The following is a 115,343-nucleotide window of genomic DNA, read 5'->3' on the forward strand; positions in this document are numbered from 1 at the left end:
GTTGATATGAGATACAACAAGATTATTCTCTGCTTGAAAAATCGGCTATAGTCAGATGAAAGCATTACCGCTCGTTTTCTTTCGCCATGAAAAATGAATATTGAATTAGACCCGATTGATCTAAAAATTATTGCATTGCTTAAACAAGATTCCCGCCTCACAAATAAAGAAATTGGGCAACGCGTGCACCGGACAGGGCAGGCGGTGGGTGCTCGAATTGCTCAGTTGATGGATGCTGGGGTCATTAAAAATTACACGATTGCCGTGCAGTATTCACATAAACAATTTATTCATTTGCATTTAAATGAACAACGCGCATTTGAAGAAATTGAAAATCTGGTCAAGCAATATGAACAAATCGATGAATGTTTTAAAGTCATGGGCAATGCTTGCTATATGATCGTAAGCCATTTTGAACACACAGCATTAAATGAGTTTATAGAGAAACTTTCCAAATGGTGCCGTTACTCAGTTGAAACTGTGATTCGAGAAGTTGAGAAATCTTAAAAAAATAAAGGCTCCAAGCCGAGTCTTGGAGCCAATAAATTCTTTATTTTTAATTTATTGTTTTTATTATCTTGCACTGTTTTAACTGGGGTTTTTAGGCTGATTTAGCTTGAATTTCTACCTCCTTTTCCTGTTGAAGCTCTAACTGGCGAACGAGTGGTAGAACCTTTTCTCCAAAATATTCCACCTCTTCAATAAAATGTAAGAATCCTGAAAGAATCAAATCAACGCCTACATTTTTAAGGGCCACAATACGCTCTGCAATTTGCTGTGGTGTACCAATTAAATTGGTTTTAAATCCATCGTTATATTGCACTAAATCTTCAAAACTTGATTTTGCCCAGTTACCTTGTTGTTCTGGGGAAGCCGCACCTGCTTCCCGAGTTGCATCGCCAAACGCATTGACTGCTTCAGTGTTGGCTTTATCAATAATTTCGTGAAGTACTGCTTTTGCTTCTTCTTCGGTATCTCTGGCAATAATGAAAGCGTTTACCCCAATTTTGACATGATGATTATTGGCTTTTGCTTTGGTACGAATGTCTTCAACTTGTTTTTGAATTTCTTCGACAGTATTACCATTAGTAAAATACCAATCAGATACACGAGACGCCATGTCACGTGCAGCACGTGAGCTACCGCCTTGAAAAACATCAATATAAGGCTTTTGCAGAGGTTTTGGTTTAAGTGTGTAGTTTTGGAACTGATAGTATTTACCATCGAAACTGTAGTTATCTGTGGTCCAGATTCCTTTTAGTGTACGAATAAATTCTTCAGAGCGAACATAACGTTCGTCATGCTCAGGCCACTCTTCTCCAATGGCATCAAACTCACCTCTGAACCAGCCACTCACCACATTAATGGCAATACGGCCTTCGGTTAGATAATCAATCGTTGCAAGTTGTTTGGCTGCAAGTGCCGGTTTCCAGGGGCCGGGCAGAATCGCCGCAATGACTTTAAGTTTTTCAGTTTTTGCCAGTAATGCATGACTGAAACTTACAGATTCATGTTGGTTTTCTGCCCCGTACCCCGCCGTAAAACGAATTTGGGTGAGCGCATATTCAAAACCATTGTTTTCGGCAGCCTGTGCAAGTCGAACATTGTAGTCATAACTCCAGTCTGTACGCTGTTCGATGTTACTCACCACAAGGCCACCGCTTACGTTTGGTACCCAATAAGCAAATTTAATTGGTTGTTGTAATTGCGTCATGGTTCACTCTCCCCATTCGTTCTTTTTATTTAGCTCTATCGCGCTTAGGCAACATGCGTTAATGATTTGCCAGACTTGTGATGCAAACGAGACTCTGCCGCATCAAGATCTGGTACAGCCGCTGAAGGCAATACTTCTTCTTGTTCAATTTGCTTGTTAATACCAAGCTCTTGATTTGCCTGCTGTGATTTAGGTTTAACCACCTCAGCACGTTTACCTTTTGCCGGTGCCCATTCTAAAATTGGCAATGCACGTGCTACCGCTAAGGTAATACGATCTGATAATTGCTCGCTTTTCACCGTATATTCAGGAGTAAAGTCACGATCGGTCGCATATACACCAATTGGTAAAGTTTGTGCTTGGAAGAAACTAAATAACGGTCGAAGTTGATGCTCGAGTACCAGCGCATGACGATCGCTACCGCCTGATGCCGCTAAAAGCACAGGTACATCAACCAATGCAGTTTGTTCAACAAAATCGAAAAAATGTTTGAAAAGACCTGTAAAAGAGGCACGATAAACAGGTGTACCTACAATTAAAGCATCTGCTGCTTCAACTGCTGCAAGATCATCTTGTACGCGCTGTGGAAGTTGGTTGCGATAAAATGCACCCCCTAATAAAGGTCCAATTTCGCTTAATTTAATGAAGTGAACTTTAATATCGATTGCTTCGGATAACTCATCAAGAATGGCTTGAACCAGACTTTCCGTTTTAGATGGGGTATTTAAGCCACCAGAAACGGCAACAATATTTAAAGGTTTTGGTGATGTGATACCAGTCATAATTTGGTTCCTAAGCCTAAAACAAGAGATTAGACTTATTAATCAACAACGACGGTAAACTGTAAAATAACGAAATTGGTCAACCTTATCAGTTTTAAATATAAAAGATAAATAGTGGATTTTTATACTTTATTTTTATATTAAGTTATTGTTTTTATTTTATATAATTATAGGTGATATATTTTTTATAATAAAAAGGAAGCTTATATAAAAAACAGATTAATTTTGATTAAAAGTTAAAAAACATCTGAAAATCTTGGCTAAGTTCTACATTTATCAACATTTTGCATAAAAATGGATAAGATGAACGTATCTTTCATCTAAATAGTAGGGTTACAATAGGCCATACTTATGCTCAAGATTACTTTAATCGCTTATGAATATTTTAATCGTTGATGATCATCCTTTGTTTCGTCATGCTTTAATTCAAGCAGTACGTTATAGCCTGCCACAGGCACAAATCCATGAAACAGCCTCGGTTGATGAGTTTTATGAGCGTTTGGAAAATGGGGCAGAACCTGATCTAGTATTACTCGATTTAAATTTACCGGGTGCTTCAGGCTTTTCGGCTCTGGTTTATGTAAGAGCACAGTATCCATCTATTCCGATTATTGTTGTTTCTGCACATGAAGAAACTTCAATCATTCAGCGTGCAATTGCACATGGTGCGATGGGTTATATTCCTAAGTCGGCTCATCCAAGTCATATTGGCGAAGCGATTCGTCAAGTCTTAGAAGGTGATATCTGGTTACCACCTAACTTGCCATCTAATCTTAACCTTGACCCAAGAGCAGCAGATGAAACTGCTTTAGCTGAACGTATTCAATCTCTAACACCTCAGCAATTCCGTGTTTTGATGATGGTTGCGGAAGGTTTGTTAAATAAGCAGATTGCATACGAGCTTGATGTTTCAGAAGCAACGATTAAAGCCCACGTAACGGCTATCTTTAGAAAATTAGGTGTGCAAAACCGTACACAAGCCGTATTGGCTATTAGTGCACTCAATATTGAAGATAAGAAAATCTAAAAAGAAAAAAGACCTCGATTGAGGTCTTTTTTATGGGTGTCATTTAAGCAAGGCAATCTTGCTTAGGGGTTAGGCTGTCGCAGTACAACGGGTTAAGTGCACATTGCAAATCATCAATTTGTTCTTGAGTCACATAGCCTTTCATTTTTAAATATTCAGCCACACGGTCATCACGTAAGCTTAGGAAGGCTGCATCATAAACCCCTAAATCAACAAACAGAGCAGCTGTTTCTAGGCTGTTGAAACGATCCAAGAAAATATCATTGCCATACATCAAGAAGATATGGTCAAGTTTTGCTTTTTCATCAACATGCAGTCGTTCAGCAAGTTGATCGGGGTGTGTTTTAATAAAGAGTAAATCAGATAATTCATCAAATTGAGTCATATCTAACTGATTCTTGCCGAGTTTGACATGACCAAGCCAAGCTTTGAAAACCAAAACCGCACCGCCACGGAGTAGCATGCTCCAGATTTGATGACGTGTGTCATGGTCAAGATTTTCACTTTCAGCGCTAAGAACGTTTAAGAAATTTTCTTCTTGTTGTGCCAATTTATCAAACAAGCCTAGTCCTTGAGGATGATAAGCCGCAGGTGCAAATACATCAAAATTTAGGTCGTGGAATACATTGAGTGCGAGGGGGACCGCAGACTGATAAATTGTATTTAACGCTTTGATATGTGCTTCAGTGAGTTTGCTGTGAGGGAAAATACTTTGCCAATCTAGTTCAGGAAGTAAAGCATTGGCACTGTATTGACGATAAAACTGTTGAGACGAAAGTTGGCCTTGTGGGCTGTTATCAGAAATATTCATGGCAATTGTCCTTTGCATTAATTCGTGAGCAGGGGCGCTTTATATAGAAATGGGTTATAAAAAATAGCGGTACATAGAATAAATTGGTTTTGAATATTTATGTGTCATCAAGAATGCAAGTAGAATACGACTAAAGTCGTATAAGGTTGTTTTTGTCTAATTATAATTTTAAAAAACAGTTACTTATGAAATTGTAACTAAGTATACAAGTGTTCACTTACAAAAAAGGTGGGCTTTGCCATAGAAAAAGAGCTATTGGAAAGTTTAGCCAATTATTTAATAAGCAAAAGTAGACTTTTTGAGCAGTTCTGCCTATTGGCTTAAATTAGACCTATAATTTTTGCCAAAAATCTCTCCCAAATTTATTAAGGCTTTGGGAGAGAAAAAAATTAATCTGTCTCACTGGCAATTTTAAGACCCGATAACCATGCTCTTAAAGAAGCTGGTTTAAGCGGTTTTTTGAGTAAAACGATATTCAGTTCTTTCAATTGTTGAGGTAACTCTGGATGGGAGTCTGCTGTAATCAGAGCAACCGGAACATCATGTTGACGATTTTGCAAAATAAAATCGACACCGAGTTGGTTGTTATTTAAATGCTGATCGATAAGCCAGACTTGAATATTCTCTTTTTGAATAATCTCAAATGCTTGTTCGGGTTCAGTGGCTTTAAAAACCTCGTAGCCCCATCGACCTAATAAGCTACTCATGCCCTCAAGAATTGTTTCATCATTGTCTAAACATAAAATTCGATAGGCTTTAGTTTTTAAAGGCACTGCTTGTACGCTTGGAGTGGCCACTTTTGGAGCTTCTACCACTGGAACCTCAATCATAAAGCAAGAGCCTTTATCGAGTTGTGAGTAGACATGAACCGGATAATTCAACAAACCAGTCATACGCTGCACAATAGCAAGTCCCAAACCTAAACCTTGCTCACCCCAAGGTGATAAATGTCCACAGCGTTCGAATTCTTGAAATAATTTAATACGTTGCTCTTCGGCAATTCCAGGGCCTGTATCCCAGACACCAATTCGAATATGACCAGGTTTTTGAGCTGAACGTAATACACCAACAATCACTCGACCTTTGGCTGTATAGCGCAAAGCATTACTTACAAAGTTTTGAATAATGCGTCGAATCCATTGTGGATCTGTATCAATCCAGAACGATACATCATGAACTTTTAATGAAATATTTCGCTGTGCAGCAATTGATTTGAACTGGAGTTCAAGATCACTTAATAAATCGTGTAAAGGATAGGGCTGTCTTTTGGGTTGTATGGTGCCGCCTTCCAAACGTGCAATATCGAGTAGGGCAGAGAGCATACTTTCTGCGCCATACAGAGCACGGTCAAGTTGCTGCAAAGTTTGACGATCTTCTTCAGTTGCGATGCTTTGTTCAAGAACCGTACTAAAGAGACGGGCAGCATGCATAGGTTGTAATAAGTCATGACTGGCCGCTGCAATAAAGCGGCTTTTCGACATATTGGCCATATCGGCTTGTTCGCGTGCAAGCTGTTGCTCGCTTAAGGCGTCGGCAAGTTGTTGGGTTCGATCTTTTACACGTGCTTCAAGTATTGCCTCATTCGCACGGAAAGCAGTAATGTCGGCAAATGTTGTAACGAAGCCTCCACCTGAAATAGGATTACCACGCATTTGAATAACGCGTCCATCTTTACGGATACGTTCAAATTCATGCGCACTTCCGACTTTCATCCAGTGTAAGCGTTTACGAACATGTTCTTCGACTGAACCGGGGCCACATTCGCCGCGTTCAGCATTATAACGAATCAGATCGGCAATTGGACAACCCACATAGACTAAATCTTTAGGGTAGCCAAACAGTTTTAAATATTGGTTGTTCCAAGCCACCAAACACATATTTTTATCGACCACACTTACCCCTTGGGTCATGTGGTCAATCATGGTCATCAGCAGGTTTTGATTAAACCGTTGCCATTGTGAGGCTTGGTCTAAAATATTGGCGACTTGGCCTAATGCCAAACCATTGTTAATCATTGCTGTCGTCAGCAACGTACGTGCAGAAGCAGCCCCGATAATGCCAGCTAGATATTGTTCGGTGAATCGCCACCACATGCCATTGGCAATACTATTCGGATTGAGTGTGAGATGATTTTGCTCACAAAAGTTCTCAAACGCTTGTGTTGTGGGTTGCTCACCCGTAATTCTTTTAGCAAGGGCGAACAGATCGCCTACTTTTAAACGTGCAGCATCGTGTGGTAAATAGGTCAAATCGGTAGACGTATGCGGTGATGGCAAAGGCTTAGTTTCATAATAGAAAAAGCTTTCTGCCTGTATTTGTTCTGCCACACTTGGGCGGTAAAGTTTAGAAATCCAGATATATAAAACAATATTTAAACCAAGTGACCAGATTACGCCGTGTGTAAGTGGAGCAAATGATTCAAAACCAAAAAGTGACTCTGGACGTAAGGCATTAATTCCAAAAGGCCCAAAAAGTAAAATACTTTGAGCTGTGTCCTGATAGATCTCTGGCAAGCTACGTAAAATCGTTGGAAACAGTAATGTGTAACTCCACATTAAGAATCCAACAATAAGACCAGCATAGACACCTTGGCGACTTCCGCCTCGCCAATACAAACCGCCAATGAGAGCAGGTGCAAACTGGGCAACCGCACTAAATGCTAATAAACCGAATACTGAAAGTTGATTAATATCATTAAAGAAATGGAAGAATAAAAAGCCAAGAAGCATTACTGCGACAATACTAATACGACGGCTAAATTTAAGAACTTTCGGTAAGTGTTTATCGTGTCGTGAAAGTAATTTGAACCGCCACAGGGCAGGCATAATCAAGTCGTTACTGAGCATGATAGACAAGGCAACAGATGAAACCAGTAACATGCCGGTGGATGCAGAGAACCCGCCTAAAAAGGCCAATAGGGCTAACCATTCTTGGTTATAACTCAATGGTAATGAGAGTACTGCAACATCGGGTACAGTTAGGAATTTTGGCGCTGCATGTAAAGCCCAGCTTGCAATCGGGATAATAGCTAGAATCGTTAAAATGAGATAAGCCGCAAACCATTTACGTGCACCGCGAATATGCTTCTCATCGCGTAATTCAACAACCGCTACATGAAACTGACGGGGTAAACAGATAATCGCTAGTCCTGCCAATAATGTCTGAATCCAAAAAGTTTCAGGGACCCCAAATAATTGAACTTCCTGAAAGGTTTGGTTTACGTCGGCTGTAACTTGAACTAAGTTCGCGGGTGCCTCAAAAATAAAAAATAAAGCGACACAAATCAGCGCGAATAATTTTACAAAAGATTCAAAAGCGACAGCTAACATGAGGCCGCCATGCTGTTCGGTGTTTGCAATTTGCCTTGTACCAAAAATCATAGCTAAGATCGCAAGGACACTGGTTAAAAGCAAAACGCTATTGGTGGTCGTATGAATATGAGCATTTTGCTCCAAGATGACGGATGTACTTAAGGCAATTGCGCGTAACTGGAGAGCAAGGTAGGGAATAATCGCAATGACCGCCAAGATCGTAACCAATGAAGCCAAGACACCGCTTTTGCCATAACGTGCAGCAACAAAGTCAGCAATTGATGAAATCGCGTGATGCTGACGCACTCGGCCTAAGCGTCGCCAAATGTCATAACCAAACCAGACAAATAATAGCGGACCTAAATAAATCGGTAAGAAAATAACACCTTCTCGGACGGCAGCCCCAGTTGCGCCATAAAAAGTCCAAGATGAACAGTAAACACCTAAGGTTAAGCTGAACAAGAACATGCGGCCACGTGTACTTAGGCGACTGGCATGCTTTTCGCCAAAAAAAGCACAAATGAATAAGAGTGCTATATAAAGAGTGAGTACCCCAATAATCAGCCAGCTGTTCATATGACCTACATGATTAAAACCTTGTGCCTATCATACCCCAAGCAGAAACAAAGCTATAAATTGATTAAATTTTAACGACCAAAGTCTAAGTTACGAATTACACGTAATTTTGCTAATTTGAATAATGAGAAACTACTATTAAAAAAGTGGCCAAGGTTGGGCACAGGGCAAGGAGTTTGGTTATGGATCAAAGCCAAGTAGAAAAGATTCTACACAATCCAAAGTTTCAGAAAATGGTCAAGAAAAAAAGTGCATTAAGCTGGACGCTCACAATCATTATGTTAGTGCTTTATGTGGGCTTTATGCTACTTGTTGGCTACAACAAAGAATTTTTGATGAGTTCATTTAGTGGTGGTGTAACGACATGGGGTATTCCACTAGGCTTAGGAATTATCGTTTTATCTTTCCTACTGTGTGGCGTGTATTCCTATATCGCAAACAATACCCTTGACCAGTTGAGTGAAGAAGCGTTGAAGGAAGTTGAAGCCATCACGCATGAGAAAGGATTACACTAATATGAAATGGAATTCATTAAAAGCGAAAGCCTTATTGGCAGCAGCATCGCTATATTCAACTGTTGCTATGGCAAGCCCGGACTTAGGTGAAGCTGAGCAACAAGCCACCAACTGGCATGCCATCATTATGTTTGTCATCTTTGTTGGTTTCACTTTGTTTATTACCAAGTGGGCGGCAAAACAAACCCAATCGGCACAAGATTTCTATACCGCAGGGGGCGGAATCAGTGGTTTCCAGAATGGATTGGCAATTGCCGGTGACTATATGTCAGCTGCATCTTTCCTCGGTATTTCCGCGATGGTGTTTAGTTCGGGTTTTGATGGCTTACTTTATTCTCTTGGGTTTATGGTAGGTTGGCCAATCGTTTTATTCTTGGTTGCAGAGCGTTTACGTAACCTCGGTAAATACAATCTTTCAGATGTAGTGTCATTCCGTCTCGAAGAAAAACCGGTCCGTACCTTAGCTGCTTTGAGTTCACTTGTTGTTGTGGCATTTTACTTGATTGCTCAAATGGTAGGCGCGGGCCAGCTCATCAAATTACTATTTGGTTTGAACTACAACATTGCTGTTGTCATCGTTGGTCTATTAATGATGGCATATGTGATCTTTGGTGGCATGTTGGCAACGACATGGGTACAGATCATTAAAGCGGTTATGTTGCTTAGTGGTGCGACTTTCATGGCATTCATGGTGATGAAAGCGGTTGGTTTCAGCTTCAGCAACATGTTCACTCAATCAATTGAAGTATTCAGTAAAGTTCACAGCGTAAGCTTTGAAGAAGCTGCAAAAATTATGGGTCCGGGTAAACTTGCCGCAAACCCGATTGATGCATTGTCTCTTGGCTTAGCACTCATGTTTGGTACAGCGGGTCTTCCACATATTCTTATGCGTTTCTTCACTGTAAAAGACGCAAAAGAAGCGCGTAAATCAGTTGTTGTTGCGACAGGTTTTATTGGTTACTTCTATCTTTTAACTTTCATTATTGGTTTCGGTGCGATCCTTTTCGTATCAAACAACCCACAGTTCCTTGATGTTGCGAAAATGGCAGTATCAGGCAAGCTTGAGCTTGTTGGTGGTAATAACATGGCAGCCGTGCATTTAAGTGACGCTTTAGGCGGTGACTTATTCATGGGCTTCATTTCAGCAGTAGCGTTCGCAACGATTCTTGCTGTTGTTGCTGGTTTAACACTTTCAGGTGCATCTGCAATCTCACATGACTTATACGCTAACGTATTCAAAAAAGGTCAAACGACTCCAGCTTCAGAACTTCGTATGTCAAAAATTGCGACACTTGGTTTAGCAATCTTTGCCATGATTTTGGGTATCTTGTTTGAAAAACAAAACGTCGCTTTCATGGTGGGCTTAGCGTTCTCTGTGGCATGTTGTGCGAACTTCCCAATCCTTGTTCTTTCAATGTTCTGGAAAGGTTTAACCACTCGTGGTGCGGTAATTGGTGGTGTAGTTGGTCTTGTAACAGCAGTGGTACTTATTATTCTGTCTAAAGCAGTTTGGGTAGATACCTTAAAAATCTCTGATACACCAATCAACCCGTTCAACGGCCCTGCATTATTTGCGATGCCATTATCATTCCTGTGCTGTTGGTTCTTCTCGGTGACTGATAACTCTGCACGTGCTAAAAAAGAGCGTGCTGCATTCGATGCCCAATATGTTCGTTCAATGACAGGTATCGGTGCTTCTGGTGCGTCAGACCACTAAACTCAATACTAATAAATATCTCATTAAAAGCCCTCAGGGGCTTTTTTTGTTTATCTTATATACTGAGATGAAAGAGCTTTTTAATAAAGAACAACTTGTTTATCCTATTTTTTGTACAGTATGATTTTCTATAATTCAAAATATAACGAAAAAGGAAAATAATTAAATGCGCTCTATTATCGAGTTCTGGGCGAGCTTTCGATTGCTACCTTCTGCGTGGCTGTTGCTGGTTCAGTTTGTTTTATTGATCTTAGCTATGCTGACTTTTAACGATGCCTCTTATAGAACTCTCACTTGGGCGTTAGGAGTACTTGCCTTACTCATTATTGCCAAAGTGATTCGCCAAACCCCAATGTTTACTTTTCTGGGTCTAAGCTTTGTCAGTGGAGCGATTATATCTTCGGTCTTTATTTTATTGGGCTATAGCAATTTAGCGATCCAGATATTTGCTCATAGTTGTGAAGCGTTAGCTTATTTTTCGGCAGCGTATGGTTTATTTCGTTATATGTTTGCTGATCGATATTTAACAAGGGATGAATTATTTGCAGCCGCTGCAGTTTTTACTCTGCTTGCTTGGGGCTTTGCATTCCTCTACAACATTTGTCAGTTATTAATTCCTACTAGCTTCCAAAATCCAAATAATGCTCATCATTTACAGACGTGGTTAGATCTACTCTTCCTGAGTTTTAGCTTACAGTCAGCAACAGGCTTATCTGATTTAATGCCGCTTAGTCCGCCAGCACGTGTTTTAGCGATGCTACAAATGTTTTGCGGCGTGATGTATCTCGCTTTGATTGTTACACGTTTGATTGCTCTACAGTATATTGCTCATCCGCCAAGGAGAAATACCGACAAATAAAGAAGAGGGTGTTTCAATTTGTTTACACCTTTGTAACTGCAATATTATTTAAGTTTATTTAGAGTATTATCGGCTTTCTCTATTGAAAGATTTAACTTTGTTCATTCCGTGAATATCTCTATTGGCTTAATGCCTGTCACTTTTCATTAAAATAACATGGAGGAGTTATGCCTTCCAAACAACCAGGTTGGTTCGCAAACGTTAATCCTAACGTATTTTTTGGTACGGTCATTATCATTGCCTTATTTTTAGCAGTTGTGGTGATCGCCCCGAGTTCCTTTGAACTTTTAACGCAGCAATTAAAACAATGGATCACCGATTCATTTAGCTGGTTTTATGTTTTATCTGTTGCCTTCTTTCTCATTTTATTGATTTATATCGCCTGCTCATCAATAGGCCGGATTAAGTTAGGGCCTGACCACAGCCAGCCTGAATATAATAATGGGTCTTGGTTCGCCATGCTGTTTACAGCAGGGATGGGAATCGGTCTAATGTTCTTCGGGGTTGCCGAACCCGTCATGCATTATGTTAATCCACCGAGTGGGGACGCCCAGACTATTGATGCAGCTCAGCAAGCACTCAGAGTAACCTTCTTCCATTGGGGCTTACATGCATGGGCAATTTATGCAGTAGTCGGATTGGCATTGGCTTATTTTGCTTATCGACATAATTTACCCTTAAAGACCCGTTCAGCACTCTATCCGCTCATTGGTAAAAAGATTTATGGGCCATGGGGCGACAGCATCGATATATTCGCGACCATTGGTACGGTATTTGGTGTAGCGACTTCTCTCGGGTTCGGTGTAACTCAGATTAACTCTGGTTTACATTATTTGTTCGGTGTTGAGCAAAGCACCCATATTCAAGTTTTACTCATTATTTTTGTGAGTATCTTAGCTTCCTTGTCTGTATTCCTAGGTCTTGATAAAGGGGTCAAACGCTTATCAGAGCTAAACTTAGTCTTAGCCTTAATTTTATTAGCATTCGTTTTTATCGCTGGTCCAAGTATCTATTTACTCCAAACCACTATTCAAAACACTGGGCAATATATCTCTAATCTTTTTACCATGACATTCAATTTATATGCTTATCAGCCAAATGGATGGATTGGTGGTTGGACAATTTTGTACTGGGCTTGGTGGATTTCATGGTCACCATTCGTGGGAATGTTTATCGCACGTGTTTCACGTGGTCGTACTATTCGAGAGTTTATCGTAGGAGTTCTGCTCATCCCGACAGGTTTTACGATTATCTGGATGGGCTTTTTAGGAAATGCTGCGTTATTTAGTATTATTCATGAGCATCAAACTACTCTCATTCAGGCTGTTCAGCAAGATTCCTCAGTTGCACTATTTGAGTTTTTAGGTCACTTGCCATGGTCAGGTGTCATGAATATTTTGGCTACGATTTTAGTCGTTTTATTCTTTGTAACTTCTGCTGACTCGGGAGCATTGGTCACCGATTATCTAACAGCAAAAACTGAAAACTCACCTACTTGGCAGCGTTTGTTCTGGACGGTGCTGATGGCTCTACTCGCCATTATCTTATTGCTAGTCGGTGGTTTAGCCGCGTTACAGTCTTCAATTATTATGAGTGCATTGCCGTTTACTGTGGTCATGCTTTTAATGAGTTGGGGATTGATAAAAGCATTGCATCTTGATGTCACCAAAATGACAGCCATTCAGGAAGCACGCATTACTCCACGTGCCATTCATAATCCACGAAGCTGGCAACAGCGTCTCGGATTAATCATGCACTATCCTCATAGTGAAGAAGAAGTAAGAGAATATATTGAAAAGCAAGTAAGCCGTGCGTTTGAAAATATTAAACATGAATTTAGACGCCGTCACTTAGAAGTTTCAATTACTCAACTTGAAGATGGAATGCAACTTCGAGTCGATCACCATCATGAAATTAATTTTATTTATAAAGTTGTTTCACGTGAAACAGTGCCGCCAAGTTTTTTAATTGGACGTACTGAAGCTGAAGATGGGCAATATTTCCAAGCTGAAGTCTTTTTAAGAGAAGGTGGGCAGAACTATGACGTAATGGATTGGACTCAAGAAGATTTAATTCAAGACATTATTGATCAATATGAACGTCATTTATATTTCTTAAATATTGTACGAAGTTAATATTTAGCTGTAAAAAAAGGACTCAAATGAGTCCTTTTTTTTAATTCGATTTCTAATTTAAATTAGAAGCGAACTTTAGCATTTAAGCCGATAGTTTGTGTATCGTAGCTAGACTTTTTAACGTCAGCTTTCATGTACGATGCACCAACTGCTACAGCTGGAGTAATGAAGTAGTTTACGTTACCACCCCAAGCTTGACGGAATTCACCAAGGTCATTGCCTTTGATGTCAGCTGAACCATCGTTACCAATGAAAGACGCGCCAACGCTTAACTTAGGAGTTAAGTAAAGGTCAGTTTTTAAACCATATTGGTTTTCTTGACCGAAAGCACCAGCAGCTTCAAAACCGATTGCCATGTTAGTTCCATCGATTGGACCTACATATTTAGCACGAGCTGTAACAGCATCTTGGTCATCTTGGATCGCAGCAGTTTGGTTCACAGCAGAGTAGATACCGTTGCTGATGATGCCAAAGTTGTCTAAAGCGAATTGGTTAGCAACGCTTGTATAACCAACAGTCATCAAGAAGTTAGGTAACAACATAGCACCAACTTCTAATGCATAACGGTCACCGTTGTCATCACGAGAGATAGCGTTTTTACCATCAACATCAGTGTGGTTATAAGTTGCGCTAGCGTATACAGGAAGGTAAGGAGTAGGAACGTAAGCCTCACCTTTAACGCCGTATGTACCAACGTGGTAGTTTAAACCGTTGCTTTGGTCATACTGTTGGTAGCTATAACCTAAAGATACGCTAGAAGCTTGGTTCAAGAAAGCTGCTTCAGCTAAAGGACCTTTAGCGGTATCAACATTTTTTAAATAGAATGTACCAGCAACGTCACCAGTGAAGTTTTTATCATTTGCAGTTGTGTCAACGTATTCAGATTGACCTTGAACTTCAAATTGATAAGCATGAGCACCGGTCATGGCTAATAATACAGCAGTGGCTAAACCAAGTTTTTTCATAATCATTTCCAGCATTAACAAGAGATAAAGCTGGGGTCATTGTATTGTAACAATTTATGAAGTCAATAATGTAGGAAAGGTAATGTTAAAGATATTTGACACTTATGTTAAAATTGGTGAAAAACTAATCAAATGAAAAGTGAATTGTCAACCTGATAAAAAAATGAACATTTACAATAAGCTAATAATTATATTTCATTATGAATTAAGAAGTAAATATTAAAAAGACATTACAATTGCAATTGGAAAAACTGATTATATTGATCGGTTTTAACATTGACAAAAGTATCGCTTTGTTTACAAAGTGAGTAAAAAATAGCCATTTTATTATCTAATTTGTTTTATTTTGAGGAATAGTTAACAATATTTAGATTAGTTTAGCTAAAAAATTTAACTATTCTTAATTATTATATAAGTGAATAAAGTAAAAGAAATCTCTATTTTAAGTCAAAAAAACGATTAAAGTTTTAATTCTGATTAATTTAATCAACTTTACAAAAGTAGAGATAAATCACATAATTCAATGGCAAAGTTCACTGCCTAACGTTTTTAGGATTTAAAGTGCTTGCCCAGATACGATGTGTATACCACATCAGATTTTACGAGCTCAGCTTTCCCCAAGGTTGAGCTTTTTTTTATCTATAAGAAAATCTAAAAATTCTAATAAAAATTATGTGAAATTTATTTTAAAACATTTGGTCAAAAAGAACCCAGCTTAAAGAAGCTGGGCAATGGATGCTGGGAGAAGCATCCAAGAGGACAAGTGAATATGTTTGATTATCATCACCAAAACAGTTTAATCTGTAAAATGGAGTTTTTTTATAAAAATTATTCAATTTTCCGATTTTGTTTATTAATTAAGCTTACGGTATGTAGAGCTCTTATAATTATTAAGAAGAGAAAAGATCAGTTTATTGATGAAATTTTAGTTATTAAAATGCTAGGATAAATTTAAGCCTAATTTATATCGCATTAAAAATGGCAGGACATTTACGGAGTATCAGCTAGAAATGGCAGGATTACGTTCAGAACATATTAGTAATCGACTGTTCCTTTTCATGCTGGTCATTATTTTGTCCTTATTATTCATGGCAATACCTCTTATTGTGGGAAGCTATCAGGATTATATAAAAACTAGACAAGCCTTAGCTGAAATAAAAAGTTTAAGAGCAGTGGCAGATATTGCTTATAAAATTTCTAAGGAACGTGCTCCTGCTAACAAAATGATGTCGAGTACTCCTGAGGATTTATTAAAGAATCAACAAGAATTAAAAAAATTTCGTTTAATTGTCGATGAGCAAATTGATTCAAGCATTCTTATTTTAAAACAAGCGGGTTATGTTTCATTAGCTAATGAGTTGCAAACCAGTTTAAAGGAAAATATTAGACAAGCGAGAGCTGTCGTTGATTATTATGGTGAAACTCCCTATGCAGCAAGGACTTCCGTTCAAATGGATAATGCTATTTTAGGGATGTTTGGCGCATGGGATCATTGTAGGGAAATCCTACAAAAATTAATGTTGCAGTTAAAAAGTAAAGACAGCCGTATTTCTAATTATTTTACGCTTATTATTGTGCTGACTGATATGCGTGATCAGGCTGGGCGCATGGCCTCTAACATTATTGCTCCCGTTAGTTTTAATGAAGAGATTCCAAGTAATAATCGGGCACGCTCTCTACAAACTCAGCATCAAGCCAGATATTTATGGATTTTGGTTGATACTTTGCAGCCTGAACAGGCAAAAACTTCAGAATATCGTCGATTATATTCACAAGTAAAAACGGAGTTTATAGACAAAGGTATTCCAATTGTAGAAAAGCTATTGGATGAGAGCCAAAAGGGCGAGCCATATTTTCTAAATGGTACACAGTTAACCGAAAAAATCGTAGGTAAATTTACTACTGTCGTTGATTTACAAACATATATTCTTAATGAAAGTGTGGTAATTGCAAATCAAGAAAATGCGATTGCCCGAAATGATTTCTTTTTAACTTTATTTATTTCTTTAATTTCCTTGGCTACAGCATTACTTACTCTGATATATGCCCAAAGACGTGTATTTTCTCCTTTAATTAAAGCGAGAACTTTAATTTTAGATTTATCTCATAGTTCTGATCATTGTACAGATGACATGAATGTCACCACAAAAGGTGAATTTTTTTCTTTGTTTGAAGCGATAGATCGATTGCAGCGTATGTTACAACAACGAGATGCTTTTGAGTTTCAATTAAAGAATATCGCGAATACGGACCCCCTCACTGGTGTGTCTAACCGTTTGGCTCTATCTGAATATTTAAAAATTGTTGAAAGTTATCCTCAAAAATTTACCCAGACCTGTTTAATGATTATCGATATAGACCGTTTTAAACAGGTGAATGACCAATATGGACATATTGTAGGTGACCGTGTCATTGTCAGTATTGCAGAGCAATTAAAACAAAATATTCGAAGTTCAGATTTAATTGTCCGTTATGGGGGAGATGAGTTTTTGATACTGTTAGAGCAGGTGCAATTTGTGGATGCTCGTCTTTTAGCAGAAAAAATTCGAATGGCGATTTCTTTAGAAGAGATTGATTTATCTGGATCAGAAGAAAAATTGCATGTGTCTGTCAGTATTGGTTTTGCGATAGGAGCGATGAGTTGGATTGAGCTTTTAGAAAAGGCTGATAATTCACTCTTAAAAGCCAAAGCTAGAGGGCGAAATGCAGTTGAGGGATAAAAAAGCCGGAAATGATTTCCGGCTTTTTATTTTATTGCTTCAACATCGGCTTTAAGAAACGCCCCGTATGGGAAATCTCAACCTCAGCCACTTGTTCAGGTGTGCCTTCAGCAATGATCATACCGCCACCAGAACCGCCTTCAGGACCTAAATCTACAACCCAGTCGGCTGTTTTAATCACATCAAGGTTATGTTCAATCACAACAATGGTATTACCCTTGTTACGTAGCTCATGCAAAATGTCGAGTAACTTGGCAATATCATGGAAATGCAGACCTGTTGTTGGTTCATCCAAGATATATAAAGTTTTACCCGTATCTCGTTTTGCTAATTCACGTGCAAGTTTCACACGTTGCGCTTCACCACCAGAAAGCGTGGTAGCAGCTTGACCTAAACGGATGTAGCCTAAACCTACCTGAGTTAAGGTTTCTAAGCGGCGATGAATCACTGGAATTGCACTAAAGAACTCCGCAGCATCTTCAACAGTCATTTCTAAAACATCAGAAATATTTTTGCCTTTATAGCCAACTTCAAGTGTTTCACGGTTATAACGTTTGCCATGACACGCGTCGCAAGGTACATACATGTCTGGTAAGAAGTGCATTGCGACTTTAATCATACCGTCGCCTTCACACGCTTCACAGCGTCCGCCTTTTACGTTAAACGAGAAACGGCCTGCACTATAACCACGAGCTTTTGCTTCTGGTGTTTGTGCAAATAATTCACGAATTGGCGTAAATAACCCTGTATAGGTCGCTGGGTTAGAACGTGGTGTACGACCGATCGGGCTTTGGTCAATATCGACAACTTTATCTAGATGTTGGAGACCATCAATCGAGTCAAACTTCTCGGCCGTTAATGTGGTTGCACCGTTAAGCTGTGTCGCAGCCAATGGAAGTAATGTGCGGTTAATTAGTGTCGATTTACCTGAACCTGAAACCCCGGTTACGCAGGTCATAATGCCAAGCGGAATCGTTAAATCGACATTTTTTAAGTTGTGACCACTTGCCCCAGAGAGTTTGATGACCTCATCTGGACGTGGTGATTGAGTACGTTGCTTTGGAACTTCAATTTTGAGTTTGCCTGAAAGATATTGACCTGTAAGAGAGTCGGCATGTTTAGCCAATTCATCATAAGTCCCTTCAGCAATAATCACACCGCCATGTACACCAGCACCCGGACCGATATCAATAATATGGTCAGCCGCACGGATTGCATCTTCATCATGTTCCACGACCAATACCGTATTACCTAAATCACGTAAGCGAATTAGCGTTTGTAATAAACGATCGTTATCGCGTTGATGTAGACCAATTGATGGTTCATCAAGCACATACATTACGCCCATTAAACCTGCACCAATTTGTGAGGCTAAACGGATACGCTGTGCTTCTCCGCCCGATAAGGTTTCGGCAGAGCGAGCTAGACTTAAATAGTTAAGTCCCACACTCACTAAGAAGTGTAGACGTTCACGAATCTCTTTAAAGATTTTATCTGCGATTTCGCCTTTAGCACCTTCAAGATTTAAACCTTGGTAGTAGCTTTCAGCATCACCAATCGACATGCGAGTAATGTCAGCAATCGTTTTATCTTTCACACGAACGTTGCGTGAAATTTCATTGAGACGTGAACCATCACATGCATCACACGCCGCATTAGAGAGATATTGAGCTAAATCATCACGTACATAGTTACTTTCAGTTTCACGATAACGGCGTTCAAGGTGAGGCAAGATTCCCTCAAACGGTTGTACGCGAGTATGTTTACGGCCACGTTCGTCGATATAGCTTAAATCGACTTTTTCTTTGCCCGTACCTTGTAAGAATTTCTTTTGAGTATCTTTATCTAGCTGGTTCCAAGGCGTATCAAGTTTTAAACCAAAATGATCGGCAACTTTTTGCAGCATCGAATAATAATATGGGCGCTGACGATCCCAACCACGGATAGCACCTTCACTGATCGCAAGGTCAGGATTTGGAATAAGCTTTTCAGAACTAAAATGACTGCGTGTACCTAAACCATCACAAACAGGGCAGGCACCGAACGGGTTGTTAAATGAAAACAAACGTGGCTCAAGCTCTGCGACAGCGCGATCACATTCTGGACATGAGTGCTTTGCAGAAAAAACGCGATCAGGATGTTCACCATTCATCCATGATAAAACAGCAATATCTCCACCTAAACGCAGTGCAGTTTCAAATGATTCTGCAATACGGTTTCCTAAGTCTTCACGTACTTTAAAGCGGTCAACTACAACTTCGATAGTGTGTTTTTTCTTTTTGTCGAGCTCTGGTGGCGTATCAATATCAATGATTTCACCATCTACACGAGCACGAACAAAACCTTGACCTTGTAACTGCTCGAACAGGTTACTGTATTCACCTTTACGCTCACGAACGACAGGAGCAAGCAACATGAGTGCTGTGCCTTCCTCAAGGTTTTTTACTGCATCGACCATTTCAGAAACAGTTTGCGCAACCATTGGCAAGTCGTGTTCAGGGCAGTAAGGCGTGCCGACACGTGCGTAAAGCAAACGCAAATAGTCATAAATTTCGGTAATCGTACCAACTGTTGAACGCGGGTTATGACTGGTAGATTTTTGCTCAATGGCAATCGCTGGTGATAAACCTTCAATCGAATCGACTTCAGGCTTTTCCATTTGCGATAAAAACTGACGGGCATATGCTGAAAGCGATTCGACGTAACGGCGTTGGCCTTCGGCATACAGGGTATCGAAGGCTAGAGAAGATTTTCCTGAACCTGATAACCCCGTAATTACCACAAATTTGTCGCGTGGAATATCGAGAGACACATTTTTTAAATTATGGGTACGTGCGCCTCGAATACGGATATGACTTTGGCTCATAAAACATCTCAATTATGTATTGATGAAAATTTAGGTGTTGTTTGATCAGCCGCAGGGAAGTGTGACTAGTAGGAAACAACAGACCTTATATATGATAACGATTTAAAATTGTTCAAGTGGTACAAAATGATTTAATGCGACAAATTGTGACGGTTAAACGACAATCGACAAAATTTGTTTAAATAAGCAGGTTGTATTTTTAACATTCCTTAGTTCAGATTTCTACTCTAGACAAATTTTAACCAGCAACATAACTTTACTAGACGACTGGTCTAATAGTTGTTTATGATGTGTGCATGAAACGATTAAATAAAAGTGAAACTACCCGACAACACATTTTAGATACCAGCTTTGAGCTGGTATTACATAAAGGTTTTGTTGGTGTTGGTTTGCAAGAAATCTTAAAGGCTTGTGACGTACCTAAGGGTTCGTTTTATCACTACTTTGCTTCGAAAGAGGCATTTGGCTGTGCATTGTTAGAACAATATATGGCTGATTATAAAGTCCGTGTGGAACAACTCTGGCAGCACAGCGAGCGAAGCGCCCATGCCCGTTTAATGGCATTGTGGCGGGCGTGGATTGATGATCCGGTAAATGGCAGTTGGGCTGAAAATTGTTTGATTGTGAAATTGGCAGCCGAGGTTTCGGACTTATCAGAAGATATGCGTCAAATTCTCAATGACGGTGTGTACAAACTAACGCAGCGTCTGGCTTTGCTACTCAAAGAAGGACAGCAAGAAGGGTCAATTCCAAAACATATTGAGCCTTTAAAAACTGCGCAAGTCATGTACCAGTTATGGTTAGGTGCTGCTTTACTTACAAAATTGTCGCAAGACAAAGCACATCTCCATCTAGCCCTTGAAACCACCCAACAACTCATAAAACCGATAGAGGAATAAAGCATGCGAAGTATTATCCATCGTAATTTTGGCGAACCTGTAGACGTTTTAGAGCAGGCGGATATGCCAAAGCCAGAACCAAAAGCAGGCGAAGTGCGTATTAAAACCATCATGTCTCCAATTCATAATCATGATGTATGGACAGTCCGCGGAAGCTATGGCTATAAGCCGACTTTACCTGCGATTGGCGGTAGTGAAGCAGTTGGTATTGTAGATGCGTTGGGCGAAGGCGTTGAACATATACAGGTAGGTCAACGTATTGCAGTGGCAGCTGTGCATGGCAGTTGGGCTGAGTACTTTATTGCACCTGCTCAAGGACTTATTCCACTTAATAATGAAATTGATGACGAAACAGCAGCACAGCTCATTGGTATGCCAATTAGTGCCCTGATGCTTTTAGATTTTGTTAACGTTCAACCAGGTCAATGGTTAATCCAAAACACGGCGAACGGTGCAGTCGGTAAAACAGTTGCGATGATTGCACAGGCACGTGGTTTACCTGTGATTAATCTGGTTCGTCGTACGGATGCAATTGCAGAAATGCAAGCTTTAGGTATTCAACATGTTGTGGCGACCGATCAACCTAACTGGAAAGAACAAGTTAAACAGATTCACGGTGACCAACCTCTGATTGCTGGTGTAGATTCGATTGGTGGAACCGCAAGTGGTGAAATGTTGCACTTACTCAGTGAAAATAGCTTGCTCGTTTCGTTTGGTAGTATGACAGGTGAAACCATGCAGATTTCATCGGGTGATTTAATTTTCAAACAAGCGACAGTAAAAGGATTCTGGGCGAGTGTGGTTAATAAAGAAATGCCAGCTGCTCGTAAAAAAGAACTGATTGTTGAGCTATTAACATTAGCGACCCAGAAAAAATTAATCTTGCCCGTAGAAGGTGTATTTAGTTTTGATGAGATTAAAACTGCCGCTCAAAGCGCAACGCAAGGTGCTCGTCAAGGCAAAGTGTTGTTAAAGCCGTAAAATACTAAAAGATCAGTCGAGAGACTGATCTTTTTTCATATCTTTAAAATAAAAAGGAAAATTGTATGATCGGACAAATTTTAATTGTGCTTATCGCAATATTACATGTCTATATTTTAGTATTAGAGATGTTTTTGTGGGACAAACCTTATGGCATGAAAGCCTTTGGAAATAATGCCGAAAAAGCAAAACTCACTAAAGTAATGGCACAAAACCAAGGTCTTTATAATGGCTTTTTAGCAGTAGGGTTATTCTGGTCTTTATTGGCAGATGCACCATTTGCGACATCTATTGCCAATTTCTTTTTAGGTTGTGTACTGATTGCTGGTATTTATGGCGGGCTGACTGCCAGTAAAAAGATTATTTATATTCAGGCAGTTCCAGCATTGATTGCTTTAGTCGCTGTTAATTTTTTATGATGAGCTGAAATCTAGGTAATACTTTTAATTTCACGACGGAGCTTTAATCCGTGAGATTAGATACTATCAGCTAATTCTGTTACTTTTGTTTTGGCAAAAGTAACCAAAACCATTGTCATCTGCAAAACCTGTTGTTTTGCATCATCTATCCACTCTCTTGCAAAAACATTCATTTATAATCATAGGCAGGTTGCAGATGACGTTTAGCACAAGCAGATTGTGGTTTAAGTATCTTTAGTCAAACTGCACGATATTGAAGTTTATAGTTAAGCGTTGGATCTAGATTAAATATGTGGGCGTTATTTTTAAAGTGTATGTTGGGGGCCGGGGTTGTCCTCATCATTTCAATTTTATCGAAAAGTAAGGCCTTTTATATTGCAGGGTTGGTCCCACTTTTTCCTACATTCGCTTTGATTGCCCACGTGATTGTTTACCAGCAAAAAGGGGTGGAGGCGTTACAAAAAACGGCTCTGTTTGGCCTATGGTCACTTATTCCCTATGCCATTTATTTAGTTGCTGTTTATGTGCTGGCAACGCGTATGTCGATGTGGTCATGTCTAGGACTGGCAACTCTATGTTGGGTGGTCGCTGCGGCAGGTTTGATTTACGGCTGGCAGTGGTTTCAAAGTTAAATTTAAGGCTGACCATTTAACGAAGTAAATAGTCAGAGCCTCATCTTGATTTAGATCTGGTCCAAACCTAACCATTGTCTTTGGTGGTAGGCACTATCCCAAAACAACCATTCAAGTTTTGCACCCATGGTGTAAGCGGCATGCATTTTTTCTAAAGTGTCTGCATCACAACGTGCTGCAACTTTATCTACTGTCGCAATCACATTACGAACCGCTGTATGGAACTCTTCACCAGCGTAAGTATCAATCCATACTTGGTAAGGGTTGTTAGGAATTGATTTATTCACAATATCTTTACCCACTTCGGCATAAATCCAGAAGCAAGGTAACAATGCTGCAAGTACGACAGGGTAGCTCTCAGACCAAGCAGTTGCGGTCAAAAATGAAGTGTAATGATGGCCTGCCAAGGTCAACGGCGTATTTTTAAATTCTTCTTTTGTGACACCAAAGTTTTTCATGAAGTCATCATGCAAGCTGCGCTCAACCACAATTGCAATTTTAGCGGCATCTGAAAATTGCATGATATCGTCAGCCTCGAAAGCTTTCGCAGCTGCAACAGCAAGCACACGGCCATAAGCTACTAAATATTGGGCATCTTGAATGACATAATGACAAAAAGCTTCTTTATCTAAAGTACCGTTAGCAAGTTCTTGATTAAAAGGCAGGTCGAGAATTTTTTGGTATAAATTTAAATTACGTTGCCAAAGTTCTTGAGAAAAAAGCATAAAACATTCCATTTAAAATAAGATAGCTAAACCGGATTTTAAATCAATTTTAAAATACAAAAATAATAATGATAGATATATCGCAAGAAAATATTTAATACGATTAATGAGTTAATTAAATGTTATAAATTTCTTTATTAAACATACAGATAAAGGAAATTGAATAACGGCACAAAACATCATCGTTTTGTGGTTAATTATCGATATAATAGCCGCGGTTTTTAAGAAAGATTAAATTTATTCTTGGTATAGGTCTGATCCATGAAGCATTTCCGATTTTCGATATTTTTTACGGTGGTGTGTTTAGCACTATCCGCGTATTGGGGTTTTACCCACGGACCTGAAGCCGGCGTGTCTACCATGCTTAAAGCTTTAACAATTACAGCAATTTTAGCTGTAATGGAGGTCTCTTTATCTTTTGACAACGCTGTCGTAAATGCATCGGTTCTACGTAATTGGGACCCGTTCTGGAAAATGATCTTTTTAACGGTAGGTATTTTAATCGCCGTTTTTGGTATGCGTTTAGTTTTCCCTGTTGTAATTGTTGCAGTGACTGCAGATATGGGTGTTATTGAAGTGGCTAAATTGGCACTCAATGATCCGAAAACTTACTCTGATCGTTTAATGGCACACCATGCTGAAATTTCAGCTTTTGGTGGAACATTCCTATTACTGGTGTTCTTAAACTTCTTTTTTGATGACGAAAAAGAAACCCATTGGTTTAGATGGCTTGAATCTAAACTTGCAAGCTTGGCAAGCGTACCGGCAATGTCTGTATTTCTGGCTTTGATTGCCTTAATCGTGATGGCTGCTTATGTGGATGAAGTTCACCGCTTAGCTGTGGTCATGGCAGGTATTTGGGGCATTGTGGTTTATATTGGCGTTGAAGTACTCAGTCATTTATTAGGTGGTGAGCCTGAAATTGATGAAAATGGTAATGCTGTATTACAAGATGGATCAGGTGCTGCTTCTGGTGTGGTGAAAGCAGGTTTAGGTGGTTTCTTATATCTTGAAGTATTAGATGCATCATTCAGTTTTGATGGCGTAATCGGTGCATTTGCGATTACCAGCGACGTGGTCGTGATTATGCTCGGTCTTGCAATCGGTGCTATTTTTGTCCGTTCAATGACAGTTTACCTTGTAGAAAAAGGCACACTAGATGCCTATGTGTTCTTGGAACATGGCGCGCATTATGCAATTGGTGCTTTAGCATTCATTATGATTGCAAGTGGTACTGGCGTACATGTACCTGAAGTTGTCACAGGTTTAATTGGTGTAGCGTTCATTGTTTGGGCTGTTATTGCTTCAATTCAATATTCAAAGCGCGAGCAACAGTCGCCTTAAGCTAATTTTCAGCAAACTTCGATAGAATAAAGAGGCTAAATGCCTCTTTATTTTTTTAAGCCCAAATCGTTATTTTAAATAAGGTGTCCCGTATTTTTAGAAACGAATCGGCTTATAATTTACCTAGTTTGATAACGTGTATTGATATGATGAATGCTTTGGAACGTCGCTCAACTTTTGCCTTAAGTAGTATTTTCGCGCTACGCATGTTGGGCTTGTTCATGATTATTCCTGTCTTTTCTGTAGTTGGACAGTCATATCAATATGCGACTCCAGCACTCATTGGTTTGGCTGTGGGCGTTTACGGCTTAAGTCAGGCGATTTTACAAATTCCATTTAGCTTACTAGCAGACCGTTTTAGCCGTAAACCACTGGTGGTATTTGGACTATTACTCTTTGCCATTGGTGGTGCAATTGCGGGGTTATCTGACACGATTTATGGCGTGATTATTGGCCGTGCTATCGCTGGCGCGGGTGCAGTTTCGGCAGTTGTCATGGCGCTTTTAGCCGATGTGACGCGTGAAGAACAGCGTACTAAAGCCATGGCTGCAATGGGCATGAGTATTGGCCTGTCTTTTGTCGTGGCGTTTAGTCTTGGGCCTTGGCTCACAAGCCTTGTCGGTATTTCTGGTTTGTTCTTTGTGACGACCATTATGGGCTTAATCGCGATTTTGATGTTATTGCTCGTACCTAAAGTAACTCGTCATCATCGTAATTATCAGCAAGGCTACATGGCGCAGCTTAGGCAAGTTATTCAAATGGGTGATTTAAACCGTTTACACGTTTCGGTTTTTGCATTGCATTTATTGCTGACCGCCATGTTTATTTATGTGCCTTCACAACTCATTGAGTTTGCCCATATTCCTCTGGCGAGCCATGGTCTGGTGTATTTACCACTGTTAGTCATTAGTCTGTTCTTTGCATTTCCAAGCATTATTATTGCTGAAAAATATCGCAAAATGCGCGGGATTTTCTTAACAGCTATTACAGGCATTATTGCAGGTTTACTATTACTGATATTTGGTTATCAATCAAAATATGTATTACTTGCCGGTCTAGGTATTTTCTTTATTGCATTTAATGTGATGGAAGCTTTATTACCTTCTTGGTTGTCGAAGTCTGCTCCAATCCAGTCAAAAGCCACTGCTATGGGGGTAAATGCCAGTAGTCAATTTTTAGGCGCTTTTTTTGGTGGCACGTTAGGTGGTCAATTATTGATGTTACATAATACTGCGATTGGATGGAGTGTCTTGGCAGGGATTGCTATAATATGGTTGCTAATTAGTTTTGGTTTAGCTCAGCCGCGGTATTTGTCATCGATTGTGTTGCCATTGCCGCAAGTGCAACAGGTGAATGAGTGGACCACACAGCTATTGGCAATTCGTGGTATTGAAGAAGTTGTGGTGATGCCTGACCAGCAAGTTGCTTATATTAAAGTCGATAAACAGTCTCTAGATGATGCTGCGCGACGTGATTTAACGCAGTTGTTCGGTAAAGAGGTAGCCATTTAAGCATAACTCTTATAAAGTAAAACATAGAAATGTATAGGATGAAGACAGCTAATGCGTGGTGTAAATAAGGTTATTTTGGTTGGTACTTTGGGTCGTGATCCTGAAACAAAAACTTTTCCAAATGGGGGCTCGTTGACCCAATTTTCAATCGCGACAAGTGAAGCTTGGACTGATAAAAATACCGGTGAACGTAAAGAACAAACAGAATGGCACCGTATTGTTTTGCATAACCGTTTAGGGGAAATTGCTCAGCAGTTCTTACGTAAAGGTTCTAAGGTTTATATTGAAGGTTCATTACGTACGCGTCAGTGGACAGACCAAAATGGCCAAGAGCGTTATACAACAGAAATCCGTGGCGACCAGATGCAAATGTTAGATGCTCGTCAACAAGGTGAACAAGGTTTCGCTGGTGGTAATGATTTTAATCAACCACGTTTTAACGCACCTCAACAAGGTGGTAATGGTTATCAAAACAATAACAACCAAGGTGGCGGCTACGGCCAAAACAGCGGTGGTTATGGTAGCCAAGGTGGTTTTGGTAATAATGGTGGCAACAGCCCACAAGGTGGTGGTTTCGCTCCTAAAGCGCCACAACAACCAGCGTCTGCACCAGCTGATTTAGACGACGATTTACCGTTCTAATTAAAGTTTCGAAAAAGGCGAGTTTATCTCGCCTTTTTTATTACTCAATCCCAAGCAAACGTATAATTGCCGTACTCGCAGCTGCTAAGCAAATCACCAATAAAAGTGGTACTTTTTTCCAAACTAAGAACAGTGCTAGGGCCACCCCAAATATTCGTGCGAAACCCGCGAAATTTTGACCTTCAAAAAATGTCGTCGTCACAGCAATTGCACAGAGCAAGACCGTTGCGCCGTTTGAGAGTAAAACTTGGTATTTTTCAGAAAAATTAAACTTGGCACCTAAGTGAAAACCAGCAAAGCGAATACCATAGGTTCCAAGTGCTAACAAACCTATACCTAAAATAATGAGTAATTGTTGACTCATTTCTTTCTACCAAATATTAAGCCAAAAAGTGAAATCAGAATTGGAAGTCCTGAAGCTAAAAAGGGCGTGGTGATCAGCGCTAAAGTTGATCCAGCAAATGCAGCTTTTCGAGTGGTTTTATTCTTTAAAGCATTAAAAGTAAATGCAATTAAAATGGCTGGGAAAATGGCATCTAAACCAAAAGTTTTCGGGTCTGGAATAGCGCTTCCAATAAAATAACCTGCTGTTACACCGAGCGGCCAACTGAACATGATGCCTATTCCACATAACCAGTACGCAGCCTTTTTCGTTTCGAAATCGGGCTGTGCCATGCCAAACAAAACGCTTTCGTCGTTCATGATGTGAGACCCAAAATATTGAGAATATTTGCCTCGAATCAGTTCATTGACCGCAATACCAAAAGGTAAATGCCTTAAATTGACGAGTAGTCCTGCAATAGCAGCCGCAATTGGGCTACCTCCTACAGCCAAGAATCCAATAAAAATAAATTCAGCAGTTCCTGCGAGCACAAATACGGATAGACAAAGCGGAATCCAGAGTGCTAAGCCATAACTTGCGGCGAGTGAACCTAAAGACATACCAACGACACTCGTCGCTAGACACACAAAGAAAATCGAGCGAGTTGTGTCTTTACTGAGTTTTTTAATGAGAGCGTATGTAGTCATAGCATGATATAACGAACGTTTTTCCATTATAATGAATAAGTCTGATTGTTTTGTCAAAACGAACGATCGTTTTTTTTATAGAACGGATAGAATGAATGTCTCAGCCAATTGAAATTATTGCCAAAGGTTTAACGCGTGAACGCCAAAGAGCAGGGCTTTCATTGGCAGAGGTTGCCCGTCGTGCAGGCGTTGCAAAGTCTACACTTTCACAATTAGAGGCAGGCCAAGGTAACCCAAGCATTGAAACCTTATGGGCACTTTGTGTGGCGTTAAATATTCCATTTGCACGTTTGATGGAAGAACCGAGCAATCAGGTACAAGTCATTCGCTGTGGCGATGGTCCAACAGTGAGCTCAGAGATTGCTAATTACAAAGCAATTTTGCTTGCGACTTGTCCGCCTCATGCGCGCCGTGATGTTTATTTATTGATTGTGGAGCCGGGTGAAGACCGGCTTTCAGAGCCACATCCAGTTGGTTCTGTAGAGCATATTATTGTGATTGAAGGGAAAGCTTTGGTGGGTTTAATTGATGAAGCGGTAGAGCTTGGTGTTGGAGACTATATTTGCTATCCAGCTGACCAGAAACATATATTTAGAGCGTTGCAAACAGGCACAAAAGCGTTGTTAATCTCTGAACAGAACTAAAGATTTTCAATCTGATTAAAATAAAAACAAAAAGCCATTTAGCAGTATCCGCTACAAAAAGGGCCAATTTTGCGTATAAATTTTGCAATTGGCTCTCTCTTTTATTACAAAAATGGCTCTCGTTTCTTGAGTGCCGAAACGACAAATTAAAGCTATTGGAAGTATGCATACGGAAGCGCCGGATAAGCTCAGTGAATTTTCTGTTTTAGGAATTGGGCAGAACGGCTAAATTTTTAGGGGATATTTTTTGGCTTCGGAGGATTTCCGAGACTAGCCGATATCCTCCATATATTAAGGAAAATGATATGGCAGCTCATCAAAATGGTTCTGAAGCCAATCACTCCCAAAGTTTAAAACATGGACTTAAATCACGCCACCTCACCATGATCTCGATTGCTGGGGTTATTGGCGGTTCTCTGTTTGTTGGCTCAGGCAGTATTATCTACAACACCGGCCCTGTGGTATTTCTAACCTACGCATTAGGTGGTTTACTCGTTTGGTTCATCATGCGTATGTTAGGCGAGATGGCCGTTTTAAATCCTGATAGTGGCTCTTTTTCAACCTATGCGGATCGTGCAATTGGTCGTTGGGCAGGGTTTTCAATTGGCTGGTTGTACTGGTGTACTTTGGCAATGCTCATGGGGTGGGAAGCTTATGTTGCAGGTAAAATTCTAAACAACTGGTTCCCGTTTATACCGATCTGGGCCTATATGGTCGTGGTGATTGGTGCACTTGTTGTCGTTAATTTGCAAAACGTGAAAAACTATGGCGAGTTTGAGTTCTGGTTTGCGCTCATTAAAGTCATCGCGATTGTTATTTTCCTTGTGATTGGTAGTTTAGCCATCATGCATTTGTGGCCTTGGGGCAATCCGGCTGCTTCTGGTATTAGTAACCTAACTTCTCAAGGCTTTATGCCTAATGGTGGTTCATCCGTTATTACCGCCTTGCTTGGGGTCATGTTCGCCTATATTGGCGCTGAAATTGTGACTGTAGCAGCAGCAGAATCGGCAAACCCATCTAAAGAAATTCGTAAGGCATCGAACTCGGTGGTTTGGCGAATTATTTTATTCTATGTCGGCTCAATGTTCGTTGCGGTATGTTTGATTCCCCACAACAATGAACTTTTGAAAGATTCAACTTGGGGTACTTATAGTGTGACTCTGTCTGCCCTTGGCATTCCGGGTGCGCGCCATATCGTTAACTTTGTGGTTTTAACATCGGTATGTAGTTGCTTTAACTCAGCACTTTACACATGTTCACGTATGTTGTTCTCTTTAGCTAAACGTGGTGATGCACCGAAAAGTTTTGGTTCTGTAAACAGTAAAAGCAGCCCTTGGGTTGGGGTGATTGTGTCATGCTTCTTCTCAGTGATTGCAGTAATTTTAACTGCAACCGAGAGTATGAATGTTTATGACTTTTTCATGCTAACGACTGGTGCAGCAACACTGTATGTATACCTGACCATTGCATATTCTCAGCTTCGTATGCGTAAGAAACTTGAAGCGGAAGGCGTAAAAATTGACTTTAAAATGTGGATGTTCCCTTATCTAACATACGTGGTGATCTTTGCAATTATTGGTGCAATTCTTACCATGTTGATTGAAGGCACCTACTTTAAAGAAGTGATTTACACTACAGCATTGTTCGGCATTATTGTGTTCTTCGGATTGTTGTCCGAAAAATTGGGTTGGGGTAAAGATCGTAGAGCGACTCATTTAACTCACAGCCATGAAGAAAAGTTAGTTTAGAATCTTTAAACAAAAAGAGCCTCACAATCAGGCTCTTTTTTTATTTGTCTTAATAATAGACAACCGTTAATTCAGCGTAGGTACACCTGCTTCACGTAAGCATTGGAGCAAGACGCCAAAAGCCATCACCATGTCTTTTTCATTTACGCATGCAAAGCCCATGAGCAATCCACGTTCGGCATGTGCATGCGACTGCATGTAGTACTGAGACAGTGGACGAACTTTAACACCACGTTCAAGCGCAGTCGCCGCAATCGCGACATCATCGCAAGCGTTTGGCAGTTTTAAAACCAGATGTAACCCCGCGGCTTCATCATATTCATGAATAAATTCGGGGCCAAGGTAACGTTGAATTAAACTCACCAAGTAGTCACGGCGTTTGCCATAAAGTAGGCGCATACGGCGAATATGGGCTTCATAATGGCCTTCACGAATAAATTCAGCGAGGGCTTTTTGCTCAAGCAAATGGCCCCCACGATAAAGCTCGGCTGCCACGATACGTAGTGGTGAAAAAAGTGGTTTAGGTACGACCAAATAACCAATTCTTAAGGATGGATAAATGGTTTTACTAAACGTGCCCATATATAGCACAGGTGCATCATTCTCTAAGCCTTGTAAAGCTGGATAGGGCTGGCCCGAGAAACGGAACTCACTGTCATAGTCATCTTCGACAATCCAGCTATTGTGCTGACGTGCGATTTGAATCAATTGTCTGCGACGATCAAGACTTAAATGTGAGCCAAGCGGATATTGATGTGAAGGTGTGACAAAAATGAGTTTAGGCGGAACCGCTGGATTTTCTTCAGGAATAATGCCTTCAGCATCGACAGGCATCGGCTGAATATCAAGACCATTAATACGTAACGTATTACGCATTCCCCAATAAGCGGGATCTTCAATCCAGATTTTATCTCCCATATCGCTAAGGGCACGAGAGACTAAGTCGATCGCTTGGTGAATGCCTTCGGTAATAATAATCTGGTCCGCATCGCACTGAACCGAACGTGCAACGCGTAAGTAATCTGCCAACGCACTTCTAAGTTCAATACATCCACCCGCATTGCTGTAAATAAGACGGTTAATATCTGGTTCACGGCTTAAACGTGCTTGAATGCGACTAAAAATATGATGCGGAAACTCAGTCACATCGGGTGCTCCCGGCACAAAAGCTCCCCATTGGTGTGGTGAAGCTGCAGCATAACCCAATAAGTTGGAACCACGCTGTGATAAAGCATAAGAGCTTTGAGCTTTCGGACTTGAAACCACTTTTTTCTTATTTTGTGTATTTAAAAAACTCTCTGGTAATTTTTCGGCAACCCAAGTGCCATGTCCCGTACGAGCTTCTAAGTAGCCTTCAGCTTGTAGTTGTTCATAGGCAGTAAGCACTGTATTTCTTGAAACATGAATTTCACTGGCTAAGTCGCGTGATGCAGGTAGACGGGTCTTGGGTTGGATGACTCCATCAATAATGGCACCACGCAGGCAACGGAAAAGGCGTTGATGTAGTTTCCCTTCAGTGTCCTGTTGGAGTCGTTGCAGCAAATGATCTCCAAGTAAACTACGCAATTGGCTCTCTCCTACAGTTAAAAAGTGGCTCTCGTCAGTTGGCACCAGACGAGCGAAATTACATGCATAGGCAGTCGTTGTAAAGCACCCTGAAAATTAAGCACAGGATGCAAAAAACCAAAGCTGCAACTGATGATGAAAATATGAGGGAATCAAATGGATAATCAACATTCTGCACTTAACGCACGTAAACAGCAAGCAACTCCACGTGGTGTAGGCGTGATGTGTCAGTGGTATGCGGAAAAAGCTGAAAATGCTACGCTTTGGGACAAGGAAGGCAACCAATTTATCGACTTTGCTGGTGGTATCGCGGTTTTAAATACAGGCCATCGCCACCCTAAAGTGATTGCAGCGGTGACTGAACAACTTACTAAATTTACGCATACTGCCTATCAAGTTACACCATATGAAAGCTATGTAGCTTTAGCTGAGCGTATTAATGAGCGCGCGCCAATTGCTGGTTCTGCCAAGTCAGCTTTTTTCACAACTGGTGCAGAAGCAGTTGAAAATGCGGTGAAGATTGCTCGTTGTTATACAGGTCGTCACGGCATTATCACTTTTGGTAATGGTTTCCACGGTCGTTCATTCATGACTATGGCAATGACGGGTAAAACAGCACCTTACAAACGTGATTTCGGTGTAATGCCAGCGGGTGTATTCCACGCACGTTACCCTGTGCCTGCTAAAGGTATTTCAGTAGACGCGGCAATTGAAAGCGTTGAAGATATTTTCAGTGAAGATATTGCACCACATGATGTTGCAGCAATCGTGCTTGAGCCAGTACAAGGTGAGGGCGGTTTTAATGTTGTGCCAGCTGAATTCTTAAAACGTTTACGCTCAATTTGCGACAAGCACGGTATTTTACTTGTCGCTGACGAAGTGCAATCAGGTTTTGCTCGTACTGGTAAATTGTTCGCAATGAACTATTACGAGACTAAAGCAGACCTCATTACGATGGCGAAAAGCTTGGGCGGCGGTTTCCCAATTTCAGGTGTTGTTGGCCGTGCAGAAGTAATGGATGCACCAAACCCAGGTGGACTAGGTGGTACTTACGCAGGTAGCCCGATTGCGGTTGCAGCTGCACACGCGGTAATTGATGCAATTGAAGAAGAAAACCTATGCGACCGTGCAAATGAATTAGGTGCTGAGTTGGTTGTTGCACTTAAAGATATTCAGCAAGCAACAGGTGACGTAGTAACTGATATTCGTGCATTGGGTTCAATGGTTGCGGTAGAACTTGAAACAGCTGAACAAGCAAAAGTTGTACAAAACTATGCAATGGAAAACGGGTTGTTACTTCTTACTTGTGGTAAATACGGTAATGTAATTCGTTTCTTATATCCATTAACCATTCCTGCTGAGCAATTCCGTCAAGGTCTTGATATCTTGAAACAAGGTTTTGCGACACTAAAAGCAGGTAGTGCAAAAGCAATGGAGCAATCTGCATGATTCAAAATAATTTGCAGTATTTATTAAAACATCCTGATATCTCATTAGAAGCACCTGCATCAAATGACTATGTCGAGGTAAATGATGCTGCTACGGGTGAAACTTTGGCATGGGTAAAAACCTATGACCGTGCAGGGGTTGAAGCCGCAATTAATCGTTCAGCAAAAGCGCAAGCTGCTTGGAAAAAGCAAACTGCTTTGGCTCGTGCTGATGTGCTATTGGCATGGTACAACCTCATGCTTGAGCACAAAGAAAATCTGGCTCAAATTTTAACAGCTGAGCAAGGTAAACCATTGGCAGAAGCACGTGGTGAAATTGGTTATGCAGCATCATTCATACGCTGGTTTGCCGAGCAAGCACGCCGTATTGATGGTGAAGTCTTAACACCTACCTTGCCAAATCAACGTTTGCTCGTGATTAAACAAGCGATTGGGGTAACTGCGGCAATTACGCCGTGGAACTTCCCAGCTGCCATGATTACGCGTAAAGCCGGTCCAGCGATTGCTGCGGGTTGTTCAATGTTGGTTAAACCAGCAGAGCAAACTCCGTTAACCGCTTATGCGCTTGAAGTATTGGCTTTACAAGCGGGTTTACCAGCGGATGTTTTAATTAACATTAGTGGTGATGCGGTTGAAGTCGGCAAAACCCTATGCGAAAGCGATATTGTTCGTAAGTTAAGCTTCACAGGTTCAACCCAAGTGGGCCGTATCTTGATGCAACAATGTGCGCCAACCATTAAAAAGCTTTCACTTGAACTTGGTGGTAACGCACCAGTTGTGGTATTTGACGATGCCAATCTTGAACAAGCTGTTCAGGGCATTATGGCAAGTAAATATCGCAACAGCGGTCAAACCTGTGTTTGCGCTAACCGTATTTATGTTCAAGACGGTATTTACGATGCATTGGCAGAGCGTCTGGTTGAAGCTGTATCTAAGCTTAAAGTTGGTGATGGCCGTCAAGAAGGTTCAACTCAAGGGCCTTTAATTGATGAAGATGCGATTGCAAAAGTTCAGTCTCATATTGCAGATGCAACCGAGAAAGGCGCAACAGTTCGTATTGGTGGTCAACGCTCGGCACTTGGTGGCACATTCTTTGAGCCAACAGTTTTAACTGGCGTAACTCAAGACATGAAAGTGTCTAAAGAAGAAACTTTTGGTCCGCTTGCACCGCTATTCCGCTTTAAAACTGAAGATGAAGCAGTGGCAATGGCGAACGATACCGAGTTTGGTTTAGCTGCTTATTTATTTACTCAAAGCACAGCGCGTCAATGGCGAGTGGGTGAGGCACTTGAGTACGGAATGGTCGGCATTAACACAGGCGCAATTTCAAATGAAGTTGCTCCGTTTGGTGGCGTAAAACAGTCAGGTCTAGGCCGTGAAGGTTCAAAATTCGGCATCGAAGAATATGTTGAAATGAAATACCTCTGCGTAGACTTATCTGAGTAAGGAACCAAACGAGTTCGTTTTGTTCTGAACGAAAACATACAGTTATGCTGTATGTGATGTGTCACAAAAAACCGGTCATGCCCATTCATGACCGGTTTTTTATTTAAGTCGGTAGGTATCCTTCATGGCTTTCTGGTAAACGTCTGAGTTCTTCTATCAGTGTTTCAATGAGTTTTTCGACCACAAGGCGTTGTCCTTTTCGGGACACATAAACCAGTTGTAGCATACCAATATTAGACTTCCAGTCAGGAAGAATATGAACCAGTGTGCCTTTACGAATTTCAGATTCGACAGTTAAAAAGGGAAGGTCGGCAATACCTAAACCATCCATCACGGCATAGTAGACACCTGCCAAATCATTACTTTTGATTCGTGGTTGATAAGGGATATCAACCGATTCACCGTTGCGGATATTGCATAAATGCCAAATGTAATTTTGCTTTTGAGTCCCTAAGCTAATACTTGGAAATTCCTGTAATTCGGAATAATTCTCGATGGTGCGACCTTGCAGTAATTCAGGCGAAGCCACTAGGCAATGGTCAGTTTTAATCACATCACGAACAATTAAATTTGAATCTTCATTCGGTTCGAAATTGGTACGAATGGCGAGGTCGATATCATCATGCAGAATGTCTACTCGACGGCTCGTCAGCTCAAGCGATATTTCAACTTTAGGGTAGGTTTTTAAAAACTGATTTAAAATTTTTCTAATTTGAAAATGCATCATTAAAGGTGGGCAGCTTACTTTTATTACCCCTTGCGGTTCACTTTTTTGTTTTAACAAAACGTTTTCTGCACATTCAACTTGAGCAATAACTTTGCAGCATTCCTCATAAAATTCTTGACCTAAATCGGTCACTTTAAAATGGCGGGTTGTTCTTTGAATGAGGCTCACATTAAATTTATTTTCAAGATCAATAATGCGTCGGCTGAGCTTGGATTTACTAATATTTTCGGCTTCACTGGCCGCACTAAAGCCGCCGTGTTTTACGACCAAATAAAAATAATAAAAATCATCAAAAGAGCTTATCAATGTCAGATCAATCCATTTAAATTTAAGATTAGAGCGCTTAGGCACTCTAATCTTAACAATTCAGCTTATTTTTGCGATGTATTAAAACTATAGCTGGTCATCAGGTTGCGATAATCAGGAATATGATTTGAGAAGAGTGCACCTAGACCTTCCACATCATTACGCCAGTCACGGTGTAACTCACATGCCATACCAAACCAAGTCATCAGCTGAGCGCCTGCTTTTGACATACGGTCCCAAGCAGCATCACGGGTTAATTCATTGAAAGTACCAGAAGCATCAGTAATCACAAACACTTCAAAACCTTCTGCGAGAGCAGATAAAGCGGGGAATGCCACACAAACCTCAGTGACTACACCAGCAATAATCAGTTGTTTTTTACCTGTCGCTTTGACCGCTTTTACGAAGTCTTCATTGTCCCATGCATTGATTTGACCAGGACGTGGAATAAAAGGCGCATCTGGAAAAAGCTCTTTTAATTCTGGAACTAAAGGACCGTTTGGACCGTTTTCAAAACTCGTGGTAAGAATAGTCGGTAAATTAAAATATTTCGCAGCATCTGCAAGTGCTAATACATTATTTTTAAATTTGTCTGGATCGATATCTCGAACTAAAGAAAGTAAACCTGCTTGGTGGTCAACTAAAAGAACCGCAGCATTATCCTTGTCTAAACGTACGTAATCTTGAGCCATTTTTTATTTCCTCGTGTTATCAAAATAAATAATCAAAAATTATTATGTAGGTCATCAGTGCCTAAAATTATGCTAGATGAGTTTGTTGTCGTGATTAAGTCTAAAAAATAGGATTAAGAATTTTAAAAATAGGACGATCTTAAAAAGAATAACTCAAACTTTATGATTGTCTCATAGATGAAATAATGTGTTGCTAATCCTGATCTATAAACTGCAATTATTGAGGCGTAAAATCAATCTCAGTTCAAGAAAATCCTACATATATAGGAGAGATCAGATGAAGAAATTTCTTGGTGCATATCAAAATAACCACATGCATTGGGTGGGTGATGGTTTCCCTGTATATAACCTGTTCTCTTATGACCGTTTAGGCCAAACCCTAAGCCCATTTTTGTTACTCGATTATGCAGCGCCTTATAACTTCTCACCAACGACCGAACAGCAAGGTGTAGGCTCGCATCCACACCGTGGCTTTGAAACAGTGACAATCGCCTATCAAGGTGAAGTGACTCATAAAGACTCAAGCGGTGGCGGCGGAACCATTAAAACTGGTGATGTGCAATGGATGACTGCGGGTGCAGGCGTGTTGCATGAAGAGTTCCATTCTCCTGAATTTGCAGAGCATGGTGGTCTTTTTGAAATGGTGCAATTGTGGGTCAATTTACCTGCTCATTCAAAAATGACGCCTGGAAAATACCAAGCAATAGAAGCGAAAGATATTCCAGACATTGCACTAGACGAGCACGGTAGTCATTTGCGTGTGATTGCTGGTGAATATGCAGATGCAAAAGGTGCAGCAACGACATTTAGTCCATTAAATGTATGGGATGCTAAATTGGCTAAAGGCCAAAAACATACCCTTTATGTACCTGAAGGTCACACTACGCTTGTTGTGATATTAGATGGCGCAGTTGTGGTCAATGATGCAAATCGTCTTGAAGGTAAAACCGTTGCGATTTTGTCTCGTGAGGGTGTTGAGTTTAGTTTGAATGCAGAAGAAGATACCAAATTCTTAGTGTTAACTGGCCAACCACTCAATGAACCAATCGAAGGTTATGGTCCATTCGTAATGAATACCAAAGCTGAGATTATGGAAGCGATTAATGATTTTAATCGTGGAAAATTCGGTTCAATTATGCAAGAAGCTTAAATTGCTAAATGGCATTTAATTAAGCTCTAAAAGCAAAGTAATAAAAAGCCCGCTATCAAGTATGAATAGCGGGCTTTTTCGCTGTAAAGTTTCTATTTTTATGATGGTTTGCATTGTTGTTTCGGCATTGTTTTGTGTGATTTGCTTCTCATTATTATGAGTTAATAATATATTAAAAAAAGATGCTTGTAAAACAAATGATATAAATATAGTTAAATTATCTTATTTTATTTAAAAGATTTTTTTTAAATTTTTAAAAAATATAAGGTCTTATAGAGTTCTCTGGTTTTGTAAAAAAATATAAAAAATGAGACGAGTGAGCTGTTAAATATTTTCTATATAAATTGATGCAAAAAATAAAAATCTGGTAGTTTTTAATACGGTGTTTTTTTAGGGTATGAGTGATAATCAAAAAAATTCTCGAAAAATGGGACATCATTTTGAATATCGCAATTATTGGCAGTGGAATGGCAGGGCTTGCGGCAGCAAGAATTCTGAAAGATGCAGGGCATACGATCACGATATTTGAAGCACTTCCTGGCCGGGGAATGGATAGCCATAGCATTGAGTTCGATGGTGGAATTATTGATGCACCGCTACGTGTGATGAATCCTCACTTATGGAAAAATACACTTAGCCTTGCTGCTCATTTAGGCATTAAAACCTTCCCTGTTCGTACTTATATGTCTTGTAGCTGGTTATTCGAAGATCGTACGGAAACATGGTTAACGACTTCTCGTAGCCGTATTGGTAATTTCCCGATTATTAATAACCGTAAAGGCATCCAGCAATATGGCTGGCGTCTTGTGAAAGGGATGTTGCAATTAAAAACTGCGATTCACCAGTTTTTCAAATCTAAAAATCAAGATATTACCCTCGCTGAATTTATTAATCAGAACGATATTGAAGAAGTATTCTGGCATGGTGTGGTTATGCCAGTGCTTTATACAATTTGTACGTGTAATCCAAAAACAATTGGCGATTGGCCTGCAAAAAACTTACTTGAGTTTTTACGTCACTTAACTGATGGCGACATGTTGTTGCGCATGAAAGGTGGCACACCAGCATTTGTAGATAGCTTGATTAAAGGCATCGATATCCATAGTGGATCGGCAATTAAGAAAGTTGAACTACAAGGCGAAAAAGTACTGGTTGAAAACAGCCAAGGTGAACAGAACTTATTTGATCGAGTGATTGTTGCAACCCCAACATCTAAAATCGATGAGTTTTTAAATCCTGAACAGTTTGCAGAAGATATGAACTTGCTTAAGCAATTCCGCTTTGAACAAGGCGATCTTGTGATTCATACCGATGCGACAGTCATGCCGCCACGCCGTAAAGACTGGTCAGTGTTGAGCTACATGATGGACCGTAAGTTTACACGTCAGCAATTCACGGTATGGATGAATGCGGTTGAGCCAACACTCGTGGGTAAAAATCCTGTATTCCAAACTTGGCGTCCAGTGGTTGATATTGACCCTAAAAAAGTGATTTCAAAAGTGACTTTAACGCGTGCAGTTGTAGACTCGCAAACGGTTGCTTTAAACAAAGAATTGCAACAACGTCATTTAGACCCAAGCCGTAAAGTATTTTACTGTGGTTCATGGTCGTGCGATGGCTTGCCAATTTTAGAGTCAGCAGTCACTTCTGCAATGCATATTGCTGAAATTTTAGGTGCACCTTTACCGTTTGTAGGTTTAAAACCTAAGGTAGAAGTTGCCCCAGAACTCGGCTACTAAAATTGTGAAAATAAAAGTTCGAGCAGCTCTCTCTCGACTCATTCCCCATAAATATGCAATTGATGCATCAAACTTGGGAGATGATGGGGAGCTTGCTTGGACAAATTTGGGTTTTTGGAAAAATACCCAAAACTATCGTGAAGCTTGTCGCCAATTGGCTGACCATTTGGCACAAGCTGTCAATTTAAATTCAAAAGATCATCTCTTAGATTTAGGCTGCGGACAGGGTGCAAGTTTGTTGCACTGGTTACAGCACTATCAGCCTAAAAGCCTCAGCGCAGTTGACTTACAAGCCCAATGCGTTCATAAAATTCAAAATCTTATTCCCGAAATAAGTCAGATTTTCTGCGGTTCATTTTTAAATTTAAAACAATTTGAATTTAAACAAGGCTTCGATGTAGTCCTCTGTATTGATGCGGCTTATCACAGCAATTTAAATTCATTTCTAGATTCGGTTACACCAGTTTTAAATTCAAAAGGTCGATTAGGTTTTCATTACTTAATGCGTGCCGACTCATGTCAAAACATGACTGCCCTACAAGAACAAAAGCATCGGTATTTACTCAAAGCAGCAGACGTTGTTTGGGAGGCTGTGCCAAATGAGAAAATGCTAAGAACTACCTTGGAACAACAAGGTTTTGTCGATATTCAAATTGAAGATTTATCCGAGCAAGTATTACTCGGTTTTTCACAGTATATTCAAAATCAGCAACGACAAAATCAAAGCCGAGGGTTGGCAAATTTTAAAATTCAAATGACTGCAAAGTTATGCCAACAACTCTACCAAAATGGATATGTACGTTATATTCAAATTACAGCAATAAAAAAATAGGATGAGCCATGTCAGCCAAATATCAAGGATCGTGTTTGTGTGGAGCGGTGAGCTACCAAAGCGAAGCAGAGCCACGTTATAGCTTTAATTGCCACTGTAGGGATTGTCAGAAGGCCACAGGTTCAGCCTATGCACCCATCGCTTTTTTTCACCAATCTGAATTGAAAGTAAGTGGCGAGCTTAAATATTTTGAGTCTTTAGGATCTTCTGGCCGACCTATTAAACGAGCTTTTTGCCCGACTTGTGGTTCCCAGCTTTTTGGCTTACCTGAAATTGCTCCTGAAATGATTTCAATACGTGCAGGTACTTTGGATGACCCTAGTCTTTATCAGCCTAGAGCAGAGGTGTTTGTGAGCCAAGCCTATGCTTGGGATACGCTGAGCCCCAACCTTAAACACTTTGAAAAAATGATAGAGAAGAGAAAAGAAGGATAGAGATAGTCTGACAAGCTCGTAAGCCTTTTCTTACAGACATTCGGGAAAATGACTTCTTTCTATGACCCTACAAATTACCTATGATGAACTCATCAGGAACAGGAAGTTCCGAAACGTAAAACAACAATAATAAGTTTAAGCATCAGGACGTGAGGTATTACAGGAAGTGTACCTAGTAACGAAATACGAAAAAAGCCCAACAGGATGTTGGGCTTTTTTCATTTTGTATTAATAAACTTGTTTTCCACCCAATGCTGCACAATCAACAGGTGTATTCCATTTCACCGCAGTACCTGTAAGTACGGGACGAACAATACGCCATGGCCAGAAGCCAAATCTTTGGCTTTGGTGATAATTAATCACTACATCTGCACCGTATTTACGAGCAATATTGGCTAATTTAGGTTTTACTTCTTCAAAACCCCCATAAGTTCCTTTTGCGGCTTTAATACGTTTAATAGATTTATAGTGCTCTGCTGAAGGAGTACCCTCAATTAAGCAAATAGGTGGGTTTGCAATAGTTTGTATTTGAGAAGCTGTATCTTGAGCAAATGCAGTTAAAGGTAAAGCTAGAAATAAAGTAGGTAAAATAAAACGGAGTCTCATATTTTTCCTTGTTAGTATCTTAATGAATTAAAGTTTATAAATAGGTCCTATTAACAGGTCCCTATTTGGTGGCGCATTATAATCTTATATTTTTAATATTTATTATTTTAATATTATATTTTTTAATAAATTAGAGGGACTATATTTAGTTTTTAAAATAATAATTTTTTTAGAAATTTATTTTTAACTTCATATTTATAATAAATTTTTAGGTAAGTATATTTCTTCAAAACATGATGAATAGACTATGCCTAAAGTTATAGACAACAAAAAACCCCATAAATCAAATATTCATGAGGTTTAATGATGGTGCCGGCACACGGATTCGAACTGTGGACCTACTGATTACAAGTCAGTTGCTCTACCAACTGAGCTATGCCGGCGATGTGGTGAGAATTTTACAGTTTCTTAAAAAAATTACAAGCCAAAAAATGAGCAGTTAGATGTTTTCTCATATCTGATCATGGCAAACAGTTTAAAGAATGGGATAGGAAGGAATAAGTCGCTGTTCACGTGCTAAGTCAATGAAAGCACGTAGTGCAGCGCTCGGATGTTTTCCTTGCGGGTAATATAAACATAGACCCGCATAGTGAGGTGTCCAATCTTCCAAAACACGTATGAGTCGACCTTGTTCGATGAGAGGAGCTACAAACCAATGGCCTGTATAAGCTAAGCCAATACCAGATAAAGCACTATCAATGGCTAACATATAGGTATCAATTGTAAGATGCCCTGAAACATCGACTGTTAAAGATTCATTGTTTTGAGTAAATTCCCATTTATAAATTTTACCGCTAGGTAATCGTAGGCGAATGCATTCATGCTTTAACAAATCAGAAGGTATGTGGGGCATACCATGTGTATTTAGATAAGCTGGTGTTGCAACTACTGCCATGCTTTGCTTAGGGCCTATTTCAATGGCAACCATATCTTGTGGGACGGTACTGGCGAAACGTATACCAGCATCAAAACCTTCTTTCACAATATCAATAAATTCTCCGTCAGAAACGAGATCAACTCGCACATCCGGATAGCGACGGATATATTCAATGATTACAGAATGCAGAATTTGCCGAGACATACCTTCTTCTGCATTGATTCTTAATGTTCCTGAAGGAGTGGCGCGACGGTCTAATGTCTCTTGAACAGCAAGATCAATTTGTTCCAAGGCTGGGGTAATACGATTTAAAAACTGTAGTCCTGCTTCGGTCAGTGAAACACTACGAGTTGTACGATTAAATAAGCGTATCCCTAAATGATGTTCTAGCTGAGCAATATTTCGGCTGAGTGCTGAAGATGACATATCGAGTTCAACTGCTGCTGACCGAAAATTACGGTGGTTGGCAAGCGCAATTACCGCTTTTAGATCCGTTAGGCTAGTGTTATTCATTGTCCCGATTTCTGCATTAATTCATCCCATATTATCCCTCTTATAACAAGAATCTTGTAGGGCTACAATCGAAAGCATCAATTTACATAAGGCTTAGATATATGGCTCACCAAATTTTATTGCCATCAATCATTCAACACTATTTTGAATCAGATCGGCAGACGGCAGAAGCAGTAGTTGCTTGTTTTACAGAGCATGGTGTCGTGCGCGATGAAGGACACGAATATATGGGCCATAAGGCTATCTTAGGCTGGAAACAGCAAGCTTCGACTCAATACGAATATTATGCTGAACCACTGAGTATAGAGATGCAGAACGGAAAGCATGTGGTTTTGGCACGTGTAGAAGGTAACTTCCCCGGTAGTCCGATCAACTTACATTATGCCTTCCAGTTAACCGATGAAAAAATTGAAGTATTGGAGATTACCGTATGAATTTTCCTTTACAACTCTTAGGAAAAAAGGCGTTAGTAACAGGTGGTAGTAAAGGAACAGGAGCCGCTGTTGTAAGAGCATTACATGAGGTAGGTGCGGAAGTCATGACTGCTGCTCGTCATCCTGTAGGGGATTTACCACAAAATGTACATTTTATTGAAGCTGATTTAACTACAGCTAAAGGATGCAGCGAGGTAGTGCAGGCTGTGCAGAAACACTGGGGGGAAATTGATATTGTTGTACACGTTTTAGGTGGTTCATCTGCTCCGGCAGGCGGATTTGCTGTATTGGGCGATGAAGAGTGGGAGCGAGAAATTAATTTAAATTTAATGCCTGCCATTCGTCTGGATCGGGCATTGATACCTCTGATGTTAGAGCAAGGTTCTGGTGTCATTATTCATGTAACTTCCATTCAGAGAGAACTGCCTTTACCAGAATCAACGACTGCATACGCAGCAGCAAAAGCGGCGTTATCTACATATAGTAAAAGTTTATCTAAAGAGATTTCTCCAAAGGGAATACGTGTTGTTCGCGTTGCGCCGGGATGGATTGAAACCGAAGCTGCTGTGGCTTTGGCAGAGCGTCTTGCACTTGAAGCGGAAACAAATTATGAAGGTGGGAAGCAAATCATTATGAATGCTTTGGGTGGAATTCCGTTAGGGCGCCCAAATAAACCTGAAGAGGTGGCAGATTTGATTACTTATTTGGTCTCTGAACGGGCTTCGGCGATTACGGGTACTGAGTTTGTGATTGATGGTGGTACAGTGCCGACTGTGTGAAATATAAAGATGCGTGCTATCTGCTTTTATGAAGACAGCACGCTGTTTGATTTATTGAGTTTTCAACACATAGATAAACGAATCAATACGTTCGCCACTATTTAAAGTAACTTGCACAGGTACTCTTTCATAGCCTTCACCTTCAAAGTCATCGAGTAATTTCCAGTTCGCGTCTAGCTGTTCTGAGCTAAAAACAAAACCTTGCACTTGATTGCTACTATCATCGAGTACAATTCCCGGATAGCCTAAATCTGCTCCCCAGCCTTCATTGCGCAAGCTTCCGTTTACCCAACCTTCTGACCATTGTCCGCCAATATTTTCAAGTATATGTGCATTAGGACGACCCGGGCCTAAAGTGCCATAAACAAATAAACTCGACATGTGATTTTCCTTTACTTTAAAAATTAATGCGCTTTCGCGTGTGTGGTATAAACCGCTAAAAATATTCCAAATAATGAAAGTACAACGGTTAAAGCTACAATTGCATTCCACCCGCCGTGTAGCCAAAACCAACCGCCCGCCGAGCCGACAATACTTGAGCCCATATAGTAAAAAAGTAAGTAGAGTGAACTGGCGTGGGCTTTAGCTTGTTTACTTTCAGCACCTACAGAACTACTTGTAAGTGAGTGGGTAATAAAGAAACCCGTAGTAATAAATGCAATGCCAATAATAATGCCGAAAAGTGAGGTGAGTAGGGTCATGAGGCTACCCACAATCATGAGTGCAAAGCCACTCATCATCATGGTTTTTTTACCGAAACGCTCGGCTAGCGTTCCTGCCAACGATGAAGACACCATGCCAAAGCTATACGACAAGAAAATAAGGCTAATTTGCGTCTGACTGAGTGAATAAGGCGCTCCACTTAAACGGAAAGTGGCATAGTTAAACAAGGTCACAAACACGCTAGTGAGCAAGAACCCAATGGCAAACAGACGTAATAGTTTTGTATTGGTTAAATGGGTACGCCACATTTGCATATGAAATCCTAAATTCAGCCCTTTTTTCTGTACAAAATTACGTGAGGCTGGCAGTAGATTGACGAAGGCGATTGAGCAAATAAAACAGATTGCGCCAAGTAAACCTAAAGCTGTGCGCCATGAAAAATACTCAATTAAAATACCCATGCCGACACGGCCCATCATGCCACCAAAAGCCGTACCTGCAATATATAGACCCATGGTTTTACCCAAGTGCTCAGGTGCAATTTCTTCGGCAATCCACGCCATAGTGACTGCGGGTACACCACCGAGCAGCAAACCTTCTAGAGCACGCGCCATCAGTAAGCTGTGCCAGTTCGGGGTAAACATTGAGATAATATTTAAAATTGCGGCACATAACATTGATGTAAAGATCACGCCACGACGGCCAATCGCTTGTGAAAAGGCACTTGATAGCACAATTGAAATGGCTAAAAAGGCCGTTGTTAATGACAGTGCTAAAGAGCTACTCGCAGGGCTAATTTGGAAACTTTGACTAAATGCAGGTAAGAGTGGCTGTACACAATAAATTAGAGAGAAGCTAGCAAAACCTACCAAGAATAAAGCAAATCCTGCATGCTTATAGGCTTTAGTGCCTTTGTGAATCCACTCGCGGGACAGAACAGAAGTTGTCTCAGTACTTAAGGTACTGGGTGTAGATGAAGAGTTCATATCATGACCATGACAGAAAGAAAGTGCAGTGCTTGTGGGCATACTGCATCGAGAAAATTCGATAAATTAAAATTAGCAATTTGAAAGGTATTTTTCTAATATATTTAACAATGGATCATGATATGTTTTATATATAGCGATGGAACTAAGACATATACGCTACTTTTTAGCGGTAGCAGAAGAAAAAAACTTTACCAAAGCTGCGCAGCGCTTAAACATGAGCCAGCCGCCTTTAAGCATGCAAATACGAGACTTAGAAGAAGAGCTGGGTGCAGACTTATTTATTCGATCACCTCATGGGGTGGAGCTAACTGAAGCTGGGCTTGCCTTTTTAAATGCCATTCAGCCTGTACAGCAGCGTGTGGAAGATGCAGCGAACCTTGTTAAACAAGTGGCAAATGGCGAAGTCGGTCAATTGCGATTAGGCTTTACAGGGACTTCAATGTTGAACCCTTTAATTCCTAAATGTGTTCGCTATTTCCAGCAGCAATATCCGAAAGTGAATTTAAAACTTGAAGAAGCCAACACTTTACTGCTCATTGACCTGTTGCTCGATGACCGTTTAGATGTCGCGATTATTCGCTCGCCACGCAACATTCCAGACAGTTTAATTATTCAAGAATTATTGGCAGAGCCACTCATTGCTGCTTTGCCTTCCGAGTCTTTTCAACTCGACGATGCATCACCAGAAATTGATTTAACGGCACTACGAGAGCTTGATTTTATTGTCTCGCCGCCTTCCATTAGCGCAGGGCTTTTTGATGCGATTAAACAAGCCTGCCATGAGCGCGGCTTTGAACCAAAAATTGGACAAAACGCTCCACAAATTGTGTCTATTTTATCGTTAGTATCTGCAAATTTAGGGGTGTCTTTGGTTCCCGAGTCGACCAAACAATTGCAAATACAAGGTGTGGCTTATCGCTCTTTGAAAGCGCCTGTACCTACGGTGGGTTTAGGACTTGCTTATAAAAAACACGCCCCTTCACAAATGGCGATTAACTTTGCCAGTGTGGTGCAAGTGGCTTGCCACCACGCAGAGGAATATCAATGAATTGGCTAGCTTGTTTTCGGCGCTTTATTCATTAAAAAAATGCCGGCAATAATAAAAATTGCGCCATATAAAAACGATAAAGTTGGCTGTTCATGAATGAAAACCCATGCCATAAGCGCTGCGAAAATAGGTTCTGAAAGCTCGGTCACCTGTACCTTGGCCGCACTCATATAAGACAACGCTTTGGTGGTACAGAAAAAGCCGAGGATGGTTGGCAGCACAGCTAAACCAACTAAACCTAAAACAATGTCACTATTAAAGTTTATGGTGTGTAAATTTATTAAAAACGGAACAGCAAGATAAACACTGCCAAACAGCAATAAATACTTGGTTAGAAACAGGCCGCCGTTTAATTTGAACTTTTTAACTAAAACCGAAAATAGGCCATAACCTGTGCCAGCAATAGAAGCATTGACCAGCATTAAAAGGCTATTTTCACCTTTCCACGAAATAATACTAATACCCGCGACAGCCAATAATGTTCCAATAAGAGAATGAATATAGATACTTTCTTTTAAAATAAACCGACCAAAAAATAGGGCAGAGATGGCAGCCGAAGCCATGAGTACCACCACAACATTAGCTGCTGCACCGTGGTTGTAGGCAATGGTTTCGAAAAAGAATAGCGAGAAAATCCCTAAAAAAGCACATATGGCAATTTGAGTAAAAACGCTGAGTTTACTTGGCGTGCTGCTAATGTATGCAATCTTTTGGCTAACAGGAACTTTAAATAAAAACACACTTAAAAAGAAAAAGGCGATGATGGTTTTTAAAAAGGCAATATCTTGTGGGCTTAAACCGCTGTGCATGAGTAATTTACTAATTACGCCAATAGAGGCATTAAGTGCAGCCGCACAAAGTGCAAATAGGGTTCCAATAATTAAATTATTCACTCTTATAATTCTTCCTAAGTTTTATGCATGCAGTCTACAATATTTTTTGGATGAATATTCAATTAAAATAATCAGTTAACACTTCATATTTATAAAGATTTATTCTGAATTAATTTAATAAACTCTATAAAAACTTAAATGCTTGTAATAGACTTTTGTTTCAGAGAATTGTGATTTATAGAGCTTACTCATATTATATAATTAGTTAATTATTAAAGAATTTTAAAAATGATTAAATCGATTATTTCAGGTTGCGCGGTTCTCACACTTTCGGCATTGGCGGTGACTCATGCAGAGTTTTCTTTTGAACAAGAACTACAACAAAGCTGTAATAAAGTGAAGCAATACGCGAGCTTAGGTAAGAAAAACTACGACCAAAAACAATATAAAAAAGCGCTCGAAAATTTCCAAAACCAAGCCTCTTGGACTGCATTTTGTAAAGCTAATGCAGATGAAACTACAGTTAAATTTACTGACCGAGATATTGAAGTTGCCAACAATAACGTGGGCTTAGCCTATGCCAGATTGGGTCAGCCACTTTGGGCAAGAGCATGGTTTATGCTTGATGAAAAATCAAAGTCGAGTCAGTTCAATCTTAAGCAATTACCAACACCTAAAGCCTCAAATGATTTGTCAGGTGAATATGTGCGTTACTCAGGTTTTGGTGAGTGGGATCACATTACGGTAAGCCGTAAGCAGGGCCAATATGCAATTAGCTATGCTGGTTTATATATGGGACTTAGAAGCTTGATCTATGGCCCAAATATGGGTGAGTTTGACACCAAAATGCCGACTAATAAAAAGCAAACGATTTATAAAAATGAAGACTGCCGTATTCAGCTCGATTTTAAATCTAATGCGAAATTAGGAAATTATATTCAGGTCAAACAAAACGAGGGCAACTCGGGTTGTGGCTTTGGACATAACGTTTATGCCGATGGAACGTATTTAAAAGTTGAGTCTGGGAAATAATAAATTTTTTAGTTTTATTTTTAAGAATTAAAAGGAAACTTAAATGTTAAGTTCGGCAAATATTGGCCATGGAATTATGATGGGCATTGTAATGCTCGTCAGTATCTTAGTAATTATAATTGCAGTAATTGTTGGGCTATACGGTAAAAAGCGTAAAAATAAGTCTGAGACAGAGAATATGGCCTTTATTATTCTTTTATGTATTGGTATAGCTGGTTTGCTCTATTCATATATGGGATAGCTGTATGTCCATACTGGAATAAATTAAAAAATATGATTAGTGAAAAATCATAAGATTAATTTTTTAGGAACTAAATAATGAAAAACATATTTGCATCTTTGCTGTTTGTTTCGACGGCTATTTTCTCTGCGCAGATTTACGCAGATGTAGCCAATACATCATGTAAAGAAGTGAAATTTCAGCAAGCTGACCAAGCTTGGAGTGGACACTATTATTTAAATGGCGTGATGGAAGTGGGTTCGGAGCTTTTACTTCAACCAGATGGTAAGTTTCAATGGATGCTGGCTGTGGGTGCTTTAGATCAATATGCCGAAGGCACATGGTGGAAAAATGAAGACTGTATTGGTTTAAAACCAGAGTCTAAATTTAAAAAGAATTTAAGTATTTTCCCTGAAAGGCTGAATATTTCTGACAAATCCTTAGACGCGATCTGGGAAGGTGGACGCCAGCAAGGCACATATAGCAAAAATTAAATTAAAAAGTCCGACACAGAGTCGGACTTTTTTTATGGGTTATATTTTAATGATTGACCGCTGCAAGTTGCTGAGCGTTATAGCGTGCGCCCAAGTTTGGATATCTCGCAATAATCGCGTCGATTTCTGCCAAATCTGCCGCTGTTAAATGAAGGTCTACAGCACCTGCATTTTCTACAAGTCGCTCGATTTTACGTGTACCCGGAATTGGAATAATGTCATCACCTTGCGCCAAAATCCAAGCCAAAGCCAGTTGAGCCGCTGTCGCATTTTTGCTTTGAGCAAAGTCGCTAAATGCTTGCGCCAAGCTTTGGTTATTTTTCCAGTTATCACCTTGATAGCGTGGTAACTGGCGACGGAAATCGTTTTCGTCTAGGCTACCCACATCAAGCGTATTGGTAATTAAACCACGCGATAACGGAGAATACGGCACAAGGCTAATGCCTAACTCGCGAATGGTTTGTAAATGAGTTTGCTCAAAATCACGAGTTAACAGTGAATATTCATGTTGAACCGCTGCAATCGGGTGAATTGCATGTGCTTTACGAATGGTTTCAGCCGAAGCTTCACTGAGTCCTAGGTAACGAACTTTACCTTGTTTCACTAAGTCAGCCATTGCGCCAATGGTGTCTTCAACTGGAATATTCGGGTCAATGCGGTGCGCATAATACAAATCAATCACGTCTGTATTTAAACGTTTTAAACTGTTTTCGACCGCAACTTTAATCCATTCTGGAGAACCGTCGATATAAGACTCTAAAGAGTTTTGTGGGTTAAGGTTGTCTTCTTTATAGCGAAAGCCAAATTTGGTCGCCAAGAACACTTTGTCGCGATGTTTTTCTAAAACTTTTGAGAGCAAAACTTCGTTTGCGCCGTTGCCGTACATGTCGGCAGTGTCCCAGAAGTTAATGCCGAGGTCTAATGCCTTTTCTAGAGTGGCAATGCTTTGTGTGTCGTCTGAGGCACCATAGGCAAAGCTCATTCCCATGCAACCTAAACCAAGTGCTGATACTTTTTCGCCTGTTTGTCCTAAAGTTCTATATTTCATTTTTCACACTCTTTTTGCAAAATCACTTGAGTAGAAAAACTATAAAATGCTTTGGCTCAAACTGACGTATAACATTCAAACCAATAATTATAAAATTCAAACAATCTGTTTTTAGGCGACACAGTCTTCGCGGAATTTTTTAGGCGAAAAACCCGTATTTTTCTTAAAGAAGTTAGTGAAATATGCTGAATATTCAAAGCCTAAGCTATAGGCAATTTCGGAAATATTCCAACTGGTGTGTTGTAGTAGCGCTTTGGCTTCTTGAGTAATGCGCGAGCTAATATGCTCAGATGTGGTTTTACCTGTCGCTTCTTTTACAGCTCGGTTTAAATGGTTTACATGCACCGACAAGCCATAGGCATAGTCATTTGCAGTTTTGAGTTTAAGCTGAAAATGGGGCGAGTCGATCGGGAACTGGCGCTCTAATAATTCAAAGAATAAATGGCAAATCCGAACCGCAGCATTGCTATGTTTTTCAAACTGTTGGGTCGGTTGCATTTTCATGGCTTCATGCACAATCAGGTGCAAATAATTTCTTAAAACGTTGTATTTATGAATGTAGTCTGAATTTATTTCATTCATCATCTTTTTGAAAATAAATGAAATTTCCTCAACCTGTTGATCATTTAAAAAATACAGTGGGTCGCCGTCGACTTTAAACAGTGGTGAGTCTTTTAAAAAGCTTTGTCGCGATTCTTGGTTGACAAACTCTTCGGTAAATAGGCAAAACCAGCCTGCCTGTTCGGGCGAATTAATTTCCCAAGCGTAGGGAACCATGGGGTTTGAAAACAGTAAAGCAGGGCGGTCAACCCGAATCCAGCGGTTGGCGTAGTGAAGGTCGCCTGTACCCAAAACCAGTGAAATTTTATAATAATCGCGGCGGCTATAAGGCGTGAGAAACGAGCAGGCATCACGTTGGAACACGTTAAAATGTCCAAACGAAGTTGATGGAACCGAGTAATCGCTATCTCTGGTTAAAGAAAAGCGGCGATAAAAATCATGTATGGTTTCCATGTCTTTGCCTGCGTGTGTTATCAATTTATTTAAAGTTATAAAATTCAAACTTTATTTACTGTAGCTTTTATTTATATCGCGATCAATCGGTTCATTTAAGCGGTTTGAAAATGAATGATAAATTAATAATGAAATAACCAGACAATCTAAACTTTAAGAAAATATATTGTTAAATCACTATGCCAATGAAAAATAAAAATAATCTTTATAAATGAATAGCCAATATCACATTGACACTCCAAAATACGCGGATTATCCTTTGCCTGCTGGCCTACATTGCCAGCCGGTTTTAGCAGACCGCGGTACAGTGCATCAGATTTAATCCTTCTGAGGATGGAGTCTGCTTGTATTCCACTCGTCTCCCTGACGTTACGTTATGGTAGGGCGGAGGGGGGACACCTTCGGGTGTGCTGGTTCTGTACCCAGTCTGCTAACCCCCTTTCGTTCTGCCACCATCTTTTAGCAGAGATCGGCAGAATCCTTATTTGTACAGGAATTCGTCATATGTGTACTATTTCATCTCTCTCATTGGCACCCTTTGCCAAAGTCTTTACGTTTATACCCAACTGGTCTTTAAAACGGTTTAACCGACTCTAGGTTTTAAGCCATAGGTCATTACGACTAAAAACATAGCAACAATAAAACTTGAGATAGGCGAGCACACTATTTTTGTGTGGATTTCGCATGCCTGTTTTTAGCGCTCAATTTAAGAGTGACGGCATTTCTATCTCATTTACATACAACAAAAAATTATTTTAAACGGTATAAAAATGCCAAATTTAGAAGCATCATTTAGAGCATTACGCGTGCTCCACGCGGCAAAAGATTTATTTAATCAACATGGGTTTTACATCGGGGTCGATCGAATCGTTGAGGAAGCCAAAATTCCCAAAGCCACTTTTTATAACTATTTTCACTCCAAAGAAAGGCTTATTCAGATGAGCTTAACTTTTCAAACAGATGCATTAAAACATGAGGTGTTTTCAATTATTCACTCTTACAGTGAACTCATGGCCTTCGATAAACTCAAGAAAATTTACTTTTTACATGCAAACTTAGAGGGATTTTATCGGTTGCCATTTAAAGCAATTTTTGAAATTGAAAAGCTTTATCCAACGGCCTATAAAATCGTGACTGACTACCGAAACTGGTTTATTAAAGAAATTCATAAACTGCTTTTAACTGTAAAAGCGACTGCTACAGTTGAAGATGCACACATGTTTTTGTTTGTGATTGATGGCGCGATGGTGCAGCTTTTAGGAGCAAATAGTACTGATGAAAGAGAGGTATTGCTCGACTATTTTTTAAGTCGGGTTTGATGGGGAAAGGCCCGACGGGAGTTGGGCTTTTATATTAAAACTTATATTCTTACTAAGAATTTCATATTTCTTTATCTTTAATAAAAATTATAGACTTATGTGAAATCAATAATTTTTTAATATAAATAAAATCCTTTTAAAAAGAGAAAAGCATCTATGAAATTAAGTGGATTGAATCATCTAACTATTTCTGTAGAGAATGTTGATCGTAGTTTTAGTTTTTATAAGGATGTTCTAGGTTTTACTCCCAGAGCCAAGTGGAATAAAGGTGCTTATTTGAGCCTTGGAGAGTTATGGCTTTGTCTATCACTTGATGAGGTTAGTATAAGTTCAGACTATACACATTACTGTTTCAGTATTAGTGAAGATGATATAGATGAATTTCGCCAGAAAATTAAACTAATGAATATCCATGAGTGGAAAAATAATCAAAGCGAAGGAGAGTCTATATACTTTTTAGACCCTGATGGTCATAAGTTGGAGGTCCATGTAGGTACTTTATCTAGTCGTCTCCAGAGCTGTAAAAAGAATCCCTATGAGGGGATGGTTTTTTTTGATGAATAATGATTAGAGTAGTTTTAGCTTTTGAAATTTATACTTTTTCAAAAAAAGTATTTTGCTTTCTCCTTAAAAGGAAATTTCTAATGAATTATAAATTAATATTTATTTTCTCCATTATTTTTATACTTACAGGTTGTGGGAAGAAATATAAAATTACTCCTGAGGATTTGCCTGTTGCTCATGTTAATCAAGAATACCAACAAATTATTAAGATTTCTGGCGGAAAAGTTATAGATAAATATGCTGAATTAGAAACGAATATTCCAGAAGGTTTAGGCGTTACTGTTAAACCTGTTGATGACTTGGATGGCTACAACATTATACAAATCAAAGGTACTCCCAAGCACAAAGGAGAATATAGCATCCATATAAGAGCTGATTTCTATGCAGGTGGTGATGCTGAAATTGACAAGACATATAGCTTTATTGTCCAAGATTAAAAATTATCGCCGAGTCGGGAAATAGCAAAGTAGAGAAGTTAGTAATGACGGTAAAATTTAGACAATATTTCTTAATTTTAATTTTTGGATTACTACTTTCCGCTTGTCAGCCAACATCAGAACATAATCAGAATTTGACTATTAATCAGCAAGCCTACACTTTGCATATGGGTGAACAAGGTATTCAAGATTTTTCAAAGTATAGTGATGACAACGTCGATAATCATCCAGCTGGCGTTAGCTTTAGAGAACTTCAATTTCCCCCTCCTAACTTAGGAAAATTAACCATCGAGAATGGTCCTAACAGTTTGTTAATTGAACATGTTTTTTCTGTTTTAGGTACTCAATATGACAAAAATGAAGGGATTCAAGTTTTAGATATCGATGCTGGTCTCACAAAAGAGGAATTCGCTACTCCAGAGCAAGCTTATCAAAGCTATGTAGTCTTAATGAAACGTATTAATCAGGCTGGCTGGAAAAACTATTTCTTTACAGATGCTCCTCGTATCGCTAAAGAGGATAATATTAAGCATCTATCGAAAAGTCGTGATGTCATTGACCCAAGTTATATTTTTAGCTTTGATGAGTGGAAAAGTATAATAAACAACAGCTCTACAAAATCATTGAGTTATCGGTTATATGCTAATGGGGTTATTCTAGATATCAGTTTAAAAAGAACAGCTAAAAGTGAGCGCAATGAAGAGCAATATATGCTTAGATTTAGCTTTCAGAGTGTTCGTTACAATGAAAGAGACTCAATTCCTGACTCTGATAAAATGACGCCTAGCGAATTCGAGCAAGCGTTTAAAAAGAGATTAATTGAAAATAAAAAATATCGGGAAAAGGAAGAGAGAAAAGCTAAGGCTGAGGGTTATCATATCGATGAAGAATATACAGATCCTGATGTTTGGTCATATGTTAAATAAATATTTTTAAAATAACAAAAAGGCTTAAGTTGTTTAAATTTAAGCATTTTTTAAATCACTTATTTTTTAACTTTCACTCAAAACCAACTTTTTAATCTTAACCGCCTTCTCGAAGTGGTCCAGCTTATGCACCATAATCCACCAATGCGCTGCTTCCATCAGTAGCTCAGGGTTATCATTCTTATTTTTAAAAAAAGCATAAAAAGACAGACCGACATTGTCACCTTTCTTTTCAATTTTTTCGTCGCATCCCTTAATAAAAATTTCTCTTAATTCATTTCTCATATTTAGTATCGCTTCAAGTCTATAAAACTAAGACGGCTTATTACGCTCGCCCCATTCACACATCATATCTAATAAAGGAATTAAAGACTGTCCTCTTTCAGAAAGGCGGTACTCAACTTTTGGCGGAATTTGAGGATATTCCTTACGAATAATCAGTCCGTCTCTTTCCAATTCTTTAAGTGTATTGCTGAGCGTTCTAAACGAAATATTGCCAATGCAGCGTTGCATCTCGTTAAAACGCATGACGGTTTTTCCATACAGCCAATACATAATAATCATTTTATATTTGCCATTAATCAAAGAAAGGGTGTACCCAAAACCCGTATCTTCTAATGGTGTATATGACGGAAGGCAGTCGTCCATTTTTAAAATCCATACTATCTTTTAGTATAGTATATAACATAAATTACCGTACTTATATTTAGGAAAGCACACTTCTATAATCGATTTATCTACTTTTCGATAGAGTGTTTTCATAATGAAAAAGACATTAGTCATCGTTACGCACCCTCACATAGACCAGTCTGTTGTAAATAAAAGATGGATTGAGGAACTAGAAAAACACCCAGACCAATTTACGGTGCATCAAATTTATCAAGCCTACCCAGACGGGGTGATTGATGTTGCCAAAGAACAAGCGCTTGTAGAGGAATATGAAAATTTAGTGTTTCAATTTCCAGTGTATTGGTTTAACTGCCCGCCGCTTTTGAAACAATGGCTAGATGAAGTTTTAACGTATGGTTGGGCTTATGGTTCAACTGGCGATAAGCTTAAAAATAAAAAGTTTATGTTGGCGGTGTCTGCGGGTGCTCAAGAAAAGGTTTATTCAGAAAGTGGCGAATATCAAATTTCTTTAGAGAAGGTTTTTATTCCATTTGAACTAACAGCTTTATATGTCGGGGCAGTCTATCAACCACTTCATGCATTTTATGGTTTAGATACTAATCCTTCAGAAGATGACGATATTCCGACTCAACAAGACATAGAAAATAATGCGGTTCAGTATGTTCAGAAGTTATTAGAGTTGTCTAAATAAGTTTAAAGGTAGGAAAGGCCTAAGCGTGAGGTTTGGGTCTTTAATAATTTCACTTCTAACAGAGACGATGGATATTCTAGGTAAGAATAGTAGAGTAGATTTTTAATATATTATTTTAGTTATTTATTTAACATGGCATTTTAAAAATTAGAAAGGAAGCCAAATGCTAAAGTCTAGAATTTTTATAACTATCGGACTATTTATTGTTGGACTGTGTTTATTTGCAGCTTTTAAATCATACGAGAAAAAGGCTAACGTTGAAAAAGAACAGGCAAGTCGAGTTGCTATTTCCTTTTTTGATTCACTTTCTAATGGAAACACAGCTACAGCATATAAATATGTTTGGTCAGGCGAGAACTTAAATATTCGAAATACTGAAATACCCCAAATTTATAAAGATTCAAAAGTTCTAGAAGTGCTAAAAGTTCGTTACGACTCAGCAAAAAATAGACCTGCTTACTATCAGCAATTTTATAAAATTATTTCACTTACCATAAAGATAAAAACAGTACATGCAGATCTTGCTGGCAACCCAGAGGGAACCTATCTTGTGTTTGTAACTGTTGTACAAAAGGATCCAAAATCTAATTGGCTCGTTACTGAGCTGGGCAGTGGAGCTTAATTGGGATAATAAAATATTTAGCCAATAAAAAAGCCTAAACCCTTTAAGTTTAAGCTTCTTTAAATTTCAATTCTGGCGGTGAGAGAGGGATTCGAACCCTCGATACGCGCAAACGTATACACACTTTCCAGGCGTGCTCCTTCAGCCACTCGGACACCTCACCAAGGCGTGCGATAGTAACTAAAAAAACGAGTTCTGCCAAGATTTAAGACGAGCATTACAGAAAAAAAATAATAGAGGTGATAAGATTGCGCTAAAAATCATATTGGTTTAATTACACAATGCAAAATACGGCCAAAAAAGCGACCTTGCCTGCCACGGCTTTGGCAGCTCTTGGAGTGGTCTTTGGAGACATCGGAACAAGTCCGCTCTATGCCTTGAAAGAGTCCTTCCATGCAGCGCATGGGTTGGGAATTCAGCCTGAAAACGTATTAGGAATTTTATCCATTATTTTTTGGTGCTTAATGCTGATCATCAGCATCAAGTATGTCGCCATTGTCATGCGTGCAGACAATAATGGCGAAGGCGGGATCATGGCCTTACTCGCATTGAATTTACGTAAAGCCAAAATTGCCGACAACAAAAAAATCTACATGATTGCGATTGGTTTTATCGGTGCATCGCTGTTTTTTGGTGACGGTATTATTACTCCAGCCATTTCGGTACTTTCGGCAGTCGAAGGCTTGTCTATTGCAACCGATGTGTTTGACCCGTTCATCATGCCAATTGCGATTACCATTATCATCTCTTTGTTTTTAGTACAAAAACACGGTACGGCCTTTGTCGGTAAGTTTTTTGGCCCGATCACGATGGTGTGGTTTTTATCTTTAGGATTATTAGGTCTTCACAGCGTCATTCAGACCCCTGTTGTGTTGGGCATGTTTAGTCCACATTGGGCAATTCAGTTTATCTATCACCATCCAATCATGACATTCTTTGTGATGGGTGCTGTGGTGTTAACAGTAACTGGTGGTGAAGCACTTTATGCCGATATGGGACATTTCGGACCAGTTCCGATTCGTCTGGCTTGGTTCTTTGTGGTGTTGCCGTGTTTGGTTTTAAACTACGCGGGACAGGGTGCTTTATTGCTTAGAGACCCAGCAGCAATTGAAAACCCGTTCTATTTATTAGTTCCGCAATGGGCACTTTACCCAATGATTATTATGGCAACCATGGCAACTGTAATTGCCTCTCAAGCCGTAATTTCTGGGGTGTTTTCACTTGCACGTCAAGCGATTCAATTGGGTTATTTGCCACGTTTAAGTATTAAACATACTTCTGAGTCTGAAGAAGGTCAGATCTATGTTCCTTTCTTAAACTGGTTGCTTTTAATCGCTATTATTATCTTAATTTTAATCTTCAAAACCAGCTCAAACTTGGCAAGTGCATACGGTCTCGCGGTAACCTTGACCATGCTGTGTGACACGATTTTGGTTGCTGTATTTATCTACTCGGCTTGGAAATGGAGCTTACCAAAAGTACTACTTTTGATTATTCCATTCTTTGTTTTAGAGTCGGTATTGGTCGGTGCAACTTCACTTAAAATCTTGTCAGGCGGTTGGGTGCCATTACTGATTGGTGCCATTGCAGTCACCATTTTAATGACATGGAAACGTGGCCGTGAGCTTACTTTTGCTAAGCTCGAACACGATACTTTGTCGCTCGATTTATTTGTAAAAAGTATTGGTAATAGTGTGCACTGGGTGCCGGGCGATGCAGTGTTTATGACGGGTACGCCAAACGTTGTACCGCATGCCATGCTGCATAACATCAAGCACAACAAAGTATTGCATCAACGCAATATCTTGGTGACGGTTGTTATTGAAGATGTACCGTTCGTTGCGCCAGAAGAACGTATTACGACTGAAACGTTAGCGGAACATTTCTTCCGTATTAAAATTTTCTACGGCTTTAAAGATGAAATGAATGTACCAAAAGCGCTTATGCAAGCCTATGAACAGTTAGGTCTTGAATATGACTTGATGCATATCAGCTTCTTTATTTCCCGCGATCGTATTGTTCATTCGGTGGGTGATGGCATGTCTCCATGGAGAGAAAAGCTGTTTATTTCAATGCAGCGTAATACCAGTCCGGTGAGTGACTTCTACCAAATTCCAACTAACCGTGTGGTTGAGTTAGGTAGTCAAATCGAAATATAAAAATTGATGTAATAAAAAAACCAAGACATAAGTCTTGGTTTTTTTATGGCTCTGATTATTGAGCTTGTTGCATAGGTGCATCTGCTGGTAAAGCACCATCTTTTGCCATCGGGTCTGCCGACTGACTTGGATCTGCCGGAGGCGGTGGCGTGTTCGGATCTTGTGGCGCTGAAGGCGCTTGGCTCGGTGCAGGTGGCACTGCATCAGTTGGTGCTGCTGGAGGAGCCATTTCACCGCCTGCTGGAGGTGCTGGTGGAACGTCTGCCGGAATAGGAGCACCTGTAGGCGCTGCATTTGTTGGTGCAGCAGAAACTTGCTGTACTTGTCCGCTATTGACTAAATCGCTAATAGAGCCTGGTTGGCCATTTACGGTTGTGGTTACTTTTACTTTAGACAAACTTTCTAAAGTATCTCCTGGCTGGACTGCTGGCTCAGCCAAAGCGGCCATACTACATAATCCCGTGATTACGCCAATACCAATAATCTTTGAATGGATCATTAAGTGGACTCCGATTATATTTTTATCCAAATTTGTGGAGCTAACCATGTCATAAGCCATAAGTGCATTTCAACGAAAGATACGCAATTGGCGCAATTTAATAGCCAAAGGCTCTCAGAATATCAACAGACTGTTACGTAAAACGGAATAGAGTTACAAAAAAGATGACCATGTTTTAACCATATGAAAGATAAGAGATATACTTAAAAAAGCAGGATTGTTAAGCTGCGTATGGACAGTGGTATTGATAGAAACATGGCAAGTAAAAAACGTAGTAAAGGTACAAATTCATTCTCTATAAGTCAGCATTTTGGCAAGATTATTCTTGCTTGTATTGCGGCTGGAAGTTTTGCAATTGCTTTTGGTAGTGAAAAGATTTCGCAGTGGTTTTCGCCTTTAACGACTAACTCGACTTGTCTTAATCAGTTTTATCGTGAAGTTCCACCCGCTTTAAATAAAGAAAGCCTAAAAAAAGACAGCTATCCGCTGTGTTTTAATGGTTTTAATGTTTTGTATTCAGGGATTTCTAAAACGCCTTTATGGTCGGCTGAGCATTTAAATGCAGAACGTTTGAGTGTCAAAATTAAGCGTGAAGATAACTTCCATGAAGAAACCCGTGTTGCTCAAAGGCATCGGGCACTGTTAAGTGATTATCGTGGTTCAGGCTATGACCGTGGGCATATGGCGCCTAATGGTGATATGCCAAATAAAGAATCACAATCTGATAGTTTCTCGCTCAGCAACATGGTGCCGCAAGCCCCTAAAAATAACCAAGAAGTCTGGCGTAAGCTCGAAGAAGCGACTCGTGCTATTGCGACCAAGCAAAAACAAGATGTGTATGTGGTGACAGGTCCTGTTTTTGAGGGCAAACGACTTAAGACCATTGGGCAGGGTGTCATTGTTCCTACCGCTGTTTATAAAGCGGTGTATATGCCAAAAACTGGCGCGATCGGGGCTTATTACGCGCCTAACAATAATTCTCTGCAAGTGAAAGTGGTGAGTGTTTGCTACCTTGAGGAACGCTTAGGCGTTAACCTGTTCCCGCAGTTAACTGAGCAACAAAAACGTAATGTCTATCGCTTACCTTTAACAGCAAGCCAAGTTAAGCCAAATCAAAAGCTCGACTATTTACACTGGGACGGTGAAAGCCAGTGTGAGCAGGACTTAAACCCTGATCAAATTAAAGCGCTACAAGACCAATTTAAAAAGCAAAAAACTGGCTCTTCAGAACCAATGGAAGCAAAAGTTCCAACAATTGATGAAGAAACGAGAAAAGCTATTGTGAAACAACTGGTAGAAGCGTTGGTGAACTACTTCTTGCAAATAATGAAATAAGTAGCTTGGTTTATTGTTATTGCAACATCGTAATTAATTAAAATAGAATCCATAGACAGATCTGTCTATGGGTCTTATTTTAATAAGGACAATAACAATGTTTGCCTCGATGTTTCTCTTTTCATTTGCAATGTCTATTACACCCGGTCCAGTAAATACCGTCATTTTATCAACCAGTTTAAATCATGGTTTAAAAAGATCACTTCCTTATATCTCAGGTGCCACAATTGGCTTTACCTTACTTTTAATTTTTATGGCATTTGGTCTTCAGAGTTTATTAACTCAGTTTCCTATTGTCTTAAAAATCCTTGCAGTTTGTGGAACACTATTTGTTTGTTATATCGGCATAAAAATTATTCTTTCTGCCGCCAATATTTCAATTTCAAATGCTCCTGTAGAACAGATGATCATTCCTAATTTTAAAGATGGTTTCTTATTACAGTGGCTCAATCCCAAAGCTTGGTTGGCTTGTGTATCGGGCATTACCATGTTTACAAGCATTGAAAACCCGCAGTCATTGCCGATCTTTATCGTTATTTATTTTTTCACTTGCTATGCATGTTTGTTCTTTTGGGGATTATGTGGTGATAAATTTTCAGTGGTACTCAATCAGGGTAACCGTTTGAAATATTTTAATATCCTGATGGGAGCATTCTTAATTTTATCGGCTCTTTTAATTTTGATTGATTTTTTTTAAATTGGTCGTATTACACTGTGAAGATATAACAACGAGACAACACCTATGTTTAAGCCATTTGAAAAGGGTACAGAGTCTTCTTCAATTGAAGATTTAACATTAGAAAATGATGTCGATTGCGTCAGCATTTATGGCAATTTGCAAATCACTAAAGACAAAGTCGGGCTAGAGCAGGCAAAAGCCTTACAGAGCTTTTTAAACGATGTGGTTACAGCTTTGGAAAAAGAAGAATTGCCTGAGAAAATTGAACGTCCAGCTGAGCAAGAAATTAATAATCCGTTTTTGTAATAAATATATTTTACTCAATCTGCTATCGCGACGGCGGCACGGATGCCGCCTGTTTCACTGCGTTACATGGAAGTAACGTCAGTGAAACGAATGAGTTTTGTCACTTTTGCTCACTCAAAAGTGAGGCATTACCTATACAACTACAACTTGAGTGACCGTGGTATTTGCGGTCGTGCAGTTAATCCTTATCCCCAGCAACTACCTTATAAATAATCGCACCAATCACAGCACCTAAAATCGGCGCTACCCAGAATAACCACAACTGACTTAACGCAGCCGTTTCAGCAAAGAACGCAACACCTGTACTACGTGCAGGGTTCACCGAAGTGTTTGTAACTGGAATACTGATTAAGTGAATCAGTGTTAAACCTAAACCAATCGCAATAGGAGCGAAGCCAGCAGGTGCACGGCGATCAGTTGCACCTAAAATAATGATTAAGAATAAAGCAGTAAGAACCACTTCAATAATGAAAGCAGAACCTAAACCAAATTTATTTGGTGATAAGTCACCGAAACCATTTGAAGCAAAACCACCAACACCGCTAAAGCCTGCTTGGCCTTGAGCAATAATATAAAGAACAAATGCAGCAGCAGTCGCACCGACCACTTGCGCAACAATATAGGGAATTAAATCTTTAACATCGAAGCGGCCACCGACCCAAAGGCCAACACTTACCGCGGGGTTAAAATGTCCACCTGAGATATGTCCTAGAGCATAAGCACCTGTGAGTACGGTTAAACCAAAGGCAAGGGCTACACCTGCAAAGCCAATACCAAGTTCAGGGAAAGCTGCGGCTAAAACTGCGCTACCACAACCACCAAAGACTAGCCAAAACGTACCTAAGAATTCAGCAAAATATTTATTCATTGTGATTACTCATCTATTGATCTATTTTTTAATTAATGTGAAATGTGTCACAAAAAATTAAGCATGTGACTATATGAAATTTTTGTTTTCAGTGTTGTTTTAATCAAGAAAAGATTTGTAAGTTTTGGTTGGTTATTCTTTGTCTAAAAAATGATCTCGCCATTGTTGTGGTGTTTGATTAGTCCAATGTTTAAATGCTCTTTGAAAAGCACTTTGTTCTGAGTAACACAGTAAAAGGGCAATCTCTTGTAGACTCAAATGTGGGTCTTTTAAATACTCGGTTGCGAGCATAAATCTGACTTGCTGAACACGTTCCTGAAAGGTAGTGCCTTGTTGTTGTAAGTGTCGTTGGAGCTGTCGAACTGACAGACCTAATTGAGCCGCAATATGTTCAATTTGATATTGATTCTTTTGTAGTCCAGTCAAAATTGAGTGCTGTAAACGCTGATCAAGTTGGGTCGAATTCGGTAATTGTTCTAAAAGCGCTTGTGCTTGCTGAACTAATAACTGCTGTAGGGTGTGGTCAGCGCTGCTAAGCGGCTTATGAATTTCCGTAATTGGGATGAGTAATTCTGTACGCGGTTGGCTAAAACGAATGGGACATTGAAAGTATTGTTCATAAACCCTGATATTTTTGGGAGCGGCATTTAAGAAATGTACTTCATGTAAATGCACGTCTTCATGAGACATAAAAAGGCGTAAGAATTGAATGACTAGTGCAATCGCAATTTCATCGGTAAGCTGGGTAGGGTGTAGCTCAGTCGCTTCCCAGCGAATAGAACCATATCTTCCTTGTAACTCAACCACTAAAGGGCTGCCATCATAAATCAGACGGTGAAAATCATGATAGCGAATTAGCGCTTCACCTAGGTTATCGCAAGAGAGTGCGAGGTAGGCAATAATCCCTAAGTGTTTAGGTTGCACATATTTTGCGATTTCTAGACCTAATCCCGGCTTTGGGTCCAATTTATAAATGACTTCTAATAGGTCACGCCAAACGACGTAGTCAAAGCGTTCCAGATTTTGAATTTGTTCTAATTGTTCTGGAATAGCTAACTGATTAGCTTCGCAATAAGCTTTTAATAGATGACCCAGCCCTCCATATACCGAGCCTGTATAGTTTTTTAGTTGTGGCATCCCAACCACCTCTTTCTTGTCGTGATTTGTCAATGAAACCATAAATTCTGGTCAATACCTAGCATAGCGAATTTTATATGCTGAATAAAAAGAAAAAGGAGTTAGGCGATGTTAAAAGGGTTTATTGCAGGAATTGCGGTTGCGAATGCATTTGAATGGGTGGCACATAAATACATTTTGCATGGTGTGCACCGTGCTGGAAAGCCACGCTATAGCCCAGTGCCAAAAAGTATGGAATCTCATTGGGCACACCATCGTGAAGTCCGTAAACAACAGTTTCATGATGATTGCTATGTAGAAGGCGTTGGCAACTGGCGAACTAAAAATGAGTTAATTTCACTGGCGGTCGTAGCAACCGTTTCAAGTGCAATTTTTTACCCGTTTTCAAAAGGTATGGCACTTGCAGCTTGGTACAGTGCTGGTAATTATTACTATATTCATCGCCGTGCACATTTAGAGCCTGACTGGGCAAAGCGTAAAATTCCGTGGCATTACGACCATCACATGAACTCTAATCAAGACGCCAATTGGTGTGTGACCAAGCCTTGGTTTGATTATGTAATGGGAACACGGGTGGTGTCTTCAGCAGATTTAAAAGAACAAAATCCTTTGGGAGTAAGGTTGCCTACAGTACTTGCTAGACCATTGTCTCAAGCTGTAGAAAAAATCTTTCCTGCAAAATGGGTCGAGAAAAAAGAAAAACTAAAACCTCTTAGCGAAGTGAAAGAAATAGATGGTGCTGCATAAAAAATAAAGGGGCATATTGCCCCTTTAAATATAAATAAGCTTACAAGCGCATTTCGATGCCTTGTTCAGCCAAATATTGCTTAGCTTCTGGAATGGTATATTGACCAAAGTGGAAAATACTTGCTGCCAACACTGCATCGGCACCACCTTGCAAAATACCGTCTGCAAGGTGTTGTAGGTTACCTACACCGCCTGAAGCAATCGTTGGAATGGTCACGCGATCATTAATGGCACGCATTAAAGCAATGTCATAACCTGCTTTAGTACCGTCGGCGTCCATACTGGTAATCAGTAATTCACCCGCACCGTAGTCAGCCATTTTTACAGCCCATTCAATCGCATCAATGCCGGTTGGTTTACGGCCACCATGAGTAAAGATTTCCCATTTGTTGTCGCCAGTTTTTTTGGCATCAATCGCAACTACAATACATTGTGCGCCAAAGTGTTGAGAAGCTTCTTGAACAAATTCAGGGTTAAATACGGCAGCTGAGTTAATACTCACTTTATCTGCGCCTGCATTTAATAGCGCACGAATATCTTCAACCTTACGTACGCCACCACCCACAGTTAATGGCACAAATACAGTCTCGGCCATACGTTCAACAGTACGGTAAGTGGTATCGCGTCCATGATGTGTAGCGGTAATGTCTAAGAAAGTAATTTCGTCTGCACCTTGTTCGTTATAGCGACGTGCCACTTCAACTGGGTCGCCCGCATCACGAATATCGAGGAATTGAACGCCTTTAACTACGCGTCCGTTATCAACGTCTAGGCAAGGAATAATACGTTTAGCAAGCATAGCTTTTTCCAAAAATAATCGCCGTTGGTGAAAGTTCCTACACAGGCGCTACACCTTCATGGAGGGAAGAGGTATTCTATCAAACTTCACAGATGTTTTTTGCAGGTTTTCCATGTCGGTTTATACCCCGTTGAGTTTAGATGAAGTTCGCGCCTTTGCTGCACCTTATGGATTAGAGGTGTTGGAGCTGAACCCAATTCAGGGAGGTATTCAAAACACCAATTATTTTTTGGTTGATGTAAACCGTAAACAATATGTACTCACCGTGTTTGAAGAGTTAGATGCACAAGGGGCAGGCGAACTCATTCCTGTTCTTGAGCAATTAGGTACTCATGATGTCCCTGTTGCTGTGCCGTTAAAACATAGCGGACAAGCAGTTCACGTGATTGCAGAAAAGCCTGCACAGATTGCTCCACGTCTCATGGGTCACCATCCCATGCAAACCACAGTAGCTCAGGTCGCAGCAATTGCTGATGCACAAGCGAAACTGCATGTGGCTTTGCAGGATTTTCCGCTTGAGCGTGAATATCGACGTGATCACCAATACTGGACAGGTGTTGCAGAGCAGCTTAAACCAAATATGACTCAAGATGACCAAATGTTACTTGAGCAGGTTTATCAAGCTTTTAATGCTAAAACAGCACAATACTCAAACCGACCAACAGGTTTTATTCACTCAGATTTGTTCCGTGACAATACTTTGTTTGAAGGCGAGCAACTACAAGGTATTTTAGATTTTTACGAGCTAAATCAAGACGAATTACTGTTTGATATTGCAATTACCATCAATGATTTTTGTACCGAATATCCAGCAGCGCATTTAAACTCTGACAAAGTAGCCGCTTACTTAGAGGCATACCAAAAAGTTCGTGCGCTGACTACCGATGAACTTGAGTGTTTAGATGTATTCTTGGCAATGGCGGCTTGCCGTTTTTGGTCAATGCGTTTGCAAGTTGCTCAAAAAAATAAAGAAGAAGGACGTACCGGCGATGACATCTTGCAAAAAGACCCGCAAGAAATGCGAGCAATGATGCAAGATCGTTTAAGCCATGTAAAAGCATAAAAGGGAATAATAAAGATGCGAGATCAGGGGCGATTAGTCGAATGGTTCGACGAAAAAGGTTATGGCTTTATTCAGCCAGATGATGCTGAAAAAGAACGAGTCTTTTTGCATATTAAAGATTTTGCACGCCCCGGACCTCGGCCAATTATTGGCTGTGCATTGGAATATTTGGTTATTCTCGATGAACGAGGTCGCTTTCGTGCCCAACAAGTCACTTATTTAAAAGCATCTCAAACTCGTAAAGCATCAAAGCCTGTAAAAACACAATCTTCTTTTCAAGGCAGTCCATGGTCTGCAATGCAAATGGGGATCGTGTTTTATTTTGTTTTAATGGGAATTATGAGCTTTATCCATATTTTACCCGCCTATACCTTATTGTTTGTTTTAATGATGAATGTGCTGAGTTATTGGCTATATTCACAAGACAAAGAAGCTGCACAATTGGGTAATCGCCGTGTGCCTGAGCAAACATTACACATCGTTAGCTTTTTAGGAGGTTGGCCTGCTGCATGGTGGGCACAACAAAAACTGAGACATAAAACACAAAAACAACCCTTTCGTAAGATTTATTTTTGTACCATATTCTTTCATTTACTTTTGATTTTGTGGCTAATTTCTCCCTTAAATGTGTTGCGGGGCTCATAAAAGTAAATTGTTTTATTAAACTTGAGAGGTATAAAAATGAATAGTTCTATCGACCAAGATCCAAATCGTACTTTAACACTTATTTTATATGTACTTTATATTGTCGCTATTTTTACAGGCGGCCTACTTGCGGTTATCGCTTTAATTATTAACTATGTAAAACGTTCTGATGTGCAAGGTTCAATTTTTGCGAGCCACTTTACATGGCAAATCCGAACATTCTGGTGGTATCTGGCTTGGAATATTATTGCCTTTCTGCCGTTTATTTTCCTGTTCTTTACAGGTGAAAATACTGATCTATTTGCAGGCGTTGCCGTTTCATCGACCGTGTTCTGTGTCGGTGTAATTGGTGCTGCGTGGATCTGGATTGTATATCGTGCAATTCGCGGCTTGATTGCTTTAAATGATAATCGCCCGATGTATCAACCTTAATAAATAAAAAAAGAGAGCTTAGCGCTCTCTTTTTTTATTCTCGAATTCTTTTAGTTTTCTTAATTGGTAGCTTGATTTTTAACTCACTGACTAAAACACCTAAGACCACTAAAGCACCTCCCAAAAGTGCAATCAATGGCAAACGTTCACCCGCAATTCGACCAATAATGCCTGCCCAAACAGGTTCTCCTGCATAGATAATTGCAGCACGTGAAGGATCAACCACACGTTGAGCCCAGTTCATCACAAATTGAATGAGTGCACTCGCTAAACCTAATGCAACCGCAATGAGTACAAGCGGCCATGAAAATGTAGGAATTGTATGTTCACCCACCACAGGCATAATTGCGAAAGAAAGTAGAGACGCCACACCAAGTTGAATGATCGTAACGCGACGCAAATTTACTTTTCCAGCAAAGTAGCTAATAAAAATAATTTCTAAAGCAATCGCAAACGACCCGAGCACTGTTAAAAGTTGCCCAAAACTTAATGTAATTTTCTCAAAACCATTGCCTGTCAATAACACAAGACCGACAAAAGCAAGAGCAGCACCTACCCAAGTCATAATGTGGGGAACTTTTCTAAAGATAAGCCACATTAAAATAGGAACAAGCGGAACATATAGCGCCGTTAAAAAAGCCGACTCACTACTTGGAATTGTTTGCAGACCAATCGTTTGTGTACCATAGCCTGCTGCAATAACAAGACCAATCGCACAACCTGCGCCTAAATCTTTTAAAGTGACACCTTTCATACTTTTTAAAGAAATAACAAGCAAAGTAAGAGCTGCTACCGCAAAGCGACAGCCCACAAAAAACATAGGCGACGAAAAATGCAGTGCATATTGCACCGTAAGAAATGTTCCACCCCAAATGATCGTAATCAAAATGAGTGCTAACTGTGGGGCTTTGCTTGAACTCAGGGAAATTGGTGACATACTTAAAATCATTAGAAATTGTGCAATATACTGCACATATTGCGCTATTCTTCTATTTTGTGCAATATATTGCTCATATTTTATTTACTACTTTATTTTATGAGCCAGTCGAGTACCGTTTTACAGCATGTCGGCACAAATATCCGTTCATTACGAGATGAACGAGATTTAAGCCAACAGGACTTGGCCGATCAGGCAGGGGTAAGTAGACGAACCATTGCAGCTTTGGAAACAGGGCAAGTTAACATTAGCCTAGCTAAACTCGATGCAATTGCAGTCGTGTTGGGTGTAGACTTTAGAACGATTGTGAGTGCTCCTGAGCATAAAGAACAAGTCTTAGTAAATGCACTCGCTTGGCAGGGTAGTAAAGATGAGAGTAATGCTACTCTATTAGCCTCAGTTCCATCTCATACTCAAGTTGAGCTTTGGACATGGTCATTGGCAGTGGGAGAGTCTTATGTTGCTGAAGCAGACCCAGAAGGATGGCAAGAGCTTATTTATGTATTAGAAGGCGAGTTGACCATACAATTTGCAGATAGCTCAAAAACTATTGCTGCTGGTTCTTCATTTATATATGCCAGTTCAGTAACTTATACTTATATTAATAGTGGTAACCAAGTCCTTAAGTTTATTCGTAATGTGGTGTATTGATTAGAAATATTTTTATACCAATAATAAAAAAGAGCCTAAACCGGCTCTTTTTTTACATCTTAAAAATTAAAGACGGTTTTCATCTAACAGAAGCTGAGCTTCACGAAGGTTTAAAGTACCTTCATAAATTGCGCGGCCTGTGATTGCACCTAAAATACCCGGTTGGCCTTTTAAGTTGCGAACATCATCGAGGTTAGTTACACCACCTGAAGCAATCACGGGTAAGCCTGAGTATTGAGCCAAGTTTACAGTTTGCTCAACATTTACGCCTTGCATCATGCCGTCACGAGCAATGTCTGTATAAACAATGCTAGACACGCCTGCATCTGCGAAGCGTTTTGCTAAGTCAGTTGCTTTCACATCAGTAACATTTGCCCAGCCGTCTGTTGCAACCATACCATTCATGGCATCAATACCAACAATGATATGACCAGCAAAACGTTTACAAGCTTCTTCTACAAATTCAGGCTCTTGAACTGCTTTTGTACCGATAATGACAAACGTCACGCCAGCTTCTAGGTAGTGTTCAATCGTTTCTAATGAACGAATACCACCACCAATTTGAATTGGTAATTCTGGCTGAGCTTTAGCAATTGCTTCAACAACAGGCTTATGAATTGGGGTACCTGCGAAAGCGCCATTCAAATCAACCAAATGCAAACGACGTGCGCCTTCATTTACCCAATGCTGGGCAGTTGCAACCGGATCGTCAGAGAAAACGGTATCGTCTTCCATACGCCCTTGTTTTAAACGCACACATTTACCATCTTTCAGGTCAATTGCTGGAATGATTAGCATGCTTCCGCTCCTTGCTTCATCATGATTATGAAATTGTGCACATCTTAGCAAAGTATTGATCAATCGCTAAGCCTTAGAAAAGACTTTTATAACTTTACGTTTGAAGTGCGGTTTGAATGGTTTGTGAAATATGAACGGGCAATAGATTTTGTTTTCTGAGTGCTTCAAATACCAATAACGCAGCATACGCATCCGCGGCGGCATAATTGATTTGCTGTGATGTGAGTGGTTTTCGTGCCCAATTTGAAGTTCCGACTTTCTTCGACTTTGCAAGATACTGCCCAAATAACAAGGCTACTGCTTTTTGTATTCCCATTTGCTGTTTAAAACCAAAGTGACTAAATCCTTTAGCAAGGTCGACACAACTTTCTAGCTCTATACCTTTTTTATGAAAAATGTGCTTATCATTTTTAAGGCCAAAGCCGACTTTAATTTGTTTTTGGTTCGACAAGATGGGTTGCAAGAATTTTAAAGTTGATGAATTAACATGAAATAAATAGGCCTTTTGTGTTGTAGCAAGTTGAATCAAATGTGGACCAGTTGAGATTTCGCCCACTTGAAATGTAGGCTTGGACTCGGAATCAAATCCTAAAAAGGTAGCTGCTTTTAATTCTTCTTCAATACTTTTGCATTGTTCGCTATTTTCAATCACCACAATACTGTGGTGGTTAAGATTTTCAAAAGGAGGGAGCTGCTGAATAGAGGCTTTATCAAGGAGGGCAAAGGCTTCGGACATATTTAACAGCGTACAAATGAATTGGGCTATTCACTTTATATATGAATAAAGCCTAGAGAACTAGGCTTTATGACTGTCTTTAAAAATTATTCAGACTGAGATGGGCTACCGATCACAATACTTTCGCTTTTCTCGACATAACCTTCATAGGTAGGAGCCATGATTGTGGCAACAATAGCAAAAATTACTGCAAGTGGAATAAGCGCAATATAAATCCAGCCTAAAACACGTTCCCAGCTTGGTGTTGGACGCTTGGGTCCATAATTATTAGTGCCTTCTGTTCCTTTGGCACAGAATAAATAAACCGCAAAGCCAATATTCACAAGGGGTATTAGCATGAGTAAAGATAACCAACCTGTATTATTGCGGTCATGCAAACGGCGAATAGTAAATACGAAGCTAATATAAATACCGACGATATAGAGAATGGCAATAGAGACTATGCCCGGCGCAGTAAAGCCTGGAGCGCCCTCGTTTTGTGTAAGTCCGAAAGTAAAAATAATAAGTAGAACAACAGCAGTGAGGGATAGCGTAAATAAGAAGGTCCAAGCAGCGTAAGAGAGTCGCCCAAAACGTCCATTTGCCTTAAAGGGCGAATCTTGTTGAAGGGGCTGATTTTCAAAAGGTGAATTCATTTTGTTTTCCTGATCATTTGGTTTTATTTAAAAGTATAAATATTCAATATCTTGTTGGATAAAATATCATTCTATAAATGATTGGTTGTTATTATAAATAAAAAAAAAGATCAGGCCATCTCGACCTGATCTTTTTTAGTTTTTAAATCAGATTAAATATTCCATTCCACAAAGTTTTTCAGTAACTGCAAACCAGCAGTGTGACTTTTCTCTGGGTGGAATTGAGTCGCGAATAAATTATCTTTGTGAATGGCTGTGCAGAAATTCACGCCGTAGTCACATGTTGCAGCTACTACGCTTTCATCTTTAGGTTCAACATAGTAGCTATGTACAAAGTAAAAACGAGCATCTTGTTCGATGTTGTTCCACATTGGATGGCTCGGGTCCAGTTGGTGAACCTGATTCCAGCCCATATGCGGCACTTTTAAACCTTCCATTTGAGGAAAGTGTTTTACCACACCATCAAAAATACCAAGCGCGTCTACACCGCCATTTTCTTCTGAGCTTTGTAGTAGCGCTTGCATGCCTACACAAATCGCAAGAACTGGCTTATTAAAAGCAGCTTGGCGTACGACTTCATCAATACCTGCTTCACGCATGCCTTGCATACAGTCACGCATTGCGCCAACACCCGGAAAAACAATTTTGTCGGCTTGTGCAATTAACTTTGGATCATTGGTCACATCGACTGTAGCGCCCACATGCTCAAGTGCTTTAGCTGCTGAGTGTAGATTGCCCATGCCATAATCAAGTAACGCGATACGTGTCATTAGAGGCTACCTTTTGTCGATGCAATCGTGTTTTCTGCACGTGGATCAACTTCACATGCCATACGTAAAGCACGAGCAAGTGCTTTAAAAACACTTTCGATTTGGTGGTGGCTATTTTTACCTTTTAAGTTATCGATGTGTAAGGTCATAAGTGCATGGTTTACGAAGCCTTGGAAAAACTCAGAAAATAAATCCACATCAAATGTACCGATGCGTGCACGGGTAAATGGAATATCCATAAATAATCCCGGACGACCAGATAAATCGACAACTACGCGAGATAAAGCTTCGTCTAATGGTGCATAAAAATGACCATAGCGTTTTAAACCTTTTTTATCACCTAAAGCTTGCGCAAAAGCTTGTCCAAGCGTGATACCACAGTCTTCTACAGTGTGGTGATCATCAATCTCGAGGTCTCCATCACAATGAATATCGATATCAAATAAGCCATGTCGCTTGATTTGATCAATCATATGGTCTAAAAATGGAACTCCAGTGTTTAGTGTGCCTTGACCAGTACCGTCGAGATTTAAACGAACTCGAATTTTGGTTTCATTGGTATTTCTAACCACTTCACTGATACGTTGCGTCATGGACACGTTCCTCAAAAAACGTCAAAAATGATTGGATGTTAACGACAATTTCGCTGTGACGAATTCGTGACAGCATCATAGTTTGCTCAGGAGGGTTAATCAATGCCTATTACCGTACATGCTTATAGTTCTCTAGATAATTCAGAGATCCGCGATCAGCTTGAGCGTTTGTATGATACAAGTCCGGAGTTTGGTGACGGGCACGATGCGATTGAACAACTTGAACAAGATTTACAACAGTATACCACGCTATACACTGCTGAATTTAACACCAAAATTATAGGTGCAATTTGGTCTTCAGGACAAGGTGAAAGCAAGGTTCTTGAATACATTGTTGTGCACCCTGCTAACCGTGGTCGTGGGGTAGCTGAGCGCTTAGTTGAAGAAGCTTGTCGTATGGAAGAGTCAAAAGGCGTTAAAACTTTTGAACCGGGCTGTGGCGCGATTCATCGTTGCTTGGCGCATATTGGTAAATTACATCACTAACAGCCTCTATTCTTATGTAGCTGTGATTTAAAAATAATCACTTGTTACAAAAAATACGGAAGTTGCTTGACGTCTTCTTACAAACATTGTTTAATACGCCCACTTCGGCGTGATAGCTCAGTAGGTAGAGCAACGGATTGAAAATCCGTGTGTCCCCAGTTCGATCCTGGGTCTCGCCACCATTATTTGTGTTTTCAATCCCTGATCCCATCAGGGATTTTTTTTAAGTATAAAAAATACTCATTTAAATCAGAAACTCAGGATAATAGTTGACTATTGTTCTGAGATACGGCTTAATACAGGCCATCGGCGTGATAGCTCAGTAGGTAGAGCAACGGATTGAAAATCCGTGTGTCCCCAGTTCGATCCTGGGTCTCGCCACCATATTCAAAAAGCCCTATACATTAACGTATAGGGCTTTTTTCATGTCTATCTATTTGCCCCAACACATCGTTAATTCATTTGTGTATAAATCCCGTTTTATCCACAAGTATGATTACTTATCCCCAAGCCCAAATCGGTTTTCTTAATAGAGAAAAAGAAAGTGTGGACTAGGCGCGCTAGTCGGGTGGATTATCACTAATAAGTCGTTTTCCTAAACACACTGCTTCTACTTCGTCATAGCCAAGCTGTTCATAAAAGTTCAGTACATTTAAATTGTCTTTGCGGACGAGTAATTGCAGTTTTGGACAACCGCGGGCAATTAAGCGCTTTTCAAGCTGCTGAACGAGCGCTGTAGCGATTCCTAAGCGTTGTTGGTGGGGATGAACAGCTAAATAGTTAATCCAGCCTCTATGGCCGTCGTAGCCGCCCATAAGCGTGCCAATCAGTTGCTCGTCTTTAATCGCAACCAAAAACAAATCATCCTGTTGTGAGACTTTCCTGAAAATATCGGTTTCAGGATTATTCCAAGGGCGGGTCAGGCCACAGCTTTCCCATAAAATAACGACATCATCCAGATCTGCATTTGTAAATTGACGAATAATAAACATATGGATTTCTACTTTTTGTTTTGATGTGCTGAAAAGATAAAATAAAAATTAGGACTTGAGCAGTGTTTTATCAATAAATTAAACAAATAAAAAAGCACCCCCGAGGGAGTGCTTGAATTAAATCAGTGTTTTAAGCTGATTTTGCAACTGGTTCTGCTTGAAGCATTTGGCCTGTTTCTTCGAAGTTTGCATGCCAAGACAATGCTTCACGAAGTAAGTGAGGAGTATGTCCACCTTTAGCACATGCACGATCAAAGTAGTCGTTTAATGCACCACGATAAAGTGGGTGTACACAGTTATCGATAATAGCGCGAGCACGCTCACGAGGTGCTAAACCACGTAAGTCTGCTAAACCTTGCTCTGTCACTAAAATATCAACGTCGTGTTCACTATGGTCAACGTGGCTCACCATCGGCACGATAGAAGAGATATCGCCGCCTTTAGCAATTGATTTAGTCACAAAGATTGCCAAGTGTGCGTTACGAGCGAAGTCACCTGAACCACCAATACCGTTCATCATTTTAGTACCGCATACGTGGGTTGAGTTCACGTTACCGTAAATATCAAACTCAAGTGCAGTATTAATGCCGATGATACCTAAACGACGTACCAATTCAGGGTGGTTAGAAATTTCTTGTGGACGGAGTACTAATTTGTCTTTGTAAGCTTCGATATTGCCAAAAACTTTTTCACCACATTTTGCAGAAAGGGTAATTGAGCTACCAGAAGCAAATTTCATTTTGCCTGCATCGATGAGTTCAAAAGTACAGTCTTGTAGTACTTCTGAGTACATAATGAGGTCTTCAAAATCAGAATCTTTTAAACCTGTTAATACAGCGTTGGCAATAGAACCAATCCCTGCTTGTAATGGACCAAGATTTTTTGGTAAACGGCCTTCTGCAACTTCTTTGTTAAAGAAAGCAATAAGGTGGTTTGCAATACCTTGAGTCTCATCATCTGGAGGAGTTACTGTTGACGGTGAGTCATGTGTATCGTTAAATACAATACCTACAATTTTTGCAGGATCGATTTGGATTGCTGTTGTACCAATACGCTCATCCACTTTAGTTAATGGAATTGGAGTACGTGTTGGACGGTAAGTCGGAATATAGATGTCGTGTAAACCTTCAAAGCTTTCGCTTAAAGAGGTGTTGATTTCAACAATAACTTTTTCGGCAAAAATAGCGAAGCTTGCAGAGTTACCAACTGAAGTTGTTGGAATGATGCCGCCATCTTCAGTAATCGCAATTGCCTCAATCACTGCAACGTCTGGACGTTTAAGTTGCTGGTTACGCATTTGCTCAACAGTTTCTGATAAATGTTGATCGATAAACATAACTTCGCCGTTGTTAATCGCACGACGTAAAGTGTTGTCTACCTGAAATGGCATACGACGAGATAAAACACCTGCTTCCGTGAGTTGTTTGTCTAAGTCATTACCTAAGCTAGCACCCGTAATTAACGTGATTTTTAACGGATTTTTCTTTGCATGCTCTACAAGTGCTTGTGGAACAGCTTTAGCTTCACCGGCACGAGTAAAACCACTCATACCAACGGTCATTCCATTTTCGATGAATTGCGCAGCTTGTTCAGCACTGATGACCTTGTCATGAAGAGAAGCTAGGCGAATACGACTTAAAGACATTGGACATCCTCAATATTGTCAAAACATAGGGGATTTTAGCTATGAAAAATTGAAAAGTGCATAGGTGTTAGGCTAAGGTCTAATTTTGTAAATAAATGGCGGTATAAATTATATTTATGGCTTGTATTTAATTGATTTTTATTGCTTTTATTTATCATTAAAACGAGGCTTTTAATTACTAATTGCTCAAATTAAAAGCGCTCACTTAAAGTTTGTTTTATTTTTTCTAATGGATTGGTTGTGGTATTTTCTTCAGTGCTTGGTTTTGGGATTGGTAAAGAAATAATAACTTCTAAACCCCCTTGTTCACGGTTATGAATTTGAATCTCACCATGATGGATATCAACAATACGTTTAACAATCGCAAGCCCAAGACCGCTACCTTGAATCGTTCTTGCTGAGTCTCCGCGAACAAAAGGTTGCATCAACTCTTCAATTTGATCTGCCGGAATACCTTCACCATGATCAGCAACGGTAATTAAAATATATTCATTTTCAACTTTTGCACTGAGCTCAATTGGTTCAGCACCGTATCGTTTTGCATTATTAATTAGGTTGGCAATTAATCTTTTTAAAGAAAGACTACGTGCCGGAATAATAGGCACATCCTGCATTTCGAACTGAATATCAAGAGGTTTAAATTGCACCACCAATTCTTGCAAAAGAATATTGATATTGGTGTCTTTCAATTCCTCATCCGAACCATCGCGCATATACGAAATGAACTGATTAAGAATTGCATCCATATCATCTACATCGTAGACCAAGCCTTCACGTAAAAACTCATCAGGCAGCATCTCTGCTGTTAAGCGTATGCGTGTAAGTGGGGTGCGTAAATCATGTGAAATACCCGCCAACATAATACGTCGTTCACGTTCAGTCTGATCGAGTGTATAGACCATGCGATTAAAGGCTTGGTTTACTTGACGAATTTCTAGTGGTCCATGATTGGTATCAAGGTAAGGCGCTGTTCCAGATTTACTATATTCATTGGCAGCATTCTGCAAACGACGTAGAGGGCGGTTCATCTGTCTGACCAAAATCAAAATAATGATAGCCGACAGTAATGGAACACCCACAACCCAACCCACTAAAAGCTCAGGGCTGTAGTTGGCATAGGTTTTTAAAGGCTCACGAACCCAGTTTCCATGCATTTCAGGAGTTTGAATCCAAATGCGTGGGCTCGGTTTAAACTGGAAGTAGACGGTAACGTCTTTAGTCCCGATCTCATTTGCAAGTTTTTCTTCAACCTGATTGGTAAAAAACTCGGCAATAACCTTGTCTCGAACACTAGGATATTCTTTAGGGTTTGTAACGTATTCGATACCGACTCGATTACGTAACCATGCATCCACATCTACTTCATTTTCACGATGAAAAATTCGTATATCAGGATTGTTGACGAGTTCAAGTTCAACAGCAAGGTAACGTGCATGTTGTTGAATTTCAGGTAAGTAAAGAGTGCGCCAAAAGAACCATAACGACATAAATAAGCTAAAGAACACCACCAGCAGTACCAGAATAGTGGTACGCATGGCAGCAGAACGTGGTTTTATTTTGTCGAGAAAACGTTCCCATCGAGTCCGTTTACGTTCTGAGTAGGTAACGTAATCAGTAAAGTTCTGTGGGGCGATTGGTTCTAAACTCACTCTATCTTATCTCAAGCTTATTCAGCACCATCCGGAACGAATACATAGCCCACACCCCATACAGTTTGGATGTAACGTGCACGTGCAGGGTTATCTTCAATTAAACGACGTAGGCGAGAGACTTGAACGTCAATTGAACGTTCCATTGCGCCCCATTCACGGCCACGTGCTAAATTCATAAGTTTATCGCGTGTTAATGGTTCACGTGGGTGTTGTACCAATGCTTTTAATACTGCAAATTCGCCAGTTGTTAAAGTAACGATTTGACCTTCGCGTGTTAGTGTACGAGTAGACAAGTCTAAAGACCATGGACCAAAGCTTACTACTTCAACTTGTTGGCTTGGTGCACCCGGAACTTCACGAACTTGACGACGTAATACTGCACGGATACGTGCTAAAAGCTCATTTGGATTAAATGGTTTTGGCAAGTAGTCATCTGCACCAGCTTCAAGACCGGCAATACGGTCTGAATCGCTACCGCGTGCTGTTAACATGATGATTGGCGTATCAATATTTGATTGGCGTAAACGACGGCAAATACTTAAACCATCTTCAACCGGTAACATAAAGTCGAGTACGATCAGTGAAAATAACTCACGTTGTAATAAACGGTCCATTTGTGAAGCATCATGGGCAGTTTTTACAACAAAGCCTTTATCTTCCAAAAAACGTTGCAAGAGGGTACGTAAACGCACATCGTCATCGACCACTAAAATACGTTCGACACGATCCGTTTCGTTGTGTACGGTTTCAGGATGTTCAGCAGGTACAACTAAACTCATGATGTACTCCCTTTTAAAGTCATAATTTATATATTATTGGGTCGGATAGGCTTATTGCCAACAAGCCCTCAGTATAATGCTGATGTTCTTGTTTAGACTATGTATCAATTTGCTCAAAATTACAATTTTCAAGGTGGTTTGAAACCAAAAAACAACATCTTAAGCCCATAATTTAGCAAAGACCGCTCAGAAAAAACAAATACTTCAATTTTCAATAATTTTATAATCAATCAACAGTAATAACCCATTGTTTTAAATAATTTATTTAAAAAAATCTTAACACCCCTCTATAGGGTTCTTAATAGTTGAATTGAGCAAATAAGCAAATTCGATAAGAAATTACGAGAATAAAACAGTGATCAATCTCAATATTTCACCTTTTGGGTCATGTATCAATATGATCATTTTCTCGTAAATTATATTAAATTTTTGTCACATTTATGACATAAGTCATACGTTTATATTTTATAAAGATTAAAAGGCTGAGTTCAGTATTCATTTTTTCATACTTAAACCCCTGTTTTTTTGTGCTCTAGTCGTCGAAAAAAGTATAAATATTCAGAGTCAATACAAAAAAACGTTTTGAATACGCAAACAAGTGTGGATTTTATGGGCTTGGTCTTTATAATCAGTGCTTTTAAACTTTATCCTTGTGGGATCAAACACGATGACTGACTTAGTTCAGCAGTTGGCAAGTGAACTTGCCGTACGTCCAAACCAAGTAGAAGCTGCCATCCGCTTAATTGACGAAGGTGCCAGTGTTCCATTCATTGCCCGTTACCGTAAAGAAGTAACACAAGGTTTAGATGATACGCAGTTACGCCAATTAGATACTCGTTTAGCGTATTTACGTGATTTATATGAGCGCCGTGAAAAGGTTATTCAGTCATTGCAAGAACAGAATAAATTGAGTGATGACTTGTTGGCGCGGGTGAATGCAGCCGAAACAAAAAATGCTTTAGAAGAAATTTATGCACCGTATCGTCCTAAGCGTACTAGTAAGTCTTTTAAAGCAAAAGAAGCAGGTCTAGGACCGATTGCTGAAAAAATTATTGCAGAACAAGTTGACCCGACAGAAGCATTGGCTGGTTTTAGTCATGAAGACTATCCAGATGTTGAAAGTCAGTTAGATGCGATTCAGCATATTCTAATTGATGACTGGGCACAAAATATTGCACTGACTACAGAATTAAAAGCAACTTTTGCAAAAACTGCAGTTTTAAAAAGTACAGTTGCTTCTGAAGAAAAGAAAGAAGTCGGTAAAAAATTCCGTGATTACTTTGAATTTTCTGAAGGTTTAAACAAACTGCCTTCACATCGTTTATTGGCGATGTTGCGTGGTCGTCAAGAAAATGTATTAGGTTTAAAAGTAGATGGTGAAGATGATGCACCATTGGCACGTATTGAAACTGAATACAACCTTGAGCAAATTCAGCCGCAAGCACGTCAGGACTTCTTAAAGCAAACTGCTAAATTGTTCTGGTTGGGTAAAGTTCGCCCTCAAATCGAGCATTCATTGCTGACAGAGAAGCGCCTTACTGCTGAAGCAGAAGCAATGCAGGTATTTGCTGAAAATCTCCGTCATTTATTATTATCGGCACCAGCGGGTAGCCGTACTACTTTAGGTGTTGACCCTGGCATTCGTACCGGTGTGAAACTAGCTGTAGTAAGCGATGCTGGAGATGTACTTGCTCACAGCACGATTTATCCATTTGCGCCTAAAGAAGACAAAGAAGGTTCTATTGCTGAGCTTGCACGTTTATGCCGTGAATATAATGTAGAGCTTATTGCCATTGGTAACGGTACAGCTAGCCGTGAAACTGAAGCTGTCGTGGCTGAAATGATGGCTGCAAATACAGATCTTAAATTAACGCGTGTGACTGTAAGTGAAGCGGGTGCATCTGTTTATTCAGCAAGTGAACTTGCTGCGGCAGAACTCCCAGAACTTGATGTTTCAATTCGTGGTGCAGTATCAATTGCTCGCCGTTTACAAGACCCACTTGCTGAACTTGTTAAGATTGATCCGAAATCAATTGGTGTAGGTCAATATCAACACGATGTGAATCAAACCGGTTTGGCTAAAACACTTGATGCGGTAGTCGAAGACTGTGTGAACGCGGTTGGTGTTGATGTAAATACCGCTTCTCCAGCAATCTTGGCTTACATTGCAGGTTTGAATAAAGCCATTGCACAGCAAATTGTTGAATACCGCAAAGAGCATGGTCGTTTTGATAACCGTCAAGCTTTGAAAAGCGTACCACGTCTAGGCGAGCGTACTTTTGAACAAGCAGCTGGTTTCTTGCGTATCCAAAATGGTTCTGAACCTTTAGATGCTTCTGCTGTTCACCCTGAAAGTTATGGTCTTGTTGAGAAAATTGTTGCAGCAAAAGCGACAACTGTGAAAGACATCATTGGTAATACCGAAATCATCCGCCAAGTAAAAGCTGATGAATTTGTTGATGACAAATTCGGTTTGCCAACCGTTCAAGACGTATTGGCTGAACTTGAAAAACCGGGTCGTGACCCACGTCCAGAGTTCCGTACTGCTAAATTCCGTGAAGATATCACTGAAGTGGGCCAATTAACTGAAGGTATGCAGCTTGAAGGCGTGATTACCAACGTCACAAACTTTGGTGCCTTTGTTGATATTGGTGTTCATCAGGATGGTTTAGTTCATATTTCTGAATTAGCGAATGAGTTCGTTTCTGATCCGCATAAAGTTGTAAAACCGGGCCAGATCGTACAAGTGCGTGTTATGCAGGTTGATGCTGAACGTAATCGCGTGAACTTAAGTATGCGTGCCGAAGGTTCTGCACCCGTAAAAGCTCAGCGTCCACCACGCCGTGAGCAAAATAACGAACAACGTTTTGAACGTAAGCCTCAAGGTAAACGTCCTCAACCACGTAAAGATCAAGCTGAACGTCCTCAGCGTAACAAGCAAGAAAAACCTCAAGAACAAAAGATTGGTGGTTTAGGTGCATTGTTATTGCAAGCAGGAATTAAAGGTTCTAAATAAGAGTCTTTAATATGATAAGAAGCCTCCAGTTTTTGGGGGCTTTTTTATTAGTGCATCATTATTTTTGAGAGATATCAAAGATCGGTTAAGAAAAAACGCAGTCCTAAAGATGAGGTGAATCTTAAGATCAACAAATCGTTGTTAAATACACAATTAAATACACAACGTTATAGCATAACTAAACTTTAATGAGATTCAGTTGTCCGACATCATCAACCCAGCCTTGAAGCATTTATTCTCTTTCAGGCTGTAATAGTACAACTTTGCTTATTTCTTTTTATTATAAATGGTTGTTTTATGTCGGTTTTAAACCTGAAAAATAGATTTCATTTAAAAGACCTCTTATCCGGAGTTGTCGTATTCCTTGTCGCATTACCGCTGTGCTTAGGTATCGCTTTAGCCTCAGGTGCTCCCATCATCTCTGGTATTATTGCAGGTATTGTCGGCGGCATTATTGTGGGTTTACTCAGTGGTTCCCACATTAGCGTTGCAGGCCCAGCGGCAGGGCTGACTGCGGTCATTCTTGTACAGTTAGAACAACTAGGCGGCAATTATGCCGCCTTTTTATTATGTATTATTTTTGCAGGTGTCCTACAAATTCTATTTGGATTATTCAAGTTAGGTTTTTTTGCTAACTTTATTCCAAATAATGTCATTTTAGGATTACTCGCTGCTATTGGTGTCATTCTAATTGCGACACAATTGCCTTACCTGTTCGGACTTTCTGATTTTTCATGGAAACAGGTTTGGACTTCAACACCAGACGCATTCCTCCAACGTTTTGATAGCGGAGCGGCACTGATTGGTTTGCTCAGTTTATTCCTAATTTTAGCGTGGGATAGTAGTCCGCTAAAAAAACTAGCTTTACCTTCGGCTTTAATTGCAGTTGTGCTAGCAGCAGTTTTAAATTTTGTGTTAATAAGTACAGGCTCTCCATTGGCCGTGCAAGTGGATAACCTCATTCAGTTACCGAATATCTTACAAGCACCCGAAGAAGTATTAATTTTTCCTGATTTTAGCTATTTAGCTGAGCCTATGATTTACACAGGAGCCATTACGCTCGCTGTTGTAGCATCTTTAGAAACATTATTGAATCTAGAAGCGGCAGACAAGATCGATCCTCAAAAACGTTCTTCTCCTCCTAACCGTGAACTCTGGGCACAAGGTACAGGTAACATCATTTCGGGCTTAATTGGTGGAATGCCTGTCACCTCAGTGATTGTGCGTAGTTCGGTGAATGCAAATACAGGTGCGCGTAGTAAATGCTCTACCATTATTCATGGGGTATTGTTGCTGCTAGCAGTTTTGTTCTTCGTGCCATTAATGAACATGATTCCTCTGTCTGCATTGGCTGCGATCCTCATCCTGACAGGCTTTAAGCTTACCCATCCAAAACTATTTAAACAGCTTTATCAAAAAGGTTGGAAACAGTTTCTGCCTTTTATTATTACCTTAGTTGCAATTTTGCTGACTGATCTTTTAATGGGAATTTTAATTGGCCTATTCACCAGTAGTGCTTTTATTCTCTATGGTAATTTTAATAAAGGTATTCGTGTTTATAGAGAGAAGCGCCTACATGGCGTAGTGACTCGTATTGAACTTCCATCACAAGTGACCTTTCTTAATCGTTCTGCACTTATTTCAGCATTGGAACATGTGCATAAACATCAGCAACTCATTATTGATGCGACTCAATGTGATTCGATTGATCCTGATATCTATCAAGTTATTCAAGATTATCAAAGTGAAACTGCTATTAAACGTCAGGTAAATCTTAAACTGGTTGGGTTTAAACAGCACTATCAAGATGTTGATGATGCCGTACTTGATATTGATATTAGTACGCAAGATTTGCAACAAAAGCTGAGTCCTCAACAGGTCGTCAATTTACTTAAAGAAGGAAACGAGCGCTTTGTAAAAAATGAACGTCTTCAACGCGATATTTACCGACAAATTCGCGTGACTGCAGATGAAGGACAGCACCCGATTGCAGCCGTGCTGGGTTGTATGGATTCACGTGCTCCTACCGAAATGATTTTTGATGTAGGTATTGGGGATCTGTTTAGCTTACGAATTGCAGGTAATATTGCTGGGCAAAAAGTATTGGGTTCACTTGAGTTTGCTTGTCAGGCTAAAGGTTCTAAAGTCATTGTTGTTTTAGGTCATACCGATTGCGGTGCGGTGACAAGTGCATGTCAATTGCGTTTAGAGCAAAAGCAAGTGTCTGATGTAAAGGAAATGCCACACATTCAATATGTGCTTGGGCCATTAATGCATTCGGTTGATAGCGTATATGACATTATGCAGCCACGTGAATTAGGTAATGCTTTTATCAGTCAAGTCACAGCAATGAATGTTCACTACAACATCCAGTATATTATTAATAACAGCAGTGTGCTTAAAGATATGGTGGATCGAGGTGAGATTGTAGTTGTGGGTGCAATTTACGATGTAAAAACAGGGCACGTTCAGTTTCTTGACTAATATGAACCTCATTAAAAAAGCGCCTTAAATTAAGGCGCTTTTTTAATTATGTCATCAACTCAAAATTACCAGTGTTCACCTGGGAAAATGCGTGCATATGCTTTTTGTGCCCAGTTTAATTTCTCAGTTTTTTGACCCTTCGCTGCATCTGAACTTGGGAATAAACGGAAACCAATCGACATAAACATATTATTGATGCCTGGCGCTACAGAATAAGTCATTGAAGCTAAGCGACCTAAGTTAGTTGCCATACGTTTTGGACGTTTCACAATTGCATAAGCAATTAGGTCAGCAGCCTGCTCAGGTGAAAGTGTTGGTACATATTTATAAATTTTAGTTGGCGCAATCATTGGGGTACGAACCAATGGCATATAAATTGAAGTAATTGCAATTTTGTGTGCATGAACTTCGGCCGATAGACAGCGGCTAAATGCATCAAGAGCAGCTTTAGATGCGACGTATGCAGAGAAGCGAGTGGCGTTTGCTAAAACACCAATCGAGCTAATATTAATAATTTGTCCGTCTTTACGCTGAATCATATGTGGCAAAATATTGAGAACTAGACGAACTGCACCAAAATAATTTAATTGCATCGTGCGTTCAAAGTCATGAAAACGATCATAAGATTCATGTACGGCACGGCGAATAGAGCGACCTGCGTTATTAATTAAAATATCAATGTGATCAACAGTCGCTAAAATTTCTTTAGATACTTGGTCAATCATTTCCATATCGTTGAGATCACATGGAAAAATTGATGCCTTACCGCCACGGCTTTCAATATCTGCTTTCACTTCTTCCAAAGTTTCTTGAGTACGGGCAACCAATAAAACATGGGCACCAGCATCAGCAAGTTTATTTGAAATCGTTAATCCGATTCCACTCGAGGCGCCTGTCACTAAAATGACTTTATCTTGTACCTTTTCCTGGAACAGAGCTTCTAATTTTTTATTCACAGCATTTTACCTAAGTAGGGGCAGGGACTATTTATTCCGGTATGTAATTTTTATTTTTACAACCGTAGGTTCATCCAGATGAACTCATAAATATTGTGCTTATCTTAATAGATGTTTAAAAATTGTCTAGTCTGTAAATATATGAAATTTAACAATTTATTTAGAGTAAAAACTCTAAAATACGATCTTAATCCATTAATTATTTTAGTCTTATAATAAATGAAAAAACAAAAAAGCCTCTATTTCCAGAGGCTTGTTGAATAGTTTAAAAGTTATACAGTTGAAAGTGCTTGTTCTAAATCGGCAATTAAGTCATCAATATGCTCAATTCCAATTGAAAGACGTACCATATCTTCACTTACACCAGCAGATTTAAGTTCTTGTTCATTGAGCTGGCGGTGAGTTGTGGTTGCAGGATGACACGCCAAACTTTTTGCATCACCAATATTGACCAGACGAGTAAATAGCTGAAGGGCATCGATGAATCGAGTACCACCTTCACGCCCATCTTGCACACCGAAAGATAAAATTGCAGAAGGTTTACCTTTTACATATTTTTGAGCAAGCTGATGCTGTGGATGATCTTTTAAACCTGCATAGTTGACCCATTTTACTTTTGGATGAGTCTGTAAATATTCCGCAATTTTTTGGGCATTTTCAGTATGGCGTTCCATTCGCAGATTTAGAGTTTCTAGACCTTGTAAAATCAAGAAAACACTCAGCGGGCTAATAGCCGCGCCTGTATTCCGTAAAGGTACAACGCGAGCTCGTGCAATATAAGCAGCTTCACCTAATGCTTCGACATAATTAACCCCGTGATAACTTGGGTCAGGCGTGTTCAAAACTTTAAAGCGTTCTGGATATTTACCCCAAGGGAATTTACCACTATCGACAATCGCGCCACCAATGCTATTACCGTGTCCACCAATATATTTGGTAAGAGAGTGAATAACGATATCGGCACCATATTCAAATGGTTTTAATAAAGCAGGGGTGGCAACAGTATTGTCGACGATAACAGGTACACCATATTCATGTGCAATTTTTGAAATTGCTTCTAAATCGATAATATTGCCAAGTGGATTACCAATCGATTCAACAAAAACAAGTTTAGTTTTATCATCAATTAAATTACGTAAGCTTTCTGGTTGTTGGTAATCAAAAAAGCGAACTTCAATACCTTGTTTTGGTAATGTGTGGGCAAATAGATTGTACGTCCCGCCATATAAAGTTGAAACTGAGGCAATGTTGTCTCCCGCTTCTGTAATAGTTTGGATGGCATAGGTAATTGCTGCCATTCCAGAAGCCAAGGCTAGCGCACCAATTCCACCTTCAAGTGCAGCTAGACGTTGTTCAAGTACAGCAGTGGTCGGATTCATAATCCGCGTATAAATATTGCCCTGAACTTTTAAATCGAAAAGGTCGGCACCGTGCTGTGTATTATCAAATGCATAAGAAGTCGTCTGATAAATAGGGACCGCAACTGCTTTTGTTGTCGCTTCGGGTGAGTAGCCTGCGTGAATGGCTAAGGTTTCATCTTTATAAGTCATGATTACTTCATCTTCGTGAGTTAAATATTGAGCGAGTCTAGCTTAAAAGTTAAATAGAAAATTGCAGAAATTCTGGTTTCTTTTCTAATTTTAGGAATAAAGATAGAAAAATATACGCTGAAACACTGTATAAATCTTATACATAAGCATTTTGCAACTTATTGAAAAAGAAAATTGTTTGATAAATCCGTACGATGGAAATCATAACTTCAAGTTGTTGGGGTTTTCAGCGTATAATACGCGCGATTATTTATCGCTTATGCGATGTATTGGTTTTTCAATTGAGGAGTCCTGCGTGGCCCAATATATTTATACGATGAACCGAGTGTCTAAGATGGTTCCGCCAAAGCGCGAAATCTTAAAAGACATCTCTTTATCATTTTTCCCGGGTGCCAAAATTGGTGTACTCGGTTTGAACGGTGCAGGTAAATCTACCTTGCTTCGTATTATGGCTGGCGTAGATAAAGATTTCTCTGGTGAAGCTCGTGCACAACCTGGAATTAAAATCGGCTATTTAGAGCAAGAGCCGCCACTTGATCCAACTAAAGACGTTCGTGGTAACGTTGAAGATGGCGTACGTGAAGCTTTAGATGCTTTAGAACGTCTTGATCAGGTATTTGCAGAATATGCAGACCCGGATGCTGATTTTGATGCACTTGCGAAAGAGCAGGAAAAATTAGAATCAATCATCCATGCTTGGGATGCGCACAACCTAAACAACCAGCTTGAAATCGCGGCAGATGCCTTGAACCTTCCAGCTTGGGATGCAGACGTAACTAAGCTTTCAGGTGGTGAACGTCGTCGTGTAGCACTTTGCCGTTTATTGCTTTCAAAGCCAGACATGTTGCTTCTTGACGAACCGACGAACCATTTGGATGCAGAGTCTGTATCTTGGTTAGAACGCTTCTTGAAAGATTTCCCTGGCACAATCGTTGCGATTACGCATGACCGTTATTTCTTAGATAACGTGGCCGAGTGGATCTTGGAGCTTGACCGTGGACACGGTATTCCTTACCAAGGTAACTACTCTTCTTGGTTGGAACAGAAAAATGCTCGTTTAGAACAAGAGCAGAAACAAGAAGAATCTTTTGCTAAAGCATTGAAAAAAGAACTTGAATGGGTTCGTTCAAATGCGAAAGGTCAGCAAAAGAAAAACAAAGCGCGTATGGAGCGTTTTGAAGAGCTTAACTCTAAAGAATTCCAGCAACGTAATGAAACGTCTGAAATCTACATTCCACCTGGCCCTCGTTTGGGTAATAAAGTTGTGGAAGTGGAAGGTATCAGCAAATCATTTGACGGCCGCGTGTTGTACGAAAACTTATCGTTTACTGTACCTCCAACAGCAATTGTAGGTATCGTTGGTCCAAACGGTGCGGGTAAAACGACTTTATTCCGTATGATGACTGGCGAACAGCAACCTGATACAGGTACTGTGACTTTAGGTGAGTCAGTTAAAGTGGCTTACGTAGGTCAGATTCGTGACACCCTAGACAATAACAAAACTGTTTGGGAAGAAGTATCTGGTGGTTTAGATATCTTGAAAGTGGGCGATTATGAAATTGCTTCACGTGCTTATATCGGCCGCTTTAACTTCAAAGGTCAAGATCAGCAAAAACGCGTAGGCGAATTGTCTGGTGGTGAGCGTAACCGTTTACAACTTGCGAAAATTTTACAGCAAGGCGCAAACGTTATCTTACTGGATGAGCCATCAAACGACTTGGATATTGAAACTTTACGTGCGCTTGAGGATGCAATTCTTGTGTTCCCAGGTACAGTAATGGTGGTATCGCATGACCGTTGGTTCCTTGACCGTATCGCGACACACATCTTGTCGTTTGAAAATGAACAGCCAGAATTCTACACAGGTAACTATGCAGAATATGAAGCGTATCGTCAGTCACGTTTAGGTGAAGACGCTGTTCAAAAACGTACTAAATACAAAAAAATTAGCGGATAATTTTGCTAATTTAAAAAAAACCAGCCTACGGGCTGGTTTTTTATTTATGAAAAAGCCAATTTACTAAAGGCTTCCTGTAAGCAGCGATCTGCATCAGGATGTCCCTGACTTGCGGCTTTTTGTAACCACTTTTCAGCCTCACTATAATTTTTATCTAGACCAAATTGTCCATTTAGATAACCAATACCCAGTTTAAATGAAGCATCTGGGCTACCACGTAAAGCTGCGCGTAAATAACACCACATGGCATTTCGGTCATTAGGAGTTATATCTAACCAATTTTGCATACGTTCATGATCTTGCTCGGCTAACTCTTCAAAGCGTAAACCTTGTTCAATCTCATCAACTGCTTGCGAATGCATATCAGCGGTTAAGTTCTCAAAAGCAAACAAGTGATTAAGCCCATGCTTGATTGATTTCATATTCATGATAGTTCTCCCTTGTTCCTCAATTTGATTGAATTGACTCACACTTTTAAGCTAGTCCCTTATATTGAAATATTATGTTTTTTTTTGTAAATATAATATAGCGCATTTGGATGAAAACAGATGAGGTTTTAGCTTACATAAAAGTTACATCTGTTTTTACGTATAGTGGAATTACTATAAGAATAGAGTATTCCCAGTTAAATCAAGAATTCTTTAAAACTAGAAAATAGTTTTTATTTAATATAAGAAAATTTATAAATATCAAACAAAAGAAATTTTCTTAAACAAAAACCAGCCTATGGGCTGGTTTTTGTTTAAGAGTGAATGAATTTATTTATTAAAGTCACCATGCAAATCTGACCAGATTAATGATGGGGCTACTGTAATTACATCAAAGGTCATCGCAAGAGGATATAACGCCATGCGTGTTACACGTTTAAACGGATGTTTCTTGGTTACTTCATCTTTTTGTTGTAGAGCGACTGGGTAGGGAGTTGGGAGCTGCTGTTGAATCTTTTGATTATCTGCTTTTTGATAAATCTTTCCCTTAAAGCGGATTATGGTGAAAGGGTAGAAAACTTGTTTTTGATTTTTCATTGCCATAAATTGATTTTTAAACCCTAATGTATTTAAAAGTTCTTTTTGTTTTTCATCTATTTGATAAGTAGGAATATTATAACGAATCGTTATCTCGCCATGAAAATGAGTAGAATCATCCATCTCAAGTACAAGCGGTGATGGTGTCTTTAAAGTTCTCTGTTCTGCTGGAATACTTTTGATAATATTTAAAAGGTTTGAGCTACCGTCAGTCATTAAATAGTTATAGTCTTTCCCCACAAATACAAAACCTTGTTCTTGGTCATTTTTAACTGTTTGACCTAAGGCAATAATTTGATCATTTTTTAAAACAGTGGTTTTAATTTCAGTTGTTTCATTTGGTAAAGCGGTGGACAATAGATTCGTTGCGCAGCCTGTTAGGCCAAGGCAAATGGTTAATATCGATATAGAAAAAAGCTTGTACATAATGATTACTCAAAAAGAAATTATTTTTGTCTCGTATAGCGTGAGACTAAGTTCTAAATTAAAAAATGGGGATTTATGAATCGAGGTTTTGTAATTTTATTACATGCCTACTGCCTGTTATAGTGGCTCTGTTCAACTTTTTAGTTTAATGGTGCGCTTTTGCCACGTTCCGCCGTTTTTGTGTCTATCTTGTTTAGTTTGCTCATATTCCAAAGTTTATGGAATGTGGCGGCAGCATTTTGCATGCACGAAAATCAGGAAAAAGCATTACATCATTTTGGGCATCATACGGCTTTGAATGTAGATCAGGCTTCACCTCATGCTCATAGTGAACAAAGCGATAAGGTAAACACTTCTCATAAAGCACCTTTAAACTTGCAAGATCATCATGACCATTTACCAACATGTTTTCATGTGGTGATGACTGAAGTTGAAAAACAAGCTCAGGTGCCTGTAGTGCATGTGCAGGAACTCTCACAAATTTATCACTGGTCAAATTCTTATCAGTCTCCGCATCTCGGTGCTCTGAAACCGCCTCCTGTTTTAACCCCGCTATAGGTGGGGTAGCCAAAAAAAGCCCACCGCATCTTATATTCATTGCGGGGCTAAAACATGTCTTTTATTTTTCAAAATCAGGTGAGCCTTGGTTGCTCATCACGTAATAACGTTAAGTTAACGTTAAAAAAAGCTGTAACGTTCTCAAGCCTGTCTATTGCCATGCTATTGGTTGGACAAGTAACGATGGCTCAGTCTGAGATTCAACAAGAACATTCTATCCAAAAAGCAGCGTTTAATTTTGAACAGGCACTGGCACAAGTTCAAAGCTATCAAAGTCAACAAGGCACTTGGCAAGCACAGCAGCAAATGGCTGAGGCTAATTTAAAGCAAAGTCATTTATGGGCCAACCCAAGTCTTTCCATTGAGCAAACAGGGTTCCAAAGTGATCAAGAAAAAGAACTTGCGATAGGTATTTCTCAGCCTTTAGATATTTTTGGACAACGTAAGGCGGCACAAAATTTAGCAAAAGTGGAAATATCAAAAATTGATTTGGCTGAGCAGCGTTATAAAGCTGAACTTGAATTAATTGTTAAATATTTCTGGTCACAAGTGGCTTTGCTTGAGCTTGAAAAGTCTCTTGTTGGAGAACAGCTAGCCGTTAGCCAAGAAAATTTACAAGCATCGGAAAAACGTTATCAAGCAGGCAGTATTGCACAAGTTGATGTAGATCGAGTGCGGATGTCTCACTTGGAAAATCAGCGTTTGTATCAACAGGTCGATTTAAAACTTCAAGTTGCGAAACAACAGTTAGTGAACTTATGGGGAGGTGGTTCAAGTCAGTTTCAGCTATTCCAAAGTCCAAATCAGTTATGGGCGTTGGCGGCGAATGTAGAACCCAGCCAAGATACGCAAAATAATTTATTAGAGCGTTCTTTCCAGCTAGATGCTCTTGCGCAGCAAGCCAATATTCAACAGCTTAAAGCAAAAGCAAGACCGCAACCTACTGTAACTTTGGGTGTTAATAACACTCGTTCTCCAGAACAGCGTACGGATAATCAAATTCGATTAGGGGTAGAAATTCCTTTAAATCTTTTTAATCGCCAGCAATACGGAATCAAGATTGCTCAGGCCAAGCAAGAGCTGTCTCAACTCCAGCAAAGCTTTTATCGACAGCAAAATCAAGCGGATATTGAAACTCTGATATCAGAGTTAAAAGGCTTACATATTCAGTTCAAGCAATTAAATGATCAGCAAGTTCCTCTTGCTATTCAAGTTCAGCAAAAAACATTGCAAGGTTTCCGTTTAGGTAAGTTCGCCGTTACCGATGTTCAGCAAGCCACCATGCAATTGCAAGACGTGCGCTTACGTAAAGTCGAGCTACTAAAACAGGCTTGGCAAAACTCAATTGAAATTCAAAGTTTGCGTCTTGGGTTAGAACCAGAACAAATCATGGCGAAAGATGCCTTAATGCAACTCAATCAACGTGCTTGGCAACAAAGTCAAACGTTCCCAACTCAGGCAGGAGAATAATAATGTCGTCAAATTTAAAGAAAAATTCTCAATGGCTTTGGGTAGGGGTGATTGCTGTAATCACTGCACTATTAATTGGTTTACTGGTTTTAAATTCAAAAAATAAATCTAATTCTTCGGAAGCATTGGGAGGCCACGGGCATGCTGAAGAAGAGGGTGAAGAACACCATGAAGAGGATGAAAAACCACTGCTACTCACTGCTCAGCAAATGCAGGAACAAAATTTAAAAATTGAACAAGCTGAACTAGGTGAAGTTCCTCAACTTCAAACTTATCCAGCAAAATTGGTGGTGAATACCGACCGACAAGCCCATGTCTCACCAAGTTTTAGTGGTCGTGTCGAAGCGGTATATGTTGAATTGGGGCAACAGGTTAAAAAAGGGCAGGCACTTGCAAGCTTATTGGTTCCAGATCTGGTCGATCAACAAGCCAACTTGCAAATCGCCCAGTCTAATCTTGATTTAGCGCGTCAGGACTATGAACGTGAACGTAGCTTATGGTCTCAAGGAATTTCTGCCAAACAAGATTATCAAAGAGCTTATAACGCCTATCAGCAAGCACAAATTCAGGTTAAAGCAGCTCGCTCGCGCTTAAATGCATTCGGGGCAGGTTCAGGCTCAGGAGGGCGTTACACCTTAACCGCACCAATTGCTGGCATGGTCAGTAATAAAGATATTGTAGTGGGTGAAAACGTACAGCTAGCAGATCAGCTTTTTATTATTAATCAGCTTGATCAGTTATGGTTGGAATTCATTTTACCAAGCAATGCAAATATCAATGTACAGCCAAATCAACAGATTGAATTTAAATCTTTACAAACTGGGAATGCATTTAAAGCTCAGGTTCAAAGTTTAACAACAGAGGCCGATGCTCAAACGGGACGTTTACAAGTGCGTGCCAAGGTCTTGGCAAATAACAGTGAATTGCGTCCAAACTTAATGGTTAATGTTGAGCTGAATTCTTCAGGCACAACGCAAAAAGTGACCCGTGTAAAAGCTCAGGCGATTCAACAAGTCGAAGGGAAAGACGTTATCTTTACCCCAAAAATGGTTAAAACAGGCTTTGAATTTGAGCCTGTCATTGTGCAGTTGGGACAACGCTCTAAAGATGGTCAGTGGGTCGAAGTTGTAAAAGGTGTTAATCCAAGCCAGCGCTATGTGGCTGAAGGTAGCTTCTTGCTGAAATCCGAATTGGAAAAAGGAGAGGCGGAACATGGACATTAATAAACCTGAGCTACCCAAACCAGAAGGGTTGTTTGATAGGGTTATTCAGTTTGCTATTCAAAATGCTATTTGGGTCATGCTCTTTGTATTGACTTGGATTGGAGTTGGGATCTGGAGTTATCAAAAGCTTCCTATTGATGCAGTTCCAGATATTACTAATACGCAAGTTCAGATTAATACTCAAGCCAATGGTTATACCGCTTTAGAGGTTGAACAGCGGATTACCTATCCTATTGAAAATGCGATGGCTGGTATTCCTAATCTGGAGCAGACTCGTTCAATTTCCCGCTATGGACTTTCCCAAGTCACCATTATTTTTAAAGATGGAACAGATATTTATTGGGCAAGACAGCTGATTAACCAACGTTTACAAGAGGCGGACGGGCAACTGCCTGAATCAGTTGATCCAGTCATGTCTCCTGTTTCAACGGGGCTGGGTGAAATTTACCAATGGGTCGTGAAAGCAAAGTCTGGTGCTAAGAAAACAGATGGCACGGCCTATACAGCCATGGATTTACGTGAAATTCAGGATTGGATTGTGCGTCCTCAATTGCAGCGTGTGAAAGGCGTGGCCGAAATTAACAGTATTGGTGGCTACAATAAAACCTATATTGTTTCACCTGATTTAAAACGTTTGCAGCAGCTTCAGATTTCAATTAATGAATTTCAAACTGCGCTGCAAGAAAATAATGAAAATCGCGGTGCAGGTTTTATTGAAGAAAACGGAGAGCAACTCACTGTTCGTGTGCCCGGCATGTTAAGTAGTGTTGAAGATATTCAAAACATTACTGTGAGCACCAAAAATGGGTTACCCATTCGCGTGGCCGATGTGGCAAATGTTTCTATTGGGCATGATTTAAGAACAGGAGCTGCAACTTACAACGGTGAGGAAACGGTTCTTGGCATTGCCATGATGATGATGGGAGAAAATAGCCGTACCGTTGCTCAGGCGGTTGATAGCAAAATTAAGGAAATTCAGCCTACATTACCTAAAGGTGTGGAAATCGAAACGGTTTATGACCGAACGAGTTTAGTAAACAAAGCAATTGCAACCGTACAGAAGAACCTTGTTGAAGGCGCGATTCTGGTTATTGTGATTTTATTTATTTTTTTAGGAAATTTTAGAGCTGCTTTAATCACAGCCTGCGTTATTCCATTATCGATGTTATTTACCCTGACAGGTATGGCTGAACAAAACATTAGTGCCAACCTCATGAGCTTAGGAGCGCTTGATTTCGGGATTATTGTAGATGGTGCAGTTGTTATTGTAGAAAACTGTATTCGCCGTCTAGCAGAAGCACAGCATACTTTACATCGACCTCTTACACGGCCTGAGCGATTCAAAGAAGTATTCCTTGCAGCAAAACAGGCCCGTCGACCACTTATTTTTGGGCAAATGATTATTTTGGTGGTCTATTTACCTATTTTTGCTTTATCTGGTGTTGAAGCCAAAATGTTCCATCCAATGGCGATGACTGTAGTGATGGCATTATTGGGTGCCATGATTCTTTCTGTGACATTTGTACCTGCGGCAGTTGCTCTTTTTGTTACGGGTCAAGTGAAAGAAAAAGAAACACGTTGGATGCAGCTTTTAAAGCAGAAATACCGAGATGTCCTCGATCGGGCTTATCAACTTAAGATTGTGGTTGTTAGTTTTGCATTAAGTATTTTGGTACTCACAGGTGTGTTAGCTACCCAAATGGGCAGTGAATTTGCACCGCAACTCAGCGAAGGTGATTTTGCCTTGCAGCAAATGCGCTCACCGAGTACTGGGCTCGAGCAATCACTGCGAATGCAGGAAAATACTGAAAAACTCATTTTGAAAAACTTTCCCGAGGTAAAAGCTGTTTTTGCTCGAACAGGTACAGCTGAGGTTGCAACAGATGTGATGCCGCCTAATATCTCTGATGCAGTTATTTTACTTAAACCGCATGATCAATGGCCAAACTCTAAAGAGACGCTAGCTGAGCTGCGTTCACGTATGGAAGCTTTTTTAGCGACATTACCGGGTAATAACAGTGAGTTCTCTCAACCGATTGAGCTGCGCTTTAATGAGCTAATATCAGGGATTCGGAGTGATATTGGCGTCAAGATTTTTGGCGACGATATGCAAGTACTCAATGAGCAGGCTCAAGCACTCGCTCAGAAAGTACAAAAAATTTCAGGCGCTACCGCGGTTAAGGTAGAACAAACGAGCGGTTTACCGGTGCTGAGTGTTGAAATTAATCGTTCTCTGGCTGCGCAATACGGATTATCTGCAAAAGCCATTCAAGATATTGTTGCTGCAAGTGTCGGTGGGCAAAATATTGGGCAGATTTTACAAGGCGATAGACGATTTGATTTTGAAATTCGCCTAGAAGACCAACAGCGTACCATCCAAAACTTAGCTCAACTTCCGATCCAATTACCAAATGGTGGCCTCATCCAGCTTCAAGATGTCGCTAAAGTTGAACGTACCTCAGGCCTAAATCAGGTGGGACGTGAAAATGGGAAGCGCCGTGTCATTATTACTGCAAACGTAGAGGGCCGTGACTTAGGATCATTTGTTCAAGAGTTAAGAACAACACTCGCAAAAGAACAACTGCCGGCGGGTTATTGGTTGGAATATGGCGGTCAGTTTGAAAATCTCGCTTCAGCTGCTGCCCGAATGAAAATAGTTGTTCCATTGGCGCTTGCTATGATTTTTATTCTGCTCATGGCCGTATTCCATAATGTGAAAGAAAGCTTGTTGGTCTTTAGCGGCGTACCCTTTGCTTTGTCAGGTGGTCTGATTGCGCTTTGGCTAAGAGATATTCCGCTGTCCATGTCTGCTGGTGTTGGGTTTATTGCCTTATCAGGTGTCGCTGTTTTGAATGGTCTGGTGATGCTGAGCTTTATTAAAGAGCTTAGGGAAAAATTTGATATTCAAACAGCTACATGGAATGGGGCGATCTTACGTTTAAGACCTGTACTCATGACCGCTTGTGTGGCTTCACTTGGTTTTATTCCAATGGCTTTGGCTACGGGAACTGGCGCAGAAGTCCAGCGGCCTTTGGCAACAGTTGTTATTGGTGGCATTATTTCATCTACGATATTAACTTTGGTTTTGTTACCAGTCATTTATCGATGGATGAATGAGGGCAAGACGAAAAGTGTTGAGCATTCATAATGTCATCGATTTGAGATATCTTTTTTGATTACAAAATTTAAGTCGAAAAAGTGTTTGTAAGAGTTAAAGGTAAAGGTGTCTTCATCGTTACTTTTAACTCACCATAAAGATAAATAAAAAGGAGTCCGCAAAATGGGTGGACATCATGGTCATGATCATAATCATGCTGTAGTGACTGAAGGTAATGCTAAAAAATTAACGATTGCCTTAGCACTTACCACGACGTTTTTAATTGTTGAGGTGATTGCAGGTTTAATTACGCAAAGTTTGGCATTGCTCTCTGACGCTGCGCATATGTTTACAGATGCAGCGGCTTTAGCAATTGCTTTGGTTGCCATTCAAATTTCTAAACGCCCTGCCGATAACAAACGTACTTTCGGTTATCAGCGCTTTGAAATTCTAGCCGCTTTATTTAATGCACTCATGCTTTTTGTAGTGGCAATTTATATTTTATATGAAGCTTATATCCGCTTCTCTAAGCCACCTGAAATTCAAAGCTTGGGAATGTTGATTGTCGCGTCCATTGGTTTGGTGATTAATCTCATCTCAATGAAAATTCTCATGTCGAGTGCCAATAACAGTTTAAATGTGAAGGGGGCTTATCTAGAAGTATTGAGTGATGCGCTAGGCTCGGTAGGGGTGATTATTGGGGCGCTTATCATTTACTTCACCAACTGGTATTGGATTGATACGCTTATTGCAGTCTTGATTGGTTTTTGGGTATTACCACGGACATGGGTTTTACTGAAACAGAGTATTAATATTTTGCTCGAAGGGGTGCCGGAAGAAGTCGATATTGAGAAGCTGCGTGCCGATCTACTTTCTTTAAATGGTGTGGAGAGTATCCACCAACTTAAAGTATGGGCAATTACTTCGAAAAATATTCATTTAACGGTGCATCTATTTGCGCCGCAAGCTGACCGTACCAAGTTATATCAAGATGCTGTTGAAATGCTTTCTCATGAACATGGTATTGGTGAAGTGACATTGCAAATTGAAGACGATGCCGAGATCAATTGCCAGCATATTAATCAACATGCTCCACATGAACATACTGACGAAAAACACTCACATCAGCATTAAACTGATGTGAGTTATTCATTAGATTTCCCACTCGTTATTGCAGTCACGGCATTTCCAGTGCTTTTGTGACTGCATAAATGCTTGCATAGATAATTTGAAATCAGGCAAATCACGCCAGAACATAAAACCTGCCCCTACAGCTACAACAAAAGCAACTACTGTTGCGATTTGAAGAGAACTACCTGCACCATTGCCAAAAATCCACATAAAAATGCTAATCACTACTAAGAGCAAAAGCACAAAAATTGCAGGAATCAAGATAACCAGACTTTTAGGAACGACAGGTTTCGCGCTGTTAACGCCTTGGCTCACAGGCATAATTTTAACACTTTGACATTTAGGGCAACGATATTGCATGAGAACTCCACATTTAGTTTGAATCTATTCTAACGGAAATGTGCAGAAAGAAAAAAATTTGTAAGATATCGATGAGATGCTTTGAGTTAGCATAAAAATTACTTATGAATAAACAAAGAAATATAAAAAACTGATGATTTATCCGTACACATAAAAATTAAAATAATATTGTAGAGCATGCTAATCTACAGAAAAATGAAGTGTGATGAGCACGATAAATGAGCTTAAATACTCGTAAATAGGATGTGAAATAAATATAAAAAGGAGAAAGGGACTTGGGTCAACAAGATGACAATAAGTCGCAGCCTACAACGACAGCATCGGTTTTAGCTACCCCAGATACCGCGAAACCGTCATTATCTCGTCGATTACTGCATAAGACATTGCAACATGCCCAAGATGCAGTTGGGTTTGCGAGTGACACAACACGTAATATTGCCGGAGTTGCTGACGCGGCTTTGGATGCACTTGATCAAGTCACTACTCAGACGAGACGTGGCGTTGTGGGCATGACAAATCTGGCAGCAGGCACTGTAAGAGATATGGTGTCTGAAACCAGTGAAACAGCACGCCAAGTCGCATTGATTATGGCGCGGACATTTTTGGGGAAAAGTACCTTAACTTTGTACTTACCTGAAATATTATTAAATAATCAAATCCGAAAGCGCATTGACCGTTCTGAAATTGATGATATTAAAATCAAATGTGGCAATGATAGTTTCCAAGTCGAGATCGATGGGCATTACCATCGTTTCATGTATCGTTTGAGTTTGGATTTTAAAGTATTGGAATGTCGTATTGGGCAGGAAAAATTCTTGCGCCTACGTCAAATGGATGAGAGTCTCGACGTCCAGATTCGACATGGGGGAACCTTATCCAATTGGGCGGTACGCCGTATTGGTCGAGTAGGTTTTGAAGTCGTAAATATGTTGCCCATTCCATCACTTATTAATCATTTGATTGGCGATATTCCCGGAATCCAACGCGATGGCCACCGCATGTGGTTTATTGATCTAGAGCAAGCAGGATTTATTGACTTTATTAATAATCGCTCATGGATGGTTGAAAAGCTTTTAAGTTTGACTGATTTTAGTATTTTACCGGGCTTGAATATTTTAAGAGAAAGTCGCGAGCTTGTGCAGCAACTGGTAGATCAGTTTGAAATTAGGGGGCTTCGAGTACAGTCGGGTCGTCTTGAAGTACAAGTAGGAATTGCAGGTTAGTAGAGCATATGAAAAGCTAATTATTGATTGGCTTTTTATTTTTAAGGCAAGAAAAAAGCCACTGACGTTATGCAGTGGCTTTTTAGAATTTGGCGTCCCTACGGGGATTCGAACCCCGGTTACCGCCGTGAAAGGGCGATGTCCTAGGCCTCTAGACGATAGGGACGTTTCAGAGGTGGGCGTATATTAGGTCGATTTAATAAAAGTGTCAAATAGTTTTCTGAAGAAATATTAAAAAAAACAGTCAAGCGATTAAAAATAACTCAAATCGTAGAAAATATATACATTTAGCCTTCATTTTTCTGAAAAGGCTCAATAATTGCCTTTATAACCGAGGGGTGTTGTAGATACCCTAAAATCTCATGCGGCTGGTTAGCGAAAGTATAAATTTTCTGATTAATAATAGGCGGCTCAAAATTAAATGGAGCCTCGCATAATGGAAATGCGGTCAAAAAATCATCTTGTGAGTAAAAATTAAACCAATCACCATGGATACAGGGAGGTCTAGAAATTGGACTGGCAAGCTTGCTTTGAATCACGCGAAAAGATAAAGGAGAAGCTAACGTTATAAATCGTTTAATCGAAAACTGATAAGTAGGGTCCGAAAGAAGGTTAAAAGCAATAACCGAGCCGAGAGAATGAGCAACGATAATATAATCTTCGTCTTCTCGCATTTTCTTTAAAATCCGCTCATTCACTTCCTGCATAAACTCAGGATTAGACAAATACATATATGTTTCAATTAAAAACTGCTGGATCAAACTTTCATGCAATTTAGGGAAGTTATTTAAAAGTACGACTAGCTCTTTGAGTACGCGGTCTTTTACAAGCTGAGAAGTGAGATAAAGTCGTTCCGAAAAGCTTTTTTCAGCTGGATCTGTTGCTGGAGGTAATAAGGGAACAAATGGGGTGTGTTCTTTAGCTGGGGGATTGTTGTGATGGAAGTGAATTGGCAAATAATTATTTAAAAATGATTTAGGTAATAACGTATTAAGGTCTAATTGATTGCTTAATTGATATTTAGTCATTAGGTCGCCATAAAACGGCATATGAATATGAAGATCGCGGACATTAATTTTGCAAGGCATTTGTTTTAGGCCGAGCTTAAATACTTTTAACCAATGCTCTTTCAAGCGATGTGCTGTGTAGTTTTGTTGATTCATCCCGTGGATAAATATAATTTTCATTCTATACAAGATTTTGTTTTTAATATGAATTTCAATCTACAACGGTATCTTGTTGAAAACTAGTATGTAGGCAAAAAAAAGTGTAGCTTTTTGCTACACTTTTTGTTCACAACAATAAGTTTAGGCCTTATTGCGGTAAAAAATAAAATAACTGAGATAACATAAAGCTGTGAAAATTAGACAGCCTACAAAACCGGCACGCATTTCAGGGTCTGCTGCCATACTTAAACAAGTAATAAAACAGAAAACGAAACCTAAAATTGGCACAATAGGGAATAGAGGGGCAGCATATTGTAAGTCTTTAACCGTATGGCCTGATCGATACCATTGGCGACGGAAATTGAACTGACTTAAACAAATACTCATCCATACAATGACCATGGTAAAAGCCGCGACACCAAGCAGATTTTTAAAAATAGTCTCTGGTGCAAATTGCTCTGATAACAAACCTGGAATTGCACCGAACATCGTTACCACTAGAGCTACAATCGGTGTTCCACTTTTTGATAGAGTGGCAAATACGCTAGGCAGTAATTTTTGTTCCGACAGCGACCACATCATACGTGAAGCAGCATAAAGTCCTGAGTTTGCTGCCGAAAGCAGAGCTGTAATAATTACAAACCTAATAATGTCATCCGCATATGGAATGCCAATATAATTAAATACAGTAACGAAAGGGCTGCTACTTACGCCATCACCGCCTAAGCCAGCAAGTTGGAAAGGAAGTAAGGCACTAATAACAATGATAGTACCTACAAAGAAAATAAGTAGACGCCAGATTGCAGCATTAATTGCTTTTGGAACATTGTGAGCCGGATCTTTTGTTTCACCTGCTGCTACACCAATTAATTCGGTTCCTGAGAAAGCAAAATTAACAATTAACATGGTTGTAAAAATAGGAATTAAACCATGAGGAAACCAGCCTTGAGCTGTCAGATTGCTAAATAGAGGAGCAGTTTGGGAACCATGGAATGGAATTAAACCAAAAATTGCTAATAAGCCCAGCACAATAAAGGCAATGACGGTAACGACTTTAACAAGGGCTAGCCAGAATTCAGATTCAGCGAAAATACGAGTTGAACTGATATTTAAGCCAAAAATAGTAACCGCAAAAATAATTGTCCAAATCCACATTGAAATATGCGGGAACCATTCCTGCATGAGTAGAGCCGCGGCTGTAAATTCGGTTCCAAGCGTTGCCGTCCAAGTTAGCCAGTACATCCAAGAAATCATGTAGCCCGTACTTGGACTAATATATTTTTTGGCATATGCACCGAAAGAACCTGAAACAGGCATGTGTACAGCGAGTTCTCCTAGGCAGAGCATAACCATGTAAGCGATCGCGCCACCAAGAATATAGGCAATAATTGCGCCAATAGCTCCAGTTTGTGAAATGACTTCCCCTGAACCTAAAAATAGACCAGTTCCGATCGCTCCGCCCAGTGATAACATCACAAGATGGCGAGTACTCATGGCTCTTTTTAAAGGTGCAGTACTGTTCTGATGCTGATGAGCATCTAGTTGATTGTCAGATGGCTGCATATTACACATTGAGAGAATTAAGAAAGACGCTATTTTAGATAAAATAGACAAATGTGCAATCTAGAAAGAGATAAAGAATAAACAGTAAGGTGACGAGAGAGTCTTTTAATAATTATTAAAGCAGAATATGGCGTCCCTACGGGGATTCGAACCCCGGTTACCGCCGTGAAAGGGCGATGTCCTAGGCCTCTAGACGATAGGGACTTGATGAGGCAAACACAAAGGAGCGTGGTGGAGTCAAGCGGGATCGAACCGCTGACCTCTACAATGCCATTGTAGCGCTCTACCAACTGAGCTATGACCCCAGTTTGTGTGAGCGCAATCTTAGGGTGAATGCGCTCACACGTCAACAAAAAAATGAATTAAACTTCGCTAGTTGCGTCATTTTTCGGCAATTTTAAGCTCTCATTGAGTTTTTCCCAATTTTTAACTTCTTTCTTACTTGGTGCACCCGCAATTTCTAGGGCATGACGTAAGCGAGCGAAAGTTAAATCAGGTCCAAGCGTAACCATTGACTGCATAACTGGTGTTGAGCTCGTTGAACCGGCAATTGCAATAAAAAACGCTGGCATAAAATCACGTAATTTAATGCCCATCTGATTTGCTAGATCCATTAGGGTTTGGCTAACGGTGTCATTATTCCAAGTAAATTGGCCTTCAAGACGCCAAATTGCAAATTGCAAACTTTGACGAACTTGCTCTTGAGTCAATTTTTTACTTTCAAACATTTCTGCTGTGATTTGTGGCATATGGTTGAAATAGAAACCAGCCCAATTCACAGCTTCTGAAAGTAAATTAATACGTGGTTGAATAGCGGCAGCGATGTCTTCTAAAGTGCTGCGGTCACTTTTCCATGTTAATAAGCGGTCTAATAATTGACCTGGAGTTAACCCTTTGATCCATTGACCGTTAAGCCAGTTCAATTTTTCAACGTCAAAAATTGGTCCGCCTAGTGATACACGTTGAATGTCAAAGTTATCCATCATGTCTTGTAATGTGAAAACTTCTCTTTCATCTGGCATTGACCAACCCATACGGCCTAAATAATTTAACAAGGCTTCTGGTAATACACCGATATCGCGGTAGTAGTTAATTGATGTTGGGTTTTTACGTTTAGATAGTTTTGATTTATCTGGGTTGCGCAACAATGGCATATGGCAAAGTGTTGGCATTTCCCAACCAAAATATTGGTAAAGCAATTGATGCTTTGGTGCAGATGGAAGCCATTCTTCACCACGCAATACATGAGTGATTTCCATTAAATGGTCGTCAACAACGTTAGCTAAATGGTAAGTTGGTAAGCCATCTGTTTTAAGAAGAACTTGCATATCGACTTGTGCCCAAGGAATTTCAACCTCTCCACGGAGCAAGTCATTAAATTTACAAACACCTTCTTCAGGCACTTTCATACGAATGACATGAGGTTCACCCGCTTCAAGACGGCGAGTCACTTCTTCTTGAGAAAGCTTTAAGCCGCGGCCATCATATTTTGGTGTTTCGCCACGTGCTTGTTGTTCCGCACGCATCTGGTCAAGTTCTTCTGCTGTTGCAAAACAGTAAAAAGCATGACCTTTTTCAACAAGTTCTAATGCGTATTGCTTATAAATTCCCATACGTTCAGATTGACGATATGGTGCATGCGGACCACCTACATCTGGACCTTCAGACCAATTCAAACCTAACCAACGTAATGAATCCAAAATCATTTTTTCAGATTCTGGTGTAGAACGAAGTTGGTCTGTATCTTCAATCCTTAAAATAAATTCTCCACCATTTTGTTTTGCAAAACACATGTTAAATAAAGCAATGTAAGCTGTGCCGACATGAGGAAAACCGGTAGGGGAAGGTGCAATACGAGTACGAACTTTCATAGATAAAGGGTCAGAATAAAAATTGAAACTATTATAACGAAAAAGCCCAGTATTCTGACGTTTTATTTAACGTCAGTCTGGGCTAAAACTGAAACGAAGAGGGGGCGTTTCAGATTTTAAGAAGCATGCGGCTGAAAGATTGCCTGAACAAAACGTGAAAAACGCTCATGTTGTGCAGCTAGAAAATTTTGAGTTGGTGTAACGCGAATCGTATTTAGAACTTTAAGTTCATCATTTGTAGACGGTAACACAATAGGGTTGCGTTTTTGTTGATCTAAAGCTTTTTCAATAAGTGAAGTTTGCTTATCTGAACCAGTTTTATTTGGAGTGTCTTTAAGTACTGCTGCTGCAGAGAACTGTGATGCCAAACCCAGCACCAAACTTAAGCTTAACGCTTTTCCATAATGAATTTTCATTGTTAATCATCCCCTCTGTTCATTACATTTCATCTATTTTTTGAGTTTAACAAAATGTAAAATTACGGTAATACTACGATTTAAACATAAATCTTAATAAAAAAGTTGAACTGTGTCACAATTTTTACAAAATTTACCTATATTTTAATCTGGTCGACTTAAATGTAAACCATATGTATCCTTTGCACTTCATTATTTATCAAATTAATGTGTAGATAAAGTGAAGGTCCTAAATAAGTTGTAAGAATAATTACAAAATTTTTCAAAAATGAATAACTCAGACATTCTAAAGTATATCTTTAAAAAAGATTATTAATAAAGATATAAATATAAGTAATTGATTGTAAAAAATAAAATTAAAAATATAGTAAAACTAAAATGAATGATGGATTTTGTAAATGAAAAAAATATCAATAATGGCTGTCGCTTTGTATATGGGAATGGCGGTAACAGCCGCTCAAGCAGCTACTTCTTTTTTAAATGTCTCTTATGACCCGACGCGGGAGTTTTATCAAGAATATAATCAGGCTTTTGGTAAGTTTTGGAAACAGCGGACAGGGCAAGATGTTGAATTTAAACAATCGCATGGGGGATCTGGTAAACAGGCTCGTGCAGTAGCAACAGGGCTTGAGGCTGATGTAGTAACGTTAGCACTTGCGAATGACATTGACGAGATTGTGAAAGCTGGTTTTATTCAGCCAAATTGGCAAAAAGAATTTCCGAATAATTCTGCCCCGTATACTTCAACTGTCGTATTTCTAGTGCGAAAGGGTAATCCAAAAAACATACGCGACTGGAATGATTTAACAAAACTGGGAATAGAAATTATTACGCCTAACCCTAAAACAGGTGGTGCACCGCGTTGGATTTATCTCTCTGCGTGGGGGTATGCTTTAAAACAGCCAGGTGGAAATGATGCTAAAGCTCGAGAGCTCGTTAAAAAGCTTTATCACAATGTGAAAGTGCTTGATTCAGGAGCACGTGGTTCACTTACAACATTTGCTGAACGTGGCATTGGTGATGTTTTACTGTCTTGGGAAAATGAAGCATTATTGGCAACTAAAGGACTAGATAAAGATAAATATGAAATTGTTTATCCATCAATTTCGATTTTAGCTGAACCATCTGTCGCGATTGTAGATAAAACCGTAGATAAAGATGGAAACCGAACTTTAGCAAAAGGCTATTTAAACTTTTTATATTCACCTTTAGGCCAAGAATTGGCTGCTAAACATTATTTCCGACCGCGTAATGCTCAAGTATCTGCGAAATATGCAGCGCAATTCCCAAAAATTAAATTATTTACCATTAATGATGTATTCGGTGGCTGGGCTAAAGCACAGAAAACTCACTTTGCAAATGGCGCTATTTTTGACCAAATTTATGGTGGCAAACAGTAAATAGAATGTTTAAAAAACAGTAGTCCAAAAGAAAAGTTAAAAGCTAAATATTTATAAAGAAAGTAAGCAAACTTAAAAAAGTGGGCTTGCTTTCTTTTTTTGCTTAAAAAATGCTAATAAAACGGTTTTATCTATGAAAAATTAATATTTTCCTACAAAAAGCCGTTTGGTGTTGGACATAAACAAGGTGATAATGTGCAGTTACATTTTTACGCAATGATTTAACACCTATGTCGCATATTTCTGTCTTACTTTTTGAGACCGTTGAGAGCTTATTGGCAGATCGCACAACAGGGGTGTATATCGATGCAACCTTCGGACGAGGTGGGCATACACGTTTATTGCTCTCGAAACTTGATGAAAATGCACGAGTGTATGCATTTGATAAAGACCCTCAAGCTTTGGAAGTTGCGGCTGCTTTGGCACAAGAAGATCCAAGATTTACTATTATTCATGCCAGTTTTGCTGATATTAAAGAAAAAATGCAGGAAATTGGTGTGATGAGTGTTGATGGTATTATGGCTGACTTAGGGGTGTCATCTCCTCAACTCGACCAAGCTGAGCGTGGTTTCAGTTTTATGCAAGATGGTCCGTTAGACATGCGCATGGATAACTCTAAAGGATTAACTGCGGCTGAGTGGTTGCTTGAAATTGAAGAAGAACAATTGGCAAATATTATTTATCAATATGGCGAAGAACGTTATAGTCGACGTATTGCAAAAGCTATTAAACAGGCTGGAAGACTCGACACGACAGCACAGTTGGCAGAACTTGTTAAAACAGCTCATCCTAAATGGGAAAAACATAAGCATCCGGCCACACGTACATTTCAGGCAATTCGTATTGCTATTAATAAAGAACTAGATGATATTGAAGTATTTTTACCACAAGCTGTAGACTTGCTAAAACCAAAAGGACGTTTGTCTGTGATTAGCTTTCATTCTCTTGAAGATCGCTTGATTAAACAATTTATTCAAAAAGAATCGACTTTGGCAGAAGATTTTGGCTGGGGGATGCCACAGCAACAGGTAGATACAAGAAGGTTAAAGAAAATTTCACGGGTTCGTGCGAGTGAAGAAGAAGTAAAAGCGAATCCTCGTTCACGTAGTGCATGGCTTCGGGTTGCTGAACGCTTGGAACAAAAAGGCGCGTAATGAAAAGCAGTGATGAAATTGAAACCACCGAAAATAAAGTGGTGAAAAAAGTTGTGGTATATACCGTACTAGTGGCACTTGTTTTTATCAGTGCCATGATGGTGGTATTTCAAGTATTTGAATATCGACATGATTATAGAGAGCTTAGCTCTTATATGCGTGAGCGTGATGATCTCAATGCTGAATGGGGGCGTTTGCTTATTGAGCAACAAACCTTCGGTGCAACAGCACAGATTGGTACGCGTGCTGTAACCCAACTACGGATGTTTTCGCCACCTGCTGCAGAAACGGTGGTAATTTCTTTACCGATGACCTCAGAGCAAAATAAGTAAGGCCTTGCTGTATGGTAGATAAGCGAACAAAGCAAACACGGAAAAAACAGCAGTCTATTTCGGAAAAACCAACTCTTGCCTTTGATATGTGGCGGTTTTATCTGCTCTGGGCAACAGTACTGCTCTGTTTTGTTGTATTAATTGCACGTGCATTTTATGTACAAGTTATTAATAAAGACTTTTTACAAAACAAGGCCAATGCCAATATTTTGCGTACGGAACGTATTGAGGCAATGCGTGGGGTGATTAGCGATCGCCATGGTGTGCCTTTAGCGATCAGTACTCCGATCATGAAAATCGTAATGGATCCGCGTGATTATTTTGATACTAAGCATTTATATGACGAAATTACGGCAGAATTAAAGAAAGATCCGAATAATCGTAAGTTAAAACGCCAATTGCCAGATAAAAACCTGAATCTTGATGAATTGGCTGATGTGGTGGGCTTAGACCGTGCCGATCTTAAGAAACAGATGAATGCACGTCCACGTTCTCGTTATTTAGTTTTGAAAAAAGAAGTGCCACCACAACAGGCAGATCTGATTACAAAGGGTAACTTCCAAGGCGTTTATGCCGAGAAAACGTATAAACGTTATTATCCTCAACCACAGCCAAATGCTCAGATTATTGGTCTAACAAATAGTGAAGGCCAAGGGATTGAAGGCTTGGAAATGCAGTTGAATAAACAACTGTCAGGTGTGGATGGTGAGCAAAAAATTATTCGTGATAAACGTGGTAACCGCTTAAAAGTTTCAGAGGTTATTCGTGAAGGTGAGCCAGGCGAAAACATCACTTTAAGTATCGACTCTCGTTTGCAATATATTATGTATCGTGAGTTGACTGCTGCTGGCGTTGCAAATAATGCCCGTTCGGCAACAGCAATTGCTGTAGATGTTAAAACAGGTGAAATTCTGGCAATGACCAGTTGGCCATCTTATAACCCGAATGATAAAAACGGCTTATCTAATAAAGATGCTATGCGTAACCGCGGTGCGATTGATATGTTCGAACCGGGTTCTACCATGAAGCCTTTTACGATTTCTGCTGCGCTCGAAACTGGAAAATACACACCAAATACGATTGTCAACACTTCACCTGGTTCAATGCGTTTAGGTTGGCATACCATTCGCGATACACATAATTATGGTGCTTTGACGGTTAGTGGCGTAATTATCAAGTCATCAAACGTAGGTTCGGCAAAAATTGCGTTATCACTTCCTAAGGAAACATTACCGAGCTTCTTTAATCGTGCTGGCTTTGGTAAACGCTCTGCTGTGAAGTTCCCTGGCGAAAGCTCTGGTTTAGTGCTTCCCGTAAGCAAATTAAACTCTTCTCAAATCGGTACTATGGCTTATGGTTATGGTCTAAACGCAACTATTCTCCAGTTGGCGCAAGGCTATGCAATGCTTGCAAACCATGGGGTGAAAATGCCTTTAAGCCTACATAAGCTCGATCAAGCACCTAAGGGTGAGCAAGTTCTTGCTCCAAAAATTGCTGATCAGGTTTTGCTTATGCTCGAGCAAGTAACTATGCCAGGTGGTACTGCCAAACAAGCTAATATTCCGGGTTATCGTGTTGGCGGTAAAACAGGTACGGCTCATAAACTTCGTGCAGACCGCAAAGGCTATTCAAATAATGAATACCGTGCTTTATTTGCAGGTGTAGCTCCGATTAGCGACCCTCGTTTAGCAGTTATTGTCGTTGTTGAAAATCCACAAGGTCGTTATTACGGTGGTTTGGTTGCGGCCCCTGTTTTTGCACGTATTATGCAAGAATCATTGCGTTTAATGAATGTGCCGCTTGATAAGCCCCTTGATACTTCAGTAAATCCTATTCGCAGGTAAGCTATGTCTGTTTCTTTTCAAGAAATTAATCCAGTCGAGATTGATGCACACTGGTCTAAGCAGCCTTTTCATGGTTTTAGTTTAGACAGCCGTAAGGTTGAGTCAGGCCAGATCTTTATCGCTTTGACCAGTTATAGCCAACCTGAAAAAACGCGTACCTTTGCTGAGTCGGCTTTAGCAAATGGTGCGCTTGCCATCATTAGTGAGACTGAGCTGGGTGTGGCAAATGAGTGGGTGTGTCCTGATGTACGTCAACGTATGGGCGAATGGCAAGAGCGTTATTTACAGCGTATAGATCCTGTGACGCCAGCACGTATTATTGCCGTGACTGGTACAAATGGTAAAACCACAATTTCGCGTCTAGTGGCTGAATTAATTAGCTCACAACAACAGCGTTGTGCCGTGATGGGTACTACAGGTAATGGTATTTTGCCAGACTTAACGCCATCAACTCATACTACGCTTGATGCTTTACACCTACAAAATGCATTGCATGATTATGCTAAACAAGGTGCGACTTTTGCTTCTTTAGAGGCAAGTTCACATGGTTTAGAGCAAGGACGTTTAAATGGCTGTGCTATTGAGATTGCCGTTTATAGTAATTTGAGTCGTGATCATCTGGATTATCATGGAACTTTAGAAGCTTACGCAGAAGCAAAGGCTCTTTTATTCCGTTTCAATTCTTTAAAAGTAGCTGTTATTAATTTAGATGATGAGCATGCTGCTCTTATGATAAATGCAGCAAAGCAAAATCCTGCTCAACCAAAAATTTTAACGTATTCACTTACTCAGAATTTTGCCGATTATTATATTACTGACCTAAGTTATAGTTTAGCTGGGGCAACATTTAATTTAGTGAGTCCGCATGGTTCTTTTGCGGTACAAAGTCCGTTATTGGGGCATTTTAATGTCGAAAACTTGGTTGCAGCACTCATCGCTGCTGAACAAGCGGGTTTTGATTTAAAGGCAATAGTCGCTTTCGTTCCTCAACTGATTGGTGCGCCAGGCAGAATGCAGGTCATTCGCGATGGTGATCGCTTATTTGTTGTTGATTATGCGCACACACCAGATGCATTAATTCAAGTGCTTAAAACATTAAAACGCCATGTTTCGAATCAACTTTGGGCAGTATTTGGATGTGGTGGAGACCGTGATCGCGGTAAGCGTCCACTTATGACTCAAGCAGCTTTAGATGGCGCAAACCCGATTATTTTGACTTCAGATAACCCACGAACAGAAGACCCTGAACAGATTTTTGCAGACATGAAGCAAGAAATCGATTTTTCAGGGCACCGTATGCATGAAATTCATGACCGCCGTGAAGCAATCAAATTTGTTGCACAACAGGCTCAGCCTGGCGACATTGTTGTGATTGCTGGTAAAGGACATGAAAATTATCAAGAAATTAATGGCGTGCGTCACTGGTTTGATGATGTTGTCGAAGTGCAATCAGCGATTGCTGCGCAACATCATACTGTAGACGCTGCTTACCCTGCACAATAGGACAAATTATGCATACTTCAACCACCAGTACCGTGCCTTTGGAACCGTGGACAGCTCAACAATTACAACAGGCAACACAGGGCTACTGGCATAAAGACCAGATCCCTCAAACTGAAATTAAACGTATTTTGACGGACTCGCGTCATGCGGAAACTGGGGATGCCTTTTTAGCGCTAAAAGGTGAGCGTTTTGATGCGCATGATTTCGTTGCGCAAGTTGCTGAAAATGGTTGTCAAATCGCCATTGTTGAACGTCCGCTAGATGTTGATATTGCTCAACTTGTTGTTACCGACACCCGTTTGGCTTTAGGACAACTTGGCGCTTATCGCCGTGAACAGAACCCACAATTAAAGGTAATTGCCTTGACGGGCAGTAGTGGTAAAACGACGACCAAAGAAATGTTGGGAAGTATATTGTCGCGCTTAGCACCAACATTAATTACCCGAGGCAATTTAAATAATGACCTTGGTGTCCCGATGATGTTGCTAGAGCTTCGCAAGGAACATCAATATGCGGTGATGGAGTTGGGTGCAAACCATCAAGGTGAGATTGATTACACCTCAAAAATTGTTCAGCCCCATGTTGCAGGTATTTTAAATATTGGTACAGCTCATCTGGGTGAATTTGGTGGGCGTGAAGGTATTTGCCGCGCTAAATCGGAAATTTATCACCATATTTTACCGAATGGTGTTGCAATCGTGCCGCAACAAGATGACTTTACTGCCGAAATTCTTGAAGCTGCAAAGGCGCATCGCATTTCTACATTTGGTGTAGGAGGCGATGTCTATGCAACAGATATTGATTTATTGCCCCAGTCAACGAATTTTAATCTTCATACACCGCAAGGTAGTAGTGCTGTTAAGCTTCCTTTTGCCGGCGAACATAATGTTCAAAATGCGACCGCAGCCGTAGCTTTTGCTTTGGCACTTGGTATTGGACTAGAAGATATTGTTCAAGGTTTAGAGCAAGCTGAGGGAGCGAAAGGTCGTCTTAACTTTATTCAAAAGTCACCTTACTTATTTATTGATGATACCTACAATGCCAATCCAACTTCTATGCGCGCTGCTGCACAAGTGCTGTTGCAGCAACAAGGCGTAAAAGTGATGGTCATCGGGGATATTGGTGAGTTAGGTGATAGCAGTTGGCAAGAGCATCATGATTTAGGGCGTGATCTCGCCGAGCTTCCTTTAGACCATATTATTGCGGTTGGGCAGTTTGCTCCAGCTGCTCTCGAGGGTGCAGGCTCTCATTCTAATAAAATGAAAGCATTTCAGACACAAGCTGAGGCGCTTCCATTTTTAATTAATCTAATCCAAACACATCAACCCCAGTCCATGAGTTTCCTGTTTAAAGGTTCTCGCTTTACTCATATGGAAACGTTGATGGCTGATTTGATGGAGAAACTTTAAATGCTGTTATGGTTGTTTGAACAACTTGCGGGCTATCACAGCTCATTTCAGGTCGTTCGTTATTTAACATTACGTTCTTTACTCAGTGTATTAACTTCACTGACCATTGGTCTGGTCCTTGGGCCGATCATGATTCGTAAATTACAAGCGTTAAAATACGGTCAGGCAGTAAGTTCGTTTGCTCCTGAAAATCATGCTAAAAAAATGGGTACACCAACCATGGGCGGGATTTTAATTCTGCTTTCAATTGGTATTAGTACCTTGTTATGGGCTGATTTATCTAACCCTTATGTCTGGATTGTGCTGGGTGTAATGGTTGTGTTCGGTGCTGTAGGCTGGGCAGATGACTGGATTAAAATTCGCTATAAAGACAATGCGGGTTTACCTGCACGTAAGAAGTTTTTCTGGACTTCTGTTGCGTCTCTTGGGGCAGGTATTGCGTTATATTTAATCGCAACTCAACAGTCCAATGCAGAACATACCGCAAACATGCTAGATTTATTGATTCCATTCTTTAAGAATCTTTCAATACCACTCTCAATTGTTCCGTTAGGTCTAGCATTTATTGTGTTTACCTATCTGGTAATTAATGGTGCTTCTAACGCAGTTAACTTAACAGATGGTTTGGATGGCTTGGCAATCATGCCAGTGGTTATGGTAGCTACGGGCTTGGGCGTATTTGCTTACTTGTCTGGTGACATCCGTTTCGCTAACTACTTACATATTCCGTATGTGAAGTATACCTCTGAGCTTGTGGTGATCTGTTCTGCCATGATTGGTGCAGGTTTAGCATTCCTTTGGTATAACGCGCATCCTGCTCAAGTATTTATGGGTGATGTTGGCGCTTTAGCTTTGGGTGCGATGCTTGGAACAATTGCAGTTATGGTACGCCAAGAAATCGTATTTGCAATTATGGGCGGTGTATTTGTAATGGAAGCAGTATCTGTATTCTTACAAATCGGCTCGTTGCGTATGCGTAATAAACGTGTGTTCTTAATGGCGCCGCTGCATCATCATTATGAAAAGCAGGGCTGGAAAGAAACGCAAGTCGTGATTCGTTTTTGGATTATTACAATTATATTAGTAGTTTTAGGTCTAATGACTTTAAAATTGCGATAGATCTTATTTTAGTGTCAATATAAAGCCAGTTCTACTGGCTTTTTTTATTGGAGAGGTGAATGACAAAAGTTGCTGGTCTAGACCAATTATCTGTGATTAATCAAAAAGTAGTTGGAGAGGGCGAAGTATTACCTCAAGTTGTACTTAAAGATGGAAGTCAGGTTCAAACAGGAACTGTAGCGACAATGCTGCACAATATTGAATTATATAATGCAGGGGAAAGAGGACAAATTGAGGAAGAATTGAAAATAGCAATTCCAACTTTGATCAAAGTAGGTCTGTTTGATTTATTTCAGGTAGATGAATGGATTAAGGGAACAAATGCAGGTCGCACCTTTGTTGGACTGCATGCAAAGGCTTATTTACAACAAAAAGAACAAGAGAATAATTAAAAGTGGCTAAGCAAATTTTAATGTGTCCTGTATGTCGTCAGCCTCTAAATTTAACTGAAAGAACATGGCGATGTGAGCAAGGGCATAGTTACGATGTGGCTAAACAAGGCTATGTCAATTTACATGTTGTGCAACATAAACATAGTAAAAACCCAGGGGATACACCCGAGTCAGTAGATGCGCGCCGTGCTTTTTTACAAGGCGGTTACTATCAGCCATTACAGCAGGCTGTAGTCGATTTATTAAAGCAACTCGATGTAAAAGCGATACTCGATATTGGTTGTGGTGAGGGCTACTATACAAGTGCTATGCAGCAAGTCGTTGAGCACTGTGTTGGTGTTGATATTGCAAAAACTGCTGTACAGCGCGCGGCAAAGCTCAATCCTGAAGTAACATGGGTTGTAGGAACAGGGGCGACTTTACCTGTACTAGACCATAGCATGGATGCCTGCACCAGTTTATTTAGCCCGATTCCGCAAGCCGAAATTGCGCGTGTTTTAAAAGATGAGGGTTATTTAATAGTTGTTACGCCTGCCTCTGAACATTTGTACGCCATGCGTGAGGCTCTTTTTGAACAAGTGAACCCTCACACACCAGAAAAGTTTGTAGAGCAGTTGCAAGATTTGTTTGAACTAAAACAAGAGCAAATTATTGATGCACCTTTTGTGCTTGAGCAGCAGGCTTTAAAAAATCTGATTGCTATGACGCCTTATGCTTACAAAGCTTCTCCTGAGCGCCGTTCACAGTTAGAGCAGCACTCACAATTAGAAGTAACAGCATCTTTTCAAATATATGTTTTTCAGAAGCGCAATAAAAAAGCCATCTGATGATCTATTTTTAAGAGCGCAAAAAAAGAAGCCATCTGATGATGGCTTCTTTTTTTACTATTCAATCTGATTAATCAGATTTTCTAATTCATCTTTTTCACGCTTAGGCGCAGGCTCCTGTGAAGGTTTCATAGCAGGAGGCGCAGCCTTAGATGGAATAACAATTTCTTCACCCGGTAAATCAGAGAAGTCATTGTCATTGCTCAGTTTTGGTTGCGGCGGTGCTGGACGGTAGAGCGGACGCGCTAATGGTGGAGCAGCACGATAAGTTTTCTTATCGCCTACTTCAGTAACGGTTTGTTGTTTGTCACGAGAAATAGGGCCTTGAGCGTCTTTATCTAAGCGAACCCAAGCTGCTGGCGTACCTTGCAATGCTTGACCCATAAAGTTAATCCAGATCGGTAATGCAGCAATACCACCATATTCACGGCGACCAAGCGTAGTCGGTTGGTCAAATCCAACCCATGCTACAGTCACTAACTTGCCGTTAAAGCCTGCAAACCATGCATCTTTTGCATCGTTCGTAGTACCTGTTTTACCACCTAAATCACTACGGCCAATTTTAAGCGCAGCACGACCTGTACCATGCTCAATTACGTCACGTAAGATATTCGCCATATCGTAAGCAGAGCTTGATTTTAAAATACGTTGAGCTTGACGATATTGACTGTTGTTTTTATCAGTCTGTTTAAGATTAAGCTGCTTAGCGGCCTTTTCCTTCTGCTCTATGTCTTTGTTCGTAACTTCGATGACTTCATCATCAGTCGTTGTAGGTTTTTGCTCATCACCTGTTGTGTCAGGTGCATTAATACATGGAATACATGCGTATTCCGGTTTGGCTTCATAAATGACTTTGCCGTAAGCATCTTCAATACGTTGAATGAAGTGTGGTTGTACACGATAGCCACCATTTGCAAACGCTGCATATCCAGTTGCCATTTGAATTGGTAATACTTGAGGCGTACCGAGTGCAATGGTGTAGTTACGTGGAATTTGATCTTCTTGTAAACCAAAATCCATAAATAATTGGCGAGTACGTTCAATCCCTACAGTTTGTAGAAGTCTTACTGATACGGTATTACGAGACAAATACAAAGCACGACGTAATGGAATCATACCTAAGTAACGTCCATCAGAGTTTCGTGGTGTCCATTTGCCAATCGTAATTGGACTATCATTCACCATGCTATACGGTGTCATACCTCTTTCTAATGCTAAAGCATAGAGGAATGGCTTGATCGTAGAACCCGGTTGGCGCCAGCCTTGTAAGGCACGGTTAAATTTTGATTGGTAGAAGTTATAGCCACCTACAATTGCTTCAATTGAACCATCATTCGGGTTAATTGCAATAAGTTGACCTTGAACTTTAGGAACCTGAACTAAAGACCATGCAGTTTTATTATCATTTGGGCGTAAACGAACAATATCTTTAACTTTTACAATTTGAGATGCACGCGAAGGAGCACCACCTACACTATTTGCATTGCGATAGGGACGTGCCCATGACATGCCTGACCACTGAACAGTAACGGTTGAGCCATCTTGCATTAATGCTTCAAAAGAGCTGCTATTTACCTTAGTAACTTGCGCAGGATAAGTGTTGGCATATGCTCTAAATTCACTTAATGGTTTGTCATGCGCTTCTGCACCACGCCAGCCATGACGACGGTCATAAGCTTCAAGACCATCTTGCACAGATTTTTCTGCAATCGCTTGGCGTTTAGCATTAATCGTTGTGTAGACTTTATAACCAGAATCAATCGCTTGTTCACCAAAGTGCTTTACAAGTTCTGAACGAACCATTTCGCCAGCGTACGGGTGAATATTATTTAAATCTCGATTGGGCATGTTCAGGTTAATCGGTTCTGCTACACCTT

General features: G+C 40.0%; 108 protein-coding genes and 7 tRNA genes (1 of these 115 cut by a window edge). 64 read left to right on the forward strand and 51 right to left on the reverse strand.

What is annotated here, in order from left to right; genetic code table 11:
• The first annotated feature begins 93 nt into the window (after positions 1-93).
• Positions 94-507, forward strand: coding sequence for an Lrp/AsnC family transcriptional regulator (gene lrpB / locus F931_RS19000; protein WP_016142780.1), 414 nt, complete (start codon positions 94-96; stop codon positions 505-507).
• Positions 508-601: 94 nt separating this feature from the next.
• On the opposite strand, the gene sfnG is transcribed toward lrpB, so the two are convergent.
• On the reverse strand, positions 602-1,714 hold the full coding sequence (gene sfnG / locus F931_RS19005; RefSeq protein ID WP_016142781.1) for a dimethylsulfone monooxygenase SfnG: 1,113 nt from the start codon (positions 1,712-1,714) through the stop codon (positions 602-604).
• Between the two features lie 44 nt (positions 1,715-1,758).
• On the reverse strand, positions 1,759-2,496 hold the full coding sequence (gene msuE / locus F931_RS19010; RefSeq protein WP_016142782.1) for an FMN reductase: 738 nt from the start codon (positions 2,494-2,496) through the stop codon (positions 1,759-1,761).
• Between the two features lie 376 nt (positions 2,497-2,872).
• Between msuE and agmR the strand changes: the two genes are divergently transcribed.
• Positions 2,873-3,523, forward strand: coding sequence for a response regulator (agmR, locus tag F931_RS19015; protein ID WP_002122041.1), 651 nt, complete (start codon positions 2,873-2,875; stop codon positions 3,521-3,523).
• Between the two features lie 43 nt (positions 3,524-3,566).
• Here agmR and F931_RS19020 read toward each other — a convergent pair whose 3' ends face one another.
• Both F931_RS19020 and luxQ read right to left on the reverse strand, forming a co-directional pair.
• Positions 3,567-4,334 (reverse strand): hypothetical protein, encoded by a 768-nt coding sequence (locus F931_RS19020; protein WP_016142783.1) that lies wholly within the window; start codon positions 4,332-4,334, stop codon positions 3,567-3,569.
• Between the two features lie 389 nt (positions 4,335-4,723).
• Positions 4,724-8,221 carry a hybrid sensor histidine kinase/response regulator gene (gene luxQ, locus F931_RS19025; protein ID WP_016142784.1) on the reverse strand — a complete coding sequence of 1,166 codons (3,498 nt, stop codon included), beginning with the start codon at positions 8,219-8,221 and terminating at the stop codon, positions 4,724-4,726.
• A gap of 182 nt (positions 8,222-8,403) precedes the next feature.
• On the opposite strand from luxQ, the gene F931_RS19030 reads away from it, so the two are divergent.
• The 4 genes from F931_RS19030 (at position 8,404) to F931_RS19045 (ending at position 13,447) form a co-directional block, all read left to right on the forward strand.
• Positions 8,404-8,736, forward strand: coding sequence for a DUF485 domain-containing protein (locus F931_RS19030; RefSeq protein WP_016142785.1), 333 nt, complete (start codon positions 8,404-8,406; stop codon positions 8,734-8,736).
• A 1-nt stretch (position 8,737) separates the two neighbouring features.
• On the forward strand, positions 8,738-10,453 hold the full coding sequence (locus F931_RS19035; protein WP_016142786.1) for a cation acetate symporter: 1,716 nt from the start codon (positions 8,738-8,740) through the stop codon (positions 10,451-10,453).
• Positions 10,454-10,619: 166 nt separating this feature from the next.
• Positions 10,620-11,312, forward strand: a complete 693-nt coding sequence (locus F931_RS19040; RefSeq protein WP_016142787.1) for an ion channel — start codon at positions 10,620-10,622, stop codon at positions 11,310-11,312.
• 167 nt (positions 11,313-11,479) lie between these two features.
• A complete protein-coding gene (locus F931_RS19045; RefSeq protein WP_016142788.1) occupies positions 11,480-13,447 on the forward strand; it encodes a BCCT family transporter in 1,968 nt (655 codons plus the stop codon).
• Positions 13,448-13,509: 62 nt separating this feature from the next.
• Here F931_RS19045 and omp33-36 read toward each other — a convergent pair whose 3' ends face one another.
• Positions 13,510-14,412, reverse strand: a complete 903-nt coding sequence (gene omp33-36 / locus F931_RS19050; protein WP_016142789.1) for a porin Omp33-36 — start codon at positions 14,410-14,412, stop codon at positions 13,510-13,512.
• Positions 14,413-15,422: 1,010 nt separating this feature from the next.
• Here omp33-36 and F931_RS19060 point away from each other — a divergent pair.
• On the forward strand, positions 15,423-17,132 hold the full coding sequence (locus F931_RS19060; protein ID WP_016142791.1) for a GGDEF domain-containing protein: 1,710 nt from the start codon (positions 15,423-15,425) through the stop codon (positions 17,130-17,132).
• Positions 17,133-17,163: 31 nt separating this feature from the next.
• On the opposite strand, the gene uvrA is transcribed toward F931_RS19060, so the two are convergent.
• Positions 17,164-19,998, reverse strand: coding sequence for an excinuclease ABC subunit UvrA (uvrA, locus tag F931_RS19065; protein WP_016142792.1), 2,835 nt, complete (start codon positions 19,996-19,998; stop codon positions 17,164-17,166).
• A 296-nt stretch (positions 19,999-20,294) separates the two neighbouring features.
• Between uvrA and ydhM the strand changes: the two genes are divergently transcribed.
• From ydhM to glpM, 4 genes are all read left to right on the forward strand, one after another.
• Positions 20,295-20,897, forward strand: a complete 603-nt coding sequence (gene ydhM, locus F931_RS19070; protein WP_016142793.1) for a TetR/AcrR family transcriptional regulator — start codon at positions 20,295-20,297, stop codon at positions 20,895-20,897.
• A gap of 3 nt (positions 20,898-20,900) precedes the next feature.
• Positions 20,901-21,878: a zinc-binding dehydrogenase gene (gene mecR / locus F931_RS19075; protein ID WP_016142794.1), complete on the forward strand. Its 978-nt coding sequence runs from the start codon at positions 20,901-20,903 to the stop codon at positions 21,876-21,878.
• Positions 21,879-21,943: 65 nt separating this feature from the next.
• Positions 21,944-22,297 (forward strand): DUF1304 domain-containing protein, encoded by a 354-nt coding sequence (locus F931_RS19080; RefSeq protein WP_016142795.1) that lies wholly within the window; start codon positions 21,944-21,946, stop codon positions 22,295-22,297.
• Between the two features lie 290 nt (positions 22,298-22,587).
• Positions 22,588-22,929 (forward strand): GlpM family protein, encoded by a 342-nt coding sequence (gene glpM, locus F931_RS19085; protein WP_016142796.1) that lies wholly within the window; start codon positions 22,588-22,590, stop codon positions 22,927-22,929.
• A gap of 50 nt (positions 22,930-22,979) precedes the next feature.
• Here glpM and tenA read toward each other — a convergent pair whose 3' ends face one another.
• On the reverse strand, positions 22,980-23,654 hold the full coding sequence (gene tenA, locus F931_RS19090) for a thiaminase II (protein ID WP_016142797.1): 675 nt from the start codon (positions 23,652-23,654) through the stop codon (positions 22,980-22,982).
• Between the two features lie 261 nt (positions 23,655-23,915).
• On the opposite strand from tenA, the gene F931_RS19095 reads away from it, so the two are divergent.
• The 3 genes from F931_RS19095 to ssb all read left to right on the forward strand — a co-directional run bounded on the left by F931_RS19095 (position 23,916) and on the right by ssb (position 27,151).
• The gene (locus F931_RS19095; protein ID WP_016142798.1) at positions 23,916-24,998 is read left to right on the forward strand and encodes a DUF475 domain-containing protein; all 1,083 of its coding nucleotides are present in this window, start codon (positions 23,916-23,918) and stop codon (positions 24,996-24,998) included.
• A gap of 146 nt (positions 24,999-25,144) precedes the next feature.
• The gene (gene yajR, locus F931_RS19100; RefSeq protein WP_016142799.1) at positions 25,145-26,509 is read left to right on the forward strand and encodes an MFS transporter; all 1,365 of its coding nucleotides are present in this window, start codon (positions 25,145-25,147) and stop codon (positions 26,507-26,509) included.
• A gap of 51 nt (positions 26,510-26,560) precedes the next feature.
• The gene (gene ssb / locus F931_RS19105) at positions 26,561-27,151 is read left to right on the forward strand and encodes a single-stranded DNA-binding protein (RefSeq protein WP_016142800.1); all 591 of its coding nucleotides are present in this window, start codon (positions 26,561-26,563) and stop codon (positions 27,149-27,151) included.
• A gap of 40 nt (positions 27,152-27,191) precedes the next feature.
• Here ssb and F931_RS19110 read toward each other — a convergent pair whose 3' ends face one another.
• Entirely contained in the window at positions 27,192-27,515 is a 324-nt protein-coding gene (locus tag F931_RS19110; protein WP_016142801.1) for an AzlD domain-containing protein, read from the reverse strand.
• Positions 27,512-28,207 (reverse strand): AzlC family ABC transporter permease, encoded by a 696-nt coding sequence (locus F931_RS19115; protein ID WP_016142802.1) that lies wholly within the window; start codon positions 28,205-28,207, stop codon positions 27,512-27,514. Before F931_RS19115 ends, F931_RS19110 begins: the two co-directional genes overlap by 4 nt.
• Positions 28,208-28,275: 68 nt before the next feature.
• Here F931_RS19115 and ydcN point away from each other — a divergent pair, with 68 nt between their 5' ends.
• On the forward strand, positions 28,276-28,824 hold the full coding sequence (ydcN, locus tag F931_RS19120; RefSeq protein WP_016142803.1) for a helix-turn-helix domain-containing protein: 549 nt from the start codon (positions 28,276-28,278) through the stop codon (positions 28,822-28,824).
• Between the two features lie 305 nt (positions 28,825-29,129).
• Positions 29,130-30,572, forward strand: coding sequence for an amino acid permease (locus tag F931_RS19125; protein ID WP_016142804.1), 1,443 nt, complete (start codon positions 29,130-29,132; stop codon positions 30,570-30,572).
• Positions 30,573-30,638: 66 nt separating this feature from the next.
• On the opposite strand, the gene F931_RS19130 is transcribed toward F931_RS19125, so the two are convergent.
• Entirely contained in the window at positions 30,639-32,138 is a 1,500-nt protein-coding gene (locus F931_RS19130; RefSeq protein ID WP_016142805.1) for a MocR-like pyridoxine biosynthesis transcription factor PdxR, read from the reverse strand.
• Positions 32,139-32,294: 156 nt separating this feature from the next.
• Here F931_RS19130 and gabT point away from each other — a divergent pair, with 156 nt between their 5' ends.
• Positions 32,295-33,587 carry a 4-aminobutyrate--2-oxoglutarate transaminase gene (gabT, locus tag F931_RS19135; protein WP_016142806.1) on the forward strand — a complete coding sequence of 431 codons (1,293 nt, stop codon included), beginning with the start codon at positions 32,295-32,297 and terminating at the stop codon, positions 33,585-33,587.
• Positions 33,584-35,032, forward strand: coding sequence for an NAD-dependent succinate-semialdehyde dehydrogenase (locus tag F931_RS19140; protein WP_016142807.1), 1,449 nt, complete (start codon positions 33,584-33,586; stop codon positions 35,030-35,032). The genes gabT and F931_RS19140 overlap by 4 nt, the downstream gene beginning before the upstream one ends.
• Positions 35,033-35,135: 103 nt before the next feature.
• Here the strand turns inward: F931_RS19140 and F931_RS19145 are convergent, their stop codons facing one another.
• Together F931_RS19145 and ycaC are read right to left on the reverse strand one after the other, a co-directional pair.
• Positions 35,136-36,110, reverse strand: coding sequence for a LysR substrate-binding domain-containing protein (locus F931_RS19145; RefSeq protein WP_016142808.1), 975 nt, complete (start codon positions 36,108-36,110; stop codon positions 35,136-35,138).
• Positions 36,111-36,130: 20 nt separating this feature from the next.
• Positions 36,131-36,757: an isochorismate family cysteine hydrolase YcaC gene (ycaC, locus tag F931_RS19150; RefSeq protein ID WP_002052204.1), complete on the reverse strand. Its 627-nt coding sequence runs from the start codon at positions 36,755-36,757 to the stop codon at positions 36,131-36,133.
• Positions 36,758-37,034: 277 nt separating this feature from the next.
• Between ycaC and F931_RS19155 the strand changes: the two genes are divergently transcribed.
• The 4 genes from F931_RS19155 (at position 37,035) to F931_RS19170 (ending at position 40,912) form a co-directional block, all read left to right on the forward strand.
• The gene (locus F931_RS19155) at positions 37,035-37,907 is read left to right on the forward strand and encodes a pirin family protein (protein WP_016142809.1); all 873 of its coding nucleotides are present in this window, start codon (positions 37,035-37,037) and stop codon (positions 37,905-37,907) included.
• Positions 37,908-38,347: 440 nt separating this feature from the next.
• Positions 38,348-39,646, forward strand: a complete 1,299-nt coding sequence (locus tag F931_RS19160; protein ID WP_050501297.1) for an FAD-dependent oxidoreductase — start codon at positions 38,348-38,350, stop codon at positions 39,644-39,646.
• A 4-nt stretch (positions 39,647-39,650) separates the two neighbouring features.
• Positions 39,651-40,478 (forward strand): SAM-dependent methyltransferase, encoded by an 828-nt coding sequence (gene chiG, locus F931_RS19165; protein WP_025470428.1) that lies wholly within the window; start codon positions 39,651-39,653, stop codon positions 40,476-40,478.
• Between the two features lie 8 nt (positions 40,479-40,486).
• Positions 40,487-40,912 carry a GFA family protein gene (locus tag F931_RS19170; RefSeq protein WP_016142811.1) on the forward strand — a complete coding sequence of 142 codons (426 nt, stop codon included), beginning with the start codon at positions 40,487-40,489 and terminating at the stop codon, positions 40,910-40,912.
• Between the two features lie 228 nt (positions 40,913-41,140).
• Here F931_RS19170 and F931_RS19175 read toward each other — a convergent pair whose 3' ends face one another.
• The 3 genes from F931_RS19175 to F931_RS19185 form a co-directional block, all read right to left on the reverse strand.
• Positions 41,141-41,518 (reverse strand): hypothetical protein, encoded by a 378-nt coding sequence (locus tag F931_RS19175; protein WP_016142812.1) that lies wholly within the window; start codon positions 41,516-41,518, stop codon positions 41,141-41,143.
• A 307-nt stretch (positions 41,519-41,825) separates the two neighbouring features.
• Positions 41,826-41,901: transfer RNA gene (locus tag F931_RS19180), tRNA-Thr, on the reverse strand.
• Between the two features lie 92 nt (positions 41,902-41,993).
• Positions 41,994-42,908, reverse strand: coding sequence for a LysR family transcriptional regulator (locus tag F931_RS19185; RefSeq protein WP_016142813.1), 915 nt, complete (start codon positions 42,906-42,908; stop codon positions 41,994-41,996).
• Positions 42,909-43,009: 101 nt separating this feature from the next.
• On the opposite strand from F931_RS19185, the gene F931_RS19190 reads away from it, so the two are divergent.
• Together F931_RS19190 and F931_RS19195 are read left to right on the forward strand one after the other, a co-directional pair.
• On the forward strand, positions 43,010-43,342 hold the full coding sequence (locus F931_RS19190) for a nuclear transport factor 2 family protein (protein WP_016142814.1): 333 nt from the start codon (positions 43,010-43,012) through the stop codon (positions 43,340-43,342).
• Positions 43,339-44,121 (forward strand): SDR family oxidoreductase, encoded by a 783-nt coding sequence (locus F931_RS19195; RefSeq protein ID WP_016142815.1) that lies wholly within the window; start codon positions 43,339-43,341, stop codon positions 44,119-44,121. Before F931_RS19190 ends, F931_RS19195 begins: the two co-directional genes overlap by 4 nt.
• Positions 44,122-44,172: 51 nt before the next feature.
• On the opposite strand, the gene F931_RS19200 is transcribed toward F931_RS19195, so the two are convergent.
• Complete coding sequence (locus tag F931_RS19200) at positions 44,173-44,502, reverse strand: gamma-glutamylcyclotransferase family protein (RefSeq protein WP_016142816.1); 330 nt, start codon at positions 44,500-44,502, stop codon at positions 44,173-44,175.
• A 23-nt stretch (positions 44,503-44,525) separates the two neighbouring features.
• On the reverse strand, positions 44,526-45,770 hold the full coding sequence (gene sxtP / locus F931_RS19205) for a multidrug efflux MFS transporter SxtP (RefSeq protein ID WP_025470429.1): 1,245 nt from the start codon (positions 45,768-45,770) through the stop codon (positions 44,526-44,528).
• 139 nt (positions 45,771-45,909) lie between these two features.
• Between sxtP and sxtR the strand changes: the two genes are divergently transcribed.
• Positions 45,910-46,821, forward strand: a complete 912-nt coding sequence (sxtR, locus tag F931_RS19210; RefSeq protein WP_016142818.1) for a multidrug efflux pump transcriptional activator SxtR — start codon at positions 45,910-45,912, stop codon at positions 46,819-46,821.
• Positions 46,822-46,826: 5 nt separating this feature from the next.
• Here the strand turns inward: sxtR and F931_RS19215 are convergent, their stop codons facing one another.
• Entirely contained in the window at positions 46,827-47,714 is an 888-nt protein-coding gene (locus F931_RS19215; RefSeq protein WP_016142819.1) for a DMT family transporter, read from the reverse strand.
• A 228-nt stretch (positions 47,715-47,942) separates the two neighbouring features.
• On the opposite strand from F931_RS19215, the gene F931_RS19220 reads away from it, so the two are divergent.
• From F931_RS19220 to F931_RS19230, 3 genes are all read left to right on the forward strand, one after another.
• On the forward strand, positions 47,943-48,686 hold the full coding sequence (locus F931_RS19220; protein WP_016142820.1) for a hypothetical protein: 744 nt from the start codon (positions 47,943-47,945) through the stop codon (positions 48,684-48,686).
• A 43-nt stretch (positions 48,687-48,729) separates the two neighbouring features.
• Positions 48,730-48,927 carry a hypothetical protein gene (locus F931_RS19225; protein WP_016142821.1) on the forward strand — a complete coding sequence of 66 codons (198 nt, stop codon included), beginning with the start codon at positions 48,730-48,732 and terminating at the stop codon, positions 48,925-48,927.
• A gap of 77 nt (positions 48,928-49,004) precedes the next feature.
• Positions 49,005-49,400, forward strand: coding sequence for a hypothetical protein (locus F931_RS19230; RefSeq protein WP_016142822.1), 396 nt, complete (start codon positions 49,005-49,007; stop codon positions 49,398-49,400).
• A gap of 46 nt (positions 49,401-49,446) precedes the next feature.
• On the opposite strand, the gene F931_RS19235 is transcribed toward F931_RS19230, so the two are convergent.
• A complete protein-coding gene (locus F931_RS19235) occupies positions 49,447-50,448 on the reverse strand; it encodes an aldo/keto reductase (RefSeq protein ID WP_016142823.1) in 1,002 nt (333 codons plus the stop codon).
• 111 nt (positions 50,449-50,559) lie between these two features.
• A complete protein-coding gene (locus F931_RS19240) occupies positions 50,560-51,462 on the reverse strand; it encodes a helix-turn-helix domain-containing protein (protein ID WP_016142824.1) in 903 nt (300 codons plus the stop codon).
• Positions 51,463-52,232: 770 nt separating this feature from the next.
• On the opposite strand from F931_RS19240, the gene F931_RS19245 reads away from it, so the two are divergent.
• The 4 genes from F931_RS19245 (at position 52,233) to F931_RS19260 (ending at position 54,708) form a co-directional block, all read left to right on the forward strand.
• Positions 52,233-52,781 carry a TetR/AcrR family transcriptional regulator gene (locus F931_RS19245; protein WP_016142825.1) on the forward strand — a complete coding sequence of 183 codons (549 nt, stop codon included), beginning with the start codon at positions 52,233-52,235 and terminating at the stop codon, positions 52,779-52,781.
• A gap of 156 nt (positions 52,782-52,937) precedes the next feature.
• Positions 52,938-53,345, forward strand: coding sequence for a fosfomycin resistance glutathione transferase FosLL (gene fosLL / locus F931_RS19250; protein WP_016142826.1), 408 nt, complete (start codon positions 52,938-52,940; stop codon positions 53,343-53,345).
• Between the two features lie 80 nt (positions 53,346-53,425).
• The gene (locus F931_RS19255; protein ID WP_016142827.1) at positions 53,426-53,782 is read left to right on the forward strand and encodes a hypothetical protein; all 357 of its coding nucleotides are present in this window, start codon (positions 53,426-53,428) and stop codon (positions 53,780-53,782) included.
• Between the two features lie 44 nt (positions 53,783-53,826).
• Positions 53,827-54,708 (forward strand): hypothetical protein, encoded by an 882-nt coding sequence (locus tag F931_RS19260; protein ID WP_016142828.1) that lies wholly within the window; start codon positions 53,827-53,829, stop codon positions 54,706-54,708.
• A 66-nt stretch (positions 54,709-54,774) separates the two neighbouring features.
• Here the strand turns inward: F931_RS19260 and F931_RS19265 are convergent, their stop codons facing one another.
• Both F931_RS19265 and F931_RS19270 read right to left on the reverse strand, forming a co-directional pair.
• A complete protein-coding gene (locus tag F931_RS19265; protein ID WP_016142829.1) occupies positions 54,775-54,993 on the reverse strand; it encodes a DUF6500 family protein in 219 nt (72 codons plus the stop codon).
• 27 nt (positions 54,994-55,020) lie between these two features.
• Complete coding sequence (locus tag F931_RS19270) at positions 55,021-55,356, reverse strand: winged helix-turn-helix transcriptional regulator (RefSeq protein WP_016142830.1); 336 nt, start codon at positions 55,354-55,356, stop codon at positions 55,021-55,023.
• 115 nt (positions 55,357-55,471) lie between these two features.
• On the opposite strand from F931_RS19270, the gene ywrO reads away from it, so the two are divergent.
• Entirely contained in the window at positions 55,472-56,029 is a 558-nt protein-coding gene (ywrO, locus tag F931_RS19275; RefSeq protein ID WP_016142831.1) for an NAD(P)H-dependent oxidoreductase, read from the forward strand.
• 163 nt (positions 56,030-56,192) lie between these two features.
• Complete coding sequence (locus tag F931_RS19280) at positions 56,193-56,651, forward strand: hypothetical protein (RefSeq protein ID WP_016142832.1); 459 nt, start codon at positions 56,193-56,195, stop codon at positions 56,649-56,651.
• 73 nt (positions 56,652-56,724) lie between these two features.
• Here the strand turns inward: F931_RS19280 and F931_RS19285 are convergent.
• Positions 56,725-56,814, reverse strand: a tRNA-Ser gene (locus F931_RS19285).
• A 118-nt stretch (positions 56,815-56,932) separates the two neighbouring features.
• On the opposite strand from F931_RS19285, the gene trkD reads away from it, so the two are divergent.
• Positions 56,933-58,810, forward strand: a complete 1,878-nt coding sequence (trkD, locus tag F931_RS19290; RefSeq protein WP_016142833.1) for a potassium transporter Kup — start codon at positions 56,933-56,935, stop codon at positions 58,808-58,810.
• 55 nt (positions 58,811-58,865) lie between these two features.
• Here trkD and F931_RS19295 read toward each other — a convergent pair whose 3' ends face one another.
• On the reverse strand, positions 58,866-59,309 hold the full coding sequence (locus F931_RS19295) for a hypothetical protein (RefSeq protein ID WP_016142834.1): 444 nt from the start codon (positions 59,307-59,309) through the stop codon (positions 58,866-58,868).
• Positions 59,310-59,564: 255 nt separating this feature from the next.
• Between F931_RS19295 and F931_RS19300 the strand changes: the two genes are divergently transcribed.
• The 3 genes from F931_RS19300 to F931_RS19310 all read left to right on the forward strand — a co-directional run bounded on the left by F931_RS19300 (position 59,565) and on the right by F931_RS19310 (position 61,629).
• Entirely contained in the window at positions 59,565-60,644 is a 1,080-nt protein-coding gene (locus tag F931_RS19300) for a DNA/RNA non-specific endonuclease (protein ID WP_025470430.1), read from the forward strand.
• Positions 60,645-60,741: 97 nt separating this feature from the next.
• Positions 60,742-61,341: a LysE family translocator gene (locus tag F931_RS19305; RefSeq protein ID WP_016142836.1), complete on the forward strand. Its 600-nt coding sequence runs from the start codon at positions 60,742-60,744 to the stop codon at positions 61,339-61,341.
• 45 nt (positions 61,342-61,386) lie between these two features.
• Positions 61,387-61,629, forward strand: coding sequence for a hypothetical protein (locus F931_RS19310; protein WP_016142837.1), 243 nt, complete (start codon positions 61,387-61,389; stop codon positions 61,627-61,629).
• A 178-nt stretch (positions 61,630-61,807) separates the two neighbouring features.
• Here the strand turns inward: F931_RS19310 and aqpZ are convergent, their stop codons facing one another.
• Both aqpZ and F931_RS19320 read right to left on the reverse strand, forming a co-directional pair.
• Entirely contained in the window at positions 61,808-62,497 is a 690-nt protein-coding gene (gene aqpZ, locus F931_RS19315) for an aquaporin Z (RefSeq protein WP_016142838.1), read from the reverse strand.
• Positions 62,498-62,629: 132 nt separating this feature from the next.
• A complete protein-coding gene (locus F931_RS19320; protein WP_016142839.1) occupies positions 62,630-63,634 on the reverse strand; it encodes an AraC family transcriptional regulator in 1,005 nt (334 codons plus the stop codon).
• A gap of 108 nt (positions 63,635-63,742) precedes the next feature.
• Here F931_RS19320 and F931_RS19325 point away from each other — a divergent pair, with 108 nt between their 5' ends.
• Positions 63,743-64,381: a hypothetical protein gene (locus tag F931_RS19325; protein WP_016142840.1), complete on the forward strand. Its 639-nt coding sequence runs from the start codon at positions 63,743-63,745 to the stop codon at positions 64,379-64,381.
• Positions 64,382-64,421: 40 nt separating this feature from the next.
• Here the strand turns inward: F931_RS19325 and hisF are convergent, their stop codons facing one another.
• Complete coding sequence (hisF, locus tag F931_RS19330; RefSeq protein WP_000880078.1) at positions 64,422-65,180, reverse strand: imidazole glycerol phosphate synthase subunit HisF; 759 nt, start codon at positions 65,178-65,180, stop codon at positions 64,422-64,424.
• A gap of 112 nt (positions 65,181-65,292) precedes the next feature.
• On the opposite strand from hisF, the gene thrB reads away from it, so the two are divergent.
• The 3 genes from thrB to F931_RS19345 are packed head-to-tail and all read left to right on the forward strand — an operon-like array spanning position 65,293 to position 67,320.
• A complete protein-coding gene (thrB, locus tag F931_RS19335; RefSeq protein WP_016142841.1) occupies positions 65,293-66,243 on the forward strand; it encodes a homoserine kinase in 951 nt (316 codons plus the stop codon).
• Positions 66,244-66,258: 15 nt separating this feature from the next.
• On the forward strand, positions 66,259-66,888 hold the full coding sequence (locus F931_RS19340; protein ID WP_016142842.1) for a DUF1294 domain-containing protein: 630 nt from the start codon (positions 66,259-66,261) through the stop codon (positions 66,886-66,888).
• A 36-nt stretch (positions 66,889-66,924) separates the two neighbouring features.
• Positions 66,925-67,320: a DUF4870 family protein gene (locus F931_RS19345; RefSeq protein WP_016142843.1), complete on the forward strand. Its 396-nt coding sequence runs from the start codon at positions 66,925-66,927 to the stop codon at positions 67,318-67,320.
• A gap of 34 nt (positions 67,321-67,354) precedes the next feature.
• Here the strand turns inward: F931_RS19345 and F931_RS19350 are convergent, their stop codons facing one another.
• Entirely contained in the window at positions 67,355-68,257 is a 903-nt protein-coding gene (locus tag F931_RS19350; RefSeq protein WP_025470431.1) for a DMT family transporter, read from the reverse strand.
• A 99-nt stretch (positions 68,258-68,356) separates the two neighbouring features.
• On the opposite strand from F931_RS19350, the gene F931_RS19355 reads away from it, so the two are divergent.
• Complete coding sequence (locus F931_RS19355) at positions 68,357-68,908, forward strand: helix-turn-helix domain-containing protein (RefSeq protein WP_016142845.1); 552 nt, start codon at positions 68,357-68,359, stop codon at positions 68,906-68,908.
• Positions 68,909-68,974: 66 nt separating this feature from the next.
• Here the strand turns inward: F931_RS19355 and hisA are convergent, their stop codons facing one another.
• The 5 genes from hisA to hisB all read right to left on the reverse strand — a co-directional run bounded on the left by hisA (position 68,975) and on the right by hisB (position 72,440).
• Positions 68,975-69,706, reverse strand: a complete 732-nt coding sequence (hisA, locus tag F931_RS19360; protein WP_000905538.1) for a 1-(5-phosphoribosyl)-5-[(5-phosphoribosylamino)methylideneamino]imidazole-4-carboxamide isomerase — start codon at positions 69,704-69,706, stop codon at positions 68,975-68,977.
• A gap of 94 nt (positions 69,707-69,800) precedes the next feature.
• Positions 69,801-70,442, reverse strand: a complete 642-nt coding sequence (gene wrn / locus F931_RS19365) for a 3'-5' exonuclease (RefSeq protein ID WP_016142846.1) — start codon at positions 70,440-70,442, stop codon at positions 69,801-69,803.
• A gap of 86 nt (positions 70,443-70,528) precedes the next feature.
• Positions 70,529-71,077: a DUF805 domain-containing protein gene (locus F931_RS19370; protein ID WP_016142847.1), complete on the reverse strand. Its 549-nt coding sequence runs from the start codon at positions 71,075-71,077 to the stop codon at positions 70,529-70,531.
• A 152-nt stretch (positions 71,078-71,229) separates the two neighbouring features.
• A complete protein-coding gene (gene hisH, locus F931_RS19375) occupies positions 71,230-71,847 on the reverse strand; it encodes an imidazole glycerol phosphate synthase subunit HisH (protein WP_016142848.1) in 618 nt (205 codons plus the stop codon).
• On the reverse strand, positions 71,847-72,440 hold the full coding sequence (hisB, locus tag F931_RS19380; RefSeq protein WP_002116767.1) for an imidazoleglycerol-phosphate dehydratase HisB: 594 nt from the start codon (positions 72,438-72,440) through the stop codon (positions 71,847-71,849). The genes hisH and hisB overlap by 1 nt, the downstream gene beginning before the upstream one ends.
• Positions 72,441-72,542: 102 nt before the next feature.
• Here hisB and F931_RS19385 point away from each other — a divergent pair, with 102 nt between their 5' ends.
• The 3 genes from F931_RS19385 (at position 72,543) to F931_RS19395 (ending at position 73,310) form a co-directional block, all read left to right on the forward strand.
• Positions 72,543-72,926 (forward strand): GNAT family N-acetyltransferase, encoded by a 384-nt coding sequence (locus F931_RS19385; RefSeq protein WP_016142849.1) that lies wholly within the window; start codon positions 72,543-72,545, stop codon positions 72,924-72,926.
• 106 nt (positions 72,927-73,032) lie between these two features.
• Positions 73,033-73,108 (forward strand) — tRNA-Phe (locus tag F931_RS19390).
• A 126-nt stretch (positions 73,109-73,234) separates the two neighbouring features.
• Positions 73,235-73,310 (forward strand) — tRNA-Phe (locus tag F931_RS19395).
• A 176-nt stretch (positions 73,311-73,486) separates the two neighbouring features.
• Here the strand turns inward: F931_RS19395 and ypeA are convergent.
• The 5 genes from ypeA to ompR form a co-directional block, all read right to left on the reverse strand.
• Positions 73,487-73,918: a GNAT family acetyltransferase gene (gene ypeA, locus F931_RS19400; protein ID WP_016142850.1), complete on the reverse strand. Its 432-nt coding sequence runs from the start codon at positions 73,916-73,918 to the stop codon at positions 73,487-73,489.
• Positions 73,919-74,048: 130 nt separating this feature from the next.
• A complete protein-coding gene (locus F931_RS19405) occupies positions 74,049-75,563 on the reverse strand; it encodes an acetyl-CoA hydrolase/transferase family protein (protein WP_016142851.1) in 1,515 nt (504 codons plus the stop codon).
• A gap of 35 nt (positions 75,564-75,598) precedes the next feature.
• The gene (locus tag F931_RS22315; RefSeq protein WP_080649547.1) at positions 75,599-75,721 is read right to left on the reverse strand and encodes a hypothetical protein; all 123 of its coding nucleotides are present in this window, start codon (positions 75,719-75,721) and stop codon (positions 75,599-75,601) included.
• 33 nt (positions 75,722-75,754) lie between these two features.
• Entirely contained in the window at positions 75,755-77,212 is a 1,458-nt protein-coding gene (gene envZ, locus F931_RS19410) for an ATP-binding protein (RefSeq protein WP_016142852.1), read from the reverse strand.
• A 17-nt stretch (positions 77,213-77,229) separates the two neighbouring features.
• Positions 77,230-77,994, reverse strand: a complete 765-nt coding sequence (ompR, locus tag F931_RS19415; protein ID WP_000060753.1) for an osmolarity response regulator transcription factor OmpR — start codon at positions 77,992-77,994, stop codon at positions 77,230-77,232.
• Positions 77,995-78,661: 667 nt separating this feature from the next.
• On the opposite strand from ompR, the gene tex reads away from it, so the two are divergent.
• Positions 78,662-81,010 (forward strand): Tex family protein, encoded by a 2,349-nt coding sequence (tex, locus tag F931_RS19420; RefSeq protein ID WP_016142853.1) that lies wholly within the window; start codon positions 78,662-78,664, stop codon positions 81,008-81,010.
• Between the two features lie 297 nt (positions 81,011-81,307).
• The gene (gene ychM / locus F931_RS19425) at positions 81,308-83,494 is read left to right on the forward strand and encodes a solute carrier family 23 protein (RefSeq protein WP_016142854.1); all 2,187 of its coding nucleotides are present in this window, start codon (positions 81,308-81,310) and stop codon (positions 83,492-83,494) included.
• Between the two features lie 65 nt (positions 83,495-83,559).
• Here ychM and F931_RS19430 read toward each other — a convergent pair whose 3' ends face one another.
• Both F931_RS19430 and metY read right to left on the reverse strand, forming a co-directional pair.
• Positions 83,560-84,450, reverse strand: a complete 891-nt coding sequence (locus F931_RS19430; protein WP_016142855.1) for an SDR family NAD(P)-dependent oxidoreductase — start codon at positions 84,448-84,450, stop codon at positions 83,560-83,562.
• 272 nt (positions 84,451-84,722) lie between these two features.
• Positions 84,723-86,000 carry an O-acetylhomoserine aminocarboxypropyltransferase/cysteine synthase family protein gene (gene metY / locus F931_RS19435; RefSeq protein ID WP_016142856.1) on the reverse strand — a complete coding sequence of 426 codons (1,278 nt, stop codon included), beginning with the start codon at positions 85,998-86,000 and terminating at the stop codon, positions 84,723-84,725.
• 295 nt (positions 86,001-86,295) lie between these two features.
• Here metY and ettA point away from each other — a divergent pair, with 295 nt between their 5' ends.
• Positions 86,296-87,957 (forward strand): energy-dependent translational throttle protein EttA, encoded by a 1,662-nt coding sequence (ettA, locus tag F931_RS19440; protein WP_005067029.1) that lies wholly within the window; start codon positions 86,296-86,298, stop codon positions 87,955-87,957.
• 44 nt (positions 87,958-88,001) lie between these two features.
• On the opposite strand, the gene F931_RS19445 is transcribed toward ettA, so the two are convergent.
• Together F931_RS19445 and F931_RS19450 are read right to left on the reverse strand one after the other, a co-directional pair.
• On the reverse strand, positions 88,002-88,385 hold the full coding sequence (locus tag F931_RS19445) for a tetratricopeptide repeat protein (protein WP_016142857.1): 384 nt from the start codon (positions 88,383-88,385) through the stop codon (positions 88,002-88,004).
• A gap of 330 nt (positions 88,386-88,715) precedes the next feature.
• Complete coding sequence (locus tag F931_RS19450; RefSeq protein WP_016142858.1) at positions 88,716-89,408, reverse strand: YidX family protein; 693 nt, start codon at positions 89,406-89,408, stop codon at positions 88,716-88,718.
• Positions 89,409-89,567: 159 nt separating this feature from the next.
• Between F931_RS19450 and F931_RS0103995 the strand changes: the two genes are divergently transcribed.
• The 5 genes from F931_RS0103995 to F931_RS19470 all read left to right on the forward strand — a co-directional run bounded on the left by F931_RS0103995 (position 89,568) and on the right by F931_RS19470 (position 96,890).
• Entirely contained in the window at positions 89,568-89,966 is a 399-nt protein-coding gene (locus tag F931_RS0103995) for a cation efflux protein, CzcI-like (protein WP_025470432.1), read from the forward strand.
• A gap of 54 nt (positions 89,967-90,020) precedes the next feature.
• The gene (locus tag F931_RS19455) at positions 90,021-91,436 is read left to right on the forward strand and encodes a TolC family protein (protein ID WP_016142860.1); all 1,416 of its coding nucleotides are present in this window, start codon (positions 90,021-90,023) and stop codon (positions 91,434-91,436) included.
• Between the two features lie 2 nt (positions 91,437-91,438).
• A complete protein-coding gene (locus F931_RS19460; protein ID WP_016142861.1) occupies positions 91,439-92,659 on the forward strand; it encodes an efflux RND transporter periplasmic adaptor subunit in 1,221 nt (406 codons plus the stop codon).
• Positions 92,649-95,807, forward strand: coding sequence for an efflux RND transporter permease subunit (locus F931_RS19465; protein ID WP_016142862.1), 3,159 nt, complete (start codon positions 92,649-92,651; stop codon positions 95,805-95,807). The genes F931_RS19460 and F931_RS19465 overlap by 11 nt, the downstream gene beginning before the upstream one ends.
• Before the next feature lie 132 nt (positions 95,808-95,939).
• Entirely contained in the window at positions 95,940-96,890 is a 951-nt protein-coding gene (locus F931_RS19470) for a cation diffusion facilitator family transporter (RefSeq protein ID WP_016142863.1), read from the forward strand.
• Between the two features lie 18 nt (positions 96,891-96,908).
• On the opposite strand, the gene F931_RS19475 is transcribed toward F931_RS19470, so the two are convergent.
• Positions 96,909-97,247: a hypothetical protein gene (locus F931_RS19475; protein WP_016142864.1), complete on the reverse strand. Its 339-nt coding sequence runs from the start codon at positions 97,245-97,247 to the stop codon at positions 96,909-96,911.
• A 275-nt stretch (positions 97,248-97,522) separates the two neighbouring features.
• Here F931_RS19475 and F931_RS19480 point away from each other — a divergent pair, with 275 nt between their 5' ends.
• Positions 97,523-98,470 carry a hypothetical protein gene (locus F931_RS19480; protein WP_016142865.1) on the forward strand — a complete coding sequence of 316 codons (948 nt, stop codon included), beginning with the start codon at positions 97,523-97,525 and terminating at the stop codon, positions 98,468-98,470.
• Positions 98,471-98,560: 90 nt separating this feature from the next.
• Here F931_RS19480 and F931_RS19485 read toward each other — a convergent pair.
• The 7 genes from F931_RS19485 to F931_RS19515 form a co-directional block, all read right to left on the reverse strand.
• Positions 98,561-98,636 (reverse strand) — tRNA-Glu (locus F931_RS19485).
• A 121-nt stretch (positions 98,637-98,757) separates the two neighbouring features.
• Entirely contained in the window at positions 98,758-99,657 is a 900-nt protein-coding gene (locus F931_RS19490; RefSeq protein WP_080649548.1) for a lipase family protein, read from the reverse strand.
• 120 nt (positions 99,658-99,777) lie between these two features.
• Entirely contained in the window at positions 99,778-101,199 is a 1,422-nt protein-coding gene (locus tag F931_RS19495) for an amino acid permease (RefSeq protein ID WP_016142867.1), read from the reverse strand.
• Between the two features lie 128 nt (positions 101,200-101,327).
• A tRNA-Glu gene (locus tag F931_RS19500) sits at positions 101,328-101,403 on the reverse strand.
• 25 nt (positions 101,404-101,428) lie between these two features.
• A tRNA-Ala gene (locus F931_RS19505) sits at positions 101,429-101,504 on the reverse strand.
• Between the two features lie 57 nt (positions 101,505-101,561).
• Complete coding sequence (gene gltX, locus F931_RS19510; RefSeq protein ID WP_016142868.1) at positions 101,562-103,070, reverse strand: glutamate--tRNA ligase; 1,509 nt, start codon at positions 103,068-103,070, stop codon at positions 101,562-101,564.
• Between the two features lie 116 nt (positions 103,071-103,186).
• The gene (locus tag F931_RS19515; protein ID WP_016142869.1) at positions 103,187-103,486 is read right to left on the reverse strand and encodes a hypothetical protein; all 300 of its coding nucleotides are present in this window, start codon (positions 103,484-103,486) and stop codon (positions 103,187-103,189) included.
• Between the two features lie 398 nt (positions 103,487-103,884).
• Here F931_RS19515 and sbp point away from each other — a divergent pair, with 398 nt between their 5' ends.
• The 9 genes from sbp to rrmA all read left to right on the forward strand — a co-directional run bounded on the left by sbp (position 103,885) and on the right by rrmA (position 113,466).
• A complete protein-coding gene (gene sbp, locus F931_RS19520; protein WP_016142870.1) occupies positions 103,885-104,886 on the forward strand; it encodes a sulfate ABC transporter substrate-binding protein in 1,002 nt (333 codons plus the stop codon).
• Positions 104,887-105,116: 230 nt separating this feature from the next.
• On the forward strand, positions 105,117-106,040 hold the full coding sequence (gene rsmH / locus F931_RS19525) for a 16S rRNA (cytosine(1402)-N(4))-methyltransferase RsmH (protein ID WP_016142871.1): 924 nt from the start codon (positions 105,117-105,119) through the stop codon (positions 106,038-106,040).
• Complete coding sequence (gene ftsL / locus F931_RS19530; RefSeq protein ID WP_016142872.1) at positions 106,040-106,372, forward strand: cell division protein FtsL; 333 nt, start codon at positions 106,040-106,042, stop codon at positions 106,370-106,372. The genes rsmH and ftsL overlap by 1 nt, the downstream gene beginning before the upstream one ends.
• Positions 106,373-106,383: 11 nt before the next feature.
• Positions 106,384-108,216 (forward strand): penicillin-binding protein PBP3, encoded by a 1,833-nt coding sequence (ftsI, locus tag F931_RS19535; RefSeq protein ID WP_016142873.1) that lies wholly within the window; start codon positions 106,384-106,386, stop codon positions 108,214-108,216.
• A 3-nt stretch (positions 108,217-108,219) separates the two neighbouring features.
• Positions 108,220-109,719, forward strand: coding sequence for a UDP-N-acetylmuramoyl-L-alanyl-D-glutamate--2,6-diaminopimelate ligase (gene murE / locus F931_RS19540; RefSeq protein WP_016142874.1), 1,500 nt, complete (start codon positions 108,220-108,222; stop codon positions 109,717-109,719).
• A gap of 8 nt (positions 109,720-109,727) precedes the next feature.
• A complete protein-coding gene (murF, locus tag F931_RS19545; protein ID WP_016142875.1) occupies positions 109,728-111,128 on the forward strand; it encodes a UDP-N-acetylmuramoyl-tripeptide--D-alanyl-D-alanine ligase in 1,401 nt (466 codons plus the stop codon).
• A complete protein-coding gene (gene mraY / locus F931_RS19550) occupies positions 111,129-112,247 on the forward strand; it encodes a phospho-N-acetylmuramoyl-pentapeptide-transferase (RefSeq protein WP_002116751.1) in 1,119 nt (372 codons plus the stop codon).
• Between the two features lie 59 nt (positions 112,248-112,306).
• A complete protein-coding gene (locus F931_RS19555) occupies positions 112,307-112,639 on the forward strand; it encodes a DUF7709 family protein (RefSeq protein WP_016142876.1) in 333 nt (110 codons plus the stop codon).
• 2 nt (positions 112,640-112,641) lie between these two features.
• Positions 112,642-113,466 (forward strand): putative RNA methyltransferase, encoded by an 825-nt coding sequence (rrmA, locus tag F931_RS19560; protein WP_016142877.1) that lies wholly within the window; start codon positions 112,642-112,644, stop codon positions 113,464-113,466.
• 57 nt (positions 113,467-113,523) lie between these two features.
• On the opposite strand, the gene ponA is transcribed toward rrmA, so the two are convergent.
• Positions 113,524-115,343, reverse strand: partial view of a penicillin-binding protein PBP1a gene (gene ponA / locus F931_RS19565; protein ID WP_016142878.1) — the 3' portion only. Its footprint extends 742 nt past the window's final position; 1,820 of the gene's 2,562 nt are visible here — the last part of the coding sequence; its start codon lies beyond the right edge, outside the window; it ends in the stop codon at positions 113,524-113,526.

It is taken from the genome of Acinetobacter pittii ANC 4050 (assembly GCF_000399685.1).
GTDB classification, from domain to species: Bacteria; Pseudomonadota; Gammaproteobacteria; order Pseudomonadales; family Moraxellaceae; genus Acinetobacter; species Acinetobacter pittii_E.

Excerpts from the sequence above, each read along its gene's own strand:
- thrB (WP_016142841.1), top strand. The coding sequence starts at position 65,293 with ATGTCGGTTTATACCCCGTTGAGTTTAGATGAAGTTCGCGCCTTTGCT.
- F931_RS19230 (WP_016142822.1), top strand. The coding sequence starts at position 49,005 with ATGAAAAACATATTTGCATCTTTGCTGTTTGTTTCGACGGCTATTTTC.
- F931_RS19280 (WP_016142832.1), top strand. The coding sequence starts at position 56,193 with ATGCTAAAGTCTAGAATTTTTATAACTATCGGACTATTTATTGTTGGA.
- ycaC (WP_002052204.1), bottom strand. The coding sequence starts at position 36,757 with ATGGCTCAAGATTACGTACGTTTAGACAAGGATAATGCTGCGGTTCTT.
- F931_RS19325 (WP_016142840.1), top strand. The coding sequence starts at position 63,743 with ATGTTAAAAGGGTTTATTGCAGGAATTGCGGTTGCGAATGCATTTGAA.
- mecR (WP_016142794.1), top strand. The coding sequence starts at position 20,901 with ATGCGAAGTATTATCCATCGTAATTTTGGCGAACCTGTAGACGTTTTA.
- F931_RS19200 (WP_016142816.1), bottom strand. The coding sequence starts at position 44,502 with ATGTCGAGTTTATTTGTTTATGGCACTTTAGGCCCGGGTCGTCCTAAT.
- F931_RS19265 (WP_016142829.1), bottom strand. The coding sequence starts at position 54,993 with ATGAGAAATGAATTAAGAGAAATTTTTATTAAGGGATGCGACGAAAAA.
- F931_RS19350 (WP_025470431.1), bottom strand. The coding sequence starts at position 68,257 with ATGTCACCAATTTCCCTGAGTTCAAGCAAAGCCCCACAGTTAGCACTC.
- F931_RS19465 (WP_016142862.1), top strand. The coding sequence starts at position 92,649 with ATGGACATTAATAAACCTGAGCTACCCAAACCAGAAGGGTTGTTTGAT.
- F931_RS19495 (WP_016142867.1), bottom strand. The coding sequence starts at position 101,199 with ATGCAGCCATCTGACAATCAACTAGATGCTCATCAGCATCAGAACAGT.
- ychM (WP_016142854.1), top strand. The coding sequence starts at position 81,308 with ATGTCGGTTTTAAACCTGAAAAATAGATTTCATTTAAAAGACCTCTTA.
- F931_RS19555 (WP_016142876.1), top strand. The coding sequence starts at position 112,307 with ATGACAAAAGTTGCTGGTCTAGACCAATTATCTGTGATTAATCAAAAA.
- F931_RS19170 (WP_016142811.1), top strand. The coding sequence starts at position 40,487 with ATGTCAGCCAAATATCAAGGATCGTGTTTGTGTGGAGCGGTGAGCTAC.
- sbp (WP_016142870.1), top strand. The coding sequence starts at position 103,885 with ATGAAAAAAATATCAATAATGGCTGTCGCTTTGTATATGGGAATGGCG.
- gltX (WP_016142868.1), bottom strand. The coding sequence starts at position 103,070 with ATGAAAGTTCGTACTCGTATTGCACCTTCCCCTACCGGTTTTCCTCAT.
- mraY (WP_002116751.1), top strand. The coding sequence starts at position 111,129 with ATGCTGTTATGGTTGTTTGAACAACTTGCGGGCTATCACAGCTCATTT.
- F931_RS19175 (WP_016142812.1), bottom strand. The coding sequence starts at position 41,518 with ATGAGACTCCGTTTTATTTTACCTACTTTATTTCTAGCTTTACCTTTA.
- yajR (WP_016142799.1), top strand. The coding sequence starts at position 25,145 with ATGATGAATGCTTTGGAACGTCGCTCAACTTTTGCCTTAAGTAGTATT.
- hisF (WP_000880078.1), bottom strand. The coding sequence starts at position 65,180 with ATGCTTGCTAAACGTATTATTCCTTGCCTAGACGTTGATAACGGACGC.
- F931_RS19405 (WP_016142851.1), bottom strand. The coding sequence starts at position 75,563 with ATGTCTTTAAGTCGTATTCGCCTAGCTTCTCTTCATGACAAGGTCATC.
- trkD (WP_016142833.1), top strand. The coding sequence starts at position 56,933 with ATGCAAAATACGGCCAAAAAAGCGACCTTGCCTGCCACGGCTTTGGCA.
- F931_RS19460 (WP_016142861.1), top strand. The coding sequence starts at position 91,439 with ATGTCGTCAAATTTAAAGAAAAATTCTCAATGGCTTTGGGTAGGGGTG.
- F931_RS19030 (WP_016142785.1), top strand. The coding sequence starts at position 8,404 with ATGGATCAAAGCCAAGTAGAAAAGATTCTACACAATCCAAAGTTTCAG.
- ftsI (WP_016142873.1), top strand. The coding sequence starts at position 106,384 with ATGGTAGATAAGCGAACAAAGCAAACACGGAAAAAACAGCAGTCTATT.
- agmR (WP_002122041.1), top strand. The coding sequence starts at position 2,873 with ATGAATATTTTAATCGTTGATGATCATCCTTTGTTTCGTCATGCTTTA.
- F931_RS19260 (WP_016142828.1), top strand. The coding sequence starts at position 53,827 with ATGACGGTAAAATTTAGACAATATTTCTTAATTTTAATTTTTGGATTA.
- F931_RS19140 (WP_016142807.1), top strand. The coding sequence starts at position 33,584 with ATGATTCAAAATAATTTGCAGTATTTATTAAAACATCCTGATATCTCA.
- ftsL (WP_016142872.1), top strand. The coding sequence starts at position 106,040 with ATGAAAAGCAGTGATGAAATTGAAACCACCGAAAATAAAGTGGTGAAA.
- F931_RS19035 (WP_016142786.1), top strand. The coding sequence starts at position 8,738 with ATGAAATGGAATTCATTAAAAGCGAAAGCCTTATTGGCAGCAGCATCG.
- F931_RS19240 (WP_016142824.1), bottom strand. The coding sequence starts at position 51,462 with ATGGAAACCATACATGATTTTTATCGCCGCTTTTCTTTAACCAGAGAT.
- F931_RS19045 (WP_016142788.1), top strand. The coding sequence starts at position 11,480 with ATGCCTTCCAAACAACCAGGTTGGTTCGCAAACGTTAATCCTAACGTA.
- uvrA (WP_016142792.1), bottom strand. The coding sequence starts at position 19,998 with ATGAGCCAAAGTCATATCCGTATTCGAGGCGCACGTACCCATAATTTA.
- F931_RS19185 (WP_016142813.1), bottom strand. The coding sequence starts at position 42,908 with ATGAATAACACTAGCCTAACGGATCTAAAAGCGGTAATTGCGCTTGCC.
- F931_RS19295 (WP_016142834.1), bottom strand. The coding sequence starts at position 59,309 with ATGATCCATTCAAAGATTATTGGTATTGGCGTAATCACGGGATTATGT.
- omp33-36 (WP_016142789.1), bottom strand. The coding sequence starts at position 14,412 with ATGAAAAAACTTGGTTTAGCCACTGCTGTATTATTAGCCATGACCGGT.
- hisA (WP_000905538.1), bottom strand. The coding sequence starts at position 69,706 with ATGCTAATCATTCCAGCAATTGACCTGAAAGATGGTAAATGTGTGCGT.
- F931_RS19095 (WP_016142798.1), top strand. The coding sequence starts at position 23,916 with ATGAAGCATTTCCGATTTTCGATATTTTTTACGGTGGTGTGTTTAGCA.
- sfnG (WP_016142781.1), bottom strand. The coding sequence starts at position 1,714 with ATGACGCAATTACAACAACCAATTAAATTTGCTTATTGGGTACCAAAC.
- msuE (WP_016142782.1), bottom strand. The coding sequence starts at position 2,496 with ATGACTGGTATCACATCACCAAAACCTTTAAATATTGTTGCCGTTTCT.
- F931_RS19245 (WP_016142825.1), top strand. The coding sequence starts at position 52,233 with ATGCCAAATTTAGAAGCATCATTTAGAGCATTACGCGTGCTCCACGCG.
- F931_RS19310 (WP_016142837.1), top strand. The coding sequence starts at position 61,387 with ATGTTTAAGCCATTTGAAAAGGGTACAGAGTCTTCTTCAATTGAAGAT.
- F931_RS22315 (WP_080649547.1), bottom strand. The coding sequence starts at position 75,721 with ATGATAAATAAAAGCAATAAAAATCAATTAAATACAAGCCATAAATAT.
- tex (WP_016142853.1), top strand. The coding sequence starts at position 78,662 with ATGACTGACTTAGTTCAGCAGTTGGCAAGTGAACTTGCCGTACGTCCA.
- F931_RS19345 (WP_016142843.1), top strand. The coding sequence starts at position 66,925 with ATGAATAGTTCTATCGACCAAGATCCAAATCGTACTTTAACACTTATT.
- F931_RS19475 (WP_016142864.1), bottom strand. The coding sequence starts at position 97,247 with ATGCAATATCGTTGCCCTAAATGTCAAAGTGTTAAAATTATGCCTGTG.
- tenA (WP_016142797.1), bottom strand. The coding sequence starts at position 23,654 with ATGCTTTTTTCTCAAGAACTTTGGCAACGTAATTTAAATTTATACCAA.
- ypeA (WP_016142850.1), bottom strand. The coding sequence starts at position 73,918 with ATGTTTATTATTCGTCAATTTACAAATGCAGATCTGGATGATGTCGTT.
- F931_RS19110 (WP_016142801.1), bottom strand. The coding sequence starts at position 27,515 with ATGAGTCAACAATTACTCATTATTTTAGGTATAGGTTTGTTAGCACTT.
- fosLL (WP_016142826.1), top strand. The coding sequence starts at position 52,938 with ATGAAATTAAGTGGATTGAATCATCTAACTATTTCTGTAGAGAATGTT.
- F931_RS19300 (WP_025470430.1), top strand. The coding sequence starts at position 59,565 with ATGGCAAGTAAAAAACGTAGTAAAGGTACAAATTCATTCTCTATAAGT.
- hisH (WP_016142848.1), bottom strand. The coding sequence starts at position 71,847 with ATGACACGTATCGCGTTACTTGATTATGGCATGGGCAATCTACACTCA.
- F931_RS19445 (WP_016142857.1), bottom strand. The coding sequence starts at position 88,385 with ATGAATATGAAATCAATCAAGCATGGGCTTAATCACTTGTTTGCTTTT.
- F931_RS19515 (WP_016142869.1), bottom strand. The coding sequence starts at position 103,486 with ATGAAAATTCATTATGGAAAAGCGTTAAGCTTAAGTTTGGTGCTGGGT.
- sxtR (WP_016142818.1), top strand. The coding sequence starts at position 45,910 with ATGGAACTAAGACATATACGCTACTTTTTAGCGGTAGCAGAAGAAAAA.
- ssb (WP_016142800.1), top strand. The coding sequence starts at position 26,561 with ATGCGTGGTGTAAATAAGGTTATTTTGGTTGGTACTTTGGGTCGTGAT.
- F931_RS19255 (WP_016142827.1), top strand. The coding sequence starts at position 53,426 with ATGAATTATAAATTAATATTTATTTTCTCCATTATTTTTATACTTACA.
- F931_RS19270 (WP_016142830.1), bottom strand. The coding sequence starts at position 55,356 with ATGGACGACTGCCTTCCGTCATATACACCATTAGAAGATACGGGTTTT.
- aqpZ (WP_016142838.1), bottom strand. The coding sequence starts at position 62,497 with ATGAATAAATATTTTGCTGAATTCTTAGGTACGTTTTGGCTAGTCTTT.
- ompR (WP_000060753.1), bottom strand. The coding sequence starts at position 77,994 with ATGAGTTTAGTTGTACCTGCTGAACATCCTGAAACCGTACACAACGAA.
- F931_RS19195 (WP_016142815.1), top strand. The coding sequence starts at position 43,339 with ATGAATTTTCCTTTACAACTCTTAGGAAAAAAGGCGTTAGTAACAGGT.
- F931_RS19080 (WP_016142795.1), top strand. The coding sequence starts at position 21,944 with ATGATCGGACAAATTTTAATTGTGCTTATCGCAATATTACATGTCTAT.
- luxQ (WP_016142784.1), bottom strand. The coding sequence starts at position 8,221 with ATGAACAGCTGGCTGATTATTGGGGTACTCACTCTTTATATAGCACTC.
- metY (WP_016142856.1), bottom strand. The coding sequence starts at position 86,000 with ATGACTTATAAAGATGAAACCTTAGCCATTCACGCAGGCTACTCACCC.
- F931_RS19355 (WP_016142845.1), top strand. The coding sequence starts at position 68,357 with ATGAGCCAGTCGAGTACCGTTTTACAGCATGTCGGCACAAATATCCGT.
- ydhM (WP_016142793.1), top strand. The coding sequence starts at position 20,295 with ATGAAACGATTAAATAAAAGTGAAACTACCCGACAACACATTTTAGAT.
- F931_RS19370 (WP_016142847.1), bottom strand. The coding sequence starts at position 71,077 with ATGAATTCACCTTTTGAAAATCAGCCCCTTCAACAAGATTCGCCCTTT.
- sxtP (WP_025470429.1), bottom strand. The coding sequence starts at position 45,770 with ATGAACTCTTCATCTACACCCAGTACCTTAAGTACTGAGACAACTTCT.
- F931_RS19225 (WP_016142821.1), top strand. The coding sequence starts at position 48,730 with ATGTTAAGTTCGGCAAATATTGGCCATGGAATTATGATGGGCATTGTA.
- F931_RS19220 (WP_016142820.1), top strand. The coding sequence starts at position 47,943 with ATGATTAAATCGATTATTTCAGGTTGCGCGGTTCTCACACTTTCGGCA.
- wrn (WP_016142846.1), bottom strand. The coding sequence starts at position 70,442 with ATGTCCGAAGCCTTTGCCCTCCTTGATAAAGCCTCTATTCAGCAGCTC.
- hisB (WP_002116767.1), bottom strand. The coding sequence starts at position 72,440 with ATGACGCAACGTATCAGTGAAGTGGTTAGAAATACCAATGAAACCAAA.
- F931_RS19155 (WP_016142809.1), top strand. The coding sequence starts at position 37,035 with ATGAAGAAATTTCTTGGTGCATATCAAAATAACCACATGCATTGGGTG.
- F931_RS19125 (WP_016142804.1), top strand. The coding sequence starts at position 29,130 with ATGGCAGCTCATCAAAATGGTTCTGAAGCCAATCACTCCCAAAGTTTA.
- F931_RS19305 (WP_016142836.1), top strand. The coding sequence starts at position 60,742 with ATGTTTGCCTCGATGTTTCTCTTTTCATTTGCAATGTCTATTACACCC.
- F931_RS19455 (WP_016142860.1), top strand. The coding sequence starts at position 90,021 with ATGTCTTTTATTTTTCAAAATCAGGTGAGCCTTGGTTGCTCATCACGT.
- F931_RS19320 (WP_016142839.1), bottom strand. The coding sequence starts at position 63,634 with ATGCCACAACTAAAAAACTATACAGGCTCGGTATATGGAGGGCTGGGT.
- F931_RS19450 (WP_016142858.1), bottom strand. The coding sequence starts at position 89,408 with ATGTACAAGCTTTTTTCTATATCGATATTAACCATTTGCCTTGGCCTA.
- F931_RS19060 (WP_016142791.1), top strand. The coding sequence starts at position 15,423 with ATGGCAGGATTACGTTCAGAACATATTAGTAATCGACTGTTCCTTTTC.
- F931_RS19020 (WP_016142783.1), bottom strand. The coding sequence starts at position 4,334 with ATGAATATTTCTGATAACAGCCCACAAGGCCAACTTTCGTCTCAACAG.
- F931_RS19340 (WP_016142842.1), top strand. The coding sequence starts at position 66,259 with ATGCGAGATCAGGGGCGATTAGTCGAATGGTTCGACGAAAAAGGTTAT.
- ydcN (WP_016142803.1), top strand. The coding sequence starts at position 28,276 with ATGTCTCAGCCAATTGAAATTATTGCCAAAGGTTTAACGCGTGAACGC.
- rsmH (WP_016142871.1), top strand. The coding sequence starts at position 105,117 with ATGTCGCATATTTCTGTCTTACTTTTTGAGACCGTTGAGAGCTTATTG.
- F931_RS19235 (WP_016142823.1), bottom strand. The coding sequence starts at position 50,448 with ATGAAATATAGAACTTTAGGACAAACAGGCGAAAAAGTATCAGCACTT.
- F931_RS19115 (WP_016142802.1), bottom strand. The coding sequence starts at position 28,207 with ATGGAAAAACGTTCGTTATATCATGCTATGACTACATACGCTCTCATT.
- F931_RS19190 (WP_016142814.1), top strand. The coding sequence starts at position 43,010 with ATGGCTCACCAAATTTTATTGCCATCAATCATTCAACACTATTTTGAA.
- F931_RS19385 (WP_016142849.1), top strand. The coding sequence starts at position 72,543 with ATGCCTATTACCGTACATGCTTATAGTTCTCTAGATAATTCAGAGATC.
- murF (WP_016142875.1), top strand. The coding sequence starts at position 109,728 with ATGCATACTTCAACCACCAGTACCGTGCCTTTGGAACCGTGGACAGCT.
- F931_RS19490 (WP_080649548.1), bottom strand. The coding sequence starts at position 99,657 with ATGAAAATTATATTTATCCACGGGATGAATCAACAAAACTACACAGCA.
- ywrO (WP_016142831.1), top strand. The coding sequence starts at position 55,472 with ATGAAAAAGACATTAGTCATCGTTACGCACCCTCACATAGACCAGTCT.
- gabT (WP_016142806.1), top strand. The coding sequence starts at position 32,295 with ATGGATAATCAACATTCTGCACTTAACGCACGTAAACAGCAAGCAACT.
- murE (WP_016142874.1), top strand. The coding sequence starts at position 108,220 with ATGTCTGTTTCTTTTCAAGAAATTAATCCAGTCGAGATTGATGCACAC.
- lrpB (WP_016142780.1), top strand. The coding sequence starts at position 94 with ATGAATATTGAATTAGACCCGATTGATCTAAAAATTATTGCATTGCTT.
- glpM (WP_016142796.1), top strand. The coding sequence starts at position 22,588 with ATGTGGGCGTTATTTTTAAAGTGTATGTTGGGGGCCGGGGTTGTCCTC.
- F931_RS19470 (WP_016142863.1), top strand. The coding sequence starts at position 95,940 with ATGGGTGGACATCATGGTCATGATCATAATCATGCTGTAGTGACTGAA.
- F931_RS19040 (WP_016142787.1), top strand. The coding sequence starts at position 10,620 with ATGCGCTCTATTATCGAGTTCTGGGCGAGCTTTCGATTGCTACCTTCT.